This window comes from Mycetohabitans sp. B3, from assembly GCF_021498065.1.
In the GTDB taxonomy this organism is placed as follows: domain Bacteria; phylum Pseudomonadota; class Gammaproteobacteria; order Burkholderiales; family Burkholderiaceae; genus Mycetohabitans.
This window is the reverse complement of record NZ_JAHLKN010000017.1, coordinates 55,750-154,027: the sequence shown is the minus strand read 5'-3', so window position 1 is coordinate 154,027 and position 98,278 is coordinate 55,750. Positions and strand designations below refer to the sequence as shown.

Sequence of the window (98,278 nt, the reverse complement as noted above, 5' to 3'; positions counted from 1 at the left end):
AGCATCGCAACCGCTTCGCCTCAGCCCATCCGGCCTCAGCCCCCGCATCGCGTCGCTGCATCAGCAGCAGAGAAACGAGATTATGAAGATTTCTCGTCGCAGCGTCAAGAAGTTTTTGAAAACTTTTTCCACCACAGTGATTCGAGAAGATCCTACTCACCCGCCCCACTTTCGCGCAACGGCATCCGCAGCGCGAAAAATAAGATTTTAGCGACTCATCACCTTCAACGCAAGTCCGTTTTCAACGATGCTTGAAGATAGGCTTGCGCTTCTCGACAAACGCCGCCATCCCTTCCTTCTGGTCCTCGGTGGCAAACAGCGAGTGGAACAGCCGGCGCTCGAAATGCACACCCTCGGTAAGCAAGGTCTCGTACGATTGATTGATCGATTCCTTAATCATCATCACCGAAGGCAGCGAATATTCAGCAATCGCAGCCGCCGTGCTAAGCGCTTCGTCTAACAGCTTGCCTACCGCGACTACGCGAGATACCAGTCCCGCGCGCTCCGCTTCGTGTACATCCATGAACCGCCCGGTCAAGCACAGGTCCATCGCTTTGGCCTTAGAGATCGCACGCGGCAAGCGCTGCGTGCCACCGGCGCCCGGCATGACCCCGAGCTTGACCTCCGGCAGACCAAACCGCGCGGTGTCGGCCGCGATGATAATGTCGCACATCATCGCCAGTTCGCATCCGCCGCCCAGCGCCAAGCCCGCCACTGCGGCGATCACCGGTTTGCGCACCGCACGCACCGCCTCCCAGTTGCGCGTAATGTAGTTCCCTTTGTAAACATCCATATAGGTGTACTTCGCCATCATTCCGATGTCCGCGCCGGCGGCAAATGCCTTTTCACTGCCCGTCACCACGATCGCGCCGATCTGCTCGTCGTCGTCGAACGCCTTGAGCGCCGCGCCCAACTCGTCCATCAGCGCGTCGTTCAGTGCATTGAGCACCTTCGGGCGGTGCAGCGTGATCAGCCCGACCCGTCCGCTTGTGTCGACCAGGATGTTTTCGAATGTCATGAATGCTCCATTGGCAAGGGGACCCGCGAAAAAACGCCGCGCAATCCGAAAAGAATGCTACCATTTTCCAACCAACCGGTCGGTTTATTTATCCGTCTCCGCCTCAATTTTCCGACGACTCGCCATGACACATCCGCTGTTTGTGAAGCATGAATCGACGTTGACACAGGCACTTCAGGCACAGGAAACGCGCGGCTACTGGAGTCCGTTCCCCGAGATGCCCAGCCCCAAGGTGTACGGGGAAACGGCGAACGCGGACGGTGAGCAATCGTTCAAAGCGCTTTTGAACCAAACGTTCGATTTGGATCAGCCCCGCAATGGACTGGTCGGCCAGGAGCACTCGCCGTTCGGCTTCGCTTTGGGCGTGCGCTATCCGAAAGCCGATCCGGACTCGCTATTCGCCGCCGTGGCGCGCGCGCAGCAACCATGGCAGCGTGCGGGCCGCGACACGTGGGTGGGCGTGAGCCTGGAGATTCTGCAGCGGCTGAACCGGGCGAGCTTCGAGATTGCCTACAGCGTGATGCATACAACCGGACAGGCATTCATGATGGCGTTCCAGGCCGGCGGGCCGCATGCGCAGGACCGCGCGCTCGAGGCCATCGCATGCGCATGGGACCAGTTGCGGCGCATCCCGGCCCAAGCTTACTGGGAAAAACCCCAAGGCAAGAATCCGCCGCTGGCAATGGAAAAGCATTTTACGATCGTGCCGCGCGGCATCGGCCTGGTGCTGGGCTGTTGTACTTTTCCGACATGGAACAGTTATCCGGGACTATTCGCCGATCTTGCGACTGGCAACGCGGTGGTCGTCAAGCCCCATCCTGGCGCGATCCTGCCGCTGGCGATCACCGTACGTATCGCGCGCGACGTGCTGCGCGAGGCGGGCTTCGATCCGAACGTCGTTACGCTGTTGGCAACGGATCCGGATGACGGCACGCTCGTGCAGCAGCTCGCCACGCGCCCCGATGTCCGACTGATCGATTTCACGGGCAGCACGCACAACGGCAATTGGCTCGAGCGCAACGCGACCCAGGCCCACGTGTACACCGAGAAGGCGGGCGTGAATCAGATTGTCATCGACTCGGTCGATGACATCAAGGCAGCCGCACGCAATATCGCATTCTCGCTGGCGCTGTACTCGGGCCAGATGTGTACCGCGCCACAAAACATCTATGTGCCGCGCAACGGCATCCGCACCGCCGACGGTACGCTTAGCTTCGACGAAGTCGCTCAAGCAATCGCCGAGGCCGTCCGGAAACTGACGTCGGACCCAGCCAAGGCGGTCGAATTAATCGGAGCCCTCCAAAACGACGCCGTAGTGCAGCGCATCGAACGGGCGCGCTCGCTCGGTACCGTGCTACTGGACAGCCAACCGCTCGTGCATCCCGCGTTCGAGCATGCACGAGTGCATACGCCGCTGCTGGTCAAGCTGGATGCGGCCACCGACCAGAACCGGTTTACGCAGGAATGGTTCGGCCCGATCGCATTCGTCATCGCGACGGATTCCACCGCGCAATCGCTGGCGCTGGCCGGCTCGATTGCCGCACAGCACGGCGCGCTGACGCTATCCGTATACAGTGGTGACGAGGCAGTGCAGCAAGCCGCGCACGAAGCGGCGATCGAAGGCGGCGTCGCGCTGTCGCTGAACTTAACCGGCGGCGTGTTCGTGAACCAGTCCGCGGCGTTCTCGGACTTCCACGGCACCGGTGCAAACCCAGCGGCCAATGCAACGCTGACCGACGCTGCGTTCGTGGCGAACCGTTTCCGCGTCGTGCAAAGCCGCGCGCACGTGGCACCGCGCGGCTAACCGGCGCCACCCCGGCATTGCTCCACACCGACGAGAACGACGCTACCGGACAAGCACAGGCGACTGGCACCATGACTGAAGCTTTTATCTGTGATGCAATCCGCACGCCGTTCGGCCGCTATGGCGGCGCGCTAAAAGACGTTCGCGCAGACGACCTTGGCGCGATCCCGATCAAGGCGCTGCTCGAACGTTACCCGTCAATGGACTGGGCGGCGGTGGACGACGTGATCTTCGGCTGCGCGAATCAGGCCGGCGAAGATAACCGCAACGTCGCTCGGATGGTCGGGCTGCTCGCCGGCCTGCCCATTGACGTGCCGGGCGCCACGGTGAACCGACTATGCGGCTCGGGCATGGATGCGATCGGCACCGCGGCGCGAGCGATCCGCGCAGGTGACGCGTCGCTGATGCTGGCCGGCGGTGTCGAGAGCATGACGCGCGCGCCGTTCGTGATGGGCAAGGCCAACACCGCGTTCTCACGCCAGGCCGAAGTCTTCGATACGACGCTTGGCTGGCGTTTCGTGAACCGGCTGATGAAACAGCAGTACGGCATCGATTCGATGCCGCAGACCGCCGAAAACGTCGCGGCCGCCTATAACGTGAGCCGTGCCGATCAGGATGCATTTGCGTTACGCAGCCAGCAAAAGGCCGCCCGTGCGCAGCGTGACGGCGTACTGGCTGCCGAGATCGTGCCGGTCACCGTGCCGTCCCGCAACGGCGATGCGATCGTGGTGCAGCACGACGAGCATCCGCGCGAAACGTCAATGGACGCACTGGCCAAGCTCGGCGGTGTGGTACGCCCAGATGGCACTGTCACCGCCGGCAATGCGTCCGGCATCAACGATGGCGCCTGTGCGCTGCTAATCGCCAGCGAAGCAGCCGCACGCGCGCACGGGCTCACGCCGAAGGCGCGCGTGCTTGGCATGGCAACGGCGGGAGTCGAGCCACGCGTGATGGGCATCGGACCGGCGCCCGCGACGCGCAAGCTGCTGCGGCAATTGAACATGACGCTCGATCAGTTCGACGTCATCGAGTTAAACGAAGCATTCGCTGCACAAGGCCTGGCCGTGCTGCGGCTGCTGGGCATCGCCGACGCCGACCCGCGCGTGAATCCAAACGGCGGAGCGATCGCGCTCGGCCACCCGCTCGGCGCATCCGGCGCGCGGCTGGTAACGGCCGCCATGTACCAGTTGCACCGCAACGGCGGCCGCTATGCATTGTGTACGATGTGCATTGGAGTCGGACAGGGTATTGCATTGGCCATCGAGCGCGTCTGAAGTCGGCCTCGCGCATTCATTTCGCCTAGGCAGGAGGAAACTCCCATGACTTACACGTCAATTCTGCTCGACATCGACGCAGCCGCTCACGTCGCAACCATTACGCTGAACCGCCCGGACAAGCTCAACAGCTTCACCCGCGCGATGCACGCCGAGCTACGCGCGGCGCTGGATGAAGTGCAGCGCTCGGGTGCCCGGGCGCTGGTCCTGACAGGCGCTGGCAAGGCATTTTGCGCGGGTCAGGACCTCGAGGACCTCGACTTCACGCCCGGCCATGAAACCGACCTGGGCGAGCTAATCGATCAAAACTTCAATGCACTCGTGCGGCGGCTGCAGCAGCTGCCGCTGCCGGTGACCGCAGCGGTCAACGGCACCGCAGCCGGCGCCGGCGCGAACTTGGCGTTGGCATGCGACATCACACTTGCCGCGCGTTCGAGCCGTTTCATCCAGGCTTTCGTGAAGATCGGGCTGGTACCGGACACTGGCGGCACGTGGACGCTGCCACGACGAGTCGGTATCGCTCGCGCGCTGGGACTGTCGCTCACTGGCGAGAAGCTTAGCGCGGAAAAGGCTGAAGCGTGGGGCCTGATCTGGCGCGTCGTTGATGATGCGGCCCTTCTGCCACAAGCGCGAGAGCTCGCCGCGAAACTCGCGCAGCAGCCCACCGCCGCGATCGTCGCGACCCGACAGGCCATCCGCAGCGGCGCAACGCTGGATTTGGATGTACAGCTGGACCTTGAACGCGACCTGCAGCGCAAGCTTGGCGTGTCGCACGACTATGCGGAAGGCGTGCGCGCGTTCATCGAGAAACGTCAACCCCGTTTTGACGGACACTGATATGGACCACTCTCCTCTCACCGACGCCGAACCCGGCGTGGTGCAAGCCGAGCTGCTCGCGCGCGACTGTGCCGCGGCGATGTACGAGAACGATGCGTGCACCCGCTGGCTCGGCATTCAGATAGTTGAAATTCGGCCCGGCTACGCGCGCGCGACGATGCAGGTGCGCGCCGAATTTCTAAATGGCCACGATATCTGCCACGGCGGGTTGATCTTCACGCTTGCCGATTCGGCATTCGCATTTGCGTGCAACACTTATAACGTGAATACGGTGGCAGCCGGATGCACGATCGAATACCTGCGGCCGGTGCACCGCGGCGACGCGCTAACCGCGGAAGCCGTGGAGCAGGTGCGATCTGGGCGCACCGGCCTCTACGATATCCGTGTGACCAATCGCGCCGGCGAGCCGGTCGCGATGTTTCGCGGCAAGTCGGCACACATCAAAGGGAACGTCATTCGATCGAACGATTGACGCCCGCTACAAGCTACGGGACAGACACAGCAATAAGGAGATTTTAATGAACACTGCCCTGCCGCCGGAGCCGATTGAAAAAGCCAGCCGCGACGAACTACAGGCCCTGCAGCTGGAAAGGCTGAAAAAAACGCTAGCGCACGCGTATACACATTCACTAGTGTATAAGCGCAAATTTAATGAAGCGGGCGTGCATCCGGACGACTTGAAAACGCTGTCGGACTTATCCCGCTTCCCGTTCACGACGAAGCAAGACTTTCGCGATAGCTATCCGTTCGGCATGTTCGCCGTGCCAATGGACCAGGTCTCGCGCATCCACGGTTCGTCCGGCACCACCGGAAAGCCGACCGTGGTCGGCTACACGGCTAACGATATCGACATGTGGGCCAACCTCATGGCGCGCTCCATCCGCGCAGCAGGGGCGCGGCGCGGCGACAAGGTTCATGTCAGCTACGGCTACGGGCTCTTTACTGGTGGGCTGGGCGCGCACTACGGGGCAGAACGCGCGGGCCTGACCGTGATCCCGTTCGGTGGCGGGCAGACCGAGAAGCAAGTTCAGCTGATCCAGGATTTTCGCCCCGACATCATCATGGTCACGCCGAGCTACATGCTATCGATCGCCGATGAATTCGAGCGACGGGGCCTGGATCCGGCCGAATCGTCGTTGCGCATCGGCATTTTCGGCGCGGAGCCGTGGACCAACGACATGCGCGCGGCGATTGAGAAACGCATGAGCATCGACGCGGTCGACATCTATGGGCTGTCAGAGATCATCGGCCCCGGCGTCGCCTCCGAATACGCGGAAACCAAGGACGGCCCGACGATCTGGGAAGACCACTTCTATCCGGAAATCATCGATCCGGACACTGGTGAGGTGCTGCCCGAAGGCGTATTCGGCGAACTGGTGTTCACCTCGCTAACCAAAGAGGCTTTGCCAATCATCCGCTATCGTACCCGTGATCTAAGCCGGCTGCTGCCCGGCACCGCACGCGCGATGCGGCGCATGGAGAAGATCACTGGCCGCTGCGATGACATGATGATCATCCGGGGCGTGAACGTGTTCCCGTCACAAATCGAGGAGCTGTTGCTCAAGTACGCCACCGTGCTTGCCCCTCACTACCAGATCGTGCTGACCAAGGAAGGTCCGCTCGACGTGATGACGATCCATGTCGAGCCCTGCCCGGGATCGGCGCTGGACGAACGCGCAATCGAAGCGGCACGCGCAAGCCTAGCGCACGATGTCAAGGCGCTGGTCGGCGTCACGGCGCAAATCGCCGCCTTGCCAGTGAACAGCATCGAGCGCTCAGTGGGTAAGGCGCGCCGCGTCGTGGACAAACGTCGTGCGTCAGCCTGAGGCCTGAGCCGATGGCGGCCACGCGCAACACGGCCGCTCAACTGTTGAACAGCAGCGGCCACATCCGGCCGCCCAACTGTTGAGCAGCAGCAGCCACATCCAGCCACTCAACTATTGGGCAGCAGCAGCCACATCCGGCCGCCCTGCTTCATCCGGCCCGCCAGGTCGCCCGCGTCATCACCTAGTCCCCAAAAGTAGTCGGCCCGCACGCCGCCTTTGATCGCGCTGCCCACGTCCTGCGCGAACACCAGCCGGTTCATCGGCTGATTCGACAATGGCCGGGTGGTCTGCAGGAATACCGGCGTGCCGAGCGGGATCGACGTCGGGTCAACCGCGATCGAGCGTTCGGGCGTGAGCGGCACCCCCAACGCACCGACCGGCCCGTCGGCTCCGCCGCTGGGCACGCCTTCGCTGGATGGCACTTCCTTGAAGAACACGAAGCGCGGATTCACATCCAGCAGAGCATCGACGCGCAACCGGTTCGCCCGGGCCCATGCCTTAATTCCCTGCATCGTCGCCTGCGCCGGTGAAAGCTCGCCACGATCGATCAGCCAACGGCCGATCGAACGATACGGCTGGTTGTTGGTGCCACTGTAACCGACCCGCATCACCGTGCCATCGTCGAGCAATACCCGGCCGGAGCCTTGCACCTGCAGAAAAAACGCCTCGATCGGATCGTCCACGTAGACAAGCTCGTTGCCGGCCAGCATGCCGGAGCGTATCAGCTGTGCACGCGGCGGCAACACCGCGTCCGGGCGGGCTGCCCTCGGCCAGCGATACAATGGGTACAGGTACGGCGCACGCCGGTACCGAGACCCATGCAACAACGGCTCGTAGTAGCCGGTGACGAGACCGTCGAGCGTGCCGTCGCTATTAGCCAGCACAAACGGCGTGAAGTACGTCTCAAAAAACGTACGCGCGGCGGCCACGTCAAGATCATCCAGTTGCTGCGCAGCAACGCACGCACGCCGCCAATTCGCTAGCGTGTTCATGCGTGCACAGTTCTGCCGCAGCGCGCCGGTAGTTCCGATCAGGCTGTCCTCCTGCCAACCGGGCACCTGCTGCCAGCTGACCGGCGTGAGCCGCGCACTAACCAGCGCCTGCTGGCTTGGCGTGGCAACGACCGGCGGCACGTGCATCACCGGCCGCACCGCACCGCTGCCACCGCATGACGCAAGCATCGCCGCCGCGACGATCGTCGCGATCAGTGTCGCGGCGCGGCCCCAGCGCCGCACACCGGCTGCATGCCGGTCCCTTGCGGCCGCCCGCCTCGGCCCGCTGCCATGCGCGCCACCGTTACCATACACGCAACCGTTAAAATGTTCGCTCGTTTCCCAAACCGTCATGTCTGCGTTCTTCACCGCTTGCCCGTGGCTACTACCCACGGTTGAAATACTGCTGCCGATTGGATTGCTCGCGTACATCGTATGGTACGTGCGCCGCCCGCCGCGCAAGCGCGATTGACGCCCTGCGGCGCTGCGCCGGCCAGCCGCCACGGTGGTCCACGCCGGAGCGGTCGCGCCGCCGCGCCGCCATCGTGCGCGCTCAATGCAGCATGCGCGGCATGCACAGCGCAAATTCCGCTATCGGCGCCTCGAAGCGCGTACCGTCCTCGGCCACGCAAAAATACTCGCCGCGCATCGTGCCGACCGGCGTCGCAATGACCGCCCAACTCGTATATTCGAATTGCTCGCCCGGCCGCAGCAATGGCTGATGTCCGACGACCCCGAGTCCTTTGACCTCTTGCACCTTCGCCTCGCTGTCGGTAATGATCCAATGGCGCGCAATCAACTGCGAGGCAACCTGGCCGGTATTGCGTATCGTCAACGTGTAGGCAAACGCATATTGCTGGTGCTCCGGGTCGGACTGGTCCGGCAGATAGGCCGCCCGCGCCGAGACGCTCAATTCATACTGACTCATCCTGGATTCCGATAAAGGTCGCGCAATACGGGCGCACGCTCACCCATGGCGCGGGCATGCAGATCCCTGCGCATCGCATTTTCGTTGATGCGCTTGCGGGTCGCAACCTGCAATGCGATATGGCTGATACGACGGGCTGACCCGACGTGGCTGGTCTGACGTGGCTAACCCGACGGGGTCGCCGTGACGTCGCTAGCGTGACGCGATCCACTGACATGTCAATGCAGGCATCAGGGCGCCGCTCCCAGGCTAGGCTGGCGTCGCGCCGGCACGCTAGAATAACGCTTTGTTTGCCGCTCAGCGCCCGCCAACGCATTCCAAGATGACTTTTCGCATCGCCCCAAGCATTCTTTCCGCTGACTTCGCCCGCCTCGGCGAAGAAGTGCGCAACGTGGTCGCCGCCGGCGCCGACTGGATCCACTTTGACGTGATGGACAACCATTACGTACCCAACCTGACGATCGGCCCGATGGTTTGTGAAGCGATCCGCCCGCACGTCAACGTGCCGATCGACGTGCATCTGATGGTCCGTCCGGTGGACCGCCTCGTGCCGGACTTCGCAAGGGCGGGCGCGAACGTGATCAGCTTCCATCCAGAGGCGTCCGACCATATCGATCGCACTCTATCACTGATCCGGGACCACGGTTGCAAGGCGGGATTGGTATTCAATCCCGCCACGTCTTTGAACTACCTGGACCACGTGATGGACCGCGTCGACCTGGTGCTGATTATGTCGGTGAATCCCGGTTTCGGTGGACAGTCGTTCATTCCCGAGGCACTGAATAAGCTGCGCGAGGCGCGGCGGCGCATCGACGCGTATGCGGCACAGACGGGCCGCGAGATCCACCTGGAGGTGGACGGCGGCGTGAAGGCCGACAACATCGCGCAAATCGCGGCCGCCGGCGCCGATACGTTTGTCGCGGGTTCGGCAATCTTCGGGCAGCCCGACTACCGACAGGTGATCAACCAGATGCGCGCTGCACTCAGGCGGTGAGCGCGCGATGACTGACACCAGCCTGACACCGGTTGCCGATGACAATCGTCGCGGTGCGCCCCCCATCGGACCGGTCGAGGCCGCGATCGTCGATTTGGATGGCACGATGGTCGATACCGCCGGCGATTTCACGGCGGCGCTCAACACGGTGCTCGGCGAGCTCGACTTGCCGCCGATCGACCAAGCCGAAGTCGTCGCCTACGTCGGCAAGGGCTCCGAGCACCTCGTGTGCAGCGTGCTGTCGGCACGCCTGCCGCCAACCGAGGTCGAGCAGCGGTTCGATGTGGCACTGGCCAGGTACCAGCGGGCATACGCGGTGGTCAATGGTCGCCACACGCGGCTCTACCCGGACGTGATCCGCGGGCTGGACGCATTCAGGGCTGCGCGGATCAAGCTTGCATGCGTGACCAACAAACCGCTTCGATTCGCGCTCGAGTTGCTCGAGCAGTATAACCTGCGGCCGTATTTCGAAGTGGTGTTCGGCGGCGACAGCCTGCCGCGGAAAAAGCCGGACCCGTTGCCAATGCTAGCCGCGTGCGACGCGCTCGGCGTGCCGCCCGTGCGGGCGGTCGCGATCGGCGACTCGGAAAACGACGCGCGCGCGGCGCGCGCCGCCGGGCTCGCGACGTTGACCGTACCATACGGTTACAACCACGGCCAACCTGTACAATCGATCGACTCGGATGGTATAGTGGGTTCGCTGCTGGAGGCGGCCAGCCGGGTGACGGCGCCACACGCCGCGCAATAGCATCCGTCCCAGGGTATCCGCAACATCGTCATGTTTCTAAACAGAAAACGCAGTCTTGGCAGTATCGACCGGGGAGCCTGGCCCTGGCGCCGCTGGCACGCCTGAGCGCGATTGCGCGTCGAAACCCGTTGCTTGCCGGGTTTCGGGTTTCGATTTCCCCGTTTTTTGTTTTCGTTGTCGCCCCCGGCATCGCGGCCGTGTCCGCGCTACGCACCATGTAGCGCCGCCGCGTCCCGGTACGTTGGCTTCGGCACCTATGCTGCGGCCGGGCCGCGACATTGGTTCAGTGCATACCGCGCCGTGCACCGAGCACCAATAGGACAATAGGACTTGCCAACATGACCGAGCTTGAATTCCAGTCCCTTGCCAACAAAGGTTACAACCGCATTGCGCTGATTGCTGAGGTGCTCGCCGACCTTGATACGCCGCTGTCGCTGTATCTGAAACTCGCTCACCCCGAACGAGGAGGCGCGAATTCGTTTCTGCTCGAGTCGGTGGTCGGCGGCGAACGCTTCGGCCGCTATTCATTCATCGGCCTACCCTCGCGCACCTTGCTGCGTACGCGGCAAGCTGACGGCACCGGCATCACCGAAGTGGTGTGCGACGGCCAGGTCATCGAAACGCACGAAGGCGATCCGTTTGCATTCATTGCGCAGTTCCAGGCGCGTTTCAAAGTCGCGCTCCGACCCGGCATGCCCCGTTTCTGCGGCGGCCTGGCGGGTTACTTCGGCTACGACGCGGTGCGCTTCATCGAGAAGAAGCTCGCGCATTCGACGCCCAAGGACGATCTGGGCCTGCCGGACATCCAGCTGCTGCTGACCGAAGAAGTGGCAGTGATCGACAACCTGGCCGGCAAGCTCTACCTGATCGTCTACGCCGATCCGGGTGCACCGGAGGCGTACACGCGCGCCAAGCAGCGGCTGCGCGAATTGCGCAACCGGTTGCGCAGCCCGGCCCAGCCTCCGGTCACGTCGCCGACGGTGCGCACTGACATCTATCGCGAGTTCGCCAAGGACGACTATCTGGCCGCGGTGCGCAAAGCCAAGGAATACATTGCCGCCGGCGAACTGATGCAGGTGCAAGTCGGGCAGCGGATTTCGAAACCGTTTCGCGACCATCCCCTGTCGCTGTATCGCGTGCTGCGCTCGCTGAACCCGTCGCCGTATATGTATTTCTACAACTTCGGTGACTTCCACGTGGTCGGCGCATCACCTGAGATCTTGGTGCGGCAGGAAGAGCGCGGCGGCGAGCAGATCGTGACGATCCGCCCGCTAGCCGGCACGCGCGCGCGCGGCAGTACGCCGGAGCGCGACGCGCAGTTGGCGACGGAGTTGCTGAACGACCCGAAGGAGATCGCCGAGCATGTGATGCTGATTGATCTCGCGCGCAATGACGTCGGCCGCATCGCGCAAACGGGCTCCGTGGTCGTCACTGACAAGATGGTGATCGAAAAATACTCGCACGTGCAGCATATCGTCAGCTCAGTCGAGGGCAAACTCAAGCCCGGCATGACGCCCTTCGATGTGCTGCGCGCCACATTCCCAGCCGGCACGCTTTCCGGCGCCCCGAAGGTCCGCGCGCTGGAATTGATCGATGAACTTGAGCCGGTCAAGCGCGGCCTGTACGGCGGCGCGGTCGGCTATCTGTCATTTTCCGGCGAAATGGATCTGGCGATCACGATCCGCACCGGCGTGATCCACGACGGCAACTTGTACACGCAGGCCGCCGCCGGCATCGTCGCTGATTCGGTGCCTGAAGCGGAATGGCAGGAAACTGAGAACAAAGCGCGTGCCGTATTGCGCGCCGCCGAGCACGTGCAGGATGGCCTGGACGCGCAGTTCTGACAGGCCTGCCCCCATTGAGCGACGCGTGCCCGCCGCCAACCAGATTGAACGCGTGAACGCGTTGTCGGCAGCCGCACTGTGTCATTTGGGTCGACAGGCCCGCGCGCGAAACGCTACAATGAACCCGACCGACCCGGCCAACGCGCCGGGCCGCTATTTCAGCCAGGCGTAACCCATGCTTCGAACCACGTTGACCCGTGCAGCCCAGTGGTGGCGCTTCCGCTAGGAAGCGGCACGTCGTGGTTCGCCCACCGCACCTTGCCGCCGTATCCGGTGGCAGGTTGACAACCCTGATAGTGCTACGGTACGGCGGCTCCAAGCTCAAGGAGATTGCCGATGCCGTTGACAGATCCAGTCGTCGCCAACACGCCCGAACCGCTCGATGCGGGCCCCGTCGTCCCTGCTGTGGCACGCGCAACCGGTTGCGCGTGCAACGTCCGCGCGCTGCGCGCCCGCGTTCATGTTCGCTCTCGCTTGTGTCGGATGCCTGTGGCGACCCCGCCTATGGCGGCCCCATGCCGGACCGCATTGAGCAGGTCCGTGGGCCAGCAGCTTCATCGCGTCGATTTTTCGTTCAATATCAGTCCATTGGGTGCCGTATGCTGCTGATGATCGATAACTATGACTCGTTCACCTACAACCTCGTCCAGTACTTTGGCGAGTTGGGCGAGCAAGTGCAGACCTACCGCAATGACGAGATCAGCTGTGACGAGATCGCCGCGCTGAGCCCGCAGCGTATCTGCCTGTCGCCTGGACCCAGCAATCCGCAACACGCCGGCGTGACACTCTCGGTCATCCAACGCTTCGCCGGCCGCATCCCGATGCTTGGCGTATGCCTGGGACACCAGGCGATCGGCGAGGCGTTCGGCGGCCGCATCGTGCGAGCCAAGACGATCATGCATGGCAAGGTCAGCGAAATCGAGACCGATCGGCGGGGGATCTTCGCCGATCTACCGCACCGCTTTCAGGTCACGCGGTACCATTCGCTAGCCATCGAGCGCGACACGCTGCCCGACTGTCTGGAGGTCTGCGCATGGACCGACGATGGCGAAATCATGGGCGTGCGCCACAAGACGCTGCCGATCGAGGGTGTGCAGTTCCATCCGGAATCGATCCTGTCCGAGCATGGCCATGCCCTGCTTGAGAATTTCATCGCTCAAAGCCGCACTGCGGCGCTTACCCGATGAACGCGCGCCCTACCGACGCGATGCCCCTGTCTCCCCCGCTCACTGGCCTAACCCGCACGGAGAACCGGATGCCCATCACCCCTCAGGAAGCGCTGCAGCGTACCATCGAGCACCGCGAGATCTTCCATGACGAGATGCTGCACCTGATGCGGATGATCATGCGCGGAGAAATGTCGCCGGTCATGGTGGCCGCCATCATCACCGGGCTGCGCGTGAAGAAGGAAACGATCGGAGAGATCACTGCAGCGGCAACCGTCATGCGCGAGTTCGCTCACCACGTACAGGTAGCCGACAACCGGCACTTTGTCGATATCGTGGGCACCGGCGGCGACGGCTCGCATACGTTCAATATCTCCACGGCAACGATGTTCGTGACCGCCGCAGCCGGCGCAAAGGTCGCCAAGCATGGCAATCGCAGCGTGTCATCCAAGTCCGGCAGCGCCGATGTGCTTGAAGCGCTCGGCGTCAACATCAACCTAACGCCGGAACAGGTGGCGCAGTCTATCGAGGCGACCGGCATAGGGTTCATGTTCGCGCCGAACCACCATCCGGCGATGAAGAACGTCGCGCCGATCCGTCGCGAAATGGGGGTACGCACGATCTTCAATATACTGGGACCGTTGACCAATCCGGCGGGGGCACCGAACCAACTGCAAGGCGTGTTCCACGAGGATCTGGTTGGCATCCAGGTCCGGGTGATGCAACAGCTTGGCGCAAACCACGTGCTGGTCGTCTACGGGCAAGACGGGATGGACGAAGTATCGCTCGGCGCGGCAACACGGGTCGGCGAGTTGCGCGATGGCCAGGTGCACGAATACGAGATCCATCCGGAAGACTTTGGTCTGCAAATGGTGTCGAATCGCTCCCTGAAGGTCGCCAACGCGGACGAATCGAAAACAATGCTGCTCAGCGCACTGGACAATACGCCGGGCATTGCCCGCGAGATCGTCGCGCTCAATGCCGGTACCGCGCTGTATGCGGCCAACGTCGTCGCTTCGATCGGCGACGGGATCCGGCAAGCGCGTGAGGCAATCGCCAGCGGAGCCGCCCGTGCGAAGGTCGATGAACTTGTCCGTTTTACGCAGCAGTTGAGTCATTGAGCCAAACAGAGCACCATCATGACTGATATTCTCGATCGCATCATTGCAGTCAAGCGCGATGAGATCCGTGCCGCGCAGGCGAGTGCACCTCTGGCAGTGTTGCAACTGAGCGCCCACGCGCGGCGCGGCGACCTACGCGACTTCGTTGCGGCGTTGCGTGCCAAACACGCGCTCGGACAGCCGGCGATCATCGCCGAGGTGAAAAAAGCCAGCCCCTCCAAGGGCGTGTTGCGCGAAACTTTTGTGCCAGCCGACATTGCGTGCTCGTACGCACAGCACGGCGCCGCATGCTTGTCGGTACTCACGGACGTGCCGTTTTTCCAGGGCAGCGCGCGCTACCTCCAGCAGGCTCGCGACGCGTGCCCGCTGCCCGTGCTGCGCAAGGACTTTATCATCGACCCGTACCAGGTGTTGGAGGCGCGTGCGATGGGTGCGGACTGCATCCTGCTGATCGCCGCCGCGCTGGAGCCAGCGCAGATGCGCGAGCTGGAAGCGTACGCCCATTCGCTGGGGCTCGCGGTACTGGTGGAAGTGCACAATGCGCACGAACTGGACGTGGCGTTGACGCTAAAGACACCGCTGATCGGCGTCAACAATCGCAACCTGCGCACGTTCGCCGTCACGCTGGACACCACACTTGGGCTCCTCGACAGCATTCCCGACGAGCGTATCGTGGTAACCGAGTCGGGGATCCTGACGCGCGACGACGTGGACCGGATGCGAGCAGCCGACGTTCATACTTTCCTGGTCGGCGAAGCGTTCATGCGCGCGGACAATCCCGGTGCCGCGCTCGCCGACATGTTTTTCGGACTGCAACGTCCATGACGACGATGAGCATCGAACGCGAAATCAAGCTTGCGCTGCCGGCGTCGCAGATCGAGGCCGCCCGCGCACTGCTCGCCGAGTTGAGTGGACATGATGGCCAACCGACCGCCCTCGCCAATCTCTACTTCGATACGCCCGACGACAGGCTCGCGCGCGCCGGCGGTGCATTGCGATTGCGACGCACGCCTGATGGCTGGCTGCAGACTTTCAAGTTCGGCGGCGGCGCGTCGGACGGGGTGCACAGTCGCCATGAATGGGAAATGGCGGTGGCCGGCGACGCGCTTGAACTCGACGCGCTGCTCGCCGCGTGCGGCGACGCGCAAGCGCGCGCGCTCGTGCGCAACGCTGCGGCGACGCTCGTGCCTCTGTTTCGCACCGACTTCACGCGCACGCTATGGCCGCTTCACTGGACCGGCACACCCATCGAAGCCGCGCTGGACATTGGCGAAGTGCAGGCCGAGGCGGACGGCGCAGTGCGGCGTGCGCCGATCTGCGAAATCGAACTTGAACTGAAGGATGCGCCGAAGGCCAGTGCGCATGCGGCTCTCGACGCGCTCGCCGCCGTCCTCAAGCAGCGCTTGCCGGGCACCACGTCCGAGGACGTCAGCAAGGCCGAACGGGGTTATCGGTTGCGCAGCGGCCAGTGAACCATCCGTAGTTGCCGGCGCCCCACCCTTCCATCCGACTTTATCGCGATCATGGCTTCCCGCACTAGACACTCCACCACCGCCGCATTGCGCGGTGCCGACGAACAGCGAACCGAGCGCCAGCAACCGTCGTTGCTCGATGAGACGCGGGCCGAACATCGGCAATCATCGTTGCACGGCGACACCGCCGGCGAATCCCGGCAGCCATCGTGGCTCGGCGACGCACAGGCTGCCCCTCGGCAACCGTCGTTGTTCGACGATCCACCGCCCCCGCATGAGTGCACGGTGGCACCATCGCCGCGGTCATGTCCACCGTCTTGCACGACACTCACCCTCGAACAACAATTCGACAGCCTGCCACCGGCGTGGCGCGCGCACCTGGTACCGTTCATCGGCAGTTCGGCATACGCACGCCTATGCGAGTTCGTCGACTACGAGCGCAGCAGCGGCAAGACGGTCTATCCGACGGACGTATTCCGCGCATTGCATCTGACGTCGCCGGACGACGTCAAGGTGGTCATCTTGGGTCAGGATCCCTATCACGGCGAGGACAACGGCGTGCCGCAGGCGCACGGACTAGCGTTTTCTGTCCCCCCCGGCGTCCGGCCTCCCCCGTCGTTACGCAATATTTTCAAGGAGATCGCAGCGAACTTCGACCATGCGGTGCCACGCCATGGCTGCCTGGATCATTGGGCCCGGCAAGGGGTGCTGCTGCTCAATACAGTACTGACCGTCGAGCGTAACCGGGCGGCCAGCCATGCGAAGCGTGGCTGGGAGCAATGCACGGACACGCTGATCGAGCACCTTGCCACGCAACACGAAGGCCTAGTGTTCATGCTGTGGGGCTCGCATGCGCAAGCCAAACGACAGTTACTGCACGGCCGCGGCCACCGGATTCTCGAAGCACCGCATCCGTCACCGCTGTCGGCGCACCGCGGCTTCCTTGGTTGCCGCCACTTCGCGCTTGCCAATGAGCATCTGCGCCAGGTTGGTCGCGAGCCGATCGATTGGCGCGTGCTGTAAGCCGACTGGTGCCCTGCCATGAGTTGACTGGGGCTTGCCTTGAGCCGATTGTGGCCTGCCGGGAGCCGGCTATAAGCCTGCCCGAAGCCGATTGGAAGCGGCCGGAAGCCAACCCCATTCGGGGCGCCGTTCCGTTGGCCGCCCAGTCGGCAGGCCGGAACACCGCTCGGAACTGGCAGTGCTACTGGCGACGTCATGCCCGCACGCCGGCAACTGCTCATCACAGAGCGGCAATTGCCTCGCGCGCCGCCGCCAGGCCGCTTTGTTTGGATTGCTCACCGAGGTTCAGCCCTTCGGCGAAGATGAACGTGACGTCGGTCAGGCCGATAAAGGCGAGGAACGTTTTCAAATAAGGCGTCTGCAAGTCCGCCGGCGTGCCGAGATACTTGCCACCGCGCGCGTTCACGACATACACCTTCTTGCCCGTGACCAGTCCTTGTGGGCCCTCCGCCGTATAGCGGAAGGTCACGCCAGCACGCGCGACATGGTCGAAATACGCCTTCAACTGGCTGGAGATACCAAAGTTGTACATTGGCGCGCCGATGACAATGATGTCGGCAGCCTTCAACTCCGCCACCAAGGCGTCGCTGCGGGCGATGATCGCCTGCTGCTGCGCATTGCGTTGTTCTGCCGGCGTGAAGAAGGCGCCAATTGCTGCTTCGTCCAGGTGCGGCAAGCTATCGGTCAACAGATCCCGCACGACCAGCGTGGCATCCGGATGCGACTGTTGCAGCTTCGCCGTCAATTCATTAGCCAACAGCGTGGATTGCGCCTCCGTGCGCGCAGCGGAATTGATCTGGAGAATCGTAGTCATTTTGGGCTCCGTCAGGTTCAGTTCGAGCGTCATGCCCGGTCAAGAGCCATTCTAGTTTTTGGCACAGCGCGAAAAAGGGGGTTGCGCGACACGGATTGTTGCACTGGCGGAACGATCATCGGCCGGCATGCAACCACGCGTCGCGCGCGCGCTTGGCCGACGCAGGACTCGTCCGTGCCGTAAGCGTGTAGTTCACCACCTCCGGTGCATCCAGCTTGAGTCGTACAGTACGCAATTCGTCCCGACGGAACGCGTGCACCTGCACCACGTCACCGGGCCGATAGCGTGCCAGCAGCGCATCAGGTCCGCTGCCGGGCACCCGCAACCCATCAATGGCCACCAACACGTCACCCGCGGACAAACCTGCCTTTTGCGCCGCGCCACCGTCGGAGACGCTCGCAAGCGTACAGTCATTGCCGGTACGCAAGCGCGCCCCCAACGATGGGTTGCCGTTCGTGCCGGCAGCAGCCAGTTCAACACCGAACGGCGCGAGTAGTGCGTCCAGCGGCAAATCGCGCGTGCCGTTCACCGCGTCACGAAAGAGCCGGCTCAAGTCCGCGCCGCTCGCCTCGGCAAACAACGCCGGGATATCGGCCGCCTCGACGCCGGTTAGCCGCCCCGCGTAGAAGTCGCGTCCGTAGCGTTGCCACAGCAGACGCATCACGTCATCGAGCGACTTGCGATGGCGCGTCTGCGCCCGAATCGACAAGTCGAATGCCAGCGCAATCAGCGATCCCTTCGTGTAGTAGCTCACGATCGCATTGCCCGCATTCTCATCCTGCCGGTAGTACTTAATCCATGCATCGAACGAGCTTTCGGCCACGGTTTGACGCAATCTCCCGGCGCCGCGCAGCACAGAGCCGATTGTCTTGCCCAACTGCGCAAAGTATTCGTCCTGCGAGATCAGCCCTGCTCGGACCAGTATGAGGTTTTCGTAGTACGACGTGAACCCCTCGAACAGCCAAAGCAGCGGCGTATAGTTTTCCCGCGTCAGGTCGTACGGTGCAAACGCCGCCGGCTTGATCCGCTTCACGTTCCAGGTATGGAAATACTCGTGACTGCATAGGCCGAGATACGAGCGATAGCCATCCGTGGTCTGCGGCTTGCCCTTTACCGGCAGATCATCGCGCTTGCAGATCAGTGCGGTCGACGCGCGATGCTCGAGCCCACCGTATCCGTCGCCCACCGCTAGCGTCATGAACACGTACCGGTCCATCGGCGCACGCTTCGTGCGTGGCTCAAACAGCGCAATCTGCGCTTCGCATATCCGCTTCAAATCTGCGCACAACCGCGGCATGTCCAGCGCCGGTACCTTACCTGCCATCACAACGTCGTGCGGCACGCGGTGCGCATCAAAGCGGGCCAGTTCGAACTCGCCAACCGTGACCGGATGGTCGATCAATTCATCGTAGTCCTGTGCGACGTACAAGCCGAACGCGTAACGACGCGTGCCACGTGCCTCGCGCAACGCGGTAGCGACCCGCCAGCCGCGATAGGCGTTGCCTTCAGGTCGCCGGATCTCCACCTCGCACGGCCACTGCTCACGTCCGGCCACGGCTAGGAAGACACTGGTACCGTTAAAAAAACCGAGCGACTCGTCCAGATGCGCGGCGCGCACCGACAGGTCCCACGCGTAGACCTCGTAGGTCAACGTCAACGGGCCGTCCACGGCAGCTGCACGCCACGTGTTCTTGTTCAGCTTGGCGACGGCGACCTTACGGCCGGCCTGGTTCGTCGCCCTCAGCGTCACAATATGGCGTGCAAATTCGCGTACCAGATAACTGCCCGGTATCCAAACCGGCAACATAAACTGCTGGCCGTCCGGATCCGGATCCGCCACGGTCAACGTGACCTCGAACAAGTGGGCAGCCGGGTGCTTCGGGATGATGGAATAACGAATCGGCTTCATCGGGATACGCAGGTAGGCGCCGGCCCGCCGGCCGGACGAACGAATCGGGAGCCACGGACCGCCACTGGGCGAAACGTCAATGCTGCGCGGACAGAGCCTTGTCGAGTTGCTCGGCCGGCACCGCGCCGGGGAGCCGGCGCCCGTCGGCCAGGATGATCGTCGGCGTGCCGCTCACATTCAACTTCTGGCCCAGCGCCAGGTTTTTCTGCAGCGCGCTGGTATCGCAATTACCGGCCCCGCTCGGTGACTGATGATCGAGCATCCACGCCTGCCACGCCTTCGCGCGGTCCGCCGAACACCAAATCGCCTTCGCCTTCACGTCGGAGTCGGGCGAAAGCATCGGATACAGGAAGGTGTAGACGGTGATATTGTCGAGTCCCTTCAGCGTCGTCTCCAGCCGCTTGCAGTATCCGCAATTCGGATCAGAGAACACTGCGAGTTTGCGCGCGCCATTACCCTTGACAACCTTGACGGCGTTGGCCAGTGGCAGGCTCGCGAAATCGACCTTGTTCAACTCGTCGTTGCGTACCTGCGTCAGGTTCTTCCGCGTGCGAGTCTCCACCAGGTCGCCCAGCACCAGATAATCGGCATTGGCGTCGCTATAGACGATTTCCTTGCCAAGATTGACCTCGTACAGCCCGGCGATCGGCGTCTTAGCCACGCCCTTGATGCTCGCGTCGGAACCAAGCCGGTTCTGCACCGCGGCCTTCACGCTATCTAGGCTCGGATCGGCAAATGCGGAATAGCTTGCCAACGCGGCGGCTGCCAGCAGCGCACCGGCCACCGAGGTCAGCGCGATCGTGCGAATTCGAAGTGTCATCATGGTTCCTTGTTTGATTGAGCGCATACACGTCAGCCGAGCGCAGCCGACACCAGCCAGCGCTTGATGAATGGCTGCGCGCCGACCATCGCCATCCCGACGTTGCGAATGCCACGGGCCAGACCGCCCGGCAGCGCAAACAACCGCTGCAGCCCATCGGTTGCGATAGTCAACTTTTGAATGTCCTCGCGGCGCGAACGCTCGTAACGTCTAAGCAGCGTCAGATCGCCGAGGTCACGAAACGGTTCCTTGCGGTTCACCACATCTAGCAACGCAGCGACGTCGCGCAGCCCGAGGTTGACCCCCTGCCCCGCGAGCGGATGGATCAGGTGAGCCGCATCGCCGACGAGCGCCACGCGCGGTGCGATCAGCCGGTCCACTGTCTGCAGCGCCAGCGGAAATCCTCGCGCGGGGGTCACGCCTTCGAGCGTGCCGACCTGACGCAAACTAGCACCGCCCGTGGCGGCCTCGATCCGTTCGGCCAGCGCGGCCAGGTCCAGTTGCAGCAACCCATTTGCGTGCTCGGTACGGGCGGACCAGACTAGCGACACGTGCGAGTCCGGTAACGGCAGCAACGCGAGGATCTCGCCGTCGATGAACCACTGGAATGCGGTTTCGTGATGCGGCTTGTTGCATCGGAAATTCGCCACAACACCCGTTTGCCGGTAGTCGCGCCGTTTTACCTTCGCGCCGACCTGCTGCCGCACCCACGAGTGCGCACCATCCGCACCGACGACCAGGTCGGCAGACAACACCCGCGCATCGTCCAGCGTCACGCTGACGGCTTCCGGGTGGTATTGTAGTGCCTGTGCCCGCGATTCGCACCAGGTCAGTAGCGGCTGAAACTGCAATGCTGCGTCGAGCGCGCGTTCGATCAAGCTTGATTCAACGATCCACGCCAGCTGCGGAACCGCCGCCTGAAATGCAGAAAAATGGAGTTGCGCGTGCGCATCGCCGAACACACGCATGTCGTACACTGGACACAACCGCGCCGGGTCAAGCGCTTGCCAGACCCGCAGCCGCTCCAGCAACGCTTGTGAACTGGACGACAGCGCATAGATACGCGTGTCGAACCGATATTCGCTTGGCTCGGGCGCGCGCTGCGCGAGCAACGCGACGCGCAGGCCGGCTTGAGTCAGCGCGAGCGCGGCGGCCTTACCGACCAGCCCGCCGCCGATTACGATGACCTGATGGTTCGAATGTGCGGAATTCATCGGCACATTATAGCGGCCGGGGCCGGCGATCTCGGGCCGAGATACTACGCGCAAGGGCCGCATTTGCGGTCGGCGAACAGGTACACGATTGCACCGGACAACATCGGTGCGGAACGCCCCGTCCAGCACACTAGTACACGGCACGTAATGTATTAATCAACAAACACAAGCCACAGCTTGCGATGCAATTTTTGCATTAACCACTGCGTCGTCAACTGCATGAAGCCCTCACCCGTCCGAGAATATACCGATTATGGCGGATATTAAAACACAGGCAAATCAATGATTACGTAGCTTCGTTTATGTCCTCCCGGAATCGCGCAATTGGCATCCCGCCTCAAGCAAAATCGTTAAAGTGCAAACTCCAATTAATCATGCTGGTTGACGATATGCAAGTAAATAATGCCCTCGCGGATCGGCACATAACGCAACTCGCCGTATCAGGTTCGGCAAGCGATAACCCATTCAGCGCAGAAGACCACAATCCATTTAGAGGTGCTGCCCAGCGGACACAGCAGCCAACTTCACCACGGAAACCCGTTACTCTTGATCAGTTTTACCAATTGCTGCTTGGAGAGAGCTCCCAGGCACGTGATACAGCATCCTTTCAGCCGACCAGCCTCAGGAGAGTGCCCAGCTTCTCGAATTTAGAAGAAGCCAAAGAAAAGGGCGACAAATTTTTAAAAGCATTGAAGAATCCACATGCTAATCCTCTTGACAAAAATAAACTGAGTGCGCAGCATCAGGACCGCGCGCAAAACGACGAGCAGCCCCGGACACCGGAGCGCCGCTCTGCAAAGTACGATACCGATGCATCGCGCTACGCAGCACATGTACGAGCCTCAATGTCAGCAGGTCGCCCGGTGGCTCAACCTACCCATAGTGCAGCGTCCCAGGCGAGCCAACCGGCAAAGCAAAGTCCCGAATCAAAACCGACTCAAGCCCATCGCTCTTCTATAAACGAGATTTGGGACGATGACCTCAATCAGAGCATACTGCAGGCTAAAGCATGGTTGGAAAGTCAATTTAAAGATGTGGATCCCGCAGCGAGTGATGCACACAGCCAAAAGCAGTTGCAGTTAAAGCAGGGAATAACCAAGGCAACCCACACGCAAACGGAATTAATAAACGATCACGGCCTTCCATCATCTATTAAGCCATTTGCACATAATATCACCGGTTCGTCAGAGGCTATTGACCAGCAAAGCCAATTCGCATCAAAGCCAAACATTCTTAAACGAGTCAAGAGTTTTCTCAAGAAAAAAAATAAAACCGAATCCGCGAATGCAAATATTGAAACCGGCATACACCGTCCGACGCGGCAAGATACGACGAATACCGACAGTACGGGGAGGACTAGGCGCTCGTTTGCCAGCATCGCGGCCAGCGTGAGAAGCTTCAGCTCACGTGCCAGTCGGCGTTTCCGTAAGACGCGTCATCATCCAGTCGGCGCGTGATGCCCCCGGACGGCGACGAGAGGCTCAGCCCGGGTAACGCTATGCGTCGCGCATCCCGTCGCCGTCGCGCTCGGCGCGCGCAAGCGCGCTAGTCACCTCATGTTTCCTAGAGGCAAACTTGCATCAAATTTGAGCGAGCCTATGCTGCCCCAATAGGGCATCGCCAAGATACCTCATCTACCGCGTAACGCAACAGCCAAGCGTCAGCGTTGATGCATCAATCAGGCACTGCCGGACTTCGGCAGTGCCCGCCCCTTCTGACTCATACGGCTCCCTGTTCAAACCCGCAACCAGGGATTGCGGCGGACTACAGACTCGTGCCATATGGGTTGCCGCCAACATCGACGCCGCTGTAGTCGTCGGTGCTCATCGATAAACTTGTTGCTGGATTGACTGGATACATAGCGGCTCTCCTTGTGAGGAGGTAGTGAAATGCCACGCGTCTTTTCGCGGGGCAGGTGAAAATTAGTCCTCGTTCGGCATCAGAATCGTGATGACCAGCTCTGCGTCGTCGCCGGGACCCATGTGCAGGTTCAACCTGACTGCCATGCGTAGAGTCACCATTGGTTGTGCGACGCAGTGACGAAAGACGGCGGTATGCGATACCCGCGACGAAACCGGCGTCGCGCCTGAATGGGCGCAATCCCTACATGCGCAGCTTGGGGCGCTGGTTTTAAGGATACGGCGGGCGTCCAACCCGACGAATCCCCATGTGTCCGTGCAAACCACGTAAGGGGATGGTGACCTTGCCGCAGAAGCGGCTTTATTCCCTTGTATGACCTCGAGCATACAGGGGCACATATGGGCATGCGCACGCTATACGGAAATGTCGAAACTATCGCAGAGACATACTGTGACAGCGTAGGACGGCCGGATTGTGGCTAGCCAGAACGAAGCGCGCGTACTGCGCGCGCTCAATCGGTTCGGCTGGCTGCCCACAAAGTCGCTTGGTGCGCTACTCTGGCAGCCCTGGTTGCGGAAGCCGGCCAGCGAGCCGGACATGCAGCCGCGGATGCCGGCTCCATCGGCCCGGCTGATGGCGCAGCACACGCTGCGCCGGCTGTATCTAGCTCGCCAGGTACTGCGAGCGCGGGCACCTGATAACAGTCTGATTTACACGCTTGCCGAAACAGGCGTGCGCTGGCTCGCGCAGCAGCTCGGCATGCCGGCGGTATCGGGCAAGGATTGGGTGAGGCGCTTCAGCTCGGCGCAGTTCCGCCACCGCAGCATCGCGAACGACATCGCGATTGCGGGTATCGTGTTTTTGTTTTGTATTTTCCCAGTCGCCACATTTTCAGAAATTCTTTTTTCTTGTCCCGAGAACCATTTTCTGGCTATAGTGTTTTTTCAAGCCAGCCACCCAGGAACGGCAGCCGCCAGTTCGCGATGTCTTCGCGCATCATCCCTAAAAAAACGAGCATAAACAAACCAGAGTAAGCGCATCGGCCAGGCCGTTTTTCAGTTCATGGCCCAATCTTGATCTCAGCTCGTCAAATTAAACGTATTAATAGCTGACGCTCCTCAATATTTCCCCAATTTCTGTGGCGCGCGATGGCGCCGAATTGATTGCTTCAGGTGTCTGATTTTTTTGCAATAGGAACAGGCATGGCAGATACTTCGTCGGCATAGTAATCCACGTGCACCACTTGCTCTATCATGCGTTTTCCGTTGTCAAACGTAAGACACAATCCATTTAATTTACTCCGTGCGTCATAGTTATCGACGTATCCGTAATCCTCGATTATCTGTGTAATCTCATCACCCGTCGACGGATTCATGAGGTTGGCAATGAATCTAGCCATCGATTTTTTCGTTGAATCTTCTTTACTCAATTTTCAACCCAAGTAACGAATCTCGATTATCACCATAAAAGAGTATTCATGACATCGCGCGGACGCACATTCGCAACCAGAATTACCGGACTTCTCTGATCATCTCTTATAATCCACCTCACATGCCAGCCCGTTCCCTATTACGTATAACAGATACAAGGTTATGATGCTGTATATGCTTTGAAGCTAAAATCCAGAAAATCTGGTTATCGGCAAAAATGGATGGATGCTGTAGCGTCATCCTCGACCCTGGCTGCCAATTTTTTCCTCACATGAGAACGGCCATCACGACAGCCCCGAAGCATCTATCATCACGGCTTCGACTTCATAGCATCACTTTGTGCAGATGACTCAAAACTTGCAGAACGCTCCTCAAGCAGACTCGGACAAGGCATCGCGCCTGAATGCAGCGGAGTACGAAAACCTTCCGCGCGAAACGCTTATTGAGATGTTGAGGCGACGCGACCGCCAGACCCCATATGGCTTAGTCTGGGAAAGCAAGAACATTGTGCAAGACAAGGCACTGAACCGCGATTTTGTCGCGCTTGAGCTAAGCCCCTCGTTGTCGTGCGGTGCGGCACCATGGCGCAATCTCATCATCGAAGGCGACAACTACGATGCCTTGCGCAACCTAGTCAGTACCTATGCCGGGCAGGTCAAGCTTATCTATATTGACCCACCGTATAACACGGGGCGTAAAGATTTTGTTTACAACGACAGTTATTTTGACTCGACCAATCGCTATCGGCATTCGACGTGGTTGGAGTTCATGTATCAGCGGCTACGGCTAGCCAAAGACCTGCTTACGGAAGATGGGGTTATTTTTGTGTCCATCGACGATAACGAGCTATTTAACCTCGGATTGTTAATGAATAAGGTGTTTGGCGAAGGAAATTTCATCGCCAATGTTATTTGGCAGAAAGTCTATTCCCCGAAAAATACGGCCATTCATTTCTCTGATGACCATGAGTACGTGTTAATTTACGCTGCCGACCGGAATATTTGGCGACCGAATCCTTTACCTCGTTCAGCAGAACAAGACAAGGCATATAAAAATCTCGATAATGATGCTCGTGGTGTATGGAAGGCCGAAAATATGACGGCGCGCAATCCATATAGCGCAGGTCGGTATCCGGTAACCTGTCCCTCCGGGCGAGTAATCGAAGGTCCGCCGGCGGGCACATACTGGCGAATTTCAAAGGAAAAACTCCTTGAATTGGATGCGGATAATCGAATTTGGTGGGGGAAAAATGGAAATAACACTCCTGCCGTCAAACGGTTTCTCTCCGAGGTCAAGCAAGGCGTCGTACCTCAAACGCTGTGGACCTACGACGCCGTAGGCCACACACAAGACGCAAAAAAGCAGCTCAATGAAATATTGTCAAAGGACAGAAACGAAGATGTATTTTCGACCCCAAAGCCATTACAGTTGATGGACCGTATCCTGCGTTTGGCAACAAAACCCGGCGATTTGGTTCTCGACTTCTTTGCCGGTTCCGGCACGCTGGCACAAGCCATGTTGCAACTCAACAAGGAAGATGACGGCGAGCGCCGTTTCATTCTGGTATCTAACAACGAAGCCACCGATTCCGAGCCGGACAAAAACCTGTGCCGCGATGTGTGCGCGACGCGAGTACGGCGAGCAATCGAAGGCTACACGTCCGCTAAGGCTGGCCAGGTCGAAGGCCTCGGCGGCGATTTCGCATACGTGCGTGCCCGCCACATCCCGACGCATCGCCTGGAAGAACGGCTGGACGATGGCATGGTCTGGTCGTATATCCAGATGAAGCACCATCATCCTCTGTCCGAGCGCGGCAGGCTGATTTCGGTGTCGGCCTGGATGCAAGAGGTCATCATCTATGTACCAAACACCACGGCGAAGATGAAAACCGCCCTGCGCGAAGCACTGGCCGAGCATCCACAAGCCATTGTCTATACCTGGACGCCAGCGGCATTGGTGGATGTGGTCAACGAAAACAACCTACGAGAAGTGCCGTCCGACCTGACGCGCGGCTTCCGATTTGGCAAGCTCGGGGGCATTCAAGCATGAGCCGCATCGACCCGTTACCGTTCCAGGAGCGGCATATCGCTGCGCTGGTCGAACGATTCCCGAATCTGCGCGACGACTACAATCGGTTAACGAATCCGGGCGAGTTGAACACGCTGTGCAAGTAGTCGGCGGCCGTCATGCTTCAGGCACCGACTGGCATTGGCAAAACGCTGATTGCAACCGAAGTCGTTGCGCGCTTCTCGTCGCTCGATAACGTCGTCTGGCTCTGGTTCGCGCCCTATGCCACGCTGATTGGTCAAGCCGCAAACACCCGCTCGCAGCGGGCAAAAAGAATCATCTTCATTGCGGAAATACAGATTTCGTATGCGCCGCATAGCGATGAAATCATCGGCAATCAGGGTGGTCCCACTCCCAACCCACAGACAAAGACCGCACAAAATCCTGTCCCGCAAAACCATACCCGACTTGCCTGCACCCTTGGCTAGAAGCGCCTCCAAAAACGTTACAATTGCCATTTTCGTGATTAAAATTTATACAAAATCGCTGCGTTTCCGCTCCGATTTGTGCGAGTTGCTCTCATCGCCTGGCTGCCGCCTTTTCCCGGCATCGCCACCGCTGTCGCATAGAGACAGCGCTTAAACGATTGATACTTCAGGAAATTTCATGAGCCTCAAATGCGGCATCGTCGGCTTGCCCAACGTCGGTAAGTCCACTCTCTTTAACGCGCTGACTAAGGCAGGCATTGCTGCCGAGAACTATCCGTTTTGCACGATCGAGCCAAATGTCGGCGTGGTCGAGGTGCCGGATCCGCGGCTCGACGCTTTGGCACAGATCGTCAAGCCTGAACGCGTGCTTCCAGCGGTCGTCGAGTTCGTCGATATCGCCGGGCTCGTCGCGGGTGCGAGCAAGGGCGAAGGTCTGGGTAACCAGTTCCTGGCCAACATCCGCGAGACGGATGCGATCACGCACGTGGTGCGCTGCTTTGACGACGACAACGTGATTCACGTCGCCGGCAAGGTGGACCCGCTCGCGGACATCGAAGTAATCCATACTGAGTTGGCGCTGGCTGACCTGGCGACCGTGGAGAAGGCGCTCGCACGCTATTCGAAGGCGGCAAAATCGGGCAATGACAAGGAAGCAGTCAAGCTAGCAGCCGTGTTGGACAAGGTACGCGCACAGCTGGACCAGGTACGCCCGGTCCGTGCGATGGATCTGTCCGAGGACGAACGTGCGTTGATCAAGCCGTTCTGCCTAATTACTGCGAAGCCGACGATGTACGTGGCTAACGTGCGGGAGGACGGTTTCGAGAACAATCCGTACCTCGATGCGGTGCATGGCTACGCAGCGAAGGAAGGCTCGCCGGTCGTCGCCGTGTGCGCCGCCATCGAAGCGGAAATCGCCGAGTTACCGGACGATGAAAAAGGCATTTTTCTGTCCGACATGGGCATGGACGAGCCTGGACTGAATCGCGTGATCCGGGCAGGCTTCAAGCTGCTGGGGCTGCAGACGTACTTCACCGCCGGCGTCAAGGAAGTGCGCGCGTGGACCATCCATGTCGGTGATACGGCACCGCAAGCGGCCGGTGTCATCCATACGGATTTCGAGCGCGGCTTTATCCGCGCTCAGACGATTTCGTACGATGATTACATCACGTACAAAGGAGAACAAGGCGCGAAGGAAGCGGGCAAGATGCGCGCCGAAGGCAAGGAGTACGTCGTCCAGGATGGGGATGTGATGAACTTCTTGTTCAACGTCTAACGCGCTGTTGCCGGCGTGCGGTCCAATAGCGCTGCTTTCACAACACCATGCCGCTGGCCGGCGCCGGCCACGCCGCCAACATCCTCGAACATCCGCTATGCAAGGCCCGCCGATGGCGGGCGCACGCGAGCGGAACGGTCCTCGTTAATTGCGGGATGTCCGCGAGTCACCCGCCGCCATGTCCGTGCATTGCGGCCGTCCCCGCCGCTACTCAGGCAACGGCAGCGATCAATCGGCATCCGGCACGCCTGCGACCGCGGCCTGCCGGCGCCCCACAGCCGCACCGGTGGCGTCCCATCCCCGCGTTAACTCCAGCGCCTGGCGCTCGAACAACCGTCGGTAGAGGCCACCCTCCACGCGAATCAATTCATCGTGGCTGCCTTCCTCGACAATCCGCCCCTTATCCATCACGAGCAGCCGGTCCAGTGTTCGGACCGTGGACAGCCGGTGCGCGACGACCAGCGTCGTACGCCCCATCATCAATCGCTCCATCGCCCGCTGGATCAGCACCTCGCTCTCGCTGTCTAGGCTGGAGGTCGCCTCGTCCAAAATTAGGATCGGCGCATCGGCAAGAAAGGCACGCGCGATCGCCACCCGCTGGCGCTCGCCACCGGACAGTTTGATACCCCGCTCGCCGACCAACGTCTCGTAGCCGTCGGGCAGCGCGGTGATGAAGTCGTGAGCACTGGCCAACTTCGCCGCACGCTCGATCTGCGCACGGCTTGCGCCGGGCTTCGCATACGCAATGTTTTCGGCCAGCGAGCGATGGAACAACAGCGGCTCCTGCTGCACGATCGCAATCTGGCTGCGCAGCGACGCCTGCTGGACGTTGGCGATATTCTGCCCGTCGATCGTGATCCGCCCGCCGCTTACGTCGTGCAGCCGCTGGATCAGCTTAATAAACGTCGTCTTGCCCGAGCCTGAATGGCCGACCAGGCCGACACGCTCGCCATGGGCGATGCGCACAGAGAAATCCTTGTACAGCGGTGTCAGGTGAGCGCCGTATCGGAACGTCACGTGCTCGAAGCAGATCGCGCCCCGTCGAATCATGATACGCCCCGCGCCCGGTTTGTCGTCGATACCCAAGGGCTGCGCCTGCAACGACACCAGTTCCTCCATGTCGTTGACTGAACGCTGCAGGTTGCGGATGTGCATGCCCACGTCGCGCAGATACCCCTGCAACATAAAGAACATGGTCAGCGCAAAGGTGATATCGCCTACGCTGGCCAAGTCGCGAACCCACAGCAGCAGGGCCGCTCCAAGCATCGCAGCTTGCATCGCAACCAACATGCTGCCCCGCACGCTACCGCTGATCGTGCCGCGTATCCAAGTACGGCGCGTGCGTTGCCGCCACTTGCCGATCACACGGGCAAGGCGCATGTCCTCGCGCTGTTCAGCGCCAAACGCCTTCACCACGGCATTGCAACTGACCGCGTCGGCCAACGCGCCGCCCATCCGCGTGTCCCACGCATTACCCAGCCGCGCGGCCGGAGCCACGTAGCCAAGCGACAACATCACGGTGACTGCGACATACGCGATCGATCCGATGCCGACCACGATGCCCATCACCGGCCATTGCACGCCGAGCAGCACGGTGGCGCCAACGAGCATCACCAGCGACGGCAACAGCGCGATTAGCAATGTGTCGTTGAGCAGGTCCAGTGCCCACATGCCGCGCGTGATCTTGCGCACGGTCGAGCCGGCAAAGCTGTTCGCGTGCCAGTCGGCGGAGAAACGCTGCACGCGATAGAACGCGCTGGACGCAGTCTCGCTCATCATTTTTAACGTGAGCGCAATGATGCTCAAAAAACCGAACTGGCGCATCAACATGCCACCCAACCCCAGCGTCGCAACAGTCCAGAAGGCCGAAACCGCCGCGCCCCACGCGGCCTGCTTGCCTGCGGCGCCGCTCGCGCCGGTGGCGAGCGCATCGATCAGGCGTCCCGCATAAAGCGGCGTCAGCACATCGGCGAGCGCCGACAGCAACGCCAGTGATGCGATCACCGCGATCCGCCAGGGCTGCTTGCCCCAATGCGAAAAGGTGAAACCGAGGACAGCCTTGAAGGCCTGTCCGCCAAAGTCGATTTTTTTTCGAGTCATTTGCAACCGCCCACGACTCGCGGGTCGCGGGACTGTCCCAAAAGAGAAACAGAAACGGACAGACGATGCGGACCGGATAAACCGGCGACAAACAACGGATCTGTCGGGAGGCCGCGCGGGTGCTTGGCAACCCGCGCCGGCAGCGATCTAACGATGATGTGGCGCCACACGTGGGACGGCGATCTGCGGTATCAGCATCACCGCGCCTCCCTCGGTGTCTGTTGATCAGAAAAGAAAAGCGGGAATGCCCAAAATCGAATCGTAGCAGCAGCACAATGCAACTGCAAACTACGGCAATTTAACATGCTACGGCCACGACCAGGCGGTGTCGCGCCGCAACGCGCTCCACGGCGGTATCCTGCCTTATCGTAGCGACGCATAGCCCCTCACTTCCGGGCGCGCCCCGCCTTGCTCCTCACCCCAGCTTGTTCTATAGCACCGCTTGCACGCGGGCCAAGCTACCACACTGCCGATGCGATCCATCATCGTCGCCCGGAGCCGTACAATAATGGTTTTAGTCAGCCGCGCATGCGCTTCGCGCCCGCGCCAAGCTGCCCCCTCCAGCTTCGTCTCTATTACGCAAACCCGATGGCTCAATACGTCTTTACCATGAACCGGGTCGGCAAGATCGTGCCGCCCAAGCGACATATCCTAAAGGACATCTCGCTGTCATTCTTTCCTGGCGCGAAGATCGGCGTACTCGGCCTGAATGGCTCGGGCAAATCGACCTTGCTGAAAATCATGGCCGGATTGGACAAAGACATCGAGGGTGACGCCACCCCGATGTCCAACATCCAGATCGGCTACCTGCCCCAGGAACCACAACTCAACCCGCAACACACGGTCAAGCAGGCGGTCGAAGAAGGCCTCGGCGAGCTGTTCCACGCGCAGCAGCGGCTTGATGAAATCTACGCGGCCTATGCCGAGCCGGACGCCGACTTCGACGCGCTGGCCGCCGAACAAGCGAAGTACGAGGCGATCCTGGCCACCGCCGAAGGCGGTAGCGCCGAGCAGCAACTCGAGGTGGCAGCCGACGCGCTGCGACTGCCGCCATGGGACGCCAGGATCGAGCACTTGTCCGGTGGCGAGAAACGCCGTGTCGCGCTGTGCAAGCTGCTGCTGCAAAAGCCCGACATGCTGCTGCTCGATGAGCCGACGAACCACCTCGACGCGGAATCGGTCGAGTGGCTCGAACAGTTTCTGGTGCGCTTCCCGGGCACGGTCGTGGCCGTCACGCACGATCGCTACTTCTTGGATAACGCAGCGCAGTGGATTCTAGAACTGGATCGGGGCCACGGCATCCCGTGGAAAGGCAATTACAGCAGTTGGCTGGACCAGAAAGAAACTCGCTTAAAGCAGGAAGAGGCAGCGGAGTCCGCTCGTCAGAAGGCGATCCATAAGGAACTGGAGTGGGTACGCCAGAACCCGAAGGGCCGCCAGGCCAAGTCCAAGGCGCGTATCGCCCGCTTTGAGGAACTGAACAGCGTCGAATACCAGAAGCGCAACGAGACACAGGAAATCTTCATCCCGGTGGGCGAGCGTCTCGGCAACGAAGTCATCGAGTTCCAGAACGTCAGCAAAAGCTTCGGCGACCGCCTGCTGATCGACAATCTGAGCTTTTCGGTACCGCCCGGCGCGATCGTCGGCATCATCGGGCCGAACGGTGCGGGCAAGTCGACGCTGTTCCGGATGATCACGGGCCGCGAGCAACCGGACTGCGGCACCGTCAAGCTCGGACCCACGGTCAAACTCGCCTACGTGGACCAAAGCCGGGATGCGCTGGCCGCCGACAAGACGGTGTTCGAGGAGATTTCCGGCGGCGCGGACTTGCTGACGGTCGGCCGCTACGAAACGCCGTCGCGCGCGTACATCGGCCGCTTCAATTTCCGCGGCGCCGACCAACAAAAGCAGGTGGGGAACCTGTCGGGGGGCGAACGCGGACGGTTGCACATGGCCAAGACGCTGATCGCCGGAGGCAACGTGCTGCTGCTGGACGAACCATCAAACGACCTGGACGTCGAAACGTTGCGCGCGCTCGAGGATGCGCTGCTCGAGTTCGCGGGATCGGTGATGGTGATTTCGCACGATCGCTGGTTCCTGGACCGGATTGCCACGCACATCCTCGCGTTCGAAGGCGATTCGCAGGTGGTGTTCTTCAATGGCAACTACCAGGAATATGAAGCCGACAAGCGGGCGCGTCTCGGCGACGAGGCAGCCGCACCGAAGCGGCTGCGGTACAAGCCGATCACGCGTTGACATCCGGTCGCGGGCCGCTTGTGCGTCAGATTGGCGCAGTACGGGTCTCGAGCCACGCTTTCACGTCGCCGCTCAAATGCTTGCCGACCCGCTCACGCACTTGCGCGTGGTAAGCGTTGAGCCAGGCCACTTCATCTTCACGCAGCAACGACCGCTCGATGCAGCGGGTATCGATCGGGCACAGCGTCAGCGTCTCGAAGCAGAGGAACTCGCCGAACTCGGTCGTGCGCGCCGGCTGGCTCAGCAGCAGGTTTTCGATGCGGATGCCCCACTGGCCGGGACGGTAGATACCAGGCTCGTTCGACGTGATCATGCCTTTTTCCATCGCCGTGTAGGACTCGGCTGGCGCGTAGTGCGAAATCACCTGCGGTCCTTCATGCACGTTCAGGAAATAGCCGACCCCATGGCCCGTGCCGTGCCCAAAGTCCATGCATGCATCCCAAATCGGCGCCCGTGCTATCGCGTCTAGCATCGGCGAGCGCACGCCACGCGGAAACGTCGTGCGCGACAGCGCAATCATACCTTTGAGCACCAGCGTGAAATCGCGCCGCTGTTCGGCACTGGTCCGGCCCACCGGCACGACGCGTGTAATATCGGTGGTGCCGCCCAGATACTGACCGCCGGAGTCGATCAACAGCAGACCGTCGCCTTCGATCAGCACATGCGACTGCGGCGTCGCGCGATAGTGCGGCATCGCACCGTTGGCGTTGAACGCGGCGATCGTTGGAAAACTCAGGGACACGAAGCCGGGGCGGCGTGCTCGTGCGGCGGTGAGCTTTTCGTCGATCGTCAACTCGGTGATGCGCTCGCGCCCGAGCGCCTGTTCGAACCACGCAAAGCATTCCGCGAGCGCGGCGCCGTCCTGCTCCATCGTCGCGCGCACATGGACGGCTTCCGCTTCCATCTTGCGCGACTTTGCAAAGGTCGACGGATTCACCACCTCGACGAATTTCACACCAGGCTGCACGGCTTGCATCAACCCATACGTGACGCGGCGCGGATCGATCAGCAGCCTGCTGCCCGGCTCGATCGCGGCCAGCGCCGCCGGCGCGTCCCGGTATGGGGCGACGCGCACACCGTCCTGTGCCAGCCGCTCGCGCAACACCGCGTCGATCTTGCCGTCGGCCACGTACAACGTCGCGTGCTGCGGCCCAATCAACGCGTGCGCAACAAATACCGGGTTGTAGCTCACGTCGGCACCGCGCAGGTTGAAAATCCATGCGATGTCATCCAGCGTGGAGACGAAATGCCAGTGCGCCCCCTTGTCGCGCATCGCGCTGCGCACCTGGTCGAGCTTTTGCGCGCGGGTCACGGGCGCGTAGGCGGGATCGTGCTCGTACACCGGCGTCCCAGGCAGCGTTGGCCGGCCGTCCCAGATCAACTCGAGCAGGTCCACGTCGGCGCGCAGTTGCACGCCAGCCGCCTGCAACGCGTCCTGCAACACCCGCGCAGCGGCCAAGCCAAGCGTGCTGCCATCCACGCCGACCCGCGCACCGGGTTCCAGGTGTGCGGCGAGCCAGTCCACATGAGGCTGCGCCTGTCCAGCTTGAATCTTCATCAACTCGATGCCGCTGTCGGCCAGTTCCGTGGCAGCCTGCACCCAGTAGCGGCTGTCGGTCCACAGTCCCGCAAAGTCCGGGGTCACGACCAACAGGCCAGCCGAGCCGGTGAAGCCGGATAACCACGCACGGCCCTGCCAGCGTTGCGGCAGGTACTCGGACAAGTGCGGATCGGCAGACGGCACGATATACGCGGCCAGATCGGCACGTTTCATCGCATCGCGCAGCCACGCCAGCCGCTCGGCGAAGGAGACCGCCTGATCGGCGGCGGGTTGTCGGACATTCATTGAGTTCATCGGCGAAAAGGAGGTGAGCCAAGCGAGCCAGTTTAACCGCGCCAGCGGCCAATGCGCCAACAATAAGCGCCGGCAGTGCCGCCGTGCGGCGTGCTGGATGGCGCCACCAGCCAAAGCCGCCAATCGCGGCACCCAGCAGTAAGGTGCCGATCCAGCCCATCAGCGCATTGTGTCAAGCATCGTGGAATTCGTCTGACGAACATCCACGGCAGGCATTTCGGTTCTGAATCATGGGGTACGGCTCCGGACAGGCATCGGATTGACGGTGCGCCACAACTGGTCATGCCCAGGCTGGCGAGTTTAGGCCGCGGGCCGGCGTCTGACAAGGAGACATCATCCGTGCTCGGCTGAAGGTGGCCGAGGCATTGGCACAGGAGCGCCGAAATGCAAAAACGAATCATCGAAGGCATCGAGGTTCAACACAGCTCGGACAACTCTTTGCCGACCTTGGGCTGCCCGATGCTGACAAACTCAAGATTACGACTGGGCGGTCCCTGTTCTGCCGGGCGGCGAATAGTGCTTGAAACTACGTTCTCGATTGCATATTATTTCAACGAGTTTCGATAAGAAAGGGTCCCCATGCGGCCGTCCGTGGTGCTTGACATGAAACGCAGCGCAGTGCGCGAAGCGGTAAGCCGCTTTCGCACGGCGAACCCGCGCATCTTCGGCTCGGTGCTGCACGGCACCGACCGAGATGGCAGCGACATTGATCTGCTGGTCGATGCGCTGCCTGGTGCGACGCTGTTCGACCTAGGCGGCCTGCAAGACGAGCTGGAATCGCTACTCGGCGTTCACGTTGATGTATTGACGCCCGGTGATCTGCCGCCGAAGTTCCGGGCCAAGGTGCTCGCGCAGGCGCAGCCGGTATGATTGAGAATCGACTGCCCGATTATCTCGACCACATGCAGCAAGCCGCAGCCGATGCGTGCAGCTTCGTGGAGGGCTTAGCCAAAGAGGACTTTCTTCAAGACAAGCGCACCCAACAGGCCGTCATCATGAGCCTCATCATCATCGGAGAGGCCGCTACGAAGATGATGGACGGCTACGCCGAGTTCGCGCAGGCGCATGCCGAATTGCCGTGGCGCAATATGCGCGGTATGCGCAACCGCATCGCTCACGGCTATTTCGACATCAATCTCGACGTGGTGTGGGACACCGTTCAAGCGGCGCTGCCGGAGCTGCTTAAGCGACTGCCCGCCGTGCGCCAACACGCTGACCAAGCAGAACGCAACGATCGGGTGGGCGACAAGCCATGTTGATCGGCTATGCGCGCGTCTCGACGCAGGATCGGGAACTTGCGCTGCAACGTGAAGCCTTGACCAAGGCCGGATGCCTAAAGGTCTTCGAAGACAAGGTGAACGGCACGCGAGCAGACCGGCCCGGCTTGGCCAGAACGCTCGACATGTTGCGTGAGGGTGACACGCTAGTCGTCTGGAAGCTTGACCGGCTTGGCCGGCCGGTCAAGCAACTGATCGATCTAGTCAGCGATTTGCACAAACGCGGCATCCAGTTCCGAAGCCTTACCGACTCCATTGACACCGGTACACTGTCCGGCCGCTTCTTCTTCCACGTCATGGCTAGGTTGGCCGAAATGGAGCGCGAGTTAACCGTCGAACGCACCCGTGCCGGATTGGAAGTTGCCAAGCAGCTCGGCCGCAAGGGAGGGCGCAAGCCGAAGATGACCGACAGCAAGATCAAATCGGCTAGGCAACTCCTGGCAAGTGGCGTCCCGCCCAAAGACGTGGCCAAGAACCTCGGCGTGTCGATCCCGACGCTCTACCGCTGGGTGCCAGCCTCTGCGCACGCTTGACGTGCTTTATTTTAGGATGTCCGTATTTCACGGTTGATGCCATTCAACGACACGCGCGGTTTGCCAAACGCAACACCGGCGTCAACGGTAGCTGGCAGCCTTTTATGTTCGGGGTTATGGCCCAAGCCTAGCCCAAGAGACGAACGAACAGTGGGCAGACGCAGCCTCGCATGAATCGACTGGCCGCTGTCCGACACCGTCACGCCATTAATCGTGTACGTGCGGCTCGTGCGCGTGGCAGTGCCACTGGCGATCGCCGCCAATCAGGATCCCGGCGGTTAGTCGAATCGGGAAGGTGAACGGCGCCGGGAAAAGTCGCCCAGCACAAGAATATTGGGTATCGTCATCGAACGCCAGCCGGCCGCGATGAGCCGCCCTTAGCACGCCAGCGTCCGGGGTTGCCAACAGCCAAAAAAGTTATAATGACCGCTACTTTTGACGGCAACCAATGCATCTGCTCACCATCGGAATCAACCACCACACCGCGCCGGTCGCATTGCGCGAGCGCGTGGCGTTTCCGCTCGAGCAGATCAAGCCAGCCTTGCACACGCTCAAGGACGCGTGGGCGCGACGCGATGAGGCGCGCATCGCGTCCACCAGCGCCGTCGCGCGTATTGCGCACGCACCGCAAGCACTGGCGGAGGCCGCGATACTGTCGACCTGCAACCGGACCGAAATCTACTGTGCGACTGACGACCGCGCCGCGCGTGAGCATGCGATCGCGTGGCTGTCGAGCTATCACCGGATCCCGGTCGAGGCGCTTGCACCGCATATCTACGCGTTGCCGCAGTCCGAAGCAGTCCGCCATGCGATGCGAGTAGCATCGGGCCTGGACTCGATGGTGCTCGGCGAAACCCAGATCCTGGGCCAGATGAAGGACGCTGTGCGTACCGCATCAGAAGCCGGTGCGCTCGGTACCTATCTGAACCAGTTGTTTCAGCGCACGTTCGCGGTGGCCAAGGAAGTGCGCGGGCAGACGCAGATCGGCGCACATTCGGTATCGATGGCCGCCGCGGCAGTGCGACTGGCGCAACGCATTTTTGAGAACATCGCCGGGCAACGCGTGTTGTTCATCGGTGCTGGCGAGATGATCGAGTTGTGTGCGACGCATTTCGCTGCGCACAATCCACGTGAATTGATTGTCGCCAACCGCACCGTGGAGCGCGGCAGCAAGCTGGCCGAGCGCTTCGGCGGCAAGGCGATCATGCTCGCCGATCTGCCGTCGCGGCTGCACGAGTTCGACATCGTCGTGTCGTGTACCGCGTCTACCCTGCCGCTCATCGGCCTGGGCGCGGTGGAACGCGCGGTCAAGGCGCGCAAGCACCGGCCGATGTTCATGGTGGACCTGGCGGTGCCGCGCGACATCGAGCCCGAAGTGGCCGAGCTGGACGACGTGTTCCTTTATACGGTGGACGACCTCGGCTCGATCGTGCGGGAAGGCAATGCCATCCGGCAGGCCGCCGTCGCGCAGGCCGAGGCGATTATCGAGACACGCGTGCAAGCCTTCATGCACTGGCTTGAGCAACGCAGCATCGTGCCGGTGATCCGTCACATGCACACGCAAGCCAACCGGCTGCGCCGTGTGGAGTTGGAGCGCGCCCAGAAAATGCTGGCACGCGGCGACGATCCCGCCGCCGTGCTCGAGGCACTGTCGCAGGCGCTGACCAATAAGTTCATCCATGGCCCGACGCATGCGCTGACCCACGCGGCCGGCGGCGATCGTGACAAGCTGGTCGAGCTGATGTCCGGCTTCTACCAGCACGCCGGCCTCTCCGAGCGTTAGTGGCGCTCGTCACCCGCCGGCACGCGCGTATCGTCGAGCGTGCCTTCGTTTTCCATTGAACGCGACCCTGTTCGCGCCCTTTGCCAGATGCGCCGATGAAACCGAGTATGCAAGCCAAGCTGGAGCAGCTGACCAAGCGACTGCTGGAGTTAAACGAACAGCTTTCGCGCGAAGATGTCACATCCGATCTTGACCAATACCGCAAGCTGACCCGCGAGCACGCGGAACTCGCGCCAGTGGTCGAGCAATATGCGCAGTGGAAAACCGCGCGCAACGATGAGGCGACCGCTCAGGAGTTGCTGGCCGATCCATCGATGCGGGATTTCGCGGAGGACGAACTCAGTGCAGCGCGCAGCCGGATGGAGCAACTGGAGTGCGACTTGCAGAAAATGCTGTTGCCCAAGGATCCGAACGACGAGCGCAACATCTTCTTGGAAATTCGCGCCGGCACCGGCGGCGACGAGAGCGCGCTATTTGCCGGCGACCTGCTACGCATGTACCTGCGCTATGCGGAACGCCATCGCTGGCAGGTCGAGATGATGTCGGAAAGCGCGTCGGACCTGGGCGGTTATAAGGAAGTGATCGTTCGCATCATCGGCCAGGGCGCCTATTCGCGGCTCAAATTCGAATCAGGCGGGCATCGCGTGCAGCGGGTGCCGGCCACCGAGACACAGGGGCGTATCCACACGTCGGCTTGCACGGTCGCCGTGATGCCAGAGGCGGACGAGATCGCCGAGATCGAACTCAATCCGGCCGATTTGCGTATCGACACGTTCCGCGCATCGGGCGCCGGCGGTCAGCATATCAACAAGACCGACTCGGCAGTGCGCATCACGCACCTCCCAACTGGCATCGTAGTGGAATGCCAGGACGATCGCTCGCAGCACAAAAACAAGGACCGCGCGATGAAGGTGCTGGCCGCCCGCATCAAGGACAAGCAATATCAGGAGCAGCATGCGAAGGAGGCCGCCACCCGCAAAAGTCTCGTGGGCTCGGGCGACCGCTCCGAGCGCATTCGCACCTACAATTTCCCGCAGGGCCGGCTAACCGACCACCGGATCAACGTGACGCTGTACAAGCTGGAACAGATGATGGACGGCGACCTGGACACCCTCATCGACGCACTCGTCTCGGAACACCAGGCCGAGCTGCTCGCCGCGATGGGCGAAACCGAGTAAGCATATTATGACTTGCGTCGCGCAACTGCTGCGAACCTCGCCGCTGGCCCCGCTGGAAGCGCGGATTCTGCTCGCCCACGTGCTAAATTGGCCGCGTACCGCGCTGATCACGCGTGCTGACGACACGCTGCCGGACGCGTTGTCGGCGCGCTTTCTGGCGTTGCAGGCCCGGCGAGTCGAGGGCGAGCCGATCGCGCAACTAGTCGGTTCGCGCGAATTCTTCGGGCTCGAGTTCGACGTGACGCCGCACGTGCTGATCCCACGTCCGGAGACGGAGCTGCTGGTTGAGTGCGCGCTGGACGCGGTACGGACAATCCCATCCCCCCACATACTCGATCTTGGCACTGGCAGCGGTGCCATCGCGATCGCGATCGCCCATGCGCGCCCGGATGCACGGATCGTCGCCACGGATCGCTGCGCTGACGCGCTGGATGTCGCGCGGCGCAATGCGCAGCGCCTGCTCGGCGACGCGGCACTTGCACCGGCACGGCCGGCGTCGGCCGCGCGTCACGGCCTCGTCACGTCAGGCACACCCACGCAGCCCCGTCTCGCACTACGCCACGGCGATTGGTTCAAGGCGCTTAGCGAACCGCATCGCGCCGCCCCGGCGCGCTTTGACGCCATCGTCAGCAATCCGCCCTATATCGCCGCATCGGACCCGCACCTGCGCGAGGGCGACCTGCGCTTCGAGCCACTGGACGCGTTGACCGACCACGCAGACGGGCTCAGCGCGATTCGCGCGATCGTCACCGCCTCCGTCGCGTGGCTAGCGCCGAGCGGCACGCTATGGCTCGAACACGGGTACGACCAGGCTGAAGCCGTGCGCGCGCTGCTCGACGCGCACGGCTTTGATTCGGTACGCTCTGTGCGGGACCTGGCCGGCATCGAGCGCGTCACCTGCGGCAGCCGCTAGCGAGCCGCAACGCCGGCTCGGGCAGACGAAATCCGCTATCATCTAATCCAAACCGCATTTGAAGCAAGGTCAGCTATGGATACTCAAGAGCGCATCAAGCAAATCGTCAGCGACCATCCGGTCGTGCTGTTCATGAAGGGCACCGCGCAGTTCCCGATGTGCGGCTTCTCCGGCCGAGCCATCCAGGTCCTGAAGGCGTGCGGCGTTGATTCGGTGCATACGGTCAATGTTCTCGAAGACGAGGCAGTACGGCAAGGCATTAAGACGTTTTCGAACTGGCCTACGATCCCGCAGTTGTATGTGAACGGTGAATTTGTCGGTGGCTCGGACATCATGATGGAGATGTATCAGTCCGGAGAATTGCAACAGCTGTTTACGAATGCCTCATGACGCGCGGCCGTCGACACGACGGTTAATCGTCGCGATCACCGGCGCCACCGGCGCCGTCTACGGCGCCGGCGTGCTGCGCGCGCTGCGTGAGTTGGACGGCGTCGAAAGCCATCTGGTCGTCTCTAGCGCCGGCTGGCTCAATATACGGCACGAATTGGGCATCGAGCGTGCGGCACTCGAACAGTTGGCGCATCACGTGCACAATCCGCGCGACATCGGCGCGACGCTCTCGAGCGGCTCATTTCAGACGGACGGCATGATCGTGGCGCCGTGCTCGATGAAAACGCTGGCCAGCATCGCGCATGGCCTGTCCGACAACCTGATTGCCCGGGCTGCCGATGTCACGCTGAAGGAGCGGCGCCGGCTCGTGCTGATGGTTCGCGAAACGCCGCTGAATCTCGCACATCTGCGCAACATGACGGCCGTCACTGAGATGGGCGGCATTGTGTTCCCGCCGGTGCCGGCGTTCTACAACCGTCCCGCGACGATCGACGAAGTGGTGGCCGATACTGTCGCGCGCGCGCTGGATATGTTCGGACTTGCGGCAGCGCGCTCGCGGGCATGGACGGGACTGGCAGCCGCGCGAGATTAACAACCAACACGACACAATGCGTTGCCTGCGGTCGCATTGATTAGACGGGCGCGCGCTCAGGCCCCTACGCGAGACGGCTCTGCGCACGGTCGCCCCATCGCGACGCATGGCATAATCGGTGCTCGTCTTCCTCACATACGCGCCCCGGCGCCGCCCCCTGCCGCCCGCCTTGCCACCGCCGACAACGCGATGACGGTCGCCATGGCTTGGTGAGGCAGCCCGCCGACCGCTCCAGCCTCGATGACTATCCAAGCATTGCGCCCACTTTCCGTCGCCGCCCGCGAAAACACTGCCACAACCCGTGAAGACGCCTCGCCCACCACCGTCGCGCGACCGCGCACACGCGTGGCCGTCAACCGGAGCGCGGCCCGATGACCTCGTCCCTGTCCATCATGCAGATGGCGCTCGCCGCCATCCAGGACGTGCTGTTCGCGATCGCCGCAGGCTCGGTACTGTGCGGCGCGACACTGGCCACCGTGTTCGCTTCGTCTCGCGACGCGGCACGGCTGCGGCTGCGTGGCTCGATCAAACAAGCCATGCCCGGCGTCCGATTGCCGTCCATCCAATGGTTTTCGTTGTGCGCGCTGGCTATCGCCCAAGTGATGTACCTGTGGCTGCAGGCCGCCACGATAAGCGGCTCGACATTGAGCGCCGCGCTGGGCATCGTACTGCGGCAGTCGCATTACGGCGCCGCGTGGCTGACCGGGACGGCCGGTATCACGTTGGCACTCGCCGCCTCGCGCGTGCATCTGCGCGGCGGCCAAGCACGAGGTGGTCCGCCACCCGGGCCGGGCAGCGCCCCACCCCGTTGGCCGATGCGCATCACGGTGCTGGGTCTCGCGCTGTACGCGGCAGGTAAGGCCGCAGTCAGTCATGCGGCAGGTGCGGGGGACTTCAGCCTCGCACAGGCCGTGTACTGCGTGCATGTCGGAGCGAGCGCCGCATGGGCTGGCGGCGTGAGCATCGCGGCCTTCGTGTTGCCGACGTTCGCATTGCATACACGCGCCGACGGCGGGCGGCATCTGGCATTTTGTGAACGACTCTCCCGCGCGTCGGCGGTCTCCTTGACGTTGGTCGCGCTCACGGGCCTATACAACGTCGTATGGATCTGCGCCAACGTGCCCGCCCCGCTGGCCGGCACATACTATGGCCGATGGCTTGGCGCCAAGCTCGTCATCGTGGCAGCAGTCGCATTGCTCAGGACACTGAACCGTGCTGTATGGTTGCCGCGGCTGCGTGATGCGCAACACGCCCATGGAGGGGAAAGCAATAGGTTGTCGCCGCGCTATTCAGTCACAGCCGCCCATCTTGGCAAAACACTGTTAGCCGAGTCGGCGCTGCTGGCGGCCGCGCTGATTGCGGCGGCAACATTATCGCACCTGCCGCCGGCGTAACGCGTGCGGCGGCGCGAGCCGGCCCGCGTGCCTCGGTGTCAATCCGCGCCGATGCACGCGACGGCACGCCGATACCGATGCCCCCACGCTCAAATACCGACGCCTTCCAGGATTTCCTCGCGCTGTTCCCGCTCGTCCAGATACGCGGTGCGCCAGCCGCTAGACACACCCCACTGATAGAACCCGAGCGAGGTCACCGCGACGACCGCCATGTCCCAGCCATAAGGGATATAGCCAATCCCGCCGAACGGCTTGCTGCCGATGTACGACAACACTGCCATCACCGGCAGATAGGTGACCATCCACCAGGCTGAGCGCCAGTCCTTAGAGAATCCTTTCCAGCCCGCCTTAGCTTGGTAGTAGAAGAAGACCGGCAGCGCGACGACCATCAGTAGGATGATCTCGCCGGTCAACGGCCATTTTGCCCAATACAAGATCAGCGACGCGCAGACAAACGCAAACGGCGCTATCAAGCCCATGCCGGGGATGCGCAGCGGCCGCGCGATGTCCCCGCTGGTGCGGCGCAGCGCCATTAGGCTGATTGGCCCCGTCAAGTACGAGATCACCGTGGCCACCGAGATGACCGCAGCTAGCGAACTCCAGCCACGGAAAAAGAACAGGAAGATGAACGAAACGATCAGGTTGAACCACATCGCGGGCCGCGGCACCCCATAGAGCGGATGCACGCTGCTGAAAATCTTGGGCAACGTGTTGTTGCGCTCCATCGCGTAGATCATCCGGGTCGTCGTCGCCATGTAGGTGGTACCGGTGCCGCTGGGGCTCACAAACGCATCAACGTACAGCAGCATCGCAAGCCAATTCAGGTTCAGCGCGAGCGCAAGCTCGGCAAACGGTGAACTGAAGTTCAACTTGTCCCAGCCCTTGATGATGTCCGCCGGCTTGATGGCGCCAATATACGCGACCTGCAGCAGCACATAGATAACCAGCGCGATCAGGATTGAGCCGACCACGGCAAACGGCACGCTACGGTCCGGATTGCGCGCCTCACCCGCTAGGTTCACCGGACTCTGGAACCCATTGAACGCGAAGACAATGCCGCTGGTGGCCACCGCGGTCAGCACCGCCGACCAGCCATAGGGCGCGAACTGCCCAGTCGCACCGGTCGCGAAGTTGTCCGTATGAAAGCCGGTCAGCACGAGGCCCAAAATGGTGGCGCCCGGAATCAGGAACTTGAAGATCGTGATTGCCGAATTCGCGTGCGCGAACAGCTTCACACCCCAATAGTTCAACAGGAAGTACACGATCACGAGCACAGCCGACAGCAGGAGCCCGGGTAAGGTCAACTCGCCGTGTACGAACAGCGCATGAGCCCAATCATAAGGCCATGAGCTCATATATTGGATCGATGCCTCTGCCTCGATCGGTATCACGGAGACGATTGCGATCCAGTTGGCCCACGCGCTGATGAAGCCGACCAACGAGCCATGGGAGTAGCGGGCATAGCGGACCATGCCGCCCGACTCGGGGAACATCGCACCGAGTTCCGCATAGGTCAGCGCGATCGCAAGGATCACCACCGCGCCAATCACCCATGCAATGATTGCCGCAGGCCCTGCAATTTTTGCCGCCTTCCAGGCCCCGAAGAGCCAGCCCGACCCGATGATTGAGCCCAAGCCGGTCAACATCAGCGCGAATGGGCTGATGTTTCGCTTGATCGAACTATCCACAACATCTCCTAGGAACATGAGCGCGCCTTACCGCTGTGCCGTTTCCGGCTGGCACGTCTCGTGAATACGCGTCACGCGTCGGTTGCAACCGGCGCGAAGTTTAACGGTGGCACCTTTCAACTGGCTGATCAGTTGCGAATCGACGAAACACGGGGCGACCCGACAAGCATGGAATTAACCCATGCACGGATCATCAAACAAATGACAAATGATTAACACAAAGCGCCAGACTCGGCGTGGAAAGCGAGTTCTACGCCCATTTCGATGACGAGGCGGGCCGTTACGAAAAAACGGCGAAAAGGTCGAGACCCGAAGCGACACCGGTTGGAGCGCATCGGGGAAACTACTGAGTTTGCGACAAAAGCATTGACCGGGTCTGATTTTCGCAATATAACTGTGTTTGCAGGATTTCAAGCGGCGAGTGTTGGTGGTTATCCATCTGTAGTCTCCCACGACGGTACTTCGGTTGTTCCTCTCACCCTTCCTTGATTTTCGTGCGCTATCGGGCCTCGGCTCTTATTCATTTTTAAGGATTCGTTTTATGGAAACCGGAACCGTCAAGTGGTTCAACGACGCCAAAGGTTTTGGCTTTATTACGCCGGACAACGGCGGTGAAGACCTGTTTGCGCATTTCTCCGAAATTCGCATGGATGGCTTCAAGAGCCTTCAGGAAAACCAAAGAGTCACGTACGAAGTGAAGACGGGCCCGAAGGGCAAGCAAGCGGCGAATATTCGCGCGGCGTAAGCCCTTCCGCCTGGCGCGACGCGCCAAGCCCCCGCTCTACGCGGGCAGATTGCTGACGAACCCCACGTTCTTCGGAGCGTGGGGTTGCGTCTTTTAGGCGAGCGCGATTTTTTTCATCCGGCGTACGCGTCACTCAAACAAACGCCGCGCGTGGATCCCCAGTCCGGTGGCGACGCTGGCTAGACGATCACCGAAGACCTTTTCCGCCCGAGGAAACGCGTCGCCGATCGCCCCGGTCACGCAGCGCAACCCGGTCGAGCCCCCAGTGAAGTACACCGCCCCCAAATCGGCGGCCTGCACGCCGGCCTGACGTAGCGTGTCGCGCGCCGCGTTCGCAATCCGGCGGATCTCGTCCTGCGCCGCCTCCAGCAGTTCCGGCTCGGAAAAAGTCACCGCCAAATCGGGCTCAACCTGGAACAAGTCGAGCGTCGCGTCGCCGCCCACGGCCACGTCGATCTTCGCGCGCTCGGCCAGCCCAGCCAGCGCATGGCCGAGCCGCGCATCGATGACGCGCATCAACCGGTCATGGTAGCGGGGCTGCGCATAAACGTACTTGGTCAGCCGCAACTCGCCCACCCGCTTGGTTGCATAAACGGTGTTGATCAGGTGCCAAGTCGCGAGGTCGAAGTAAATTCGGTTCGGCACCTCACGTCCCTGTTCATCCAGTGATTGATAGCCCAACTCACGCATGATCGCCACCAGTTCCACGCGCCGATCGAAATCGGTGCCGGCCACGTGCACGCCGTGGTGGCCAAGCACATCTGCTTGCCGTTCGAGCTTTCGCGCCCGCTCCGGCCCGACCCGCACCAGCGAGAAGTCGGACGTACCGCCGCCGATATCGGCGACCAGCACCAGTTTCTCGGAATCGAGCCGCGACTCGTAGTCGAACGCCGCGGCAATCGGCTCGAATTGGAACTCAATGTGCCGAAAACCCACAGCATGGGCGACTGTCTTCAACTGGTCCTGCGCCAGACGGTCGGCCCGACGATCGTCGTCGGAAAAGAATACGGGACGCCCCAACACCGCCCGCTCCACCGGCCGGCCCGCCGCGGCCTCCGCACACTGCTTCAGATGATGTAGGAACAGCGCGATCACGTCCAGATAACGCACCGCAGTGCCATCCCCCAATTCAGTGCTCTGCTCGGCCAGCGGCGAGCCCAGAATGCTCTTCATCGAGCGCATCAGCCGTCCGTCATAACCATCGATATAGGATTCGATCGCAGCCCGGCCAAACACACGAATGTCCTCGTCCAGATTAAAGAACACGGCCGTGGGCAAGGTCGCATGGTCGCCCTCGACCGGGGCCAGCCGGACGCCATGCGGCGCGGCGTCCCGTGCCGGCAGCGCGACGGCAGAATTGGACGTGCCAAAATCGATTGCGCAATAATTCATTCAATGCTCCTGGGACGGCCGGCTGCGACCTCGCGGCTGACACCACCAACTCGGGAAGGGACAGGTTTTTAGCACGAAGCGGTGCCGCAGGCAAAGCCTCTGTCGCTGTCTGTGCCTGTCCCGTTGGTTCGATCGCAACGCCATGTTACCGGTCGGCAACATGGCGTTGCGATCTTAGACTGAGCGGTAACATGTCAAGAAACGGTATCGCACTGCCGGGCATCTCGTATTGGTGCAGCGCTGGAATGAGTCATGAGTCACAGCAATCAACCCTCCACACAGGGGCGGATGCCGTCCACCAGCATGCCTCGGCGCGCGCCGAGCCGACTACCGGGGTTGTTCGTTTGTCAATGTATCGTGCGAGTTTTCGGAGCGCGAGCACCCGGCGCGCCAGATCGTCACCCGTAACAAGACAGCGTTGCTCGAACGACTGACCGATCTGGCGCGACAGGCCGGCGCACGCGAGCCCGCACGGCTCGGCGCGTCGCTTGCGTTGCTCGTTGAGGGCGTCTACACTGCCAGCCAGACCCTCGATCCGCGCTGCGACGCGATCGCCTCGGCGCCGACTCTGGCCGCCCAGTTGATCGACGCGGCCACCGCGCCCTCCGATGCCGATGCACGATGAACACAAGGGCCACGCCGCCGTCGTTAGCGCCACGGTGCGATGGCTCGAACGAGCCGTCATTGGCCTGAATCTATGCCCTTTCGCGAAGTCCGTCCATGTCAAGCGGCAGATCCGCTACACAGTCAGCAACGCCCACAGCGCCGCCGACGTGCTGGCTGCGCTCGATGTCGAACTGCAGGCGCTGGTCAACGCGGATCCGCAATGGATCGATACGACGTTGCTGATATTGCCGGACGCATTTGCCGACTTCTACGCGTTCAACGACTTCCTGCCACGTGCGGACAAGCTTTTGCGTCGGCGCGCGCTGGAAGGCATCGTACAGATCGCGAGCTTTCATCCACTGTTCCAATTCGCCGGCGCCGGTGAGCACGACATCGAGAACTATACGAACCGCGCGCCGTATCCGATCTTGCATCTGCTGCGGGAAGCAAGCGTGACGCGGGCCGTTGACGCGTTTGCGGATGCGGCGCAAATCTACGAACGCAACGAGCAAACGATGCGCGCACTCGGTCACGCGGGCTGGCGCCGCCTGCTGGAAGCGGACGACGAACGCCGTTGATCATGCCGAATTGGCGATCCGCTGCTCGCTCTCGCGGGTCAGCGCCGGGATGAAGAAACGTGGCGCGAGTTCTTCCAGCCCTAGTTCGGCCAACATCGCCGTCAGACGCTCGGACGGCTTGCGACGTGGCAGATTTTTGTAAGTGGCAATGATGAGTTCGTTTTTCAGCGAGTGTTCCCAGCCGACCAGTTCGGTCACGCTAATGTGATACCCATGCGCCTCCAACTGCAGGCAGCGTAGCACGTTGGTCAACTGGCTACCGAATTCGCGCGTGTGCAGCGGATGACGCCATAGCTCGCTCAGCGCGGTGCGTCCGAGCGCCTTCGCCTTGTTGCGCCTCAACACGGCCGCCACCTCTGCCTGGCAGCACGGTACCAACACGATATAGCGGGCCTGCTTGGCCAGAGCAAAGCGGATCGCATCGTCGGTCGCAGTATTGCAAGCATGCAGCGCAGTGACGATGTCTACCGCTGACGGTAGTTTGTCCGATGAGATCGATTCCGCTACGGATAATTTTAGGAACGACATACCAGAAAACCCGAGCCGGGCAGCCAAGTCAACGGATTGGGTGACCAGGTCGTCGCGCGCCTCGATACCGTACAGACGCGAGCCGTCGCCCAGGTTTTTGAAGAACAGATCGTACAAAATAAAACCGAGGTACGACTTGCCGGCACCGTGATCGACTAGCGTCACGTCGCCGCCCTGTTGCTTCAACTCGGCGAGCAGTGGTTCGATGAATTGGTACAGGTGGTAGACCTGCTTGAGCTTGCGCCGGCTGTCCTGGTTAAGTTTGCCCTCGCGCGTCAGGATATGGAGTTCCTTGAGCAATTCGATGGATTGGCCGGGGCGGACGTTGTACTTCTCGGACATGGCAGGTCGAAACACAGGTTCAAGCGCCACGCCGACAAGCGCGGTGGCGCACAGTTGTCACCGGTAGGCCGGTTGCACAATCCGCGCAACCGGCCTACCGGTGACAGTGTACCGAAAAAGCTTGCGGTACCGCTCTTCCGAGCGGTGCGCCCGAGCAGAAGGAATCAAACCCCACCGATGCACAGGTACTTCATCTCGAGATACTCGTCGATCCCGTACTTGGACCCTTCGCGCCCCAGCCCTGACTGCTTTATACCGCCGAACGGGCCGGTTTCATTCGATATCAAGCCCGTGTTGATTCCCACCATGCCATACTCGAGCGCTTCCGCCACGCGCCACACGCGCCCCAGATCCCGGCTGTAGAAGTACGCAGCCAGCCCGAATTCTGTCTCGTTGGCCAGACGGATTACTTCATCATCGGTACTAAAGCGGAACAGCGGCGCGACGGGACCGAATGTTTCCTCACGCGCGATGCGCATTGCCTGGGTCACGCCGGCCAATACCGTTGCCTCGAAGAAAGTGCCGCCCAACGCATGCCGCTTGCCGCCGCAGAGCACGCGTGCGCCATGGGAGAGCGCGTCGGCGATGTGCGATTCGACCTTGTCCACCGCAGCCTGGTTGATCAACGGTCCCTGCGTCACCCCCGCGTCGAACCCGTTGCCCACCTTGAGCCGGCTGACCGCATCGGCAAGCTTGCGCGAGAATGCGTCGTACACCGAGTCGTGCACGTAGAAGCGGTTCGTGCACACGCAGGTCTGGCCGGCATTGCGGTACTTCGAGGCGACCGCGCCCTCCACGGCTGCGTCCAGATCCGCATCGTCGAACACGATGAACGGCGCATTGCCGCCCAGCTCCAGTGACAGCTTTTTGATTGTCGGCGCACACTGGGCCGCGAGCAGCCGGCCGACCGGTGTCGAGCCCGTGAACGACAGCTTGCGCACGACCGGATTGGACGTCATTTCCGCGCCGATCGTCTTCGGATCGCCCGTGACCACGCTGAACACACCCGCCGGCACGCCAGCGCGCTCGGCCAGGGCTGCCAGCGCGAGCGCCGACAGCGGCGTGGCTTCCGCCGGCTTAAGCACGATCGCACAGCCGGCCGCCAACGCGGGGGCCACCTTGCGCGCGATCATCGCTGCCGGGAAATTCCAGGGTGTGATCGCCGCACATACGCCCACCGGCTCCTTCAGCACGACAAGCCGCTTGTCGCCGGCGGGGCTCGCCAACGTGTCGCCATTCACCCGCTTGGCTTCTTCCGCAAACCATTCGAGGAATGATGCCGCATAGCTGATCTCACCTTTTGCCTCGGCAAGCGGCTTGCCCTGCTCGGCCGTCATGATCGTGGCCAGGTCGTGCGCATTGGCTAGCATCAAATCGTGCCAGCGACGCAGTACCGCGGCACGCTCTTTACCCGTCTTCGCCCGCCACGCGCGTTGTGCCAGCTGCGCTGCATCGATCGCGCGACGCGTCTCGGCCGCGCCCATCGCTGGAACGGCCGCTAGCGTGCGGCCCGTCGCCGGATCGACCACATCGAACGTGCGCCCCTCATCCGCGCCGACCCACGTCCCGCTGACGTAGGCCAGATCGCGCAGCAGCGACGAATCCTTCAACGATAACGCCTGATTGTCCGATCCCATGCTCTTGTTCCTATGCTTGCGCGACGGCGCCGTGCGTCAGCGCGTGTTCAAGTATGTCCAGCCCTCGTCCAGCGCTGCCGGCTCGCTCGTCAGCGGAAAAGGAAGCGAATTACCTTACCATGTACGCTGCCTACGAGCAGCAACAGGCCATGCTCGAGTCGCTTCTTCAGTTGCCGCCCCAGCGTGTCCGGCCCGTGTGCTCAGGTTCTCTTCGACGATCACCTCGAGCACCACATGCGCCGCCGTGCAGGCGAGTGAATGGTCCACGTAGATGCCGCCCAGTCCGCCGGGCTCCGCGGCATCCGTCAGCACGGCCCGGCCGACCATATCGGACAGCAGCATGCCACCGACCAGACTCTTCGCCATCGTTATCAAGTCCGGTTTGACATCGTCGTGCTGCATCCCACGGCAGCGAGCAAAGCTGTGCATCAACTGGTCCACCCGCGGCGCCCGTGTCCCGTCGCGGTCCAGCTGCAGGTCGGGCTCGATGATCGCGATTCGACGTCTCGTATGGTCCAACACAGCTTGAGTGGTAAACGATACAGTTAGCAGCGCAGTTGGCAAACTGTATCTGTCCGTCGGCGAGTGGACAGCGATAGAGTTAGATAACGACTCAAGGAGCCACCATGACTTCATCCGATACCGTCAGCGACCTGTCGAACTTCTGGATGCCGTTCACCGCCAATCGCCAGTTCAAGGCCGCGCCGCGCCTGCTGACGTCGGCCAAGGGCATGTACTACACGAGCAGCGACGGCCGCGAAGTACTCGATGGCGTGGCCGGCCTGTGGTGCGTGAATGCAGGCCACGCGCGCGAGGAGATCGTCTCTGCAATACAGCAATCGGCCGACACGCTCGACTATGCGCCGCCATTTCAAATGGGCCATCCGCTCGCCTTCCAGGCGGCGGCCAAGGTGGCCCACATCATGCCGAACGGGCTGGACCGCATCTTCTTCACCAACTCGGGGTCGGAGTCAGTCGATACCGCGCTGAAGATTGCACTCGCCTATCACCGGGCGCGCGGCGACGGGCAGCGCACCCGGCTGATCGGCCGCGAGCGCGGCTACCATGGAGTCGGTTTCGGCGGGATCTCGGTAGGCGGCATCGTCGCCAACCGTAAGGCATTCTCCGGTGCGCTGCTGCCCGCGGTCGACCATCTGCCGCACACGCATGATCCGGCAAGGAACACGTTTTCCCGCGGACAGCCCGAACATGGCGCGCACCTAGCCGACGAACTCGAGCGGCTGGTCGCGCTGCACGACGCATCCACGATCGCAGCCGTGATCGTCGAGCCGGTGGCCGGCTCGACTGGCGTGCTGATTCCGCCAAAGGGCTACCTGCAGCGGCTGCGGGAGATCTGTTCCAAACACGGCATTTTGCTGATCTTCGACGAGGTCATCACCGCTTTTGGGCGGCTCGGCCGCGCGACGGCCGCCGAGTTCTTCGGCGTCAAGCCAGACCTAATCACGATGGCCAAGGCGATCAATAACGCCGCTGCGCCGATGGGCGCGGTAGCCGCGGACAGGAAGATTTACGACACGATCGTGAACGCTGGCGCGCCGGGCGCCATCGAGCTGTTTCATGGCTATACGTATTCGGCTCATCCAATCGCGGCGGCGGCGGCAGTCGCGACGCAGGCCCTGTATCAGCGCGAGGGATTATTTGAGCGGGCGGCAAAGATCGCGCCTTTCTTCGAGCATGCGATCCACGCGCTGCGCGATGCGCCGTACGTGAAGGATGTGCGCAACCTGGGGTTGGTCGGTGGTGTGGAGCTGAAATCACGCGACGGCGCATTCGGTGCGCGCGCCTACGAAACGTTCGTCAAGTGTTTCGAGCTTGGCGTGTTGATCCGCTATACCGGGGAGACGCTCGCGTTCTCGCCACCGCTGATCATCTCCGAACAACAAATCACGCAAGTTTTCGACACGGTGCGCAACGCGTTGCAAACGCTGAAGTAACGACAACGCCATAGCCGCGTATTCGGCCAGCGCCGACGCCATCGAGTACGCTGCTGAAGGAAATAGAGTACAAAGCGTTCATCCGCGTGATCCGTTCGTGGGAACGCAAGCATTTGCTGTTGCCCGTATGACGGAAACCCGGCCCCGCTCTCGCCCGATGTTATTTTTTCAGCCACCGGCCCAATCACTTCCGACACTACCCGTGCCAAATTGTTGCGTTTTTCTCGCTCCTCTTTCGCATGCGTGCCGATCCCAGTAGGAGAGCCTCGCTATAGTCTAAAAGTGCCGGACATCCAAAGCCGGCAGAAACGGCGGGGGTCAATAGACCGGCCTATCCGATAACTATTCGCTGTTGCTGCGGCTCGATTGCGACATGCCAACCGACGATTTGACAAGATCTATCACTTTCGTGTTATGCCGCGGGGGTGATTGTCCCTATAACAAAAACAATGCATCGATACGGGGCAGTCATGTCGCTATCTAACGGCAGTCAATTCACCGTTTCTCGAAGACTCGTCTACTGGACACGCGAGCCGTCCCAGGACCTACAACAACAATTGTCCCGACGCAGCTGGCTCGTGTCGGTCGTCGTTGATGGGCATGCCGTCAGGCACGCGCTGCAGCATGTCGATCAGGCAGGCGGGATCCTCGACCTGAGCACGGTGCCCGACACTGAATTGCTGGATGCGCTGGCGGTCTGCCAGGCGGCATCGGACGTAGCCTGGATCGGCTTAGTTGAGCCGCGGCAGCTCAGTATCGCGGCAGTCAGGGCAGTGCTTCGTGACTATTGTTTTGATTATGTAACGCTTCCCGCGTCGCAGCAGCGCATAGCCGATGCAGTTGGCCAAGCATACGGCATGCTCATGCTGCGCGCCCCCCAGGGCCAGTCACGCTCGCGCGAAGGGAGGATGATCGGTACCTGCGACGCGATGCTGAAGCTGTTCGACAAGATACCGAGAATCGCGCGCACCGACGCGCCAGTGCTCATTTCCGGTGAGTCGGGCACCGGCAAGGAGCTGACCGCGATCGCGATCCATGAGCGCTCGCCCCGTGCCAAACGGCCGTTCGTCGCGATCAACTGTGGGGCGATTCCGCCTCACCTGGTCCAGTCCGAGTTGTTTGGCTACGAGCGCGGCGCGTTCACCGGAGCAGTGTCGCGCAAGGTCGGCCGGATCGAGACGGCCAATCACGGCACGCTGTTCCTCGATGAGATCGCGGATCTGCCACTGGAGAGCCAGACCAGCCTATTGCGCTTCCTGCAAGAGCGCACGATCCAGCGCCTGGGCGGGCGTGACACGATCCACGTCGACGTGCGGGTCATTTCAGCCACGCACGCGAACCTGGAGGAAGCCGTCAACGCCGGGCGCTTCCGCGCCGATCTCTATCATCGGCTGTGCGTGCTGCGCGTGGAGCAGCCCGCGTTGCGCACGCGCGGCAAAGACATCGAAGTGCTCGCGCAATGTATGTTCGAACGATACAAGTCGGACGCGCCGCACGTGAAGGGCTTTTCTCCGTCGGCCATGGTCGCAATGCGTCGCTATCCGTGGCCAGGAAACGTGCGCGAGTTGATCAACCGAGTACGGCGTGCCTTGGTGATGACTGACGGCACCCTCCTAACGGCTCACGATCTGGAACTCGAACAGTGGGTGCCGCCGGAGGCCGTGCCGATCATCAAGCCGCCCGTGGTCATCAATGACCATTTGATCGACCAGGCGCTGAAGCGGCACCGCGGCCGGCAAACCGAAGCGGCGCGAGAGTTGGGTATTTCCCGCTCCACGCTGTACCGCCGACTGCGCACCCAGCGTCTTGCGGAGATGGCTACGGACGCGGGGTGATCCCAAGCGCGACCGGGGCGGCCCACGCGATGCGACGCTAGAGCGGCAGCGTGTCGGTGCGATGAGCCGGCTCGGTGCCATGGCATCGACCGGCTGGGAATACTCCAAACCTGTGCTTCGGTCGTACACTCACTCGCCGAGCAAGCGTGACTGCTCGGCAATCTCGACGCTCTCGGCAGTGACCCACGGCTTCAGCACATGCGCCATCGCGATGATCGCGTCGACCAGCACCGCGATCTGATCCGATCGCGGGCGATCGGCAGTCAACGGTGCGATAATGCGGCGGCACAGCTCACACGTCTCAAACCCTGCTCACTGCGGAACGCGGACAAACGGCCGAGTGTCCATCTTCGCACGGGTAGGCGAACATAGCGTTTTGTACCACTGTCGAAGGACGGTATGCGGCGTCTGTAGTCGGCGCCTTCGCGGGTTCGATCCCCAAGTGCCTACCACAAGGCGCAGCTTCGGCGCTTGGCAGCTCGCTAACGTTTTGCCCGAGAACCGTAACGAGTAGTTCGAGCGGAAGTATCGACACGGATTTATAGCATTGCTGGACGGACAATCGACATGACCAAAGTGAACTTCACGCGTGGAGCCAATGGAAAGCCCGTCGCCACACAGGCACTGGAAGAAGCTTTGGCCGCGATCGACGGACTTTCCGGTGAGTGCTTCTTTGGATATCCGCTAATCGCCACCCCCGAGGGAAAGTACTTCCTCGATGCAACATTTGTCAGTCCAGAGAAGGGGGTTGTCCTTTTTGATTTGATCGAAGGGACAGACGTTGGTGACTACGCCGCCCGCCAAGACGACCTAGCTAACAAAATCGACGCCAAACTCCGTCTCCACAAGGAGCTCGTCAAAGGGCGACGATTGATCCCGATACTCCAGGTCATCTCCTTCGCGCCAACGATCAATGATGTTAAGCGACTCGCGCAGAACGGCTATCCGATTGCCAACGACAAGAGTTTGGCAGAAGTCATCGCGTCTATATCATCGTGGGATGACAGCACCGAGGCCCTATACCGGATGGCGCTTTCCGCCGTCGAGAGCCTGTCCTCAATCCGCAAGAGCCGCTCGAAGCGAGAAGTCAGCAAACCCAATTCTCGCGGTGCAAAACTCAAGAAACTCGAGGACTCGATTGCTACGCTGGATCATCGCCAGAACCGCGCAGTCATCGAGACTGTGGACGGCGTACAGCGCATTCGAGGCTTGGCTGGGTCGGGAAAAACGATCGTGCTTGCTCTAAAAGCAGCATATCTTCACACACAACATCCAGATTGGCGCATCGCCGTAACATTTCATACCCGATCATTAAAGGGGCAATTCAAGCGCCTCATTAACAATTTTTGCATTGAGCAGAGTGGCGAAGAGCCTGATTGGTCAAAACTGCGGATAATAAACGCGTGGGGCGCCCCAGGAGGTGACGAACGTGATGGCGTTTACTATGAATTTTGCCGCGCTACTGGGCAAGACTTTCACGATTTTCGAACTGCGAGCGCCCGGTTTGGCGGCGACGCGAAAGCATTCGAGGGCGCCTGCCAAGCCGCACTGGGTGCCCTGAAGTCAGCACCTGAGCTCTACGACGCTGTTTTAGTGGATGAAGCGCAAGACTTTGCGCCAAGCTTTTTGCGTCTTTGTTATTCGACGCTGAAATCACCGAAGCGGTTAGTTTACGCTTACGATGAACTACAAAATCTCTCTGGGGCCTCGCTACCTCCTCCGGAAGACATCTTTGGTATTGATACGAAGGGGGCTCCCTTAGTGTCCCTCGGCGATGATACGAGGCGAGACGTAATTTTGGGAAAGTGCTACCGGAACTCGCGACCGGTGCTTGTTACCGCTCATGCTCTGGGTTTTGGTATCTACCATGATCAGCCCAAAGGCACAGAGACCGGACTCGTCCAAATGTTCGATCAACCAGCACTTTGGAAAGAAATTGGATATAGAGTCAGCCAAGGTACTTTAGCCAAGGGAGAATGCGTTGTTCTCGAACGTACAAATGAGACAAGCCCCGAGTTCCTTGCCGATCACTCGCCCATAGACGATCTGGTTTCGTTCCAGCAATTCAATAATGAGGCTGAGCAAAATGCCTGGCTTGTTGACCAAATCAAGAAAAATATTGAAGAGGACGAGCTACGGCACGATGATATCATCGTCATTCATCCAGATCCCGTATCGGCACGCACGCGATTTGGACCGATTCGAAAGACCTTGTTCGATTGTGGCATTCAGAGTCATCTGGCAGGTGTAGACACATTAGCTGATGTTTTCTTCAAGACAGAAACCCCGTCTGTCACTTTCACCGGCATTTACCGCGCTAAGGGCAACGAAGCCGGCATGGTATATGTGATCAATGTACAAGATTGTGATGGTGCTGGGGCCGGGTTAGCCAATCTGCGCAACCGTTTGTTCACAGCAATCACCCGAAGCAAGGCGTGGGTACGCGTGATAGGACATGGCGAGGGAATGTCTCATCTTATTCAAGAATTTCAGCGGTTGAAGCAGAATGATTTTCGCTTGTGTTTCACCTATCCCACCGATAGCGTTCTCGGAAAGCTTAGAATCGCATACCGCGATCTGTCGCCACACGAAAAGCGACGCTTGGAGCAAAAGAAGGGGCGCGCAGTTGAATTGGTAGACGCCTTGGAACGAGGAGAACTCACGCCCGATGATCTTGATGAAGAAACAAAGCAGAAGCTTCTTCGGCTGCTTAGGGACAGTGTATGAAGCCCCCGCAACAACCGCGCACGGTCAGAGATGACATCGAGCAAATCGTGTCATCGTTGATAGAACTTGGAATTGCTGATGATCAAAATTTTCCCGTTCTACGACAACTTTCCGCTCAGGGATGGGAGATCACATTTGGTGGGGCCGAGCACGTATCAATTGCCGTGGGCGAAATCGACTACGAGGTTATTCATCTGGAGCTGTCGGATAAACGTTCGTACAACGTCAAGCTACTCGATGGGGGATTGCTTCAGATGATGTACCTTTTTGAAGGCGAACAGCTCGTCAAGCATCGACTCGCGTATTATCCCTCGCCCAGCTTGCGCGCATTCCAGGATGATCCTGATTCGTACATGCGAGATGAGCTCTTTTTGGATATCGTATCGCGGCGCATCGTGCCCTCCCCCTTGCGATTTGACTTTGATCAAGCAGCCGCCGTCGACATTAACCATCCATGCTGCCACCTTACATTGGGCGATGTTCAGGGATGTCGCATTCCTGTTTCTTCTGGGATAACCCCTCGGTGGTTTGCCGAGTTTATCCTCAGAAATTTCTATCAAACTGAATCGCACGACTTTGTCGGCCGCCTGCCTGCTCATAGGCTTGGTTTTGATGAAGCAATCACCGAAAACGAAAAGCTTTTGATGCACGTGGTAGTTCCAACGATTTAACGAACATCTGACAGCGTGGGAACTTTGACCAGCTCAATATCAATCAGGCGTTCTGCCAGTGCAAGCCCCGGGCCGATTCGGCCCATCCCGAAGGGCCGGAAATTTCCACTTTAGAACGGCCCCGATTGAGGGAGCCTCAGCCTCGCTAACGATGGCATCAATTTCGCAATCCGTCCATGTCTCCGCCCGCTGCACGGGAAGCGTGCCGCCGAGCGCTTCAACCGGATAATCGACAATGTAGCGATCCGCCACGAAATCGCCGTGTTCCAGTCATAACGGCATGAATCGGCTGCAGCACGTCTTAAGTATGGCGTAGGAGAATCTGTATGAGATTCTCGAATTCTCAATACTTTGTAGGTCTGAATGCCTGAAGCTCATCTAGTGATCGAGACGTTTCTTGCAGTCATCCAGCAAGTGAGTTTTTTTATCCTAGAGACAAGGAGAAATCGACATGCCATTTCTCACGCGCTTGGCCAAACGCTATGGCACGGCGATGAACGTCAAGAACATGCGTCTGCTGCTCATGCCGATCGGCAGCGCCCTCCACGGCGAACTACCACAAGAATCTCGACGGCGGCAAGCCGACGAATGCCGATGGATAGTCTCGGGTGTACGTGGCTCTGGAAGAATGGAAATTCAATCAGTGATCACCGCCGCCCAGCGCCTTATATAAAGTCATTCGGTTATTAAGCCGATCCAAGCGGTTCAGTGCATCGGCGCTCTGCGCGTCGCGCAACCGCTGCTGCTGATCGAGCCACGGTTGTACGCCAGTCGCACCAGCGACGAAGCGGGCCCGCGCAAGCGCTTCCGCGCGCTGCGCCTGAGCGAGCGACAGTGTACGCTGTTCGCTTTCTTGTTCGAGCTGCACGCGTGCGGATAGCGCGTTCTCGACCTCGCCGAGCGCCGTGTACAGCTGCTGGCGGAAGTTGACGACGGCTTCCTCATATTGTGTCTGCGACACTTTAATCTGCAGCTGCATCGTGTTCCGCTGAATAAAGGGCAGCGCGAGCCCAAGGCCGAGCGTTGCGATAGGATTCGACAGCGCACGCTCAAGGCTCACACTTGATGTGCCAATCGAACTGGTCAGCGTGAGCGACGGGTAGAAGTGGGTGCGTGTGATATCAATGTTCGCGAGCAAACTGCGCAATCGGAACTCCGCCGCGCGCAGGTCCGGACGCCGTGCGAGCAGGTCGGCAGGCAAGCCCGCTGGCACTGCCGGCAACAGCCGGTCAGGCAGCGCAGCGGGTTCGGCGGCCCGCGCTTGCGGCGGACGGTCAAGCAAGATCGCGAGCGCGTGACGGTTTTCGGTACGCTGCTGAATCCATTGTGTTTGCATCGCGCGCTGCGTGGATAAGTTTTGCTCGGCTTGCGCGACATCGAGCCCGGAGACCGCGCCGGCCGCATGACGCGCCCGCACCAGCGCGAGCGTGCGCTGCGCATACGCGATGTTCGCATCGCCAAGCGCAATCTGCTGATTCAGGTAGCCGATCTGCCAGTACAACGCGGCCGTCGTGCCGATCAGTGAAAGCCGTGCTGCGTCGCGGTCGGCCTGCGTCGCGTCGGCTTCCCAACGCGCCGCATCGCGCTGCGCGGCGAGCTTGCCCCACAGGTCGAGTTCGTAGTTGAGGGAGCCGGACACGCTGCTCGCGCGTAATGCCTGGTGCGAATCCAGCGTGCGCGATACGCGGCCGTTGCCGCCGAGCGTCACAGTGGGCGTCAGGTTGGTCGCGACAAGATTGGCCCGCAGCTGTGCGCGATAGACGCGGATCGCAGCGGCGGCGAGATCGTTGTTCACGGCAAGCGCGTCGGCAATTAGCCGATCGAGCACCGGGTCACCGAAGCTGCGCCACCAGTCGGCCAGAATAGACGCTGCCGCGCAAGGCTCAGATGGGCTAGAGACAGCGCAGGGATGCGTCTGCGCTGTCGCGCCGCTCGCGTCGTACGCTGTCCAATGGGCAGGCAGGTCCACTGCAGGCAACGGCTGGCGGCGCGCGTTCGTGCAACCCGCAAGCAACGCGGCGGCGCAGGCGAGCGCGAGCAGGCGGTGGAAAACACTCGCAATGCGGATCATCATGGCGTCACCTCAATCGCGCGCGAGCGCATCGATCGGATCGAGCCGTGCAGCGTTGCGAGCGGGCATGAAACCGAAAATGATGCCGATTAGTGTCGAACACAAGAACGCGGTGACAATGGAGGCGACAGAGAACACCATTTTCCATTGAGCGACAAACAGCGGGAAGATAAAACTCGTGCCAAACGACAACACGATGCCAATTGCGCCGCCCATCAGGCATACCACAACCGCCTCGATGAGGAACTGCTGCATGATATCGCTCTGCCGCGCGCCGACGGCCATCCGGATGCCGATCTCGCGCGTTCGCTCGATCACCGACACGAGCATGATATTCATCACGCCAATCCCGCCGACCACGAGTGAGATCACCGCGACCAGCGACAACAATAGCGTCAGCATTTGGCCGGTCTTTTCAGCCGTTTTGACCACGTTATCCACGTTGTAAGTGAAAAAATCCTTGCGACCGTGGCGCTGCGTCATCAGCTTCACGAGATTGTTTTCGGCTGCCGTGCTCGGCTGTCCATCGCGCACCCGCACCGTGATGCTGTCAAAATGGCGCTGACCAAACAGCCGGCCGCTCGCTGTCGTGTAGGGTACCCATACGTTTAGGCTCTTTATCTCACCGAACGCGCTCTTCTTGTCCGCCGTCACACCGATCACCACACACGGCAGGTTGCCGATGAGCACTACCTCGCCGAGTGGATTCGAGTTGGCGCCGAACAGCTTGCGACGTGTGTTCTGGTCGATCACCGCCACTTGCGCCTGACGGCGTACGTCGTCAGGACCGAAACCCATCCCTTGAGTGAAGCGTATCCCCCGTACCTGGAAGTAATGTTCGCCGATACCACTCACTAACGCGTTGATGTCGATGTTTCGGTAGCGTAGTAACAAGCTGCGCGACGTCTCGGGTGTCACGCTGTCAAGATAGGGCTGCTCGGCGAGTGCGGCCACATCAACGGGCACAAGCGTTTCGATCGTGCTCGCCTGGCTGTCGCCCCAGTCGCGGCCCGGGAAGATGTTGATCGTGTTCGTGCCAATACTGGCGATCTCATCGAGTATGTAGCGCTTCGCGCCTTCGCCAATCGCAACAATGGATACCACCGACGTGATACCGATGATAATACCGAGCATCGTCAGACCCGTGCGCAGCCGATGCGACATGAGCGCGAGCCATGCCATCCGAAATGCCTCGGCAAAGCGTCCGGCACTCGCCGGCCAGCGGCGCGCACGTAGCGCAGGCGTGGCAGCCCGCGTGTCCACCGCGGAAACGGGTGTACCGCATGCGACCGGTGCGTTTGCCTGTGCAGTTACGTGGTCGATAACGGCAAATGATGTGTCGGCGGATGCGGATGCGGTCAATGTAGCGTCGGTGGCTACCGTATCCGCGGCCGATACGCTGACATCGGCCGCCGAGCATAGCGTGTTCGTCCGGTCTGCGACGATCTTGCCATCGCGGATTTCGATGATCCGGCGCGCGTGCGCGGCGACATGCTCATCGTGCGTGACAATGATCACCGTATGGCCGAGCGCGTTCAGCTCACGCAGAAGCCGAATTACCTCCTGACCACTCTTCGAATCGAGTGCCCCTGTCGGCTCATCGGCAAGGATCACTTCGCCGCCGTTCATCAGCGCACGTGCGATGCTGACGCGCTGCTGCTGTCCGCCGGATAGCTGGCTTGGGCGGTGCCCGGCGCGCTGCGCGAGCCCGAGCCGTGCCAACAGATGCTCAGCGCGCGCTCGCCGCACAGACTGCGCACTGCCCGCATAGATTGCCGGCATTTCGACGTTCTCTGCCGCGCTCAGGTGCGGCAGCAGATGGTAGCGCTGAAAAATGAAGCCGAAGCGCTCGCGCCGCAGTTGTGCTAGCTCGTCTCCGTCGAGTTCGCGTGTCTCGCGGCCATCGACCCGGTAGCTGCCGGCGCTCGGATGATCCAGGCAGCCCAGAATATTCATTAGCGTCGACTTGCCGGAACCTGACGCGCCGATGATCGCAACGATCTCTCCCGCGACGATCGACAGGTTGACGTTTTTCAGCACGACCACATCCCGGTCGCCGGCAGGAAAGTGCCGCGTGACGTTGATGAGCTGCAGCAGCGGTCGGGGCATCGTCAGCGCGCTGAGCTGGTGAAAGTATCGGACGCGTCGCCGATCACAACGCGTTCGCCGGCCTTGAGTCCATCGCGGATCTCGACCTTGACGTTGTTGTTCAGCCCGGTGCTGACTTGACGCGTGACGGTCCTGCCATTGGCATCGAGCACACGTACCGCGTACCGCCCATCCGGCGCCTTCGCGCCAAGCGCGGAAACCGGGATATTGAGCACTTGCCGCGCGACGCCGAGCAGTACGCTGACCTGCGCAGTCATCGAGATGCGCAGCCGGTGACCGGGATTGGGCACCTCGAACAACGCGTTGTAGAACACAGCCGTATTGAGCTTGGACGAGCCACCGAGCGAATTTTGTTGCGTATCGAGGAAATTCTGCGGCGCGGGCTCGATCGCGCGCAACTTGCCATAATAGCGTTTGTCCGGTTCGCCGAGTATCGTGAAGTATGCAGCCTGGCCTGGGTGCAGGCGAATCACGTCAGCTTCCGATACCTGTGCCTTCACCGTCATCGTGTCGAGGTCGGCAAGCTTCAGGATCACCGGTGCCTGCTGCTGCGCGATCACAGTCTGGCCTTCCTGCGTAACAATCGCGACCACTTCCCCATCCATCGGCGCAACGATTCGCGTGTAGTCGAGATTGGCCCGTGTGGTCTCGGTTTGAATGCGGGCCGAGCGAATCTGCGCGTCGAGCGACGCGAGATTCGCACGCTGCACAACAAGCGCCGCGCTCGCCTCTTCGCAATCCCGCCGCGAAGTCGCGTCATCCCGCAGCATTTGTTGCTGGCGGCGGAATTCGAGTTCAGCCTGCCGAAGCTGCGCAGCCGTTGCACGCCTCTGCGCAACGAAGTTCTGCTCGTTGGTTTCCGCCTGACGCAGCGCGTTCTGCAAGAGAACCGGGTCGATCTGCGCGAGCCATTGTCCCGTCTTGACCGTGTCGCCGAGCTTGACCTTCAGCGACTTGAGTTGGCCAGAGACCTGTGCGCCGACATCAACCTGCTTGAATGCCTGTAGCGTGCCCGTCGCGAGCACCGCATGCTCGAGATCGCCGCGTTCGACATTCGCGGTCAAGTAATGCGGATGCTTGTCCCGAGAAAAGACATGTAGCGAGAGCGCGGCAATCAGAAAGACAGCGATAACGCCGACTATCGCGGCACGCCAACGGCGGATCTTCATGGATGGCAGAGCAGTTAGAGCAAATGCAAGCGCATAGCGGCAACCAAAAGTGAACCATGATACCGAAAAGTATCCAACGCTACCTTTTCAAGGTGTTGCACCTTCACGGCACCGCAGCATGCAGTATCGTTATGGTGCGATGCACGCAACAATATTTTCATTTTCCGCACCTTTCACACAGAATAATAAACAATGCTCATGGAGCTGACAAGAATTTCACCCGCCCTCTTGCAAAATCTCAATTTTTTACTACACTGATATTGCCTATGTTGATTTTAACGACATAGGTTTAGCCGCTTGCCTACTCGGATAGCGGCTTTCTTTTAACACTACGGGATCAAGGAGATTTTCATGAATAAGCACCAAGACGTGAAGCATGAAGTGTCGGACTGCCTGTTGGATGATGAATCGCTGATGGAACTGTGCGCTTCTGAATCGACGCTGGGCGGTTCGGGACAATACCGAGAAGCTGGCGTTGGCCGCTTTCTCTGATCTACTACACTGATCCTGCCCATGTTGGCTTGAACGACATAGGCTTAACCGCTTGCCTAGTCGGGAAGCGGTTTTCTCCCAGCTACGAGATCAAGGAGATTCTCATGAATAAGCAACAAGACGTAACGCATGAAATGTCGGACTTCCTGTTGGATGATGAATCGCTGATGGAACTGTGTGCTTCTGAATCGACGCTGGGCGGTTCGGGGAAATACAGAGAAGCCGGCATTGGCCGCTTCTTGGATTAATTTTAGCCTGATATAAAACAGCGCTAAGCAAATGCCTTTAAGTACTGCTTCGAATGTATCTCAGGATTGCATGAATCTTAGATGTATTGTGACGCTTACTAAGGTTTTGCTTAGCGTTCCCCTGTAGTCACGATACAGAACAATCATAAAAAATGCCGCATCATTTGATGCCCAATGTTTTTGGCGCCTGTTTCGCTAAGCAAATTATCTTGCTTGATGTAGTGCGCGATCGGTACGCTGTTTTAACCGAGAGGCAATCTGCGGCATTGGCGTCACAGCTTGGGCTGGATATTGAGCGCTTTTCTCAGACTGGCACGCTTCAGCATTCAGCCATTCTGGAAGAATTAAAGCGTGCCAATTGGATTAGTGCCGCTTCGTTTCCAGAAGCTGACGCTAAACTGAACACGTTGAGCCCCTCGCCGCAAACAGGGGGGATGTCGGCCAATGGTTGGAAGTTACCTGACGATGCCTTTGCACATCGACCTGCTTGGACAAACATCGCCAAAGCCACGCTCATCTTAAGATCCGTGCACCGATGTGCCGCGCGGCGCGGAATGGCCGGGTTGTTGCAGTTATGCAATCAAGCTCACCGTGAGGCCGGAGCAGGCTTATGCGTCGGCCAGCCGGATGATTACGCGCCCTTTGTGAACACGCTCAATTGGGCCTGCCTATTTTACCCTCGGCCAACCAAGTGTTTGGAGTGGTCCGTCGCGCTGACTATGCTGTGCGCGCGTGCCGGCTTAGCATTGAAATTGGTGATCGGCGTGCAATCTTTTCCGTTTTATGCACACGCCTGGTCGGAAGCCGGAGAGGTGGTGATTGGCGATAGCCCACTCAGACGCAAAGAGCTATCCGTTATTCTGGAATGCCCCCATTCTCTGCTAGCACTGCCCCTATGACCCTACTCGGCATCGCCTATCCGAAGACGCAGGATTATTTAGCACAAAAACGGGATTGGAGGTTCGTACGCGACCCATCTAACCAGATTGCAGGTGCACTTTGGCATCAACAAGACAGGGCCAAGACGCGTGCCCTATGTGGGCAATCTGGCACGTACTTCTACTGTTTTTATGGTTCAGCATTTTCGAAGCTGGACCAGAGCGAAATTAAGGAAGACGACTTGCAGGCAATTGCGGCAGTAGGTCCCGCGCGTCTCATGGCTCGATTCTGGGGTAAATATTTATTTATCTGCTTTGACCTGACTGCCAAAAAGTTGATCTGCTGCAGCGATCCAAGTAACCAATGGCCTGTATATTGGGCATGGTCCAGCCGTCACGGTTTGCTTTTTTCGGATACGATTACGTGCCTGCATCAAACCTTGGTGGAGAGCGGCGAGCGTCCAGCATGGAATAAAAACTTTTTTACGACATGGTTACGCACGGGCACCGTACAAAATGGTGTATTGCCGTTCGATCGTATCCAAGAAATTCCGGCGGGCTGCGCCGTCTCCTATATCGATGGTGGTCAACCGCAAATCGTGACGGTTTGGGACCCCCTCAAGCACGCAGTAGAAGATGACACCCAAACCCCATTCGGCATTTTAAAGAATTATCTTAATCGGTTTGTATCGTTGGCCGATCGGCCCGTGCTGGAACTCTCCGGAGGTCTGGAATCCAGCTCCGTGCTGCTGGCAATGCGCGCAGTCTCCTCTGCTGACCATCCACTGTCTTGCGCGCATTATTACCATGCCGGTGTCGCTTCGTCCAACGAGCTGGACCATGCGCGTCACGTTGCACAAAGCGTACAGGCTCATCTCCATGAGGTGGATACGAGGGTATTATCGTTTGCCCCTGTTCAGTCTGTTCCGCGGGTGGCTAAACCACATATCCGATATTGTCTGCTTGCGTTTAATCAGTATTTTGCAAGCCAACTCGATAAAGGAGAGCATACTCAGTTGATCAGCGGGCATGGAGGGGATTCGCTCTTTTTGGCGCCTCCGCCTTTCGGCGCGCTTGCCGATGCGGCACTGACATGGCAATGGCAACGATTGGTGCGCGTGGCGATGGACCTGGCGCTCATTCATAGAGCGCCTCTGACCCAAGTGGTAACAGCTGCGGCCCGATCGTTGTTTTCTTCAGATCTTTTTGAAAATAACGGCGGTACGCTCGATCTTCTATCTGAAGAAGCACAGCACGAATCGTTCGATCGACGAGCGTACCTGCATCCCTTTCTCCAGCAAAATAAGGTTCGGTTACCCGGCCAGCTCTATCAGCTGGCTTTGGCTTTTTTGACGCTCGACGACATTCGATCGCCCGCCTATCCATTTACCCAACCCACGCATTATCCGTTTCTTTGCCAGCCAATGGTCGAGTTTGCGTTGTCCATACCCAGTTACGATCATTTCGAAGGAGCGCATAATCGCATTGTGCTGAGAGAATCTGTTTCGGCGGCCACAGGGTATCCGAACCTATGGCGACGAAACAAAGGCGAAACATCAGGTATCGATTTGTTGGGCATTCGTGACCACAAGGATCATATGATGGCGCTCTGTCTCGAGGGATTTTTGGCCAAAGAGGGCTATGTCGACGTAAAACGCACACGTGCTGCGATTCAACATAGCAGCAAGGGACATAGCAAATATTTTATGGGCCTCCTTCACCTCTATGCCGCCGAACTGTTTGTTCAAGGATGGCAATGACTAGCGAGTAAAGCGTGATGCAGCATGGTCTCTTCAAAACAATCTTGTTTTTGCTGCATTGCTTGTGGACGCGTGAATGGAAAACGCGTCTTCAGATCATCGCAGCCATTGGCTGTACAGGATGCTCAGTCGGGCTAACCATTATCGCACCGATGTTGCTCAAGTGGCTCATCGACGGTTTGTCCAACGCGGCGCTCTCGGCAGTGAGCGTCTACCTGCTCTGTGTAGCTTACGGCGGCGCGTGGTTTCTGTCACAAGCGACGAACCGTTGCGAACAGTATTTGTTCGTGTTGGTCAATGAGCGTATCAAACGCACGATTACGCTGAATTACGTCAGCCGAGTGCTCGGTCAACCCGCTGCGGCATTGAGTGCTCACCAAACAGGCGCTTCTGTGAGCGAACTCTCGCGCGTACAAGACAGTGCGATGCGTGCAATTATCGGGCTCTTTTGGAGCCTCGCACCGATTGTTGTCGAAATCGCGGTCGTCGGCATCGTCGTGTTCTCATTGTTTGGCCTCGTTTATGCAGCTGTCTTGCTGGGGGTTCTAACCCTTTATATTTACTTTAGTGTATCAACGGCGAAGCGCTGTGAAGCGCTGCAACGCAAGAAAAACCGGGCGTCGGATCGTGCCTCTACGCGGCTGGTCGATACGCTAACGCATGCCGATACGGTCAAAGCGTTTTCGAATGAAGCCAGCGAATTAACCCGACTCGACCGTGTGTTAAAAATGCGCGCCTGGGCGAGTATCCATATCACGCGCAAGATGGAGATCGTTGGCGCCGCTCAATTACTGATTGTCGGTATCGGGTTGACCACACTCACGGCTTTAGCGGGACGAGATATCCTGGCACACCGGCTCACCATTGGCGATTTCGTGCTGTTGAACAGTTACCTGCTGCGATTTACTTTGCCGCTCAGCACGTTCGGCTATGTGGTGCGGGAAGTCCAGATAGGTTTGTTTAATCTATCGGAATTGCTGCACACCATCCGTGTCAGATGGCACTTCGAACCCTTGGGCTCCTCCCTGTTCAAGCAGGCACCATCGATCGAATTTCGCAACGCCAGCTTTCGCCATCCGTGCGGTAAACGAGTATTGCACCACGCGAATTTTTTGATTCCTGCTGGTGCCTTTTGTGCGCTGGTAGGCCCGAGCGGCGGGGGGAAATCCACGCTCATCAAGTTGTTATTGCGCCTGTATAAGCTCGATGAAGGGCAAATCCTCATCGATGGTCAACCCATCGAATCGTTTTCCGAGTCGCAGTTGCGTCAGTCGATCAGCTATGTGACACAAGACGCACATTTGCTGGATCGCTCGATACGCGAAAACATCTGCTTTGCCTGCCCGCAAGCCTCTAATTCGGAACTTGAACAAGTTATCCATTCCTGTGCGCTGACATCCGTTATTGCTGCGGCGAGCCAGGGCCTGGACACGCCGATTGGCGAGCGAGGCAACAAATTGTCGGGCGGTGAGCGACAACGTGTGGGACTGGCCCGCGCTTTATTGCGCAATAGCCCTTTGCTACTATTGGATGAACCGACTGCGGCGCTCGATGCACACACGGAGGCCGATATCTTCAAGCATCTCTATGAGCGTTATCGTCACACCACGCGGCTCGTGATTGCACACCGACTTTCGGCCATTCAGCATGCGGACTTGATTTTAGTCATGCAAGAGGGTGCGATCTTGGAGACGGGCACGCATAGTAGTTTGCTAAGGCGACAAGGTGTTTATGCCAATCTTTGGCATAAACAAACCCAGTTATCGACAAAACAACCTGACTTATCAGCGGCACGATAAAAATCCCGCACACAGCCATCCGCATGGGCCCCTCAAAACCGGGTGTCGACTAGCCGGTAAGCGCGGGTCTTTGCGATGTAGTTTCGGCGATCATGCACGGCATAGATCAGGTCCGCGCGAATCCATCGCCAAGGGGCCACTTGGCAAGCGCCCGCAAACTGTCGCGGTCGTCATGCATGATCTCTTCCGCCAGCTTCATCTGGCGTTCGAAATCAGGATTATATGGCATAAAAGGGATACGCCTACGAGCTCCATATCTATAGCGGCTATCAAGGTGTATGAGGTAAGACACCAGGCAGCTACAATACAAAGCGCTGACTAATTGCCGGCCGCCAACCTAGCTGAAGTTAACAATTCTTTTAAAGTTGACAATGGACTTTGATCCCGCTTCCACGCCTAATAGCGCTCAGGCTGCCGTTTATGCGATACCAAGCCAGCATAGCTCTGCGGCCACTGCCTCACCGCTGCCCCCACGCTTAGCAGCGCGGGCGAATACTGGCGTACAGCAACGCCCGACGACGTACCATAACCTGCCGCCTGAAATCCTTCAACGGGTGGCCGCCCACATGTCGTTATTCGACATCCCTAACCTGTCAGCCGTAGACAGACGGACCTACCACGCACTCAAAGAGTGGCGACTAAGCTGGTTTTGCACCAGAAACGCCAACGATGGCCCTGTGCCAAATCTCACATCGGTGCAACGGTTACTCACTGAAATTGAGCGCATCCGTGCGGAGCCGATGCTGCGTGCCGAGCCACTTCAGACGCTGTCGAAGCAGTTAAGTGGTTTGCCTGAAGAGCAACAGAGAGCAGCATTCCAACAGGTCTTCGAAGCTGCAGGCCGTGTACCAATACGAGGCCTGCAATTACAAAAAGACATGATCGTATCCATAGCCTGTCTTTCACCGCAACGCGAGTTGTATGAGTTTGCCTATGCCGACGCCGAACGACGCAGTCCTGGACAAGGTAGCACCTGGGCTGCCCTTGCATCGATTCGAAGAGAGCTTCCCATTGAACCTTTGCAGTTTGCAACCGAATATCGGGCTTTTATGAGCCGGCTTCCCGCATTGAACCCCGCCGAGCAAGCTGAACTGATCAGAAAACTGGCCGCACTGCTAATCGAATTTGATCCCGACCACTATCCTACAGCTACGACACTCACTGAATTGTACGAAACGCTGATCCAATGGGTGCAACATTTGCCGGCGTCATACCGCGGCGCGCCGATCGGCGCGTTGGCCAGAGAACTATGGCTGCTGTCAGAGGAACAAACATCTCTATACTATGCCAATCTACGGCACTTAACGCTGTCTCTGCCAGATCACCAATTAGGTGAGACGTTACGCTATCTGTTACAAGCGGTGCTAGACTTACCGTCAGCTCAGCAACAAGCATACGAGCTACCGCGACTTGAACCCATCATTGAACGTGTGCTGCCCGAACAGCGGGCACTGGCGGCGATTGAGCTTATTAGATACGCACCAGACCTGTACGACAAAGGGCTAGCCAAGCAAATAGTCCAGCGTGCACTAAGCTTGATCGATAGCAGCAACGAAACCATCCAAAACATGCCGTCAGAGCAGCGGGCATCATTAGTATCTAAGCTGACACTGAGTACAATTAGATTAAACGAACATGAAGCGCTATCCCAACAAGTGTGGCAGCGTGCACTACGTTTACTTGACAACTGCGATACAAAAGACGTGTTCAACGCACTTTCTCCACTTTCTAAATTGCCATACTGGAATTCGGTTTTACTCTTTTCTGACCAGCAATGGGAAGACGTCAAAACCGAGGTCATAGCCTTTGTCGAACGTAATCGTAAGAGGTATAGTGGTTTTGATCGTCTGCTCCAAGATCTTGAACACTATGAAAACAGCATGAGAGAAACCTGAACCTCGCAATCAACGCTGAAGATGATGTGGGATCGTGGACCGATGCGGTGGTGGTACCAGATTGGACTTTGACAATTTTACGGATACCAAATAGGGTGGACAATGAAGCCAGAGAAAGTCAATGAAGGGTAATCCCCCCAAAAAAACGGTGGGAACAGAAGTAGAATTTTCTCGTTAAGGGAGTTCTACGCAATGAAAAAGTCGAGATTCACGGACAGCCAGATCGTGGAGGCGCTCAAGCGCCTGGAGGCAGGGCTGGCGGTACTGGATCTGTGCCGAGAGCTGGGCATTAGCACGGCGACGTTCTACAAGTGGCGCTCGAAGTACGGCGGCATGGACGTGTCGCTGATGGCGCGGATGAAGGAACTGGAGGTCGAGAATGCCCGGCTGCGCAAGATGGTCGTCGAAGAGAAGATCAAGGCCGAAATCGTTTCGGAGGCACTCGCAAAAAAGGACTGAGGCCATCTCGCCGGCGCGAGATGGCCCTGCACGCGGTGTCCAGTCGAGGCATATCGATCCGGCTGGCATGTGAGGCGTTTGGGATCAGCCAGAGCTGCTATCGGTACGTTGGCCTGCGCAATGCCGAGAACGAGGAGATTGCGAACTGGCTGCTGCGCCTGATCGACAACCACCGGAACTGGGGCTTTGGGCTGTGCTTCCTGTACCTGCGCAATGTGAAGGGTTTCGGCTGGAATCACAAGCGCGTGTACCGGATCTATCGCGAACTGGAGTTGAACCTGCGGATCAAGCCACGCAAGCGGCTGGTCCGGCAGGTTCCGGAACCGCTGTCGGTGCCCACTGCCGTCAACCAGTTCTGGTCGATGGACTTCATGCACGACCCACTGACCGACGGACGCAGCATCCGACTGTTTAACGTGATCGACGACTTCAACCGCGAAGCGCTCGGCATCGAGATCGACTTCTCGCTGCCCTCGCAGCGGGTGATCCGTGCGCTGCGGCAGATCATCAGTTGGCGTGGCCGGCCAAAGGCGATTCGGTGTGACAACAGGCCCGAGTACCTGAGCGCGACGATCACCGAATGGGCCCGGCAATACGGCATCAAGCTCGACTACATCCAGCCGGGTAAGCCTCAGCACAATGCGTATGTCGAGCGATTCAACCGGACGGTGCGCTACGAATGGCTGTCGCAGTACCACTGGAAGGACCTGGAGCACGTCCAGCGTTTCGCGACCGACTGGATGTGGACTGACAATCACGATCGCCCGAACATGGCCTTGGGCGGATTGACGCCAAAACAGCGGCTGGCCATGGCCGCATAGTTTCTACTTCTGAACCCCGTGGAAAACGGGGAGATTACCCAGCCCACTCTGGTAAAATAGGATGATGCGTCCACCGTGCGCGCCGGTCCATCGCCTCGCCACAGCGGCTTACGTTTAGTTAAGCGTGGCGACCATTTCAATTTTAGGTGCTACCGAGCGCACCAGCTTTTGAACGCCGTGGCCAGGATTGGCTTGCCGTTGTGATACAACCAAGCCGGCCTTTTCCAGCATACGCACGTCCTTTGTGACTGCGGTACGCTCACGATGTAACCGGCGCGAGAGTTCAGCGATAGTCTGAGGTTCGCTAATAATCTCGTGCATTAAACGCCGCCGTGCTTCGGAGAGCACGGTGAACATCCGTTGCGGGTCCTCGAACGACAAGGTAATTTTCTCGGGGAACACCTTACCAGCATCGGCGCGGCGCGCTGCCCCCCGGGCACGCTCGAAAAAACCTGCAATATCACCTGTACGAACAACAACCTTAGTCATCGTTTTACCTTCCTATACTGAAAAATAATATCCTGCCATTCTTGTTGAAAGCGATCCAGCGTGGCTTCGTAACTCTCAAACTCGACTGGCTCAACTGCCCCCATATAATGCCGGTGATGATAGCCGTGGGCATTATCAAAACCCAAAACCCGACCATTATCACGTGGATAAATTTCATGATTAATGTAAGCCAAGTTGTAACGCGTCACTACGTTGCGCCCCGCTTCTCTGCATCCCCATACTTCATAACTTAAAAGACCGCCACCGGACTTGGCCTTGAGTTCGAAGCGTTCTTGCTCCAACAAAATTTCTTTAATCTTTGCCATACACTTCCTCAGCCGTGCACTATGATAGCACACCTGAGGCTAGACTTGGCGCATCAGGAGGGCCAAAGCTTACGGGCGACCTTGCGCTGGCTAGCAAGGCTACGGCGGCTTCAGGCCTGCCTCGCCTTCCTTCAGCACGCCAATAATCTGTTCTTCGGTGAATCGTTTCTTCACGACCACTCCTTTTCAGAATGGACTCTACACCGTCACCGTACTAATCTCGGGGAGCAAGTCAAGATCTGGTGGGAATCAGATTGCCGCTTTCCGCTCTTCACGAACAGACGGTGAAGACGCAACGCTTACCCTGCGCATCCAAATCGTGGGTGAGCTTTCCGCACTGCTCAATCGGTTAGCCGCCCGGAAAAGAACGCACAACCCACGCTCAACGCGTTTGATTGTCGATGAGTATGGACGCCCGCTCGGGCAGGCCGCACTGCGCTTTCGCTTCGATCGCGCCCGCGACGTAGCAGGCATTGATAAAAAAGACTTTCAGTTTAGAGACCTACGGGCGAAGGCGGGGACGGACAAGGAAAGTGCGACCGATCTACGTGCAGCGCAATCGTTACTGGGGCATGGCAGCGTGGCGATGACAGAACACTATGTCCGCAAGCGTGGCATGCAAGTTACGCCTACCCGGTAAGCGCGGCAATACTGGAAACGAGATGTTAACGCTGAAGTACATTAGTTTTTTCACACTTTGTGTGAATCTGCTAGCGACGACGGCCAATCCCCACGGTGTTCAGTTTATCGCAGGCGGGCAGCTGCCCGGTCTTGAGCACACCGCAATTCGTGCCATTGCGGTTCTAGCGCTGCCCGTTATAAGCCGAGGCTGGTGACGAACCTATTGTGGCCTATGGTAGAAGGGAAGATGTTCGGCACGCAGTTGGCACTCGTTACCCCTCGTCTCCAACTCTAGCCGCTGCTGCCTAGGCCGCTCCAAATTAGGGTTGCGTAACCACGGTATATGCGCGAGTATTGTTGCACGACTGGACTTATTGAGGCGGCTGCGTTCCGTAAAAGCCGTGATTTCGTTGACGGCATCTTGCCATTTCTGGTCGCTCATTGCGGTTGTCACGCCCTCTTGTCTTGCCTTGCTCAGCACGTCCAGTATTTCCGTTGCAACGTAGCCGTTAAACAGCCGTAGCATAAGCTGCCATACCTGCTTTGAGCGCATGTCATCCAACTGGTAACTATATCGCAGTAGGGCGAGTGCGACCTGATGACGCCCTATGGTCCCCATGGCCGAACATAATAAAGGCATATGCGCAAATATCATTGCACGAGTGGGCTCAGTGACGTGGTTACGTTCCACAAAAGCCAAAATTTCATTGACGGCATCGCTTCGTTTTCCACCATGCATTGAGTACTCTATGGCGGACATGAGCCTTGAATCACTAAACAACTCCAATAATTCCGCTTCACTGCTGCCATCAAGCAGCTGCAGCGCACGCTGCCATACTTGCTTTGAGAGCACGTCATTCAGATAGGGACTACATTCCAGTAGGCCGAGGGCGGCCTGCACACGCTGCGCGGGCAGCACGCGCAGTAGCGCAGGCTCCAGTAATTGAAGTTCGTGCGCGTGTTGCTCGGGTGGCAATCCAATTAAACTTAGTGGAAGACGGCGTAGCGCCATTCCCAGTTGCTCGTCCGAAAGCGATAACGCCAGTTGTCGCATTTCTGCATAGCGCACAGCACGCTCTGCTTCGGGCAAAACCCGTGTAGCAGCGGCCAACGCGCCGACCGATGCGCCTTGCTGAGAAGGGGGCAGCGATTGTGTTTGCTGCAGCAAGGCCACATAGGCCGAAAGAATATTGCTTTCGTTAAGTCTTGGGTCAGCCAATGCTGCGTAGCGCCTGACGGCCTGCTCTGCTTCGGGCGAATCCCGTATAGCAGCATCCAAGGCGCTGCCTCGCTGAGAAGCAGCCAGCTGCTGTAGCAAGGCCAAAGAGGCCGAGTCGGGGGCATTGCCTCTGCTAAGTGTCAGTCGATCAGCCAATAGGGGGATCAGCTTGGCTTGTTCAGACGGGTCTAGGTGCGCAAGCCGGTTGAGCAACGCCTGGTACCTTTCACGCTGAGGTGCTTGTGAGTTGAAGCGTCGATAGTCCACCTCCCCAAGCAACTCGGCCAGCTCGGGCCAGAAATTCTCTTGGTCAGGTCGACGTCTTTCGGCCATTGCATAGGCAAAATCGAATATGCTTTGCGGGCATGTGTAACTGCGCTGGGATAATAGCAACCTTTTTTGTATTCGAAAGCCTTGTTCCGGGATATGCTCGGCCGCCACGAACAGTCGTTTGAATGCTTCGACTCGCTGCTGCGGGGGTAAATATATTAATCGTGTAGAGAGTGCCAGGAGGGGTTCGACCCGCAGTTCCGATTCAGCCTGGATACGCTCGATATCTTCAATCAGCTGTTGCCACGACGCAAAATCACAGACGTTGCGTGCTTGCTTGGTACAGCGCGCGGCCCATCGCCTTTCCTTCATTAGGTGATAAGTGCGCTTGTCCAGTAGTGAAAACGCAGGGATATCCTTAGCCGGCAAATGATCCGCAATAGTTAAAATCACGTTAACCGGCAGCGCAGTGTGAGTTTTCGGCTTTTTTAGCGATGTGTCGGGTGCCGGACTCGCCGAACGCTTTATGCCCGTGGGCGGTGCAGCCGTAGGCTGTGGGCGGGCTTGTTCGTCGCTCGCGTAAATGGCGGCCTGCGTGTTCAAAGTGGCGTTTAGATCAAAGTCCATCGGCAAGCTTAGCAAAAAGTGAGAAGAGCGCAGCGCGAAGCGATACTGCACGCACGATAGCCTAATGTCGCATGGCCACCCAGGCGGATACGAATAGGATTACGCCGACTTTATAATACGTAAGTGAACGGTTTTCTGAACCCTTGCTGATAACGCATGTACAAAGTCGGTCATCTTGAATTTGGCGCATTAACAAGGTAGAGCAAAGATTGCCCGCCAAAACTCGCTGCGCGGCTGTATTGAAGTCAAAATCGGCCTATCCTCTGGCTATTGCCACGGTATTGGGGTCTTCTACTCGCCGGGCTCGTTCTTGTTATTTTAAAAAGGCAACGCTAAGCGCCAAACGGCGCACGCGCATCCAGGTGCGACAAAAAGCATCATCGAACAAGGCCATCACCCATCCAACACTCAATACACAAAGGCGTTTCCCAGACAGCGGCGACACAATTTTGTTTGCAAGCGACGTGTGTAAATACGCGTGGTTGTAGCTCAGCTAACAAGAGTTTCTTTGCCACGCTTGGCGCTGTCGCGCTCATTGCCGGCTGATACGGTCCTGCTTCACCTAGTAGGCAAGCTTGTCAAGTGTGCGTCAACCTTTTCGTCTCGCCAAGATGGGCGTTATCGCATCGCCAACTCAGCCGTGCTCTTATTCAATCGCCGATCGGCCGGTGACGGGGGCACTCTCTGCATGGTCAGCCCTCTTCCATCGGCTGGATGGTAACTGGCGGCGGCTTCTTGTTGTCGGCGAGTCGTGCAGCACCGATCGGCGTGAAATGCTTAGCTGCCAGTTGACCCTTCAGAGCGCGCTACGTGGCCTCCGTCTTGTCAGCAAAAGCAATTTTGTAGAACAAAGCGGGTTTTGTAGAACAAAAAAAAAGCGGGCCCCATTCGCTGGGACCCGCGTCAGTATTGGTGCCGGCTGCAGGACTCGAACCCGCCACCTGATGATTACAAATCAACTGCTCTACCAGATGAGCTAAGCCGGCATAGCCATATAGTATACTACAGCCGCTAGTCTGCGGCAAAAAATCATTTGATCACTTTCAGATGCTTGCGACTACTGTCCTTCCGACTCTCACCCGCGGCCTCGCCGGCATCGGGCCCTTGCACAATCGGACCCTCTGCGTGCTGCCCGCGCTGCACCTCACGACCGACCGCGGCCGACCCGCTCTGTTCCGCCTGCTGCAACACGCGCTCACGCAGCACGCGTTGCTTCTCCTGAGGCGTCATATCGTAAAATTCATCTGCCGCGAGCGCCTCGAATTCCGGCGCGCCTTCAACCGGCTCCTGCGGAATCCCCTCGACCGGGAATGCCATTCCCTGCCCGTTCTCGCGCGCATAAATCGCCAGAATATTGCCCACCGGCACCTCGATCTTGTGCGATTTGCCGGAGAAGCGCGCGAGGAATTCGATTACGTCGTTGCCCATTTGCAACTGGCTGGTCGCATCGAAGCTGATGTTGAGCACGATTTCGCCGTCACGCACGAATTGCCGAGGTACGCGCGTGCGGTTATCGACCTTCGCCGCGATATGCGGCGTAAATCCATTATCCGTGCACCACTCATAGAGCGCACGCAACAAGTAGGGCTTAGTGGAAATCTCTTGCATTATTGTTCCTTGAACTGCCGACGCGTCGCGCCCGACACACGGGCGCCACACCGGCAAGCAGTGACGGCTGGGGACGCAAGCCCGCCGCCGCTTAACGACGCATCACCTTCTCGGATGGCGTCAACGCCTCGATATAGGCAGGCCGGCTAAAAATGCGTTCCGCATATTTCATCAGCGGCGCTGCATTCTTGGATAGTTCGATGCCGTAGTGGTCTAGGCGCCATAACAACGGCGCGATCGCGACATCGAGCATCGAGAATTCTTCGCCCAGCATGTACTTGTTCTTGACAAAAATCGGTGCCAGTTGCGTCAACCGGTCTCGAATCGCCGCACGCGCGCGCTCGTGCGCTTTCTCGGCGGTCTTGCCCTTCTCATTCTCGAGCGTGCCAACGTGCACGAACAGCTCTTTCTCAAAGTTGAGCAGGAACAGCCGTGCACGGGCACGCTGGACCGGATCGGCAGGCATCAATTGCGGATGGGGGAAACGCTCGTCGATATACTCGTTGATAATATTCGACTCGTACAGGATCAGATCGCGCTCCACGAGGATCGGCACCTGCCCGTACGGGTTCATCACCGAAATGTCCTCCGGTTTGTTGAACAGGTCAACATCGCGGATCTCAAAGTCCATGCCTTTTTCGAACAGCACCAACCGGCAACGCTGGGAGAATGGACAAGTGGTGCCGGAATACAAAACCATCATTTTTACTTTCCTCAAAAAACCGAAGGGCCTGTGCTGAGAAGACCGCCCCATGCCGTTCTTCTTCGCTGCCAGCCCCACACCGCTAACGACGTGTTTACTTGATATCTTTCCAGTACGCGGCGTTGAGCCTCCAGGCGCACAGGGTCAGCACGCCGAGAAACAGCAGCACCCACACGCCTATGCGCTCGCGCGTTTTGCGTGCCGGCTCTGACATCCAGGCAAGATAGGAGACAAGGTCGGCGACAGACGAATCATAGTCTATCGGCGTAAGCGTCCCGTTGGTCACCTGGGTAAAGCCGTCGAACTGGTGCGTCACCTCACCGTTCTCACCTTTATGTTCAATGAATTTCGCGTCACGCACGCCCTGCAGTTGCCACAGTACATGGGGCATTCCGACATTCGGGAACGCGAGGTTGTTCCACCCAGTCGGCCGCGTTGGGTCGCGATAGAACGTGCGCAAGTACGTGTACAACCAGTCCACGCCTCGCGCGCGCGCCTCGAGCGACAAGTCTGGCGGCGCGACGCCAAACCACTCCTGCGCATCGGCCGGGCGCATCGCAACGGTCATCGTGTCACCGATCTTGCCGCCGCTAAATAACAGGTTGTCCTCGATTGCCTTGTGCGAAATGCCGATCGACTGCAGCTTGCTATAGCGCAGCATGCTCGCGCTGTGGCAGCTCAGACAGTAGTTCACAAACAACTGCGCGCCATGTTGCAGCGACGCGAGATTGTTGGTGCGGTCCGGCGCGCGATCGAGAACGATATCCTCCTCGGCACGGGCCACGCCCAACGTGGCAGCCAGCGCCGCTATCAGCAGCGCAAGTATCGAAAGCCATTTCTTCATCGGTATTCTCCGTTCGCGTCCGATTCCCGCGTTCAATACGGCTTGAAGGTCACGCGCTCGGGCGGCTGCTTGAATGTGCCCAGGCGAGTCCAGAACGGCATCCCGAGGAAGAATGCGAAATACACTAGCGTGCAAGCCTGCGCGATCACGGTCGCGGCCGGGGATGGAGGCCGCGTGCCGAGAAAGGCCAGTGTCAGGAAGACGACGACAAAGATCCCATAGAAGAATCGATGAAAGCCCGGACGATAGCGGATGGATTTGACCGGGCTACAATCGAGCCACGGCAGGAAAAACAGCGTGAGAACGGCGCCGCCCATGACAATAACGCCCCAGAACTTGGCCTGGGTGCTGATCATCGCGAGGATCACGAGCACGGCAGCCATGACCGAGCCAATCTTCTTCACCCCCCCGCGGGCCTTGATCAAGCCGAGCACGCCGAGCAACCCGGCCACGATCATCAACACGATCTTGAAGTCGTCCGTCGTCGCACGCAGCATCGCGTAGAACGCGGTGAAGTACCAGACCGGTGCAATTTCGGTCGGCGTCTTAAGTGGGTCGGACGGCACGAAGTTGTTCGCCTCGAGGAAATAGCCGCCCATCTCGGGTGCGAAGAAGATGATCGCGCAGAACACGAGCAGAAAGACGCAGACGCCAAAAAAATCGTGCACCGAGTAGTACGGATGGAACGGGATGCCATCCAGCGGAATGCCGTTTGCATCTTTCTTGGCCTTGATCTCGATGCCATCGGGGTTGTTCGAGCCGACTTCATGCAGCGCGATGATGTGAACAACGACCAGACCGATCAGCACCAGCGGAATCGCGATCACGTGAAACGCAAAAAAGCGGTTCAACGTGACATCCGATACGACGTAGTCGCCACGGATCCACAGCGACAGGTCCGGACCGATGAACGGAATTGCGGAGAATAAGTTCACGATGACCTGCGCGCCCCAGAACGACATCTGGCCCCATGGCAACAAATAGCCGAAGAACGCTTCGGCCATCAGGCACAGGAAGATCAGGCAGCCGAAGATCCACACCAGTTCGCGCGGCTTGCGATAGGAGCCATACAGCAGCCCCCGGAACATATGTAGATAGACGACGACGAAAAACATCGATGCGCCGGTCGAATGCATGTACCGAATCAGCCAGCCCCACGGCACTTCGCGCATGATGTACTCGACCGACGCAAACGCCAGCTGCGAGTCGGGCTTGTAGTTCATCACCAGGAAGATGCCAGTGACGATCTGGATCACCAACACGAGCAGGGCCAGTGAGCCGAAGAAATACCAGAAATTGAAATTTTTTGGCGCGTAGTACTCGGATACGTGCGCCTTCCAGGTGGAACTCAGCGGAAAGCGGCGATCGATCCAGCCGAGCAGGCCCGTGCCTTCATCAGGATTGTCCGTCGTCGCCATTTACGCCTCTCCCTTCTCGTCCTGGCCAATCACGAGCTGCGTGGCCGTCTTAAACATGAACGGCGGTACATCGAGATTTTGCGGTGCGGGCTTATTCTTGAACACGCGGCCGGCCAAGTCAAAGGTCGAGCCATGGCACGGACACAGCCAACCGCCCGGCCAGTGGGCCGGCAGGTTCGGCTGGGGACCTGGCGAAAAGCGCGGGCTCGGCGAACAGCCCAGGTGCGTGCAGATGCCCACGAGCACGAGGATGTTCTTGTGCTCCGGACGGGAGCGGTATTCGTTCTGGCAGTACTCGGGGAGCGGGATCGAAAAGGGATTCTGGGTATGCGGATCGGCGACCTCGCCATCGGCCTTGATGACCTCGGCCAACATCTGCTCGGTACGATTGATGATCCACACAGGCTTGCCGCGCCATGCAACGGTCATCATCTCGCCGGGTTTCAGCGCACTGATGTCCACTTCGACCGGCGCGCCTGCGGCCCTGGCCTTTTCGGACGGTGCCAGCGATGCAGCAAACGGCACCAGGGTTGTCATGCTCCCCACTCCACCTGCTACTGACGTCGCTATCAGCCAGGTACGGCGGCTGCCATCGACGCGATTGTCTTCCTTGTCTCGCATCACACGCCCCACTTCTTGGTTGGACTCCAGTCTTCCTTCGGCTCTCCACTTATAGTGTGCGGGAATGTAGCCGCCATTTACAAGCCTTGGTTACAGCCTGCCGCGTAAAAGCTTGCTACGCAAGGGTTTGGCGACACCGATTCGCACAGCGCGACATCTAGAATTAAGCAAATACTTAACAAAATCACAAAATCGACGCCGCGCGGGATCCGCGGGCGCGGCGACTGACGCACACTCCATGGTAGGCTCAACCCGGCGGTGTGATGTGTCTGGTGCGGGGACGTGATGTGCCGAAGGCGAGCGACGCGGTCTGCGGCGGTGCATACATACCGCCCCTGGCACGGGCACGGCACGGGCACGGGCACGGGCACGGCACGGCACGGCACGGCACGGCACGGGTGCGACAATACGCCGCATCATTCGCTCCTCGCCGATGCATGCGAGTTTGCCGGTGCAGATATCGACGCAGCCCAACTAGACCGGATTATCGATGTCGATAAACAGATGTTCCAAGCCGAATGTGTCGGCCAAAAGAGCCCCGATGGCCTGCACGCCGTAACGTTCGGTCGCATGGTGGCCGGCCGACACATACGCCACGCCAGACTCCGCCGCCAAGTGGGTGGTGGGCTCGGATACTTCACCGCTTAGGTAGACATCGGCACCGGCCCGAATCGCATCGTCGAAATAGCCTTGCGCGGCGCCGGTGCACCACGCAACACGGCGCAACTTGCGATCGGGATCGCCGAGCACGAGCGGCGCGCGCCCAAGCGTATTGCCGACCTGTGCGGCCAGATGCGACAGCGACGTGGGCATCGGCAGCGTGGCGATGAAGCCGAGATCATTGTCACCGAACCGTGCGTCGGCCAGCCAGCCCATCCGCGCACCGAGTTGCGCATTGTTGCCCAATTCCGCGTGAGCATCCAGCGGCAGATGGTAAGCCAACAGGTTGATGTCATTCTGGATCAGAAGGCGCAGTCGCCGATACTTTTGGCCCGTGATTTGCGGCGCTTCGTTCTTCCAAAAATACCCGTGATGTACGAGCACCGCATCAGCTTTCCAGTCGATCGCCGCCTCGAGCAACGCCGCGCAAGCGGTCACGCCGGTGACCACCCTCTCGATCCGGCGACGGCCCTCAACCTGCAAGCCGTTGGGGCAATAGTCCCGGAACCGCGACGTTTCGAGCAACCCGTTCAAGTACAATTCAAGTTCATTGCGATCCATGCAGGCCCCATAAGTTCAAATGCTTAGACGCTTTTGGCTGTTCTTTGCGCAGGCGGTGACGGTACTGCTCGCGTTGATGTTCATCGTCGCGACGCTCAAGCCGCACTGGCTGCAGCGCCAAGGTAACCTCGGGCAACAGCTGGCGTCCCCGATCGTCGCGCTGCAGGAGGTCGCCCCGGGCATCGCGGGCCGCGGACTGGTCACATCCTATGCAGACGCCGCCCAGCGCGCAATGCCGGCGGTGGTCAACGTATTTTCCAGCAAGGACGGCGCTCAGATGCCGGATCCGCGCGCCAATGACCCACTGTTCCGCTATTTCTTTGGCGATCGCAATTACGAGCGCAAACGCCAGGAGCCCACGTCCAACCTCGGCTCCGGCGTCATTGTGAGCTCGGAAGGCTACATTCTAACGAACCAGCATGTGGTGGACGGCGCCGACGAGATTGAGGTCGCGCTGGCCGACGGGCGCACGGCGAGCGCGAAAATGATCGGCGTGGACCCGGAAACGGATCTGGCAGTACTCAAGATCAATCTACCCAACCTGCCGACGATCACGCTCGGACGGATGGAGAATGCGCGCGTGGGCGACGTCGTGTTGGCGATCGGCAATCCGTTCGGGGTCGGCCAGACAGTGACGATGGGCATTATCAGCGCGCTTGGACGCAATCACCTAGGGATCAACACGTTCGAGAACTTTATTCAGACCGATGCGCCGATCAACCCGGGCAATTCCGGCGGCGCACTGGTCGATGTGAACGGCAACTTGCTCGGCATCAATACCGCGATTTATTCGCGCAGCGGTGGCTCGCTGGGAATCGGCTTTGCCATTCCAGTGTCCACGGCGCGCAGCGTGCTTGAGAGCATCATCACGACGGGCACGGTCACGCGCGGCTGGATCGGCGTCGAGCCTCAAGACGTGACGCCGGAAATCGCGGAATCGTTCAGTCTGCAGCAAAAATCGGGAGCGATCGTGGCGGGCGTGCTGCGAGGCGGACCGGCGGACAAGGCCGGTATCAAGCCGGGCGATATCCTCGTGAAGGTCAACGATGAGGACATCACCGACACGACAAGCCTGCTCAACGTGATCGCGCTGATTCAGCCCGGCACGGTCGCGAAGGTGCACCTGTGGCGCAAGTCGCACGAAATGGACATCGACGTGACGATCGGCAAGCGCCCGCCGCCACCCAAGCAAGCGCTGGACAACGGCGACGACGATGAGTGACGGGTGGCGCCGCGCGGCGCTCAGCAGAAAGGGGCGCACGACCCGCCCGCGCCGCTATTTTGCCTCTTCGCTTCGGGGCTCGCTGTCCGGCTGTCCCGTGACCAGCAGCCGTGCCGCAATGATCCCGAGTTCGTATAGCACGACCAGCGGCACCGCGAGAATGAGTTGGGAGAAAACGTCGGGCGGCGTCACGATGGCGGCGACCACGAACGCGCCGACGATTACGTACGGGCGCACTTCTTTGAGCTTCTTCACCGTCACCCAATTCAGCTTCGCGAGCAGCACGACGACGATCGGCACTTCGAATGTCACGCCGAACGCGATGAACATTGTCAACACGAAGCTCAGGTAATTGTCGATATCCGTCGACATCTCGGCGCCGAGCGGCGCATTGTAGTGCGCCATCACGCGGAAGACGGTCGGAAAAACGACGAAATACGCGAACGCCATCCCGCACAGAAACAGCACATAGCTGCTCGAAACCAGTGGCACTACAAGCTTTTTCTCATGTTGGTACAGGCCCGGCGCAATAAACGCCCAGATCTGGTACAGCACCACCGGCAACGCAATCACGAACGCTACCAGCATCGTCACCTTCATTGGCACGAAGAACGAGCCTGTGACGTCGGTGACGATCATCTTGCCACCTTTGGGCAGGTTCGCCATCAGCGGATGAGCCAGCAACCGGAAAATGTCCGGCGCCCAATAGACCAGCGACACGAACACTACCAGCACCGAGACGGCGGCGCGGATCACTCGCGTGCGCAACTCGATCAAATGCGAAATAAACGTTTCTTCGGTGTCTGGTTTCTGCGGATTTTGCGGAGCTTCGCTCACAGCGGCCTGGGACGGAGAAAAAAGTGGACAGGAAACGGTATCGGATCACAGGAAACGGATCGGACGCCGCAAGTTGGGCGGCGTATGCCGCGCCACGCGGGCCGCGCCGGACTGTACACGGGTACGGCGTGCGGCAACCCGTTTGTACCACACCGGCGTCGCCGTGCGCTGGACTCGCCAGTTTTTGCGCGACGAGGTCCGCCCCGCTCCACTGTACGAGTCGTGCCAAATCGAATTCGGCGTGCCGGTGCCGACACCTTGCTCGGCGCTGTCCGTGCTCAGGCCGGTGCCGTCACGCCAAGCATCAGTCAACTCGGTTTGCGCCTGCTGCACGTGCTCGTGAATCGAGGTTTGCATATCCCGCGCGGCATCTTCGAAGTCGGATTTCATCTTGCGCAACTCGTCCAACTCGATCTCGCGCATCACCTCCGCCTTGACGTCGTTCACATAGCGCTGGGCACGGCCGAACAATGCGCCCGCAGTGCGCGCCACACCGGGCAGCTTCTTCGGGCCGATCACGATCAGCGCCACGACGCCAATCAGCGCCATCTTGCTAAGGCCTAAGTCGAGCATGGCGGGGAGCCAGACAGCGCACGAGCTGCGCGCTCAACGCGCATCGCGCGAACCGGCCTTCTCCTTCGCGTCGACATCGATCGTATCGGAGCGTGGCAGTTCCTTGTGCGGGTCGGTGCTAGCCTCTTTCGCGTCGCGCATACCTTCCTTGAAGCCTTTGATCGCACCGCCGAGGTCGCTGCCGATGTTGCGCAGCTTTTTCGTGCCGAACACCAACGCAACGATCAACAGCACGACCAACCAGTGCCAAATACTCAATGAACCCATAAAAACTCTCCGATTTCGAATGCGTGCGGTGTATCAGCCCATCCTCAACCACGGCCGCGGGCCGGCCAGGATATGCGCGTGCAGGTGGTAGACCTCCTGCCCGCCGCCCGGCCCGGTGTTGATCACGGTCCGGAAACCGGTTTGCCCGCCGGTGTACGCGCAGCCCAATTGCTCGGCCAGGCGCGCCACTAATATTGCCATTCTACCAAGCAGCGGTGCATCTTCTTCCGTGCAATGGGACAGTGTTTCGATATGTTTTCGAGGAATGACCAGCACGTGCACGGCAGCTGCCGGCCGCAGATCGTGGAACGCGACGAATTCGTCGTTCTCGAACACCTTTTTGCTCGGCAACTCGCCGCTGGCGATCTTGCAAAAGATACAGTCGGATTGCGTCATATCACGTCTCCAGTCAGCCCACCGTCATGCCGCCGCCCGCACCGGCAACGGCTTGTTGTCGTTCAGATACAGCCATCCCTTGATGATCCGGTAAAGTACCCAAACGCCGGCGGCGAACCAGATGGCGAAACCGATCACAATCACCATCGTGACGAAACCCACGCCGCCCCACACCAATCCCCACCAGAAGGTGCGAATCTGCCAATCGAAATGCGCGGCGTACGGCGTGTGGGCGACATCGTCACGCTTGACGTAGTTGACGATGACAGCAATCAGGGCCGACACGCCGCCAGTGAACCACACCAACGCGTAGAGCGCGTACAACAGATGGGTAAGCGTTCTGAGCGAGCGCAGCCGCTGTTCATCCAGCGGCACACGCTGGACCGTGCGCATCGCACGCTCGTTGTCATCTAACGGATCATTCATCGCATCACTCCGCAGCACTGCCGCATGGCTCAATCACCATCCTGTTCGCGCTCGCGCCGCTTGCGCAACGCCTTTTCCTCAATGCCCGATAGGCCCTCGCGGCGTTGCAGTTCGGCCAGCACGTCATTGGGCCCGACACCATAATGCGACAACATGACAAGACAATGGAACCACAGGTCGGCCACCTCGTTCACCAGCGTCGCGCTCGAGCCCTCGTGGCGCGCGTCCTTGGCCGCCATCACAACTTCGGTGGCCTCCTCGCCGATCTTTTTCAGAATCGCGTCGTCGCCCTTGTGGAACAGTCGCGCGACATAAGAGGCCTCGGGATCGCCCCCCTTGCGGCCGTCAATCGTCGCCGCCAGCCGCAACAACACGTCGCGCGGGGTGTCGTTCACGTCCCGCGCACGCCTGGCGTCAGCCGTCCCGTACAGCATAGGTTGAGTAGGGTGGGTCATGAATAGATGCTTTCCGGATCCTTCAGGACGGGGGCGACCGATATCCAGCCGCCGTCGTCCACGGTGCCTTCGAATTTCTGAAAAAAACACGAATGCCGGCCGGTATGGCAAGCAATGCCAGATACCTGCTCGACCTTCAACAGCACGACATCCTCGTCGCAGTCCAGCCGCACTTCGCGCACGTGCTGCACATGGCCGGACGCCTCGCCCTTGAACCACAGTTTGTTGCGCGAGCGGGAAAAGTAGACGGCACGCCCCAGCTCGATGGTTTTAGCCAATGCTTCGCGGTTCATCCACGCGAACATCAACACATCGTTGCTCGACGCTTCCTGCGCGATCACCGGCACCAGGCCGTTCGCGTCCCATTTCACCTTGTCCAGCCAGCCGTTGCCGTCCATTCCTGCCTCACTGCAATGCCACGTTCGGCCATGAACTGCTTCGCGTCGCCGACCGTGTATTCGCCATAGTGGAAAATGCTGGCAGCCAATACCGCGTCCGCACGGCCATCGGTGACCCCGTCAGCTAGATGCTGCAGCGAGCCCACGCCGCCCGAGGCAATGACTGGCACCGACACCGCGTCCGATACCGCGCGCGTGAGCGCCAGATCAAATCCACTTTTGGTACCGTCCCGGTCCATGCTGGTCAGCAAGATCTCGCCGGCTCCGAACTGCGCCATCCGACACGCCCATTGTACGGCGTCAAGCCCAGTCGCCTTGCGGCCACCGTGCGTAAACACCTCCCAACGTGGCGCCTCATGCGAATCGCCGACCTGCTTCGCGTCAATCGCAACGACGATGCACTGCGAACCGTAGCGCTCGCTTACGTCGCGGACGAACTGCGGATTGGCCACCGCGGTGGAATTGACACTGACTTTGTCAGCGCCTGCGTTGAGCAGCCGCCGTACGTCCTCGACGGTGCGCACGCCACCGCCGACCGTCAGCGGGATGAACACCTGCGCGGCAACCGACTCGATGATCGGCAGGATCAAGTCGCGCCCGTCGGACGTCGCGGTAATGTCCAGGAACGTGAGTTCGTCAGCCCCCTGCTCGTCGTAGCGCCGCGCGATCTCGACCGGATCGCCGGCGTCGCGCAGTTCGACGAAATTGACGCCTTTGACGACCCGTCCGGCGGTCACGTCAAGACACGGAATGATGCGTTTCGGTAAAGCCATGAAAGTAGGTGCTGAAAAGTGAAACGCGTGGGGCCAGCGCGACGGCGGCGCCCGGGCAGCCGACCCACGGCGCGCGCCGCAGCCTCAGGCGCTGGACTCGCGCAGCGAATCGGCAAGGTTCTGCGCAGCCGTGAAATTGAGTTCGCCGGAATAGATCGCGCGCCCACAAATCACACCCTCGATCCCCTCGTCCTCGACGGCGCACAGCGCGTCGATGTCGGCCAGGTTCGACAGCCCGCCACTGGCGATCACCGGAATCTTGACCGCCTGCGCGAGGCGCACGGTCGCTTCGATGTTGATTCCCTGCAACATACCGTCGCGGCCGATATCGGTATAGACGATCGCCTCGACGCCGTAATCCTCAAACTTGCGCGCCAGGTCGATCACCTCGTGCCCGGTCAGCTTGCTCCAGCCGTCCGTGGCCACTTTGCCGTCCTTCGCGTCCAGCCCAACGATGATATGGCCGCCGAATGCACTGCACGCATCCCGCAGGAATCCCGGGTTCTTCACCGCGGCCGTACCGATGATCACATACGACAGTCCATCGTCCAGGTACCGCTCGATCGTATTGAGGTCGCGAATCCCGCCACCGAGCTGCACAGGAATCTCATCACCGACCTCGGCGATGATTGAGCAAATCGCATCTTCGTTCCTCGGCTTGCCGGCGAACGCGCCGTTCAGGTCGACCAGATGAAGCCGACGCGCACCGTTATCCACCCAATGACGGGCCATGGCCGCCGGGTCCTCGGAAAAGACCGTCACCTGGTCCATATCGCCTTGCTTCAGGCGCACACATTGACCGTCCTTGAGGTCGATGGCCGGGATGAGCAACATAACTATCGCGTGTCAGTCTGGAGTAAGAAATTCATTGGGCTGCCACCACGTTGCGGTGTGACGGCAGGTCTTTGCTAGTTTAGTACAAGTTGTAAGGCGGCCCCGGCCGGCGCGCGACCCAGTGCCGAAGGCTGCGTGCCACCAAACACCGAACACCGAACATCGGATACCGGATACCGGATACCGGATACCGGATACCGGATACCGGATACCAGATACCAGATACCAGATACCAGATACCAGATACCAGATACCAGATACCGGCAATCATCATGGATCCCACCGAACAAAATTGCGATACAGCCGCAACCCCACTTCCGCGCTTTTTTCGGGATGGAACTGCGTGGCAAAAATGTTATCCCGTGCTACCGCGGACGTAAACGGCGCGCCGTACACGGTTTCACCCACGGTGTCAGACGCGTCGTCGGGTACCACATAATAGCTGTGCACGAAATAGAAGAAGCTCTGGTCGGCGATGCCATCCCACAGCGGGTGGGACCGAGTCTGCCGCACCCGGTTCCAGCCCGTCTGCGGCACCTTGAAGCGCGAGCCGTCGTCCTGCAGCTTGCTACCCAGTTGAAAACGCATGCACTTGCCGCCCAGCACGCCCAGGCCCTTCGTATCAGCCTCCTCGCTCCAGTCGAACAGCATTTGCTCGCCCACACACACGCCCAGGACCGGCTTAGTGCGTGTCGCCTCCAGCACCGCGTCCTGCAGCCCCGAGGCGGCCAGCGACGCCATGCAATCGCGCATCGCCCCTTGTCCGGGCAGCACCACGCGATGCGCGGCGCGCACCTTGTGCACGTCGCTAACCACTTGCACGTCGGCCTGTGGTGCGGCGTGCAACATCGCCTGCCAGACCGAGCGCAGGTTGCCCATTCCGTAGTCGACAATCGCTATCGAAGTTTTCATGCAGACCCGCTTCTGATACACATCCTTCCCAAAACCGCGCGGGGTGGTCGCACCACCCGCCCCGCGCGCTGTTCGCCTGCTACCTGAGTACCGGTAGCAGTATTTTCAATCAGTTCGAGCAACTCGCACCAGTAGTGCGACTTGTTCGCATACACGATGACGGTACTGATCGTCCCCGGCCCCGTCAGCAACGGAATCGCCAGCGGCAAGACGGCCACGCTGTTCTTCACCTTGGCCTCATCGCGCTCCTCGGCGGTGCTGCGCGCGTTGCCCAAGCGACGCCGTCGAAATGCCGAAGAAAGAGATAATGTGCTCGCCGGCCTGATCTCCGGCAACGCGCGGTTGAGCAACGGTGGCAACGTGTTCTACAGGCTGCCCTTGGTTGACGGGATCTGTCCAGCCGCGCGCTCATCGATCTCGGCGGCCATGCGCAGCGCCCGGCCGAACGCTTTGAACGCGGTCTCGACCTGGTGATGCGCATTCAAGCCGCGCAAGTTGTCGATATGCAGCGTGACGCCGGCATGATTGACGAAGCCGCGGAAAAACTCGATCGTTAGATCGACATCGAAGTTGCCGATCCGCGCGCGCGTGAACGGGATATGAAACTCCAGTCCTGGGCGTCCGGAAAAATCAATGACGACGCGGGACAATGCTTCGTCCAGCGGTACGTACGCGTGACCGTAGCGGCGAATGCCCTTACGGTCACCGATCGCCTTGGCGACAGCCTGGCCCAGCGTAATGCCGGTGTCCTCGACCGTATGGTGGTCGTCTATGTGCCAGTCGCCGAGCGCGTTGACCTCGAGATCGATCAAGCCGTGGCGGGCAATTTGATCCAGCATGTGATCGAGAAACGGCACCCCGGTGTTCAGCTTTTGCTGGCCGGTGCCATCCAGATTGACCTTGACCCGGATCTGCGTTTCGCTCGTGTTGCGCACGACTTCCGCAATACGCATGGATGTTCCTGAAAATGGCGGAAAAGTTAAACGGCGACTCGCATGCGATCAAACCAGCACATTGCTCAACGCAGCCAGCAATTGTGCATTCTCATCCGGCGTGCTGACCGTGATCCGCACGCACTCAGCCAGCAATGGATGCATTTTACTCACGTTTTTGATCAGAATCCGTGCACCGAGCAACGCGTCGAACACCGCAGCGGCATCTGGCACGCGCACCAGCAGGAAGTTCCCAGCACTCGGAAACACGTGAGCACCTGGCAACGCGCCGATCGCCTCGGCAAGTCGCGCCCGCTCGGCACGCAACTCAGCGGCCTGCGCATCGAGCACTTCTAGGTGATCGAGCATAAAATCGACGGTCGCCTGCGTCAGCACGTTGGTATTGTAGGGGGGGCGCACCTTGTCGAGTTCGTTGATCCAGGCTGGCAAACCGACCAGATAGCCGAGCCGGATACCGGCCAGGCCCAGCTTGGAGACGGTGCGCATGACCACCACGTTGTCGAACTCGCCGGCTCGCGACATCCAGCTGCGCTGCGCGAATGGTTGATATGCTTCGTCGATGACCACCAGCGACCGGTTGGCCGCGCGCACGACCCGCTCGAGATCCGCGTCGTCAAACAGCGTGCCGGTCGGATTGTTCGGGTAGGCCAGATAGATCACCGCGGGCTGGTGCACAGCGACGGCCTCCAGCATCGCGCTCCCATCCAGCGTCAGATCGGCATTCAGCGGCACACCCACGAATTCCAAATGGGCGAGCTTGGCCGACATCGCGTACATCACGAAGCCGGGCACCGGCGCCAGGAGCTTGGCACCCGGCTTCGCGCACGCGGTCGCGATCAGGCTGATCAATTCGTCCGACCCATTGCCCAGCAGCACGTCGCAATCAGCCGGCACCTGCATCGCGCGCTTGAGCTTGTCCAGCAGCGCGCCGGGCCGCGGCAACGGGTAGCGGTTCAACGCAACCTGTGCGAGCCGCTCGCCGAGCCGGTCCGCAAGCGGCCGCGGCAGCGCGTAGGGGTTTTCCATGGCGTCCAGCTTGATCAAGCCGGCGGCATCCGGTACCGGATAGCTCGTCATCGCAAGCACGTCCGCGCGAATGATGTCCTGGGGTATCGTCATAGTCTGGTATCCAAGCTGTCCCGCCTGCCCGCCAGTGCGGTCAGCCGCCGGTCTTCATCCGATACTCAGCGCTGCGCGCGTGCCCCTGCAGGCCCTCACCATACGCGAGTTCCGCGGCAATTTCACCCAGCGTCTGCGCCCCTTCGGCGCTCACTTCAATCACGCTCGAGCGCTTCAGGAAGTCATACACGCCCAACGGCGACGAAAAGCGTGCGGTACGGGAAGTCGGCAGTACGTGGTTCGGGCCCGCACAATAGTCGCCGAGGCTCTCGCTCGTGTAACGGCCGAGGAAGATCGCGCCAGCGTGGCGAATGTGCGGCACCCATTGATGCGGCTCGAGCGCCGATACCTCCAGGTGCTCCGGCGCAATATCGTTGGCGATCGCGCATGCCTCGGCCATGTCCCGGACCTTGATCAGCGCGCCGCGATTCTGCAGTGAACGGGTGATCACGTCGCGCCGCGGCATCGTCCCAATCAGCTGGTCAATCGCTTCCTCGACGCGCCGGATGAACACGGCGTCCGGACATAACAGGATCGACTGTGCGAGTTCATCATGCTCGGCCTGCGAAAACAGGTCCATTGCGACCCAACGCGGATCGGTGGTGCCATCGCACAACACCAAGATCTCCGATGGACCGGCGATCATGTCGATGCCGACCGTGCCGAACACTCGTCGCTTGGCGGCGGCGACGTAGGCATTGCCCGGTCCGCAGATCTTGTCCACGGCCGGGATCGTATCCGTACCGTATGCGAGCGCGCCGATGGCCTGGGCGCCCCCGATGGTCAACACCCGGTCCACGCCGCCAAGCAGCGCGGCAGCCAGCACGAGGTCATTGGCCACGCCGTCCGGCGTCGGCACTACCATCACGATTTCGCGCACGCCGGCCACGCGCGCCGGAATCGCATTCATCAGCACTGACGACGGGTAGGCAGCCTTACCACCGGGCACGTACACGCCGACGCGGTCTAGCGGCGTGACCTTTTGGCCGAGCACCGTGCCATCCGCCTCGGTGTACTGCCAGCTGTGGCTGCCGCATTCGATTTTTTGCTTGTCGTGATACGCGTGCACGCGTGCCGCCGCCGCCTCTAACGCTGCCCGGCGCTTGGGCTCCAGCGCATCCAGTGCCGCCTGCAGCTGGGCAGCCGGCAATTCCAGGGACGCAACGCTGTCCACGTCCAGCCGGTCAAAACGCTTCGTATATTCCAGCACAGCGGCATCGCCGCGTAATTTGACATCAGCTAAGATCTGCGCGACCGAGCGCTCGATCGCTTCGTCTTCGCTCGCCTCGAATGCGAGCACGGCCGCCAACGCCGGCTTGAAACCGGCATCCGAGGAGTCGAGTTTGCGGATCTTGATCGCCATACGAGTTCCTTGTGTCCCGTGATGCGGGCCTCACACGCCGGGCGTCCCGGTATCTGCGCGGCGCCCGGCCACGGCTTGCGCCCCGCCCTTGCTGGCGCGCTCGAACGCTTCGAGAATGGGCTTGAGTTTTGCACGCTTAAGCTTGAGCGCAGCCTGGTTGACCACCAGCCGCGACGAGATCTCCATGATCTGCTCGACCTCGACCAAGTTGTTCGCACGCAGCGTGCCGCCGGAGCTGACCAGGTCGACGATCGCATCAGCCAGACCCACCAACGGCGCTAGCTCCATCGAGCCATACAACTTGATCAGGTCTACGTGCACGCCCTTGGCCGCAAAATGCTCGCGCGCGCTGTTCACGTACTTCGTGGCCACCCGCAGTCGGGCACCTTGCCGCACCGCATTCGCATAATCGAAACCCTGCGGCACCGCGACTGACAATCTGCAGCGGGCAATGTTCAGGTCGATCGGCTGGTACAGTCCGTCGCCGCCATGCTCGAGCAGCACGTCCTTGCCGGCCACGCCGAAGTCGGCTGCGCCATACTCGACGTAGGTTGGCACGTCGGTCGCCCGCACAATGATCACGCGCAAGCCCGGATCTGTGGTGGGCAGAATCAACTTGCGCGACGACTCCGGATCCTCGGTCACCGTGATTCCGGCCGCCGCCAGTAGCGGCAACGTCTCCTCGAAGATACGGCCCTTGGACAGCGCCAATGTCAACGGCACGCCCGGCCCGACCGGCGCCAACGCGCCCGGCATGTTGGCCGTGGCCGACGTGCTCATGCCACCGCTCCGCGGGCTAAACCGTCCCCTTCGGCAGCGCGTGCCTGCCCGACAGCCTCTTGCGAAGCCACGGCGGCGGCATCTTGCAAGGCCGCTGCTGCGGCGTTTTGCGCGGCATCGCCGCGCGCATCGTCCGTATTAATCGGTGCATTCGCGCTGACACGGCTGACACTCGCGCCCAGCGTGCCCAGCTTGGTCTCCATGCGGTCGTAGCCACGATCGAGATGGTAAATCCGGTCGATCAGCGTCTGCCCGTCGGCCACCAACGCGGCAATGACAAGGCTGGCCGACGCGCGCAGATCCGTGGCCATCACTTTCGCGCCGGACAGCTTGTCCACGCCGGTCACCAGCGCCGTATTACCGTCGATCGTGATATTCGCGCCAAGCCGGTTCAGTTCCTGCACGTGCATGAAGCGATTCTCAAAAATCGTCTCCACCACTTTTGACGTCCCGGTCGCAATGGCGTTCAGCGCCATGAACTGCGCCTGCATGTCGGTCGGAAACGCCGGATACTCGGCGGTGCGAAACGATACCGCACGCGCACGGCCTGGCATCCGCAGGCGGATCCAGTCATCGCCGGCCGACACTTGCGCGCCCGCCTCGCGCAACTTGTCGATGACGGCCTCCAGGATCAGCGGGGTGACGCCGCGCAGCGTGACGTCGCCACCCGTGGCAGCGGCTGCGCACAGGAACGTGCCGGCCTCGATGCGGTCCGGGATCACCGCGTGGCGCGCGCCGTGCAAGCGCGGCACACCGTGCACCACGAGCCGGTCCGTGCCGATCCCGTCGATTTTCGCGCCCATCGCGACAAGCAAGTTCGCCAGGTCGGTGACCTCCGGTTCGCGCGCCGCGTTCTCCAGCACGGTTTCCCCGTCCGCAAGCACCGCCGCCATCAGCAGGTTCTCCGTGCCAGTCACGGTAATCATGTCGGTGATCACGTGCGCGCCCTTCAAGCGTCGCGCCCGCGCATCGATGAAGCCGTGCTCGATCGAGATCGCCGCGCCCATCGCGGTCAATCCCTTAATATGCTGATCGACTGGGCGCGCGCCGATCGCACATCCGCCAGGCAGCGACACTTGTGCATGACCGAAGCGCGCCACCAGTGGCCCAAGCACGAGAATCGACGCACGCATCGTCTTGACCAACTCGTATGGCGCCACCGGCTTGTCGACCTGCGACGCGTCCAGCGTCACTGCGTTGCCGTTCACCTCCGAGCGCACCCCCATCTGGCCGAGCAACTTCAACATGGTTCGCACGTCCTGCAGGTTCGGCACGTTCTCCAGCTGAACCGGCTCCGCGCTTAGCAGGCTTGCGCACAGGATCGGCAACGTCGCATTCTTGGCACCGGACACCGTGATCTCGCCATTGAGGCGGACCCCGCCGTCGATCAGCAATTTATCCATTGATTCGCTTCCGCGTTGTGCGGCCGGCGGGCGCGACGCATGAACCGCCTGGGCCGCTGGGGCGTCGTTCGTCACGCCCAGGTTATCTCGTTTAATTCGCACTCGAATCCTGCTTCATCGATTTTGCCATTCAGTTGGTGTCAGCGTCTTCATGCTCAACGCGTGAATCTCCTCGCGCATGCGTTCGCCCAGCGCCGCATAGACAAGTTGGTGCCGCGCAATACTGCGCTTACCCTCGAATGCCGAGCTGACGATCGTCGCGAAGAAGTGCTGGCCGTCGCCTTCGATGTCGATACGCTCGCACGGCAAGCCGGCTTCAATATATTCCTTGACTTGTTCCGGGGTAGGCAACATCGCAAGTCCCTCTCAGTATGCTTTCAATTGTGGGTCGCGACGCACGCCGGGCGCGACGCCTTGACCGATTCTCATGCTTCAATGACGCAGTTTGTACCCGCTCGCCAGCAAGCGTACCGCCAATGCCGCGACGGCGACGAAAAATCCCCCCACCACTGCTAGACTGGCAAGCGGCGCCACGTCGGACGCGCCGAAAAAGCCGAAGCGAAATCCGTCGATCATGTAGAAGAAAGGGTTCAGGCGCGATACGTGCCGCCACAGGTCCGGCAACGTATGCGTCGAATAAAACACGCCGGACAGGAACGTTAACGGCATGATCAGGAAATTCTGGAATGCCGCCAGTTGGTCGAACTTCTCGGCCCAGATCCCAGCGATCAGGCCCAGCGTGCCAAGGATCGCCGCGCCAAGCACGGCGAACGCGACAATATACAGCGGCGCGGAGAACGGCACCGGGATGAACGCAATGGTTACGACGAATACCCCCAGCCCGACAGTCAAGCCGCGCACGACCGAGGCCAGCACGTAGGCGCAGAACATCTCCCAGTGCGACAGCGGCGACAACAGGGCGAACACTAGGTTGCCGGTGACCTTGGACTGAATCAACGACGACGAGCTGTTCGCAAATGCATTTTGTAACACGCTCATCATAACCAGTCCCGGAATGAGGAAACTCGTGTACTCGACGCCAGGATAGACCTGGACATGGCCACGCAACGCGTGGCCAAAGATAGTCAGGTACAACAACGCGGTCATCACCGGGGCCAGCACGGTCTGGAAGGCCACCTTCCAGAACCGCAGCACTTCCTTATAGAACAGCGTCCTGAAGCCTGTCATGCCAGTCCCTCCACGACCTCGGGCGCATTCATGATCTGCACAAACACGTCTTCCAGATCGGCCTTACGCACGTCGATCTCGTCGAACCGACAGCCGGCCGCACGGCATTGCGCAAGAATCGGCTCCACGTCGTCATACGAGTCCAGCCTCAACAGGTGCTGCCGACCCGCCGGATCGGGCGTGCCGACCGCCAGGGCCCGGACCTGCGCCGGCACCCCACCTGCGCTCACGCGCACGAACAACTGCAGTCCGGTGAAGCGCTGCAGCAACGCACCGGTGCGCTCCAGCGCAACCACCTCGCCGCGGCGCAGCATGGCAATGCGGTCGCACAGCGCCTCGGCCTCTTCCAGGTAATGCGTGGTCAACACGATCGTATGCCCTTCGCGGTTGAGCCGCGCGATGAATTTCCACAGCGTCTGGCGCAATTCCACGTCCACGCCTGCGGTCGGCTCATCCAGCACGATCACCGGCGGCCGGTGCACGAGCGCCTGCGCGACCAGTACGCGCCGCTTCATTCCGCCGGACAACGCGCGCATGTTGACGTCCGCCTTCTCGGTCAGATCCAGATTGGCCATCACCTCGTCGATCCAGTCGTCGTTGCGGGCCAAACCGAAATAGCCGGATTGAATGCGAAGGCATTCACGTACAGTAAAAAAGGGGTCGAACACCAATTCTTGAGGCACCACGCCAAGGGCGTGCCGCGCACGCCTGAAGTCTGTGACGACATCGTGGCCCCGCACCGCGATCGATCCTTCGTCCGCGCGCGCCAGACCCGCAAGTATGCTGATCAGCGTCGTCTTGCCTGCGCCGTTGGGGCCGAGCAATCCGAAGAACTCGCCATCCTCGACGGTGAACGACACGCCTTTAAGCGCCTGCAAATCGCGATAGCGCTTCTTGACGTTGTGGATTTCTATGGCTGACATGAGTGTGCGGCGCAACGGCGCCGGCAGAGTTTGCAGACCTGCCCGTGCAGGCTGCGCGGGCGGGCAATGGCCTATCGACGGCCTGGAAAACGCTTGATTATAGGCGAAGTCGGCGGGTCGCCGCGAGGGGGGCCGATTGGCCCCGTGGCCTACGCCGTCACCTGGAACAACGTGACAGCGTCAATGTCGGCGGGACAAAACCAGTGTCTGGACGCCGTAGGCTTGGGCAAGGCTGGCCAATCCGTCGGGCAGGTTCAGGATCGAGAACGATGCCGCGTGACGCACGCGAGCCGCACGTTGCCACGCCAGCAATACCGCCAACGCCGACGAATCGAATTGCTGCAGGCAGGCGCAATCCACGCCGGTCGCGCCGCCGGCGATATGGTTCAGGCCAACCTCGAGCACAGCGTTCGCCGTCGCGAACGTCAGGGCCTGCCCCGTTTCGAAGATTGTCACGATGTGCTCTTGGCCGCGGTGGCCGGCGTATTTTTCTCCGATAGGTAGGTAATCAAGCCATCGATCCCGTGTTGCTGGATCTGTTCATTGAACTGTTGCTGGTATGTTTGCACGAGCCACGCACCGGCGACATTCAAATCATAGACCCGCCAGCCATGGGCGGTCTTCTCCATCCGATAGTCAAGCTGGATCGGCCGACCATTGTTAATCACCGTCGAGCGTACGACGACGTCGGTATCGGTCGGCGCCGCACGCAGCGGCTGATATTGAATTTCCTGATTGCCGACCTGCGACAGCGCCCCGGAATAGGTCCGAATCAGCAGCATCTTGAATTGCTCGACAATCTGCTGCTGCTGTTGCGGCGTCGCGGTGCGCCAGTGCCGCCCCATGACTAGACGCGTCGTCCTCGCAAAGTCGGTGTACGGCAGAATTTTTTGGTTAACGACCTGCGTGATCCGGTCAATGTCGCCGGCTTTAAGCGACGGGTCGGCGCGCACGATGCTTAGCACGTCGGTCGTCACCGATTTCAACAGCCCATCCGGTGTGCCTGTATCAATGGCCGGTGCTTCGGCAAACGAACCGGCACTGAACGACAGCAGCGTGGCAACGACGGGGATCAGTAAAAATTTTTTCATTAACTCAGTCCTATCGATTGTTTCTTTCCGCTATGGTCAACGATCATCGAACATTGGAGCAAATTGCGCAGTTCGAGTTTCCTTCACCGCGAAGCATACTCACCTGAACCGAAGATTCGGGATGCTATAGGGACGGCCGCCGGGTGGAATCATCTGCTGGCTTGGCACGTGCGTCTCCGACGCCAATCGCGCCGCAGCAGCATCCGGCCTGGCCGCGCCGGCAGCCGGCGCACCTTCGGCGCCAGGCGTCGGTACGCCATCGTCAGTCGGGCCGGTGTCAGCGTCCGATTCATCGTCGTACGCGGGCGGCGGCGGATTGCCATCCGAAATCAGGTACTGGCGCCGTTGCAAATGGGCGTTGCGCACAAACGAGTACTTGTCGAGCGCCGCATTAGACAGCAGGTCGGTTGCACCGAGCAACGCCGCGCGCGTGCTGACGATGCGCACACCATATAACGTCGTGCGCAGCCAGATCGGACGCATGTAGGCAGTCAGGTCGCCCTGCCAGTCGACCAGCAGGCCTGCCGCGTCGCGCACGGTACTGGGCCCGAGCAGTGGCAGCACGAGGTACGGGCCCGGTGGCACGCCATAGTGGCCCAACGTGACGCCGAAGTCCGACTGATGCTTCGGCAACCTGGCCTGGCTGGCAAAGTCGAACAGCCCGCCCAGCCCGAACGTGCTATTGATCGCCACGCGCATGATGTCTTCCGTGCCCGCGGTGATCTTACCTTGCAACAAATTGTTGGCGGCGATATACACATCACCGATGTTCGAGAAGAAGCTCGACACACGATCGCGAACGAATAGGGGCAACGCCCAGTTATAGGCGCGCGCCACCGGCTTCATCGCCACGCGATCCA

96 protein-coding genes, 1 tRNA gene and 2 pseudogenes (1 of these 99 cut by a window edge) are annotated in these 98,278 nt (G+C 60.1%); 47 read left to right on the top strand and 52 right to left on the bottom strand.

All coding sequences use genetic code 11. The features are described from left to right. On the top strand, nt 1-255 hold a 255-nt coding region (locus KQH55_RS04310; protein WP_235090271.1), incomplete at its 5' end, for a hypothetical protein. On the opposite strand, the gene KQH55_RS04305 is transcribed toward KQH55_RS04310, so the two are convergent. Continuing rightward, entirely contained in the window at nt 242-1,018 is a 777-nt protein-coding gene (locus KQH55_RS04305) for an enoyl-CoA hydratase (RefSeq protein ID WP_076785522.1), read from the bottom strand. The two genes, KQH55_RS04310 and KQH55_RS04305, sit on opposite strands and share 14 nt — an antisense overlap. A 124-nt stretch (nt 1,019-1,142) precedes the next feature. On the opposite strand from KQH55_RS04305, the gene paaN reads away from it, so the two are divergent. The 5 genes from paaN to paaK all read left to right on the top strand — a co-directional run bounded on the left by paaN (nt 1,143) and on the right by paaK (nt 6,759). Further along, nucleotides 1,143-2,822, top strand: a complete 1,680-nt coding sequence (gene paaN, locus KQH55_RS04300; protein ID WP_235090270.1) for a phenylacetic acid degradation protein PaaN — start codon at nt 1,143-1,145, stop codon at nt 2,820-2,822. Nucleotides 2,823-2,893: 71 nt separating this feature from the next. Then, entirely contained in the window at nt 2,894-4,096 is a 1,203-nt protein-coding gene (gene pcaF, locus KQH55_RS04295; protein ID WP_076785524.1) for a 3-oxoadipyl-CoA thiolase, read from the top strand. Nucleotides 4,097-4,141: 45 nt separating this feature from the next. Beyond that, nucleotides 4,142-4,933: a 2-(1,2-epoxy-1,2-dihydrophenyl)acetyl-CoA isomerase PaaG gene (gene paaG / locus KQH55_RS04290; protein WP_235090269.1), complete on the top strand. Its 792-nt coding sequence runs from the start codon at nt 4,142-4,144 to the stop codon at nt 4,931-4,933. Between the two features lies 1 nt (nt 4,934). Next, nucleotides 4,935-5,405, top strand: a complete 471-nt coding sequence (gene paaI / locus KQH55_RS04285; protein WP_076785526.1) for a hydroxyphenylacetyl-CoA thioesterase PaaI — start codon at nt 4,935-4,937, stop codon at nt 5,403-5,405. 46 nt (nt 5,406-5,451) lie between these two features. Beyond that, nucleotides 5,452-6,759 (top strand): phenylacetate--CoA ligase PaaK, encoded by a 1,308-nt coding sequence (gene paaK / locus KQH55_RS04280; protein WP_235090268.1) that lies wholly within the window; start codon nt 5,452-5,454, stop codon nt 6,757-6,759. A 107-nt stretch (nt 6,760-6,866) separates the two neighbouring features. Here the strand turns inward: paaK and KQH55_RS04275 are convergent, their stop codons facing one another. After that, nucleotides 6,867-7,940 carry a murein transglycosylase A gene (locus KQH55_RS04275; RefSeq protein WP_235090274.1) on the bottom strand — a complete coding sequence of 358 codons (1,074 nt, stop codon included), beginning with the start codon at nt 7,938-7,940 and terminating at the stop codon, nt 6,867-6,869. A gap of 364 nt (nt 7,941-8,304) precedes the next feature. Continuing rightward, nucleotides 8,305-8,679, bottom strand: coding sequence for a Co2+/Mg2+ efflux protein ApaG (gene apaG, locus KQH55_RS04270; RefSeq protein ID WP_076785528.1), 375 nt, complete (start codon nt 8,677-8,679; stop codon nt 8,305-8,307). A gap of 322 nt (nt 8,680-9,001) precedes the next feature. Here apaG and rpe point away from each other — a divergent pair, with 322 nt between their 5' ends. The 8 genes from rpe to KQH55_RS04230 all read left to right on the top strand — a co-directional run bounded on the left by rpe (nt 9,002) and on the right by KQH55_RS04230 (nt 17,047). Beyond that, a complete protein-coding gene (rpe, locus tag KQH55_RS04265) occupies nt 9,002-9,673 on the top strand; it encodes a ribulose-phosphate 3-epimerase (RefSeq protein ID WP_076785529.1) in 672 nt (223 codons plus the stop codon). Nucleotides 9,674-9,680: 7 nt separating this feature from the next. Continuing rightward, nucleotides 9,681-10,421, top strand: coding sequence for a phosphoglycolate phosphatase (gph, locus tag KQH55_RS04260; protein ID WP_235090267.1), 741 nt, complete (start codon nt 9,681-9,683; stop codon nt 10,419-10,421). Between the two features lie 338 nt (nt 10,422-10,759). Further along, complete coding sequence (trpE, locus tag KQH55_RS04255) at nt 10,760-12,265, top strand: anthranilate synthase component I (RefSeq protein WP_076796895.1); 1,506 nt, start codon at nt 10,760-10,762, stop codon at nt 12,263-12,265. A 599-nt stretch (nt 12,266-12,864) separates the two neighbouring features. Next, nucleotides 12,865-13,452, top strand: coding sequence for an aminodeoxychorismate/anthranilate synthase component II (locus KQH55_RS04250; RefSeq protein WP_076785532.1), 588 nt, complete (start codon nt 12,865-12,867; stop codon nt 13,450-13,452). A 68-nt stretch (nt 13,453-13,520) separates the two neighbouring features. Next, the gene (gene trpD / locus KQH55_RS04245; protein WP_235090266.1) at nt 13,521-14,552 is read left to right on the top strand and encodes an anthranilate phosphoribosyltransferase; all 1,032 of its coding nucleotides are present in this window, start codon (nt 13,521-13,523) and stop codon (nt 14,550-14,552) included. Between the two features lie 18 nt (nt 14,553-14,570). Then, nucleotides 14,571-15,377 carry an indole-3-glycerol phosphate synthase TrpC gene (gene trpC / locus KQH55_RS04240; RefSeq protein WP_235090265.1) on the top strand — a complete coding sequence of 269 codons (807 nt, stop codon included), beginning with the start codon at nt 14,571-14,573 and terminating at the stop codon, nt 15,375-15,377. Between the two features lie 5 nt (nt 15,378-15,382). Beyond that, on the top strand, nt 15,383-16,024 hold the full coding sequence (locus KQH55_RS04235; RefSeq protein ID WP_235090273.1) for a CYTH domain-containing protein: 642 nt from the start codon (nt 15,383-15,385) through the stop codon (nt 16,022-16,024). A gap of 51 nt (nt 16,025-16,075) precedes the next feature. Then, the gene (locus tag KQH55_RS04230; RefSeq protein WP_306666072.1) at nt 16,076-17,047 is read left to right on the top strand and encodes a uracil-DNA glycosylase; all 972 of its coding nucleotides are present in this window, start codon (nt 16,076-16,078) and stop codon (nt 17,045-17,047) included. Nucleotides 17,048-17,267: 220 nt separating this feature from the next. On the opposite strand, the gene KQH55_RS04225 is transcribed toward KQH55_RS04230, so the two are convergent. From KQH55_RS04225 to KQH55_RS04210, 4 genes are all read right to left on the bottom strand, one after another. Beyond that, a complete protein-coding gene (locus tag KQH55_RS04225; protein WP_076787467.1) occupies nt 17,268-17,861 on the bottom strand; it encodes an FMN-dependent NADH-azoreductase in 594 nt (197 codons plus the stop codon). 115 nt (nt 17,862-17,976) lie between these two features. After that, nucleotides 17,977-19,770, bottom strand: a complete 1,794-nt coding sequence (locus tag KQH55_RS04220; RefSeq protein ID WP_076796893.1) for a M61 family metallopeptidase — start codon at nt 19,768-19,770, stop codon at nt 17,977-17,979. A gap of 76 nt (nt 19,771-19,846) precedes the next feature. Beyond that, nucleotides 19,847-20,590, bottom strand: a complete 744-nt coding sequence (locus tag KQH55_RS04215) for a DsbC family protein (protein WP_076785535.1) — start codon at nt 20,588-20,590, stop codon at nt 19,847-19,849. A 32-nt stretch (nt 20,591-20,622) separates the two neighbouring features. Continuing rightward, a complete protein-coding gene (locus KQH55_RS04210) occupies nt 20,623-21,804 on the bottom strand; it encodes a UbiH/UbiF family hydroxylase (RefSeq protein ID WP_235090264.1) in 1,182 nt (393 codons plus the stop codon). 374 nt (nt 21,805-22,178) lie between these two features. Here KQH55_RS04210 and KQH55_RS04205 point away from each other — a divergent pair, with 374 nt between their 5' ends. Both KQH55_RS04205 and KQH55_RS04200 read left to right on the top strand, forming a co-directional pair. After that, the gene (locus KQH55_RS04205) at nt 22,179-23,261 is read left to right on the top strand and encodes a hypothetical protein (RefSeq protein ID WP_235090263.1); all 1,083 of its coding nucleotides are present in this window, start codon (nt 22,179-22,181) and stop codon (nt 23,259-23,261) included. A gap of 1,000 nt (nt 23,262-24,261) precedes the next feature. Beyond that, nucleotides 24,262-24,684, top strand: coding sequence for a hypothetical protein (locus tag KQH55_RS04200; RefSeq protein WP_235090262.1), 423 nt, complete (start codon nt 24,262-24,264; stop codon nt 24,682-24,684). A 148-nt stretch (nt 24,685-24,832) separates the two neighbouring features. Here KQH55_RS04200 and KQH55_RS04195 read toward each other — a convergent pair whose 3' ends face one another. Next, on the bottom strand, nt 24,833-25,093 hold the full coding sequence (locus tag KQH55_RS04195; RefSeq protein WP_170872443.1) for a hypothetical protein: 261 nt from the start codon (nt 25,091-25,093) through the stop codon (nt 24,833-24,835). Nucleotides 25,094-25,439: 346 nt separating this feature from the next. Between KQH55_RS04195 and KQH55_RS04190 the strand changes: the two genes are divergently transcribed. From KQH55_RS04190 to ychF, 4 genes are all read left to right on the top strand, one after another. Beyond that, complete coding sequence (locus KQH55_RS04190) at nt 25,440-27,143, top strand: site-specific DNA-methyltransferase (protein WP_235090261.1); 1,704 nt, start codon at nt 25,440-25,442, stop codon at nt 27,141-27,143. Next, complete coding sequence (locus tag KQH55_RS16490) at nt 27,140-27,268, top strand: hypothetical protein (RefSeq protein ID WP_255710704.1); 129 nt, start codon at nt 27,140-27,142, stop codon at nt 27,266-27,268. Before KQH55_RS04190 ends, KQH55_RS16490 begins: the two co-directional genes overlap by 4 nt. 12 nt (nt 27,269-27,280) lie before the next feature. Then, nucleotides 27,281-27,589 (top strand): hypothetical protein, encoded by a 309-nt coding sequence (locus tag KQH55_RS04185; protein ID WP_076796890.1) that lies wholly within the window; start codon nt 27,281-27,283, stop codon nt 27,587-27,589. A gap of 178 nt (nt 27,590-27,767) precedes the next feature. After that, nucleotides 27,768-28,862, top strand: a complete 1,095-nt coding sequence (gene ychF, locus KQH55_RS04180) for a redox-regulated ATPase YchF (protein ID WP_076796889.1) — start codon at nt 27,768-27,770, stop codon at nt 28,860-28,862. Between the two features lie 228 nt (nt 28,863-29,090). On the opposite strand, the gene KQH55_RS04175 is transcribed toward ychF, so the two are convergent. Further along, on the bottom strand, nt 29,091-30,962 hold the full coding sequence (locus tag KQH55_RS04175; RefSeq protein ID WP_235090260.1) for an ABC transporter ATP-binding protein: 1,872 nt from the start codon (nt 30,960-30,962) through the stop codon (nt 29,091-29,093). Between the two features lie 588 nt (nt 30,963-31,550). On the opposite strand from KQH55_RS04175, the gene ettA reads away from it, so the two are divergent. Next, the gene (gene ettA, locus KQH55_RS04170; RefSeq protein WP_235090259.1) at nt 31,551-33,218 is read left to right on the top strand and encodes an energy-dependent translational throttle protein EttA; all 1,668 of its coding nucleotides are present in this window, start codon (nt 31,551-31,553) and stop codon (nt 33,216-33,218) included. Nucleotides 33,219-33,243: 25 nt separating this feature from the next. Here ettA and KQH55_RS04165 read toward each other — a convergent pair whose 3' ends face one another. Next, a complete protein-coding gene (locus tag KQH55_RS04165) occupies nt 33,244-35,064 on the bottom strand; it encodes an aminopeptidase P family protein (RefSeq protein WP_235090258.1) in 1,821 nt (606 codons plus the stop codon). 588 nt (nt 35,065-35,652) lie between these two features. Here KQH55_RS04165 and KQH55_RS04160 point away from each other — a divergent pair. The 9 genes and pseudogenes from KQH55_RS04160 (at nt 35,653) to KQH55_RS04120 (ending at nt 43,133) form a co-directional block, all read left to right on the top strand. Next, nucleotides 35,653-35,943, top strand: a complete 291-nt coding sequence (locus tag KQH55_RS04160; protein ID WP_235090257.1) for a nucleotidyltransferase family protein — start codon at nt 35,653-35,655, stop codon at nt 35,941-35,943. Then, nucleotides 35,940-36,332: a DUF86 domain-containing protein gene (locus tag KQH55_RS04155; RefSeq protein ID WP_235090256.1), complete on the top strand. Its 393-nt coding sequence runs from the start codon at nt 35,940-35,942 to the stop codon at nt 36,330-36,332. The genes KQH55_RS04160 and KQH55_RS04155 overlap by 4 nt, the downstream gene beginning before the upstream one ends. Further along, nucleotides 36,326-36,883 (top strand): recombinase family protein, encoded by a 558-nt coding sequence (locus KQH55_RS04150; protein ID WP_235090255.1) that lies wholly within the window; start codon nt 36,326-36,328, stop codon nt 36,881-36,883. The genes KQH55_RS04155 and KQH55_RS04150 overlap by 7 nt, the downstream gene beginning before the upstream one ends. Before the next feature lie 637 nt (nt 36,884-37,520). Further along, nucleotides 37,521-38,666: pseudogene (hemA, locus tag KQH55_RS04145) on the top strand (glutamyl-tRNA reductase); the annotation flags it as partial. Nucleotides 38,667-38,761: 95 nt separating this feature from the next. Next, nucleotides 38,762-39,844 carry a peptide chain release factor 1 gene (gene prfA, locus KQH55_RS04140; protein ID WP_076785546.1) on the top strand — a complete coding sequence of 361 codons (1,083 nt, stop codon included), beginning with the start codon at nt 38,762-38,764 and terminating at the stop codon, nt 39,842-39,844. Between the two features lie 7 nt (nt 39,845-39,851). Next, on the top strand, nt 39,852-40,757 hold the full coding sequence (prmC, locus tag KQH55_RS04135) for a peptide chain release factor N(5)-glutamine methyltransferase (protein ID WP_076785547.1): 906 nt from the start codon (nt 39,852-39,854) through the stop codon (nt 40,755-40,757). A 75-nt stretch (nt 40,758-40,832) separates the two neighbouring features. Beyond that, nucleotides 40,833-41,147 carry a Grx4 family monothiol glutaredoxin gene (gene grxD, locus KQH55_RS04130; protein ID WP_013434908.1) on the top strand — a complete coding sequence of 105 codons (315 nt, stop codon included), beginning with the start codon at nt 40,833-40,835 and terminating at the stop codon, nt 41,145-41,147. Next, nucleotides 41,137-41,739 (top strand): UbiX family flavin prenyltransferase, encoded by a 603-nt coding sequence (locus KQH55_RS04125; protein ID WP_076785548.1) that lies wholly within the window; start codon nt 41,137-41,139, stop codon nt 41,737-41,739. Before grxD ends, KQH55_RS04125 begins: the two co-directional genes overlap by 11 nt. A gap of 371 nt (nt 41,740-42,110) precedes the next feature. Continuing rightward, complete coding sequence (locus tag KQH55_RS04120; RefSeq protein ID WP_083703752.1) at nt 42,111-43,133, top strand: CopD family protein; 1,023 nt, start codon at nt 42,111-42,113, stop codon at nt 43,131-43,133. Nucleotides 43,134-43,222: 89 nt separating this feature from the next. Here KQH55_RS04120 and KQH55_RS04115 read toward each other — a convergent pair whose 3' ends face one another. Next, the gene (locus tag KQH55_RS04115; protein ID WP_235090253.1) at nt 43,223-44,821 is read right to left on the bottom strand and encodes an APC family permease; all 1,599 of its coding nucleotides are present in this window, start codon (nt 44,819-44,821) and stop codon (nt 43,223-43,225) included. A 541-nt stretch (nt 44,822-45,362) separates the two neighbouring features. Here KQH55_RS04115 and KQH55_RS04110 point away from each other — a divergent pair. After that, nucleotides 45,363-45,566 carry a cold-shock protein gene (locus tag KQH55_RS04110; RefSeq protein WP_104077761.1) on the top strand — a complete coding sequence of 68 codons (204 nt, stop codon included), beginning with the start codon at nt 45,363-45,365 and terminating at the stop codon, nt 45,564-45,566. Nucleotides 45,567-45,695: 129 nt separating this feature from the next. Here KQH55_RS04110 and KQH55_RS04105 read toward each other — a convergent pair whose 3' ends face one another. Continuing rightward, on the bottom strand, nt 45,696-46,958 hold the full coding sequence (locus KQH55_RS04105; RefSeq protein ID WP_235090252.1) for an Hsp70 family protein: 1,263 nt from the start codon (nt 46,956-46,958) through the stop codon (nt 45,696-45,698). A 418-nt stretch (nt 46,959-47,376) separates the two neighbouring features. Here KQH55_RS04105 and KQH55_RS04100 point away from each other — a divergent pair, with 418 nt between their 5' ends. Further along, on the top strand, nt 47,377-47,583 hold the full coding sequence (locus KQH55_RS04100) for a hypothetical protein (protein ID WP_076796882.1): 207 nt from the start codon (nt 47,377-47,379) through the stop codon (nt 47,581-47,583). Next, nucleotides 47,567-48,142 carry a DUF1415 domain-containing protein gene (locus tag KQH55_RS04095; protein ID WP_083703751.1) on the top strand — a complete coding sequence of 192 codons (576 nt, stop codon included), beginning with the start codon at nt 47,567-47,569 and terminating at the stop codon, nt 48,140-48,142. The genes KQH55_RS04100 and KQH55_RS04095 overlap by 17 nt, the downstream gene beginning before the upstream one ends. Here the strand turns inward: KQH55_RS04095 and KQH55_RS04090 are convergent, their stop codons facing one another. From KQH55_RS04090 to KQH55_RS04080, 3 genes are all read right to left on the bottom strand, one after another. Then, nucleotides 48,143-49,012 carry an SAM-dependent methyltransferase gene (locus KQH55_RS04090; RefSeq protein WP_076796881.1) on the bottom strand — a complete coding sequence of 290 codons (870 nt, stop codon included), beginning with the start codon at nt 49,010-49,012 and terminating at the stop codon, nt 48,143-48,145. Nucleotides 49,013-49,176: 164 nt separating this feature from the next. Next, nucleotides 49,177-50,649, bottom strand: a complete 1,473-nt coding sequence (locus KQH55_RS04085; protein WP_235090251.1) for an NAD-dependent succinate-semialdehyde dehydrogenase — start codon at nt 50,647-50,649, stop codon at nt 49,177-49,179. Nucleotides 50,650-50,763: 114 nt separating this feature from the next. Beyond that, the gene (locus tag KQH55_RS04080) at nt 50,764-51,168 is read right to left on the bottom strand and encodes an aminotransferase class III-fold pyridoxal phosphate-dependent enzyme (protein ID WP_373566356.1); all 405 of its coding nucleotides are present in this window, start codon (nt 51,166-51,168) and stop codon (nt 50,764-50,766) included. 107 nt (nt 51,169-51,275) lie between these two features. On the opposite strand from KQH55_RS04080, the gene KQH55_RS04075 reads away from it, so the two are divergent. Then, a complete protein-coding gene (locus KQH55_RS04075; protein ID WP_235090250.1) occupies nt 51,276-52,604 on the top strand; it encodes an aspartate aminotransferase family protein in 1,329 nt (442 codons plus the stop codon). Between the two features lie 470 nt (nt 52,605-53,074). Next, nucleotides 53,075-54,439 carry a sigma-54 dependent transcriptional regulator gene (locus tag KQH55_RS04070; RefSeq protein WP_076796877.1) on the top strand — a complete coding sequence of 455 codons (1,365 nt, stop codon included), beginning with the start codon at nt 53,075-53,077 and terminating at the stop codon, nt 54,437-54,439. A 129-nt stretch (nt 54,440-54,568) separates the two neighbouring features. On the opposite strand, the gene KQH55_RS04065 is transcribed toward KQH55_RS04070, so the two are convergent. Beyond that, nucleotides 54,569-54,706 carry a hypothetical protein gene (locus KQH55_RS04065; protein ID WP_235090249.1) on the bottom strand — a complete coding sequence of 46 codons (138 nt, stop codon included), beginning with the start codon at nt 54,704-54,706 and terminating at the stop codon, nt 54,569-54,571. Between the two features lie 300 nt (nt 54,707-55,006). Here KQH55_RS04065 and KQH55_RS04060 point away from each other — a divergent pair, with 300 nt between their 5' ends. The 3 genes from KQH55_RS04060 (at nt 55,007) to KQH55_RS04050 (ending at nt 58,510) form a co-directional block, all read left to right on the top strand. Then, nucleotides 55,007-57,166, top strand: a complete 2,160-nt coding sequence (locus KQH55_RS04060) for a DEAD/DEAH box helicase (RefSeq protein ID WP_235090248.1) — start codon at nt 55,007-55,009, stop codon at nt 57,164-57,166. Further along, nucleotides 57,163-57,837 (top strand): DUF2290 domain-containing protein, encoded by a 675-nt coding sequence (locus tag KQH55_RS04055; protein WP_235090247.1) that lies wholly within the window; start codon nt 57,163-57,165, stop codon nt 57,835-57,837. Before KQH55_RS04060 ends, KQH55_RS04055 begins: the two co-directional genes overlap by 4 nt. Before the next feature lie 451 nt (nt 57,838-58,288). Then, on the top strand, nt 58,289-58,510 hold the full coding sequence (locus KQH55_RS04050; RefSeq protein ID WP_235090246.1) for a hypothetical protein: 222 nt from the start codon (nt 58,289-58,291) through the stop codon (nt 58,508-58,510). Here the strand turns inward: KQH55_RS04050 and KQH55_RS04045 are convergent. Genes KQH55_RS04045 through macA form a run of 3 tightly spaced genes read right to left on the bottom strand, consistent with a single transcriptional unit; the run spans nt 58,478 to nt 63,186 of the window. Beyond that, nucleotides 58,478-59,911, bottom strand: a complete 1,434-nt coding sequence (locus KQH55_RS04045) for an efflux transporter outer membrane subunit (protein ID WP_235090245.1) — start codon at nt 59,909-59,911, stop codon at nt 58,478-58,480. The genes KQH55_RS04050 and KQH55_RS04045 overlap by 33 nt on opposite strands. Before the next feature lie 9 nt (nt 59,912-59,920). After that, the gene (locus KQH55_RS04040) at nt 59,921-62,017 is read right to left on the bottom strand and encodes a MacB family efflux pump subunit (RefSeq protein WP_235090244.1); all 2,097 of its coding nucleotides are present in this window, start codon (nt 62,015-62,017) and stop codon (nt 59,921-59,923) included. Between the two features lie 2 nt (nt 62,018-62,019). Next, the gene (macA, locus tag KQH55_RS04035; RefSeq protein ID WP_235090243.1) at nt 62,020-63,186 is read right to left on the bottom strand and encodes a macrolide transporter subunit MacA; all 1,167 of its coding nucleotides are present in this window, start codon (nt 63,184-63,186) and stop codon (nt 62,020-62,022) included. Nucleotides 63,187-63,537: 351 nt separating this feature from the next. Here macA and KQH55_RS04030 point away from each other — a divergent pair, with 351 nt between their 5' ends. From KQH55_RS04030 to KQH55_RS04000, 7 genes are all read left to right on the top strand, one after another. Continuing rightward, nucleotides 63,538-63,678 carry a burhizin family lasso peptide gene (locus KQH55_RS04030; RefSeq protein ID WP_235090242.1) on the top strand — a complete coding sequence of 47 codons (141 nt, stop codon included), beginning with the start codon at nt 63,538-63,540 and terminating at the stop codon, nt 63,676-63,678. 104 nt (nt 63,679-63,782) lie between these two features. Continuing rightward, the gene (locus tag KQH55_RS04025) at nt 63,783-63,926 is read left to right on the top strand and encodes a burhizin family lasso peptide (RefSeq protein ID WP_235090241.1); all 144 of its coding nucleotides are present in this window, start codon (nt 63,783-63,785) and stop codon (nt 63,924-63,926) included. 152 nt (nt 63,927-64,078) lie between these two features. After that, nucleotides 64,079-64,825, top strand: coding sequence for a lasso peptide biosynthesis B2 protein (locus tag KQH55_RS04020; protein WP_235090240.1), 747 nt, complete (start codon nt 64,079-64,081; stop codon nt 64,823-64,825). After that, nucleotides 64,822-66,564 (top strand): asparagine synthase C-terminal domain-containing protein, encoded by a 1,743-nt coding sequence (locus KQH55_RS04015; protein ID WP_235090239.1) that lies wholly within the window; start codon nt 64,822-64,824, stop codon nt 66,562-66,564. The genes KQH55_RS04020 and KQH55_RS04015 overlap by 4 nt, the downstream gene beginning before the upstream one ends. Before the next feature lie 17 nt (nt 66,565-66,581). Continuing rightward, the gene (locus tag KQH55_RS04010) at nt 66,582-68,363 is read left to right on the top strand and encodes an ABC transporter ATP-binding protein (protein ID WP_235090238.1); all 1,782 of its coding nucleotides are present in this window, start codon (nt 66,582-66,584) and stop codon (nt 68,361-68,363) included. Nucleotides 68,364-68,734: 371 nt separating this feature from the next. Beyond that, nucleotides 68,735-70,258 (top strand): F-box protein, encoded by a 1,524-nt coding sequence (locus KQH55_RS04005; RefSeq protein WP_235090237.1) that lies wholly within the window; start codon nt 68,735-68,737, stop codon nt 70,256-70,258. Nucleotides 70,259-70,450: 192 nt separating this feature from the next. Continuing rightward, a protein-coding gene (locus KQH55_RS04000; RefSeq protein WP_235090236.1) for an IS3 family transposase occupies nt 70,451-71,538 on the top strand; the annotation gives its coding sequence in 2 pieces (ribosomal slippage) (nt 70,451-70,712 and nt 70,712-71,538; 1,089 coding nt in all). Nucleotides 71,539-71,652: 114 nt separating this feature from the next. Here KQH55_RS04000 and KQH55_RS03995 read toward each other — a convergent pair. Together KQH55_RS03995 and KQH55_RS03990 are read right to left on the bottom strand one after the other, a co-directional pair. Then, nucleotides 71,653-72,027 carry a winged helix-turn-helix domain-containing protein gene (locus KQH55_RS03995; protein ID WP_076785570.1) on the bottom strand — a complete coding sequence of 125 codons (375 nt, stop codon included), beginning with the start codon at nt 72,025-72,027 and terminating at the stop codon, nt 71,653-71,655. Next, nucleotides 72,024-72,353 carry a DUF6516 family protein gene (locus KQH55_RS03990; RefSeq protein ID WP_235090235.1) on the bottom strand — a complete coding sequence of 110 codons (330 nt, stop codon included), beginning with the start codon at nt 72,351-72,353 and terminating at the stop codon, nt 72,024-72,026. Before KQH55_RS03990 ends, KQH55_RS03995 begins: the two co-directional genes overlap by 4 nt. A 157-nt stretch (nt 72,354-72,510) precedes the next feature. Between KQH55_RS03990 and KQH55_RS03985 the strand changes: the two genes are divergently transcribed. After that, entirely contained in the window at nt 72,511-72,993 is a 483-nt protein-coding gene (locus tag KQH55_RS03985) for a tyrosine-type recombinase/integrase (RefSeq protein ID WP_076796866.1), read from the top strand. A 201-nt stretch (nt 72,994-73,194) separates the two neighbouring features. Here KQH55_RS03985 and KQH55_RS03980 read toward each other — a convergent pair whose 3' ends face one another. The 8 genes from KQH55_RS03980 to KQH55_RS03945 form a co-directional block, all read right to left on the bottom strand. After that, nucleotides 73,195-75,090 (bottom strand): hypothetical protein, encoded by a 1,896-nt coding sequence (locus KQH55_RS03980; protein ID WP_235090234.1) that lies wholly within the window; start codon nt 75,088-75,090, stop codon nt 73,195-73,197. A 910-nt stretch (nt 75,091-76,000) separates the two neighbouring features. Next, nucleotides 76,001-76,076 (bottom strand) — tRNA-Thr (locus KQH55_RS03975). Nucleotides 76,077-76,119: 43 nt separating this feature from the next. Next, complete coding sequence (locus KQH55_RS03970) at nt 76,120-76,698, bottom strand: ClpXP protease specificity-enhancing factor (protein ID WP_076796865.1); 579 nt, start codon at nt 76,696-76,698, stop codon at nt 76,120-76,122. A 91-nt stretch (nt 76,699-76,789) separates the two neighbouring features. Next, a complete protein-coding gene (locus tag KQH55_RS03965) occupies nt 76,790-77,401 on the bottom strand; it encodes a glutathione S-transferase N-terminal domain-containing protein (RefSeq protein ID WP_041753298.1) in 612 nt (203 codons plus the stop codon). 94 nt (nt 77,402-77,495) lie between these two features. Next, nucleotides 77,496-78,245, bottom strand: coding sequence for a cytochrome c1 (locus KQH55_RS03960; protein ID WP_076796864.1), 750 nt, complete (start codon nt 78,243-78,245; stop codon nt 77,496-77,498). A gap of 32 nt (nt 78,246-78,277) precedes the next feature. After that, nucleotides 78,278-79,663, bottom strand: a complete 1,386-nt coding sequence (locus KQH55_RS03955; RefSeq protein WP_235090233.1) for a cytochrome bc complex cytochrome b subunit — start codon at nt 79,661-79,663, stop codon at nt 78,278-78,280. Further along, nucleotides 79,664-80,284, bottom strand: a complete 621-nt coding sequence (petA, locus tag KQH55_RS03950) for a ubiquinol-cytochrome c reductase iron-sulfur subunit (protein WP_076785576.1) — start codon at nt 80,282-80,284, stop codon at nt 79,664-79,666. It abuts the gene before it with no gap. A gap of 474 nt (nt 80,285-80,758) precedes the next feature. Further along, nucleotides 80,759-81,505 (bottom strand): Nif3-like dinuclear metal center hexameric protein, encoded by a 747-nt coding sequence (locus KQH55_RS03945; protein ID WP_076785578.1) that lies wholly within the window; start codon nt 81,503-81,505, stop codon nt 80,759-80,761. A 19-nt stretch (nt 81,506-81,524) separates the two neighbouring features. Between KQH55_RS03945 and KQH55_RS03940 the strand changes: the two genes are divergently transcribed. After that, nucleotides 81,525-82,727, top strand: a complete 1,203-nt coding sequence (locus tag KQH55_RS03940) for a Do family serine endopeptidase (protein WP_076796860.1) — start codon at nt 81,525-81,527, stop codon at nt 82,725-82,727. Between the two features lie 54 nt (nt 82,728-82,781). On the opposite strand, the gene tatC is transcribed toward KQH55_RS03940, so the two are convergent. The 23 genes and pseudogenes from tatC to KQH55_RS03825 all read right to left on the bottom strand — a co-directional run. Beyond that, nucleotides 82,782-83,564 (bottom strand): twin-arginine translocase subunit TatC, encoded by a 783-nt coding sequence (gene tatC / locus KQH55_RS03935; RefSeq protein ID WP_076785580.1) that lies wholly within the window; start codon nt 83,562-83,564, stop codon nt 82,782-82,784. A gap of 45 nt (nt 83,565-83,609) precedes the next feature. After that, nucleotides 83,610-84,137, bottom strand: a complete 528-nt coding sequence (gene tatB, locus KQH55_RS03930) for a Sec-independent protein translocase protein TatB (protein ID WP_076785581.1) — start codon at nt 84,135-84,137, stop codon at nt 83,610-83,612. 33 nt (nt 84,138-84,170) lie between these two features. Next, the gene (tatA, locus tag KQH55_RS03925) at nt 84,171-84,404 is read right to left on the bottom strand and encodes a Sec-independent protein translocase subunit TatA (RefSeq protein WP_076785582.1); all 234 of its coding nucleotides are present in this window, start codon (nt 84,402-84,404) and stop codon (nt 84,171-84,173) included. Between the two features lie 33 nt (nt 84,405-84,437). After that, complete coding sequence (locus tag KQH55_RS03920) at nt 84,438-84,800, bottom strand: histidine triad nucleotide-binding protein (protein WP_076785583.1); 363 nt, start codon at nt 84,798-84,800, stop codon at nt 84,438-84,440. A 24-nt stretch (nt 84,801-84,824) separates the two neighbouring features. Then, nucleotides 84,825-85,226 carry a hypothetical protein gene (locus tag KQH55_RS03915; RefSeq protein WP_235090232.1) on the bottom strand — a complete coding sequence of 134 codons (402 nt, stop codon included), beginning with the start codon at nt 85,224-85,226 and terminating at the stop codon, nt 84,825-84,827. Between the two features lie 29 nt (nt 85,227-85,255). Beyond that, nucleotides 85,256-85,660 carry a phosphoribosyl-ATP diphosphatase gene (locus KQH55_RS03910; RefSeq protein WP_076785584.1) on the bottom strand — a complete coding sequence of 135 codons (405 nt, stop codon included), beginning with the start codon at nt 85,658-85,660 and terminating at the stop codon, nt 85,256-85,258. A gap of 17 nt (nt 85,661-85,677) precedes the next feature. Beyond that, nucleotides 85,678-86,079, bottom strand: a complete 402-nt coding sequence (hisI, locus tag KQH55_RS03905) for a phosphoribosyl-AMP cyclohydrolase (RefSeq protein WP_076796858.1) — start codon at nt 86,077-86,079, stop codon at nt 85,678-85,680. Further along, nucleotides 86,049-86,852, bottom strand: coding sequence for an imidazole glycerol phosphate synthase subunit HisF (gene hisF / locus KQH55_RS03900; protein ID WP_076796857.1), 804 nt, complete (start codon nt 86,850-86,852; stop codon nt 86,049-86,051). Before hisF ends, hisI begins: the two co-directional genes overlap by 31 nt. An 84-nt stretch (nt 86,853-86,936) precedes the next feature. Beyond that, on the bottom strand, nt 86,937-87,686 hold the full coding sequence (gene hisA, locus KQH55_RS03895; protein ID WP_076785587.1) for a 1-(5-phosphoribosyl)-5-[(5-phosphoribosylamino)methylideneamino]imidazole-4-carboxamide isomerase: 750 nt from the start codon (nt 87,684-87,686) through the stop codon (nt 86,937-86,939). A 79-nt stretch (nt 87,687-87,765) separates the two neighbouring features. Further along, nucleotides 87,766-87,957, bottom strand: a complete 192-nt coding sequence (locus KQH55_RS03890) for a hypothetical protein (protein WP_235090230.1) — start codon at nt 87,955-87,957, stop codon at nt 87,766-87,768. After that, entirely contained in the window at nt 87,957-88,598 is a 642-nt protein-coding gene (gene hisH, locus KQH55_RS03885; protein ID WP_076796856.1) for an imidazole glycerol phosphate synthase subunit HisH, read from the bottom strand. Before hisH ends, KQH55_RS03890 begins: the two co-directional genes overlap by 1 nt. Further along, entirely contained in the window at nt 88,595-88,957 is a 363-nt protein-coding gene (locus KQH55_RS16795) for a MarC family protein (protein ID WP_083703749.1), read from the bottom strand. Before KQH55_RS16795 ends, hisH begins: the two co-directional genes overlap by 4 nt. 6 nt (nt 88,958-88,963) lie before the next feature. Beyond that, nucleotides 88,964-89,551, bottom strand: coding sequence for an imidazoleglycerol-phosphate dehydratase HisB (gene hisB, locus KQH55_RS03875; RefSeq protein ID WP_076785590.1), 588 nt, complete (start codon nt 89,549-89,551; stop codon nt 88,964-88,966). Between the two features lie 48 nt (nt 89,552-89,599). Then, on the bottom strand, nt 89,600-90,670 hold the full coding sequence (hisC, locus tag KQH55_RS03870) for a histidinol-phosphate transaminase (protein WP_076785591.1): 1,071 nt from the start codon (nt 90,668-90,670) through the stop codon (nt 89,600-89,602). 40 nt (nt 90,671-90,710) lie between these two features. Further along, entirely contained in the window at nt 90,711-92,033 is a 1,323-nt protein-coding gene (gene hisD / locus KQH55_RS03865; RefSeq protein ID WP_235090229.1) for a histidinol dehydrogenase, read from the bottom strand. Between the two features lie 30 nt (nt 92,034-92,063). After that, nucleotides 92,064-92,789, bottom strand: a complete 726-nt coding sequence (gene hisG / locus KQH55_RS03860) for an ATP phosphoribosyltransferase (protein ID WP_076787478.1) — start codon at nt 92,787-92,789, stop codon at nt 92,064-92,066. A 173-nt stretch (nt 92,790-92,962) separates the two neighbouring features. Next, nucleotides 92,963-94,216 (bottom strand): annotated as a pseudogene (murA, locus tag KQH55_RS03855) (UDP-N-acetylglucosamine 1-carboxyvinyltransferase); the annotation flags it as partial. 114 nt (nt 94,217-94,330) lie between these two features. Beyond that, nucleotides 94,331-94,570: a BolA family protein gene (locus tag KQH55_RS03850; protein ID WP_076785593.1), complete on the bottom strand. Its 240-nt coding sequence runs from the start codon at nt 94,568-94,570 to the stop codon at nt 94,331-94,333. Between the two features lie 78 nt (nt 94,571-94,648). Further along, entirely contained in the window at nt 94,649-95,404 is a 756-nt protein-coding gene (locus KQH55_RS03845) for an ABC transporter permease (RefSeq protein WP_076785594.1), read from the bottom strand. After that, the gene (locus KQH55_RS03840) at nt 95,401-96,327 is read right to left on the bottom strand and encodes an ABC transporter ATP-binding protein (RefSeq protein WP_076796854.1); all 927 of its coding nucleotides are present in this window, start codon (nt 96,325-96,327) and stop codon (nt 95,401-95,403) included. The genes KQH55_RS03845 and KQH55_RS03840 overlap by 4 nt, the downstream gene beginning before the upstream one ends. A gap of 180 nt (nt 96,328-96,507) precedes the next feature. Further along, nucleotides 96,508-96,783 (bottom strand): lipid asymmetry maintenance protein MlaB, encoded by a 276-nt coding sequence (locus tag KQH55_RS03835; protein WP_076785596.1) that lies wholly within the window; start codon nt 96,781-96,783, stop codon nt 96,508-96,510. Further along, nucleotides 96,780-97,418 carry a phospholipid-binding protein MlaC gene (locus tag KQH55_RS03830; RefSeq protein WP_076785597.1) on the bottom strand — a complete coding sequence of 213 codons (639 nt, stop codon included), beginning with the start codon at nt 97,416-97,418 and terminating at the stop codon, nt 96,780-96,782. The genes KQH55_RS03835 and KQH55_RS03830 overlap by 4 nt, the downstream gene beginning before the upstream one ends. Nucleotides 97,419-97,517: 99 nt before the next feature. Further along, nucleotides 97,518-98,278, bottom strand: partial view of a VacJ family lipoprotein gene (locus KQH55_RS03825; protein ID WP_235090228.1) — the 3' portion only. The gene runs 136 nt beyond the window's last position; the window shows 761 of its 897 coding nt (coding positions 137-897); its start codon lies beyond the right edge, outside the window; the stop codon is at nt 97,518-97,520.

Excerpts from the sequence above, each read along its gene's own strand:
- KQH55_RS04305 (WP_076785522.1), bottom strand. The coding sequence starts at position 1,018 with ATGACATTCGAAAACATCCTGGTCGACACAAGCGGACGGGTCGGGCTG.
- paaN (WP_235090270.1), top strand. The coding sequence starts at position 1,143 with ATGACACATCCGCTGTTTGTGAAGCATGAATCGACGTTGACACAGGCA.
- pcaF (WP_076785524.1), top strand. The coding sequence starts at position 2,894 with ATGACTGAAGCTTTTATCTGTGATGCAATCCGCACGCCGTTCGGCCGC.
- paaG (WP_235090269.1), top strand. The coding sequence starts at position 4,142 with ATGACTTACACGTCAATTCTGCTCGACATCGACGCAGCCGCTCACGTC.
- paaI (WP_076785526.1), top strand. The coding sequence starts at position 4,935 with ATGGACCACTCTCCTCTCACCGACGCCGAACCCGGCGTGGTGCAAGCC.
- paaK (WP_235090268.1), top strand. The coding sequence starts at position 5,452 with ATGAACACTGCCCTGCCGCCGGAGCCGATTGAAAAAGCCAGCCGCGAC.
- KQH55_RS04275 (WP_235090274.1), bottom strand. The coding sequence starts at position 7,940 with ATGCTTGCGTCATGCGGTGGCAGCGGTGCGGTGCGGCCGGTGATGCAC.
- apaG (WP_076785528.1), bottom strand. The coding sequence starts at position 8,679 with ATGAGTCAGTATGAATTGAGCGTCTCGGCGCGGGCGGCCTATCTGCCG.
- rpe (WP_076785529.1), top strand. The coding sequence starts at position 9,002 with ATGACTTTTCGCATCGCCCCAAGCATTCTTTCCGCTGACTTCGCCCGC.
- gph (WP_235090267.1), top strand. The coding sequence starts at position 9,681 with ATGACTGACACCAGCCTGACACCGGTTGCCGATGACAATCGTCGCGGT.
- trpE (WP_076796895.1), top strand. The coding sequence starts at position 10,760 with ATGACCGAGCTTGAATTCCAGTCCCTTGCCAACAAAGGTTACAACCGC.
- KQH55_RS04250 (WP_076785532.1), top strand. The coding sequence starts at position 12,865 with ATGCTGCTGATGATCGATAACTATGACTCGTTCACCTACAACCTCGTC.
- trpD (WP_235090266.1), top strand. The coding sequence starts at position 13,521 with ATGCCCATCACCCCTCAGGAAGCGCTGCAGCGTACCATCGAGCACCGC.
- trpC (WP_235090265.1), top strand. The coding sequence starts at position 14,571 with ATGACTGATATTCTCGATCGCATCATTGCAGTCAAGCGCGATGAGATC.
- KQH55_RS04235 (WP_235090273.1), top strand. The coding sequence starts at position 15,383 with ATGAGCATCGAACGCGAAATCAAGCTTGCGCTGCCGGCGTCGCAGATC.
- KQH55_RS04230 (WP_306666072.1), top strand. The coding sequence starts at position 16,076 with ATGGCTTCCCGCACTAGACACTCCACCACCGCCGCATTGCGCGGTGCC.
- KQH55_RS04225 (WP_076787467.1), bottom strand. The coding sequence starts at position 17,861 with ATGACTACGATTCTCCAGATCAATTCCGCTGCGCGCACGGAGGCGCAA.
- KQH55_RS04220 (WP_076796893.1), bottom strand. The coding sequence starts at position 19,770 with ATGAAGCCGATTCGTTATTCCATCATCCCGAAGCACCCGGCTGCCCAC.
- KQH55_RS04215 (WP_076785535.1), bottom strand. The coding sequence starts at position 20,590 with ATGACACTTCGAATTCGCACGATCGCGCTGACCTCGGTGGCCGGTGCG.
- KQH55_RS04210 (WP_235090264.1), bottom strand. The coding sequence starts at position 21,804 with ATGAATTCCGCACATTCGAACCATCAGGTCATCGTAATCGGCGGCGGG.
- KQH55_RS04205 (WP_235090263.1), top strand. The coding sequence starts at position 22,179 with ATGCTGGTTGACGATATGCAAGTAAATAATGCCCTCGCGGATCGGCAC.
- KQH55_RS04200 (WP_235090262.1), top strand. The coding sequence starts at position 24,262 with ATGCAGCCGCGGATGCCGGCTCCATCGGCCCGGCTGATGGCGCAGCAC.
- KQH55_RS04190 (WP_235090261.1), top strand. The coding sequence starts at position 25,440 with ATGACTCAAAACTTGCAGAACGCTCCTCAAGCAGACTCGGACAAGGCA.
- KQH55_RS16490 (WP_255710704.1), top strand. The coding sequence starts at position 27,140 with ATGAGCCGCATCGACCCGTTACCGTTCCAGGAGCGGCATATCGCTGCG.
- KQH55_RS04185 (WP_076796890.1), top strand. The coding sequence starts at position 27,281 with ATGCTTCAGGCACCGACTGGCATTGGCAAAACGCTGATTGCAACCGAA.
- ychF (WP_076796889.1), top strand. The coding sequence starts at position 27,768 with ATGAGCCTCAAATGCGGCATCGTCGGCTTGCCCAACGTCGGTAAGTCC.
- KQH55_RS04175 (WP_235090260.1), bottom strand. The coding sequence starts at position 30,962 with ATGACTCGAAAAAAAATCGACTTTGGCGGACAGGCCTTCAAGGCTGTC.
- ettA (WP_235090259.1), top strand. The coding sequence starts at position 31,551 with ATGGCTCAATACGTCTTTACCATGAACCGGGTCGGCAAGATCGTGCCG.
- KQH55_RS04165 (WP_235090258.1), bottom strand. The coding sequence starts at position 35,064 with ATGAATGTCCGACAACCCGCCGCCGATCAGGCGGTCTCCTTCGCCGAG.
- KQH55_RS04160 (WP_235090257.1), top strand. The coding sequence starts at position 35,653 with ATGCGGCCGTCCGTGGTGCTTGACATGAAACGCAGCGCAGTGCGCGAA.
- KQH55_RS04155 (WP_235090256.1), top strand. The coding sequence starts at position 35,940 with ATGATTGAGAATCGACTGCCCGATTATCTCGACCACATGCAGCAAGCC.
- KQH55_RS04150 (WP_235090255.1), top strand. The coding sequence starts at position 36,326 with ATGTTGATCGGCTATGCGCGCGTCTCGACGCAGGATCGGGAACTTGCG.
- prfA (WP_076785546.1), top strand. The coding sequence starts at position 38,762 with ATGAAACCGAGTATGCAAGCCAAGCTGGAGCAGCTGACCAAGCGACTG.
- prmC (WP_076785547.1), top strand. The coding sequence starts at position 39,852 with ATGACTTGCGTCGCGCAACTGCTGCGAACCTCGCCGCTGGCCCCGCTG.
- grxD (WP_013434908.1), top strand. The coding sequence starts at position 40,833 with ATGGATACTCAAGAGCGCATCAAGCAAATCGTCAGCGACCATCCGGTC.
- KQH55_RS04125 (WP_076785548.1), top strand. The coding sequence starts at position 41,137 with ATGCCTCATGACGCGCGGCCGTCGACACGACGGTTAATCGTCGCGATC.
- KQH55_RS04120 (WP_083703752.1), top strand. The coding sequence starts at position 42,111 with ATGACCTCGTCCCTGTCCATCATGCAGATGGCGCTCGCCGCCATCCAG.
- KQH55_RS04110 (WP_104077761.1), top strand. The coding sequence starts at position 45,363 with ATGGAAACCGGAACCGTCAAGTGGTTCAACGACGCCAAAGGTTTTGGC.
- KQH55_RS04105 (WP_235090252.1), bottom strand. The coding sequence starts at position 46,958 with ATGAATTATTGCGCAATCGATTTTGGCACGTCCAATTCTGCCGTCGCG.
- KQH55_RS04095 (WP_083703751.1), top strand. The coding sequence starts at position 47,567 with ATGCCGATGCACGATGAACACAAGGGCCACGCCGCCGTCGTTAGCGCC.
- KQH55_RS04090 (WP_076796881.1), bottom strand. The coding sequence starts at position 49,012 with ATGTCCGAGAAGTACAACGTCCGCCCCGGCCAATCCATCGAATTGCTC.
- KQH55_RS04085 (WP_235090251.1), bottom strand. The coding sequence starts at position 50,649 with ATGGGATCGGACAATCAGGCGTTATCGTTGAAGGATTCGTCGCTGCTG.
- KQH55_RS04075 (WP_235090250.1), top strand. The coding sequence starts at position 51,276 with ATGACTTCATCCGATACCGTCAGCGACCTGTCGAACTTCTGGATGCCG.
- KQH55_RS04070 (WP_076796877.1), top strand. The coding sequence starts at position 53,075 with ATGTCGCTATCTAACGGCAGTCAATTCACCGTTTCTCGAAGACTCGTC.
- KQH55_RS04060 (WP_235090248.1), top strand. The coding sequence starts at position 55,007 with ATGACCAAAGTGAACTTCACGCGTGGAGCCAATGGAAAGCCCGTCGCC.
- KQH55_RS04055 (WP_235090247.1), top strand. The coding sequence starts at position 57,163 with ATGAAGCCCCCGCAACAACCGCGCACGGTCAGAGATGACATCGAGCAA.
- KQH55_RS04050 (WP_235090246.1), top strand. The coding sequence starts at position 58,289 with ATGCCATTTCTCACGCGCTTGGCCAAACGCTATGGCACGGCGATGAAC.
- KQH55_RS04045 (WP_235090245.1), bottom strand. The coding sequence starts at position 59,911 with ATGATGATCCGCATTGCGAGTGTTTTCCACCGCCTGCTCGCGCTCGCC.
- KQH55_RS04040 (WP_235090244.1), bottom strand. The coding sequence starts at position 62,017 with ATGCCCCGACCGCTGCTGCAGCTCATCAACGTCACGCGGCACTTTCCT.
- macA (WP_235090243.1), bottom strand. The coding sequence starts at position 63,186 with ATGAAGATCCGCCGTTGGCGTGCCGCGATAGTCGGCGTTATCGCTGTC.
- KQH55_RS04030 (WP_235090242.1), top strand. The coding sequence starts at position 63,538 with ATGAATAAGCACCAAGACGTGAAGCATGAAGTGTCGGACTGCCTGTTG.
- KQH55_RS04025 (WP_235090241.1), top strand. The coding sequence starts at position 63,783 with ATGAATAAGCAACAAGACGTAACGCATGAAATGTCGGACTTCCTGTTG.
- KQH55_RS04020 (WP_235090240.1), top strand. The coding sequence starts at position 64,079 with ATGCCGCATCATTTGATGCCCAATGTTTTTGGCGCCTGTTTCGCTAAG.
- KQH55_RS04015 (WP_235090239.1), top strand. The coding sequence starts at position 64,822 with ATGACCCTACTCGGCATCGCCTATCCGAAGACGCAGGATTATTTAGCA.
- KQH55_RS04010 (WP_235090238.1), top strand. The coding sequence starts at position 66,582 with ATGCAGCATGGTCTCTTCAAAACAATCTTGTTTTTGCTGCATTGCTTG.
- KQH55_RS04005 (WP_235090237.1), top strand. The coding sequence starts at position 68,735 with ATGGACTTTGATCCCGCTTCCACGCCTAATAGCGCTCAGGCTGCCGTT.
- KQH55_RS03995 (WP_076785570.1), bottom strand. The coding sequence starts at position 72,027 with ATGACTAAGGTTGTTGTTCGTACAGGTGATATTGCAGGTTTTTTCGAG.
- KQH55_RS03990 (WP_235090235.1), bottom strand. The coding sequence starts at position 72,353 with ATGGCAAAGATTAAAGAAATTTTGTTGGAGCAAGAACGCTTCGAACTC.
- KQH55_RS03980 (WP_235090234.1), bottom strand. The coding sequence starts at position 75,090 with ATGGACTTTGATCTAAACGCCACTTTGAACACGCAGGCCGCCATTTAC.
- KQH55_RS03970 (WP_076796865.1), bottom strand. The coding sequence starts at position 76,698 with ATGCAAGAGATTTCCACTAAGCCCTACTTGTTGCGTGCGCTCTATGAG.
- KQH55_RS03965 (WP_041753298.1), bottom strand. The coding sequence starts at position 77,401 with ATGATGGTTTTGTATTCCGGCACCACTTGTCCATTCTCCCAGCGTTGC.
- KQH55_RS03960 (WP_076796864.1), bottom strand. The coding sequence starts at position 78,245 with ATGAAGAAATGGCTTTCGATACTTGCGCTGCTGATAGCGGCGCTGGCT.
- KQH55_RS03955 (WP_235090233.1), bottom strand. The coding sequence starts at position 79,663 with ATGGCGACGACGGACAATCCTGATGAAGGCACGGGCCTGCTCGGCTGG.
- petA (WP_076785576.1), bottom strand. The coding sequence starts at position 80,284 with ATGCGAGACAAGGAAGACAATCGCGTCGATGGCAGCCGCCGTACCTGG.
- KQH55_RS03945 (WP_076785578.1), bottom strand. The coding sequence starts at position 81,505 with ATGGATCGCAATGAACTTGAATTGTACTTGAACGGGTTGCTCGAAACG.
- KQH55_RS03940 (WP_076796860.1), top strand. The coding sequence starts at position 81,525 with ATGCTTAGACGCTTTTGGCTGTTCTTTGCGCAGGCGGTGACGGTACTG.
- tatB (WP_076785581.1), bottom strand. The coding sequence starts at position 84,137 with ATGCTCGACTTAGGCCTTAGCAAGATGGCGCTGATTGGCGTCGTGGCG.
- tatA (WP_076785582.1), bottom strand. The coding sequence starts at position 84,404 with ATGGGTTCATTGAGTATTTGGCACTGGTTGGTCGTGCTGTTGATCGTT.
- KQH55_RS03920 (WP_076785583.1), bottom strand. The coding sequence starts at position 84,800 with ATGACGCAATCCGACTGTATCTTTTGCAAGATCGCCAGCGGCGAGTTG.
- KQH55_RS03915 (WP_235090232.1), bottom strand. The coding sequence starts at position 85,226 with ATGAATGATCCGTTAGATGACAACGAGCGTGCGATGCGCACGGTCCAG.
- KQH55_RS03910 (WP_076785584.1), bottom strand. The coding sequence starts at position 85,660 with ATGCTGTACGGGACGGCTGACGCCAGGCGTGCGCGGGACGTGAACGAC.
- hisI (WP_076796858.1), bottom strand. The coding sequence starts at position 86,079 with ATGGACGGCAACGGCTGGCTGGACAAGGTGAAATGGGACGCGAACGGC.
- hisF (WP_076796857.1), bottom strand. The coding sequence starts at position 86,852 with ATGGCTTTACCGAAACGCATCATTCCGTGTCTTGACGTGACCGCCGGA.
- hisA (WP_076785587.1), bottom strand. The coding sequence starts at position 87,686 with ATGTTGCTCATCCCGGCCATCGACCTCAAGGACGGTCAATGTGTGCGC.
- KQH55_RS03890 (WP_235090230.1), bottom strand. The coding sequence starts at position 87,957 with ATGATTGCCGGTATCTGGTATCTGGTATCTGGTATCTGGTATCTGGTA.
- hisH (WP_076796856.1), bottom strand. The coding sequence starts at position 88,598 with ATGAAAACTTCGATAGCGATTGTCGACTACGGAATGGGCAACCTGCGC.
- hisB (WP_076785590.1), bottom strand. The coding sequence starts at position 89,551 with ATGCGTATTGCGGAAGTCGTGCGCAACACGAGCGAAACGCAGATCCGG.
- hisC (WP_076785591.1), bottom strand. The coding sequence starts at position 90,670 with ATGACGATACCCCAGGACATCATTCGCGCGGACGTGCTTGCGATGACG.
- hisD (WP_235090229.1), bottom strand. The coding sequence starts at position 92,033 with ATGGCGATCAAGATCCGCAAACTCGACTCCTCGGATGCCGGTTTCAAG.
- hisG (WP_076787478.1), bottom strand. The coding sequence starts at position 92,789 with ATGCCGGGCGCGTTGGCGCCGGTCGGGCCGGGCGTGCCGTTGACATTG.
- KQH55_RS03850 (WP_076785593.1), bottom strand. The coding sequence starts at position 94,570 with ATGTTGCCTACCCCGGAACAAGTCAAGGAATATATTGAAGCCGGCTTG.
- KQH55_RS03845 (WP_076785594.1), bottom strand. The coding sequence starts at position 95,404 with ATGACAGGCTTCAGGACGCTGTTCTATAAGGAAGTGCTGCGGTTCTGG.
- KQH55_RS03840 (WP_076796854.1), bottom strand. The coding sequence starts at position 96,327 with ATGTCAGCCATAGAAATCCACAACGTCAAGAAGCGCTATCGCGATTTG.
- KQH55_RS03830 (WP_076785597.1), bottom strand. The coding sequence starts at position 97,418 with ATGAAAAAATTTTTACTGATCCCCGTCGTTGCCACGCTGCTGTCGTTC.